This window comes from Streptomyces hesseae (assembly GCF_031845785.1).
In the GTDB taxonomy this organism is placed as follows: Bacteria; Actinomycetota; Actinomycetes; order Streptomycetales; family Streptomycetaceae; genus Streptomyces; species Streptomyces hesseae.
The window spans coordinates 57,672-171,579 of sequence record NZ_JAVRFI010000012.1; the positions used below are offsets into that span (position 1 = coordinate 57,672).

103 protein-coding genes, 1 tRNA gene and 1 pseudogene (2 of these 105 only partly in view) are annotated in these 113,908 nt (G+C 71.5%); 62 read left to right on the plus strand and 43 right to left on the minus strand.

Annotated elements, in window-relative coordinates:
• The 5 genes from RM609_RS19345 to RM609_RS19365 form a co-directional block, all read left to right on the plus strand.
• A protein-coding gene (locus tag RM609_RS19345) for an IucA/IucC family protein (protein WP_311612511.1) crosses the window boundary here: on the plus strand, window positions 1-1,116 show its 3' portion. Its footprint begins 615 nt before the window's first position; only the last 1,116 of its 1,731 coding nucleotides appear in the window; its start codon lies beyond the left edge, outside the window; it ends in the stop codon at window positions 1,114-1,116.
• Window positions 1,113-2,321, plus strand: a complete 1,209-nt coding sequence (locus RM609_RS19350; protein WP_311612513.1) for a type III PLP-dependent enzyme — start codon at window positions 1,113-1,115, stop codon at window positions 2,319-2,321. Before RM609_RS19345 ends, RM609_RS19350 begins: the two co-directional genes overlap by 4 nt.
• Before the next feature lie 68 nt (window positions 2,322-2,389).
• Window positions 2,390-4,252, plus strand: a complete 1,863-nt coding sequence (asnB, locus tag RM609_RS19355) for an asparagine synthase (glutamine-hydrolyzing) (RefSeq protein ID WP_311612515.1) — start codon at window positions 2,390-2,392, stop codon at window positions 4,250-4,252.
• 71 nt (window positions 4,253-4,323) lie between these two features.
• On the plus strand, window positions 4,324-4,698 hold the full coding sequence (locus RM609_RS19360; protein ID WP_311612523.1) for a GntR family transcriptional regulator: 375 nt from the start codon (window positions 4,324-4,326) through the stop codon (window positions 4,696-4,698).
• A 149-nt stretch (window positions 4,699-4,847) separates the two neighbouring features.
• Window positions 4,848-5,267 carry a hypothetical protein gene (locus RM609_RS19365; protein WP_311612524.1) on the plus strand — a complete coding sequence of 140 codons (420 nt, stop codon included), beginning with the start codon at window positions 4,848-4,850 and terminating at the stop codon, window positions 5,265-5,267.
• A 51-nt stretch (window positions 5,268-5,318) separates the two neighbouring features.
• On the opposite strand, the gene RM609_RS19370 is transcribed toward RM609_RS19365, so the two are convergent.
• From RM609_RS19370 to RM609_RS19390, 5 genes are all read right to left on the minus strand, one after another.
• A complete protein-coding gene (locus RM609_RS19370; RefSeq protein WP_311612525.1) occupies window positions 5,319-5,690 on the minus strand; it encodes a hypothetical protein in 372 nt (123 codons plus the stop codon).
• 127 nt (window positions 5,691-5,817) lie between these two features.
• A complete protein-coding gene (locus RM609_RS19375) occupies window positions 5,818-6,213 on the minus strand; it encodes a hypothetical protein (protein WP_311612527.1) in 396 nt (131 codons plus the stop codon).
• An 89-nt stretch (window positions 6,214-6,302) separates the two neighbouring features.
• Entirely contained in the window at window positions 6,303-9,683 is a 3,381-nt protein-coding gene (locus tag RM609_RS19380) for an ALF repeat-containing protein (RefSeq protein ID WP_311612529.1), read from the minus strand.
• A 248-nt stretch (window positions 9,684-9,931) separates the two neighbouring features.
• Complete coding sequence (locus tag RM609_RS19385) at window positions 9,932-10,132, minus strand: DUF397 domain-containing protein (protein WP_311612531.1); 201 nt, start codon at window positions 10,130-10,132, stop codon at window positions 9,932-9,934.
• Complete coding sequence (locus tag RM609_RS19390) at window positions 10,129-10,944, minus strand: helix-turn-helix domain-containing protein (RefSeq protein WP_311612532.1); 816 nt, start codon at window positions 10,942-10,944, stop codon at window positions 10,129-10,131. Before RM609_RS19390 ends, RM609_RS19385 begins: the two co-directional genes overlap by 4 nt.
• 133 nt (window positions 10,945-11,077) lie before the next feature.
• Between RM609_RS19390 and RM609_RS19395 the strand changes: the two genes are divergently transcribed.
• Both RM609_RS19395 and RM609_RS34540 read left to right on the plus strand, forming a co-directional pair.
• Window positions 11,078-11,242, plus strand: a complete 165-nt coding sequence (locus RM609_RS19395) for a hypothetical protein (protein WP_311612534.1) — start codon at window positions 11,078-11,080, stop codon at window positions 11,240-11,242.
• Window positions 11,239-11,427 (plus strand): annotated as a pseudogene (locus tag RM609_RS34540) (DUF6255 family natural product biosynthesis protein); the annotation flags it as partial. The gene RM609_RS19395 and the pseudogene RM609_RS34540, both read left to right, overlap by 4 nt.
• Window positions 11,428-11,446: 19 nt before the next feature.
• Here the strand turns inward: RM609_RS34540 and RM609_RS19400 are convergent.
• Window positions 11,447-12,568, minus strand: a complete 1,122-nt coding sequence (locus RM609_RS19400; RefSeq protein WP_311612535.1) for a DUF5925 domain-containing protein — start codon at window positions 12,566-12,568, stop codon at window positions 11,447-11,449.
• Window positions 12,569-12,681: 113 nt separating this feature from the next.
• Here RM609_RS19400 and RM609_RS19405 point away from each other — a divergent pair, with 113 nt between their 5' ends.
• The 4 genes from RM609_RS19405 to RM609_RS19420 all read left to right on the plus strand — a co-directional run bounded on the left by RM609_RS19405 (window position 12,682) and on the right by RM609_RS19420 (window position 15,700).
• Window positions 12,682-14,076, plus strand: a complete 1,395-nt coding sequence (locus RM609_RS19405; RefSeq protein WP_311612536.1) for a GH39 family glycosyl hydrolase — start codon at window positions 12,682-12,684, stop codon at window positions 14,074-14,076.
• A gap of 67 nt (window positions 14,077-14,143) precedes the next feature.
• Window positions 14,144-14,401, plus strand: a complete 258-nt coding sequence (locus RM609_RS19410) for a hypothetical protein (protein ID WP_311612537.1) — start codon at window positions 14,144-14,146, stop codon at window positions 14,399-14,401.
• On the plus strand, window positions 14,401-15,027 hold the full coding sequence (locus RM609_RS19415; RefSeq protein ID WP_311612538.1) for a hypothetical protein: 627 nt from the start codon (window positions 14,401-14,403) through the stop codon (window positions 15,025-15,027). The genes RM609_RS19410 and RM609_RS19415 overlap by 1 nt, the downstream gene beginning before the upstream one ends.
• A gap of 40 nt (window positions 15,028-15,067) precedes the next feature.
• Complete coding sequence (locus tag RM609_RS19420; RefSeq protein ID WP_311612539.1) at window positions 15,068-15,700, plus strand: hypothetical protein; 633 nt, start codon at window positions 15,068-15,070, stop codon at window positions 15,698-15,700.
• A 22-nt stretch (window positions 15,701-15,722) separates the two neighbouring features.
• On the opposite strand, the gene RM609_RS19425 is transcribed toward RM609_RS19420, so the two are convergent.
• The 6 genes from RM609_RS19425 to RM609_RS19450 form a co-directional block, all read right to left on the minus strand.
• On the minus strand, window positions 15,723-19,343 hold the full coding sequence (locus RM609_RS19425; protein WP_438828481.1) for a lipopolysaccharide biosynthesis protein: 3,621 nt from the start codon (window positions 19,341-19,343) through the stop codon (window positions 15,723-15,725).
• Complete coding sequence (locus tag RM609_RS19430; protein WP_311612541.1) at window positions 19,336-20,178, minus strand: polysaccharide deacetylase family protein; 843 nt, start codon at window positions 20,176-20,178, stop codon at window positions 19,336-19,338. The genes RM609_RS19425 and RM609_RS19430 overlap by 8 nt, the downstream gene beginning before the upstream one ends.
• Window positions 20,175-21,263 (minus strand): glycosyltransferase family 2 protein, encoded by a 1,089-nt coding sequence (locus RM609_RS19435; protein WP_311612543.1) that lies wholly within the window; start codon window positions 21,261-21,263, stop codon window positions 20,175-20,177. Before RM609_RS19435 ends, RM609_RS19430 begins: the two co-directional genes overlap by 4 nt.
• Window positions 21,260-22,081 (minus strand): glycosyltransferase family 2 protein, encoded by an 822-nt coding sequence (locus RM609_RS19440; RefSeq protein ID WP_311612544.1) that lies wholly within the window; start codon window positions 22,079-22,081, stop codon window positions 21,260-21,262. Before RM609_RS19440 ends, RM609_RS19435 begins: the two co-directional genes overlap by 4 nt.
• Before the next feature lie 409 nt (window positions 22,082-22,490).
• On the minus strand, window positions 22,491-23,585 hold the full coding sequence (locus tag RM609_RS19445; protein ID WP_311612545.1) for a GNAT family N-acetyltransferase: 1,095 nt from the start codon (window positions 23,583-23,585) through the stop codon (window positions 22,491-22,493).
• Between the two features lies 1 nt (window position 23,586).
• Window positions 23,587-24,060, minus strand: a complete 474-nt coding sequence (locus RM609_RS19450; protein ID WP_311612547.1) for a hypothetical protein — start codon at window positions 24,058-24,060, stop codon at window positions 23,587-23,589.
• Between the two features lie 336 nt (window positions 24,061-24,396).
• Between RM609_RS19450 and RM609_RS19455 the strand changes: the two genes are divergently transcribed.
• The gene (locus tag RM609_RS19455; RefSeq protein WP_311612549.1) at window positions 24,397-25,200 is read left to right on the plus strand and encodes an SGNH/GDSL hydrolase family protein; all 804 of its coding nucleotides are present in this window, start codon (window positions 24,397-24,399) and stop codon (window positions 25,198-25,200) included.
• Between the two features lie 72 nt (window positions 25,201-25,272).
• On the opposite strand, the gene RM609_RS19460 is transcribed toward RM609_RS19455, so the two are convergent.
• Window positions 25,273-26,907: a serine/threonine-protein kinase gene (locus RM609_RS19460; RefSeq protein WP_311612550.1), complete on the minus strand. Its 1,635-nt coding sequence runs from the start codon at window positions 26,905-26,907 to the stop codon at window positions 25,273-25,275.
• 239 nt (window positions 26,908-27,146) lie between these two features.
• Between RM609_RS19460 and RM609_RS19465 the strand changes: the two genes are divergently transcribed.
• Window positions 27,147-27,437: a hypothetical protein gene (locus RM609_RS19465; protein ID WP_311612552.1), complete on the plus strand. Its 291-nt coding sequence runs from the start codon at window positions 27,147-27,149 to the stop codon at window positions 27,435-27,437.
• A 312-nt stretch (window positions 27,438-27,749) separates the two neighbouring features.
• Here the strand turns inward: RM609_RS19465 and RM609_RS19470 are convergent, their stop codons facing one another.
• The 3 genes from RM609_RS19470 to RM609_RS19480 form a co-directional block, all read right to left on the minus strand.
• On the minus strand, window positions 27,750-28,496 hold the full coding sequence (locus tag RM609_RS19470; protein ID WP_311612554.1) for a GntR family transcriptional regulator: 747 nt from the start codon (window positions 28,494-28,496) through the stop codon (window positions 27,750-27,752).
• A gap of 30 nt (window positions 28,497-28,526) precedes the next feature.
• Window positions 28,527-29,852 (minus strand): homogentisate 1,2-dioxygenase, encoded by a 1,326-nt coding sequence (hmgA, locus tag RM609_RS19475; protein WP_311612556.1) that lies wholly within the window; start codon window positions 29,850-29,852, stop codon window positions 28,527-28,529.
• Between the two features lie 161 nt (window positions 29,853-30,013).
• On the minus strand, window positions 30,014-30,541 hold the full coding sequence (locus tag RM609_RS19480; protein WP_311612557.1) for a DUF2165 domain-containing protein: 528 nt from the start codon (window positions 30,539-30,541) through the stop codon (window positions 30,014-30,016).
• A 144-nt stretch (window positions 30,542-30,685) separates the two neighbouring features.
• Between RM609_RS19480 and RM609_RS19485 the strand changes: the two genes are divergently transcribed.
• Together RM609_RS19485 and soxR are read left to right on the plus strand one after the other, a co-directional pair.
• Window positions 30,686-31,318, plus strand: coding sequence for a TetR/AcrR family transcriptional regulator (locus RM609_RS19485; RefSeq protein WP_311612717.1), 633 nt, complete (start codon window positions 30,686-30,688; stop codon window positions 31,316-31,318).
• Between the two features lie 26 nt (window positions 31,319-31,344).
• A complete protein-coding gene (soxR, locus tag RM609_RS19490) occupies window positions 31,345-31,809 on the plus strand; it encodes a redox-sensitive transcriptional activator SoxR (RefSeq protein WP_311612558.1) in 465 nt (154 codons plus the stop codon).
• Window positions 31,810-31,888: 79 nt separating this feature from the next.
• On the opposite strand, the gene RM609_RS19495 is transcribed toward soxR, so the two are convergent.
• The gene (locus tag RM609_RS19495) at window positions 31,889-32,500 is read right to left on the minus strand and encodes a hypothetical protein (RefSeq protein WP_311612560.1); all 612 of its coding nucleotides are present in this window, start codon (window positions 32,498-32,500) and stop codon (window positions 31,889-31,891) included.
• A 179-nt stretch (window positions 32,501-32,679) separates the two neighbouring features.
• Window positions 32,680-34,038 carry an alpha/beta hydrolase family protein gene (locus tag RM609_RS19500; RefSeq protein WP_311612561.1) on the minus strand — a complete coding sequence of 453 codons (1,359 nt, stop codon included), beginning with the start codon at window positions 34,036-34,038 and terminating at the stop codon, window positions 32,680-32,682.
• 235 nt (window positions 34,039-34,273) lie between these two features.
• On the opposite strand from RM609_RS19500, the gene RM609_RS19505 reads away from it, so the two are divergent.
• Window positions 34,274-34,885: a TetR/AcrR family transcriptional regulator gene (locus RM609_RS19505; protein WP_311612563.1), complete on the plus strand. Its 612-nt coding sequence runs from the start codon at window positions 34,274-34,276 to the stop codon at window positions 34,883-34,885.
• Window positions 34,886-34,945: 60 nt separating this feature from the next.
• Here RM609_RS19505 and RM609_RS19510 read toward each other — a convergent pair whose 3' ends face one another.
• From RM609_RS19510 to RM609_RS19525, 4 genes are all read right to left on the minus strand, one after another.
• Window positions 34,946-36,160, minus strand: coding sequence for an acyl-CoA dehydrogenase family protein (locus tag RM609_RS19510; RefSeq protein ID WP_311612564.1), 1,215 nt, complete (start codon window positions 36,158-36,160; stop codon window positions 34,946-34,948).
• A 5-nt stretch (window positions 36,161-36,165) separates the two neighbouring features.
• A complete protein-coding gene (locus RM609_RS19515) occupies window positions 36,166-37,194 on the minus strand; it encodes a phosphotransferase family protein (RefSeq protein ID WP_311612565.1) in 1,029 nt (342 codons plus the stop codon).
• A 152-nt stretch (window positions 37,195-37,346) separates the two neighbouring features.
• The gene (locus RM609_RS19520; protein ID WP_311612566.1) at window positions 37,347-38,294 is read right to left on the minus strand and encodes an MBL fold metallo-hydrolase; all 948 of its coding nucleotides are present in this window, start codon (window positions 38,292-38,294) and stop codon (window positions 37,347-37,349) included.
• 96 nt (window positions 38,295-38,390) lie between these two features.
• Window positions 38,391-38,831, minus strand: a complete 441-nt coding sequence (locus RM609_RS19525; protein ID WP_311612567.1) for a MarR family winged helix-turn-helix transcriptional regulator — start codon at window positions 38,829-38,831, stop codon at window positions 38,391-38,393.
• Window positions 38,832-38,981: 150 nt separating this feature from the next.
• On the opposite strand from RM609_RS19525, the gene RM609_RS19530 reads away from it, so the two are divergent.
• Window positions 38,982-40,478, plus strand: coding sequence for an MFS transporter (locus tag RM609_RS19530; protein ID WP_311612568.1), 1,497 nt, complete (start codon window positions 38,982-38,984; stop codon window positions 40,476-40,478).
• 71 nt (window positions 40,479-40,549) lie between these two features.
• Window positions 40,550-41,473, plus strand: a complete 924-nt coding sequence (locus RM609_RS19535) for an NADP-dependent oxidoreductase (RefSeq protein ID WP_311612569.1) — start codon at window positions 40,550-40,552, stop codon at window positions 41,471-41,473.
• 15 nt (window positions 41,474-41,488) lie between these two features.
• On the opposite strand, the gene RM609_RS19540 is transcribed toward RM609_RS19535, so the two are convergent.
• Window positions 41,489-42,034 carry an NUDIX hydrolase gene (locus RM609_RS19540; RefSeq protein ID WP_311612571.1) on the minus strand — a complete coding sequence of 182 codons (546 nt, stop codon included), beginning with the start codon at window positions 42,032-42,034 and terminating at the stop codon, window positions 41,489-41,491.
• Window positions 42,035-42,090: 56 nt separating this feature from the next.
• Window positions 42,091-42,975, minus strand: a complete 885-nt coding sequence (locus tag RM609_RS19545; RefSeq protein ID WP_311612719.1) for a DMT family transporter — start codon at window positions 42,973-42,975, stop codon at window positions 42,091-42,093.
• A gap of 442 nt (window positions 42,976-43,417) precedes the next feature.
• Here RM609_RS19545 and RM609_RS19550 point away from each other — a divergent pair, with 442 nt between their 5' ends.
• The 3 genes from RM609_RS19550 (at window position 43,418) to RM609_RS19560 (ending at window position 48,015) form a co-directional block, all read left to right on the plus strand.
• Entirely contained in the window at window positions 43,418-44,407 is a 990-nt protein-coding gene (locus tag RM609_RS19550) for a hypothetical protein (protein WP_311612574.1), read from the plus strand.
• Window positions 44,408-44,507: 100 nt separating this feature from the next.
• The gene (locus tag RM609_RS19555; protein ID WP_311612575.1) at window positions 44,508-46,067 is read left to right on the plus strand and encodes an APC family permease; all 1,560 of its coding nucleotides are present in this window, start codon (window positions 44,508-44,510) and stop codon (window positions 46,065-46,067) included.
• Between the two features lie 16 nt (window positions 46,068-46,083).
• Window positions 46,084-48,015, plus strand: coding sequence for a primary-amine oxidase (locus RM609_RS19560; protein ID WP_311612577.1), 1,932 nt, complete (start codon window positions 46,084-46,086; stop codon window positions 48,013-48,015).
• 21 nt (window positions 48,016-48,036) lie between these two features.
• On the opposite strand, the gene RM609_RS19565 is transcribed toward RM609_RS19560, so the two are convergent.
• The 3 genes from RM609_RS19565 to RM609_RS19575 all read right to left on the minus strand — a co-directional run bounded on the left by RM609_RS19565 (window position 48,037) and on the right by RM609_RS19575 (window position 50,326).
• On the minus strand, window positions 48,037-48,432 hold the full coding sequence (locus tag RM609_RS19565) for a (2Fe-2S) ferredoxin domain-containing protein (protein ID WP_311612578.1): 396 nt from the start codon (window positions 48,430-48,432) through the stop codon (window positions 48,037-48,039).
• Between the two features lie 263 nt (window positions 48,433-48,695).
• Complete coding sequence (locus RM609_RS19570) at window positions 48,696-49,055, minus strand: hypothetical protein (RefSeq protein ID WP_311612580.1); 360 nt, start codon at window positions 49,053-49,055, stop codon at window positions 48,696-48,698.
• Window positions 49,056-49,069: 14 nt separating this feature from the next.
• Entirely contained in the window at window positions 49,070-50,326 is a 1,257-nt protein-coding gene (locus RM609_RS19575; RefSeq protein WP_311612582.1) for an NsdA family TPR-like regulatory protein, read from the minus strand.
• A 181-nt stretch (window positions 50,327-50,507) separates the two neighbouring features.
• On the opposite strand from RM609_RS19575, the gene RM609_RS19580 reads away from it, so the two are divergent.
• From RM609_RS19580 to RM609_RS19595, 4 genes are all read left to right on the plus strand, one after another.
• A complete protein-coding gene (locus RM609_RS19580; RefSeq protein WP_311612584.1) occupies window positions 50,508-51,254 on the plus strand; it encodes a hypothetical protein in 747 nt (248 codons plus the stop codon).
• 91 nt (window positions 51,255-51,345) lie between these two features.
• Entirely contained in the window at window positions 51,346-52,263 is a 918-nt protein-coding gene (locus tag RM609_RS19585) for a phosphotransferase family protein (protein ID WP_438828482.1), read from the plus strand.
• A 1-nt stretch (window position 52,264) separates the two neighbouring features.
• Window positions 52,265-52,933: a class I SAM-dependent methyltransferase gene (locus tag RM609_RS19590; protein ID WP_438828483.1), complete on the plus strand. Its 669-nt coding sequence runs from the start codon at window positions 52,265-52,267 to the stop codon at window positions 52,931-52,933.
• Between the two features lie 26 nt (window positions 52,934-52,959).
• Window positions 52,960-53,505, plus strand: a complete 546-nt coding sequence (locus RM609_RS19595; RefSeq protein WP_311612586.1) for an HAD domain-containing protein — start codon at window positions 52,960-52,962, stop codon at window positions 53,503-53,505.
• Window positions 53,506-53,878: 373 nt separating this feature from the next.
• Here RM609_RS19595 and RM609_RS19600 read toward each other — a convergent pair whose 3' ends face one another.
• From RM609_RS19600 to RM609_RS19610, 3 genes are all read right to left on the minus strand, one after another.
• Window positions 53,879-54,712, minus strand: coding sequence for a recombinase family protein (locus tag RM609_RS19600; RefSeq protein ID WP_311612587.1), 834 nt, complete (start codon window positions 54,710-54,712; stop codon window positions 53,879-53,881).
• A 1,135-nt stretch (window positions 54,713-55,847) separates the two neighbouring features.
• The gene (locus RM609_RS19605; RefSeq protein ID WP_311612588.1) at window positions 55,848-56,222 is read right to left on the minus strand and encodes a hypothetical protein; all 375 of its coding nucleotides are present in this window, start codon (window positions 56,220-56,222) and stop codon (window positions 55,848-55,850) included.
• Window positions 56,223-56,323: 101 nt separating this feature from the next.
• Window positions 56,324-56,506 carry a helix-turn-helix domain-containing protein gene (locus RM609_RS19610; RefSeq protein WP_311612590.1) on the minus strand — a complete coding sequence of 61 codons (183 nt, stop codon included), beginning with the start codon at window positions 56,504-56,506 and terminating at the stop codon, window positions 56,324-56,326.
• Between the two features lie 136 nt (window positions 56,507-56,642).
• Between RM609_RS19610 and RM609_RS19615 the strand changes: the two genes are divergently transcribed.
• Window positions 56,643-57,206 carry a hypothetical protein gene (locus RM609_RS19615; protein WP_311612592.1) on the plus strand — a complete coding sequence of 188 codons (564 nt, stop codon included), beginning with the start codon at window positions 56,643-56,645 and terminating at the stop codon, window positions 57,204-57,206.
• A gap of 107 nt (window positions 57,207-57,313) precedes the next feature.
• Entirely contained in the window at window positions 57,314-58,519 is a 1,206-nt protein-coding gene (locus RM609_RS19620) for a site-specific integrase (RefSeq protein ID WP_311612593.1), read from the plus strand.
• Between the two features lie 88 nt (window positions 58,520-58,607).
• Here the strand turns inward: RM609_RS19620 and RM609_RS19625 are convergent.
• Window positions 58,608-58,695 (minus strand) — tRNA-Leu (locus RM609_RS19625).
• Between the two features lie 260 nt (window positions 58,696-58,955).
• Between RM609_RS19625 and RM609_RS19630 the strand changes: the two genes are divergently transcribed.
• From RM609_RS19630 to RM609_RS19640, 3 genes are all read left to right on the plus strand, one after another.
• Window positions 58,956-60,290: a M20/M25/M40 family metallo-hydrolase gene (locus RM609_RS19630; protein ID WP_311612595.1), complete on the plus strand. Its 1,335-nt coding sequence runs from the start codon at window positions 58,956-58,958 to the stop codon at window positions 60,288-60,290.
• A 153-nt stretch (window positions 60,291-60,443) separates the two neighbouring features.
• Entirely contained in the window at window positions 60,444-60,674 is a 231-nt protein-coding gene (chpH, locus tag RM609_RS19635) for a chaplin ChpH (protein ID WP_311612597.1), read from the plus strand.
• A 159-nt stretch (window positions 60,675-60,833) separates the two neighbouring features.
• The gene (locus RM609_RS19640; protein WP_311612599.1) at window positions 60,834-61,700 is read left to right on the plus strand and encodes a chaplin family protein; all 867 of its coding nucleotides are present in this window, start codon (window positions 60,834-60,836) and stop codon (window positions 61,698-61,700) included.
• Window positions 61,701-61,836: 136 nt separating this feature from the next.
• Here RM609_RS19640 and RM609_RS19645 read toward each other — a convergent pair whose 3' ends face one another.
• On the minus strand, window positions 61,837-62,025 hold the full coding sequence (locus tag RM609_RS19645) for a DUF5703 family protein (protein ID WP_311612600.1): 189 nt from the start codon (window positions 62,023-62,025) through the stop codon (window positions 61,837-61,839).
• A 47-nt stretch (window positions 62,026-62,072) separates the two neighbouring features.
• On the opposite strand from RM609_RS19645, the gene RM609_RS19650 reads away from it, so the two are divergent.
• Window positions 62,073-62,879, plus strand: coding sequence for a hypothetical protein (locus RM609_RS19650; protein WP_311612602.1), 807 nt, complete (start codon window positions 62,073-62,075; stop codon window positions 62,877-62,879).
• Between the two features lie 69 nt (window positions 62,880-62,948).
• Here RM609_RS19650 and RM609_RS19655 read toward each other — a convergent pair whose 3' ends face one another.
• The gene (locus tag RM609_RS19655; protein WP_311612604.1) at window positions 62,949-65,198 is read right to left on the minus strand and encodes a helix-hairpin-helix domain-containing protein; all 2,250 of its coding nucleotides are present in this window, start codon (window positions 65,196-65,198) and stop codon (window positions 62,949-62,951) included.
• Window positions 65,195-66,178, minus strand: coding sequence for an aldo/keto reductase (locus RM609_RS19660; RefSeq protein ID WP_311612606.1), 984 nt, complete (start codon window positions 66,176-66,178; stop codon window positions 65,195-65,197). Before RM609_RS19660 ends, RM609_RS19655 begins: the two co-directional genes overlap by 4 nt.
• Before the next feature lie 148 nt (window positions 66,179-66,326).
• Between RM609_RS19660 and RM609_RS19665 the strand changes: the two genes are divergently transcribed.
• Window positions 66,327-67,376: an LLM class F420-dependent oxidoreductase gene (locus RM609_RS19665; protein ID WP_311612721.1), complete on the plus strand. Its 1,050-nt coding sequence runs from the start codon at window positions 66,327-66,329 to the stop codon at window positions 67,374-67,376.
• 219 nt (window positions 67,377-67,595) lie between these two features.
• Window positions 67,596-68,384, plus strand: coding sequence for a ferritin-like domain-containing protein (locus RM609_RS19670; protein WP_311612723.1), 789 nt, complete (start codon window positions 67,596-67,598; stop codon window positions 68,382-68,384).
• A gap of 45 nt (window positions 68,385-68,429) precedes the next feature.
• Here the strand turns inward: RM609_RS19670 and corA are convergent, their stop codons facing one another.
• The gene (gene corA / locus RM609_RS19675; protein WP_311612724.1) at window positions 68,430-69,422 is read right to left on the minus strand and encodes a magnesium/cobalt transporter CorA; all 993 of its coding nucleotides are present in this window, start codon (window positions 69,420-69,422) and stop codon (window positions 68,430-68,432) included.
• A 64-nt stretch (window positions 69,423-69,486) separates the two neighbouring features.
• Here corA and RM609_RS19680 point away from each other — a divergent pair, with 64 nt between their 5' ends.
• The 5 genes from RM609_RS19680 (at window position 69,487) to RM609_RS19700 (ending at window position 75,476) form a co-directional block, all read left to right on the plus strand.
• Window positions 69,487-70,182 carry a histidine phosphatase family protein gene (locus RM609_RS19680; protein WP_311612607.1) on the plus strand — a complete coding sequence of 232 codons (696 nt, stop codon included), beginning with the start codon at window positions 69,487-69,489 and terminating at the stop codon, window positions 70,180-70,182.
• Window positions 70,183-70,290: 108 nt separating this feature from the next.
• Window positions 70,291-70,881 carry a DUF3090 domain-containing protein gene (locus tag RM609_RS19685; RefSeq protein WP_311612609.1) on the plus strand — a complete coding sequence of 197 codons (591 nt, stop codon included), beginning with the start codon at window positions 70,291-70,293 and terminating at the stop codon, window positions 70,879-70,881.
• The gene (locus RM609_RS19690; protein ID WP_311612611.1) at window positions 70,845-71,666 is read left to right on the plus strand and encodes an SCO1664 family protein; all 822 of its coding nucleotides are present in this window, start codon (window positions 70,845-70,847) and stop codon (window positions 71,664-71,666) included. The genes RM609_RS19685 and RM609_RS19690 overlap by 37 nt, the downstream gene beginning before the upstream one ends.
• 131 nt (window positions 71,667-71,797) lie before the next feature.
• Window positions 71,798-73,027 (plus strand): cysteine--1-D-myo-inosityl 2-amino-2-deoxy-alpha-D-glucopyranoside ligase, encoded by a 1,230-nt coding sequence (gene mshC / locus RM609_RS19695; protein WP_311612613.1) that lies wholly within the window; start codon window positions 71,798-71,800, stop codon window positions 73,025-73,027.
• A gap of 133 nt (window positions 73,028-73,160) precedes the next feature.
• Entirely contained in the window at window positions 73,161-75,476 is a 2,316-nt protein-coding gene (locus RM609_RS19700) for a glycoside hydrolase family 31 protein (protein ID WP_438828484.1), read from the plus strand.
• Window positions 75,477-75,570: 94 nt separating this feature from the next.
• On the opposite strand, the gene RM609_RS19705 is transcribed toward RM609_RS19700, so the two are convergent.
• The gene (locus RM609_RS19705; protein ID WP_311612615.1) at window positions 75,571-75,996 is read right to left on the minus strand and encodes a hypothetical protein; all 426 of its coding nucleotides are present in this window, start codon (window positions 75,994-75,996) and stop codon (window positions 75,571-75,573) included.
• A gap of 103 nt (window positions 75,997-76,099) precedes the next feature.
• Window positions 76,100-77,380 carry a helix-turn-helix domain-containing protein gene (locus RM609_RS19710; protein ID WP_311612616.1) on the minus strand — a complete coding sequence of 427 codons (1,281 nt, stop codon included), beginning with the start codon at window positions 77,378-77,380 and terminating at the stop codon, window positions 76,100-76,102.
• A 208-nt stretch (window positions 77,381-77,588) separates the two neighbouring features.
• Between RM609_RS19710 and RM609_RS19715 the strand changes: the two genes are divergently transcribed.
• The 4 genes from RM609_RS19715 to RM609_RS19730 all read left to right on the plus strand — a co-directional run bounded on the left by RM609_RS19715 (window position 77,589) and on the right by RM609_RS19730 (window position 81,229).
• Window positions 77,589-78,350: an SDR family oxidoreductase gene (locus tag RM609_RS19715; protein WP_311612618.1), complete on the plus strand. Its 762-nt coding sequence runs from the start codon at window positions 77,589-77,591 to the stop codon at window positions 78,348-78,350.
• A 67-nt stretch (window positions 78,351-78,417) separates the two neighbouring features.
• Complete coding sequence (locus RM609_RS19720; protein ID WP_311612619.1) at window positions 78,418-79,068, plus strand: TetR/AcrR family transcriptional regulator; 651 nt, start codon at window positions 78,418-78,420, stop codon at window positions 79,066-79,068.
• On the plus strand, window positions 79,065-79,772 hold the full coding sequence (locus RM609_RS19725; RefSeq protein ID WP_311612620.1) for a VC0807 family protein: 708 nt from the start codon (window positions 79,065-79,067) through the stop codon (window positions 79,770-79,772). Before RM609_RS19720 ends, RM609_RS19725 begins: the two co-directional genes overlap by 4 nt.
• Window positions 79,773-79,801: 29 nt before the next feature.
• Window positions 79,802-81,229 (plus strand): FAD-dependent monooxygenase, encoded by a 1,428-nt coding sequence (locus RM609_RS19730; RefSeq protein WP_311612621.1) that lies wholly within the window; start codon window positions 79,802-79,804, stop codon window positions 81,227-81,229.
• A 1-nt stretch (window position 81,230) separates the two neighbouring features.
• Here RM609_RS19730 and RM609_RS19735 read toward each other — a convergent pair whose 3' ends face one another.
• Window positions 81,231-82,355, minus strand: a complete 1,125-nt coding sequence (locus tag RM609_RS19735) for an alpha/beta hydrolase family protein (protein WP_311612623.1) — start codon at window positions 82,353-82,355, stop codon at window positions 81,231-81,233.
• 123 nt (window positions 82,356-82,478) lie between these two features.
• On the minus strand, window positions 82,479-86,009 hold the full coding sequence (metH, locus tag RM609_RS19740) for a methionine synthase (RefSeq protein WP_311612625.1): 3,531 nt from the start codon (window positions 86,007-86,009) through the stop codon (window positions 82,479-82,481).
• 303 nt (window positions 86,010-86,312) lie between these two features.
• Here metH and RM609_RS19745 point away from each other — a divergent pair, with 303 nt between their 5' ends.
• From RM609_RS19745 to RM609_RS19785, 9 genes are all read left to right on the plus strand, one after another.
• Window positions 86,313-87,077 carry an IclR family transcriptional regulator gene (locus RM609_RS19745; RefSeq protein WP_311612627.1) on the plus strand — a complete coding sequence of 255 codons (765 nt, stop codon included), beginning with the start codon at window positions 86,313-86,315 and terminating at the stop codon, window positions 87,075-87,077.
• A 357-nt stretch (window positions 87,078-87,434) separates the two neighbouring features.
• Window positions 87,435-88,217, plus strand: a complete 783-nt coding sequence (locus RM609_RS19750) for an MIP/aquaporin family protein (protein ID WP_311612628.1) — start codon at window positions 87,435-87,437, stop codon at window positions 88,215-88,217.
• Between the two features lie 44 nt (window positions 88,218-88,261).
• Window positions 88,262-89,797 (plus strand): glycerol kinase GlpK, encoded by a 1,536-nt coding sequence (gene glpK / locus RM609_RS19755; protein WP_311612629.1) that lies wholly within the window; start codon window positions 88,262-88,264, stop codon window positions 89,795-89,797.
• A gap of 2 nt (window positions 89,798-89,799) precedes the next feature.
• Window positions 89,800-91,407 carry a glycerol-3-phosphate dehydrogenase/oxidase gene (locus tag RM609_RS19760; RefSeq protein WP_311612631.1) on the plus strand — a complete coding sequence of 536 codons (1,608 nt, stop codon included), beginning with the start codon at window positions 89,800-89,802 and terminating at the stop codon, window positions 91,405-91,407.
• A gap of 153 nt (window positions 91,408-91,560) precedes the next feature.
• The gene (locus RM609_RS19765) at window positions 91,561-92,637 is read left to right on the plus strand and encodes a glycosyl hydrolase family 18 protein (RefSeq protein ID WP_311612633.1); all 1,077 of its coding nucleotides are present in this window, start codon (window positions 91,561-91,563) and stop codon (window positions 92,635-92,637) included.
• Between the two features lie 144 nt (window positions 92,638-92,781).
• On the plus strand, window positions 92,782-93,837 hold the full coding sequence (locus tag RM609_RS19770; protein WP_311612634.1) for a PAC2 family protein: 1,056 nt from the start codon (window positions 92,782-92,784) through the stop codon (window positions 93,835-93,837).
• 188 nt (window positions 93,838-94,025) lie between these two features.
• Window positions 94,026-94,718: an HAD family hydrolase gene (locus RM609_RS19775; RefSeq protein ID WP_311612636.1), complete on the plus strand. Its 693-nt coding sequence runs from the start codon at window positions 94,026-94,028 to the stop codon at window positions 94,716-94,718.
• A 423-nt stretch (window positions 94,719-95,141) separates the two neighbouring features.
• Window positions 95,142-96,737: an ABC transporter substrate-binding protein gene (locus RM609_RS19780; protein ID WP_311612638.1), complete on the plus strand. Its 1,596-nt coding sequence runs from the start codon at window positions 95,142-95,144 to the stop codon at window positions 96,735-96,737.
• Between the two features lie 138 nt (window positions 96,738-96,875).
• Window positions 96,876-98,468 carry an ABC transporter substrate-binding protein gene (locus RM609_RS19785; protein WP_311612639.1) on the plus strand — a complete coding sequence of 531 codons (1,593 nt, stop codon included), beginning with the start codon at window positions 96,876-96,878 and terminating at the stop codon, window positions 98,466-98,468.
• A 111-nt stretch (window positions 98,469-98,579) separates the two neighbouring features.
• Here the strand turns inward: RM609_RS19785 and RM609_RS19790 are convergent, their stop codons facing one another.
• Together RM609_RS19790 and RM609_RS19795 are read right to left on the minus strand one after the other, a co-directional pair.
• Window positions 98,580-99,251 (minus strand): response regulator, encoded by a 672-nt coding sequence (locus RM609_RS19790; protein ID WP_126913439.1) that lies wholly within the window; start codon window positions 99,249-99,251, stop codon window positions 98,580-98,582.
• A gap of 15 nt (window positions 99,252-99,266) precedes the next feature.
• Window positions 99,267-100,208 carry a RecB family exonuclease gene (locus RM609_RS19795; RefSeq protein WP_311612641.1) on the minus strand — a complete coding sequence of 314 codons (942 nt, stop codon included), beginning with the start codon at window positions 100,206-100,208 and terminating at the stop codon, window positions 99,267-99,269.
• Window positions 100,209-100,333: 125 nt separating this feature from the next.
• On the opposite strand from RM609_RS19795, the gene RM609_RS19800 reads away from it, so the two are divergent.
• From RM609_RS19800 to RM609_RS19810, 3 genes are all read left to right on the plus strand, one after another.
• On the plus strand, window positions 100,334-101,563 hold the full coding sequence (locus RM609_RS19800; RefSeq protein WP_311612643.1) for a site-2 protease family protein: 1,230 nt from the start codon (window positions 100,334-100,336) through the stop codon (window positions 101,561-101,563).
• A 75-nt stretch (window positions 101,564-101,638) separates the two neighbouring features.
• Complete coding sequence (locus tag RM609_RS19805) at window positions 101,639-102,526, plus strand: tRNA (adenine-N1)-methyltransferase (RefSeq protein ID WP_311612644.1); 888 nt, start codon at window positions 101,639-101,641, stop codon at window positions 102,524-102,526.
• 178 nt (window positions 102,527-102,704) lie between these two features.
• Complete coding sequence (locus RM609_RS19810) at window positions 102,705-103,304, plus strand: hypothetical protein (protein ID WP_311612646.1); 600 nt, start codon at window positions 102,705-102,707, stop codon at window positions 103,302-103,304.
• Between the two features lie 24 nt (window positions 103,305-103,328).
• Here RM609_RS19810 and RM609_RS19815 read toward each other — a convergent pair whose 3' ends face one another.
• Window positions 103,329-103,616 carry a ferredoxin gene (locus tag RM609_RS19815; protein WP_311612647.1) on the minus strand — a complete coding sequence of 96 codons (288 nt, stop codon included), beginning with the start codon at window positions 103,614-103,616 and terminating at the stop codon, window positions 103,329-103,331.
• Window positions 103,617-103,858: 242 nt separating this feature from the next.
• On the opposite strand from RM609_RS19815, the gene arc reads away from it, so the two are divergent.
• The 6 genes from arc to prcA all read left to right on the plus strand — a co-directional run bounded on the left by arc (window position 103,859) and on the right by prcA (window position 110,093).
• Window positions 103,859-105,625 carry a proteasome ATPase gene (gene arc, locus RM609_RS19820; protein WP_311612650.1) on the plus strand — a complete coding sequence of 589 codons (1,767 nt, stop codon included), beginning with the start codon at window positions 103,859-103,861 and terminating at the stop codon, window positions 105,623-105,625.
• A gap of 321 nt (window positions 105,626-105,946) precedes the next feature.
• Window positions 105,947-107,458, plus strand: coding sequence for a depupylase/deamidase Dop (dop, locus tag RM609_RS19825; protein WP_311612652.1), 1,512 nt, complete (start codon window positions 105,947-105,949; stop codon window positions 107,456-107,458).
• A gap of 161 nt (window positions 107,459-107,619) precedes the next feature.
• Entirely contained in the window at window positions 107,620-107,838 is a 219-nt protein-coding gene (locus RM609_RS19830; RefSeq protein WP_311612654.1) for a ubiquitin-like protein Pup, read from the plus strand.
• 202 nt (window positions 107,839-108,040) lie between these two features.
• Window positions 108,041-108,472: an endonuclease VII domain-containing protein gene (locus tag RM609_RS19835; protein ID WP_311612656.1), complete on the plus strand. Its 432-nt coding sequence runs from the start codon at window positions 108,041-108,043 to the stop codon at window positions 108,470-108,472.
• Window positions 108,424-109,269 carry a proteasome subunit beta gene (prcB, locus tag RM609_RS19840; protein ID WP_311612658.1) on the plus strand — a complete coding sequence of 282 codons (846 nt, stop codon included), beginning with the start codon at window positions 108,424-108,426 and terminating at the stop codon, window positions 109,267-109,269. Before RM609_RS19835 ends, prcB begins: the two co-directional genes overlap by 49 nt.
• A 62-nt stretch (window positions 109,270-109,331) precedes the next feature.
• Complete coding sequence (prcA, locus tag RM609_RS19845) at window positions 109,332-110,093, plus strand: proteasome subunit alpha (protein WP_311612659.1); 762 nt, start codon at window positions 109,332-109,334, stop codon at window positions 110,091-110,093.
• A 67-nt stretch (window positions 110,094-110,160) separates the two neighbouring features.
• Here the strand turns inward: prcA and RM609_RS19850 are convergent, their stop codons facing one another.
• The gene (locus RM609_RS19850; protein WP_311612726.1) at window positions 110,161-111,150 is read right to left on the minus strand and encodes a LacI family DNA-binding transcriptional regulator; all 990 of its coding nucleotides are present in this window, start codon (window positions 111,148-111,150) and stop codon (window positions 110,161-110,163) included.
• Window positions 111,151-111,426: 276 nt separating this feature from the next.
• On the opposite strand from RM609_RS19850, the gene RM609_RS19855 reads away from it, so the two are divergent.
• Together RM609_RS19855 and pafA are read left to right on the plus strand one after the other, a co-directional pair.
• The gene (locus RM609_RS19855) at window positions 111,427-112,665 is read left to right on the plus strand and encodes an MFS transporter (protein ID WP_438828485.1); all 1,239 of its coding nucleotides are present in this window, start codon (window positions 111,427-111,429) and stop codon (window positions 112,663-112,665) included.
• 9 nt (window positions 112,666-112,674) lie between these two features.
• Window positions 112,675-113,908: the 5' portion of a Pup--protein ligase gene (gene pafA, locus RM609_RS19860; RefSeq protein WP_126913428.1), read on the plus strand. Its footprint extends 128 nt past the window's final position; only the first 1,234 of its 1,362 coding nucleotides appear in the window; its start codon is at window positions 112,675-112,677; its stop codon lies off the right edge, out of view.

Genomic DNA, 113,908 nt, shown 5'->3' on the forward strand with positions numbered 1-113,908 from the left:
GCCCTCACCGCCCTCGACCGGCAGGGCGCCGTCCCCGACGGGTACGCGCTGCTGCCCGCGCACCCCTGGCAGTACGGCATGCTCGCCGGCCACCCCGTCCTGCGCGCGGCCCTCGCCCGCGGCGACGTCCTCGACCTCGGCCCGCGCGGCGCCGACTTCGCCGCCACCGCCTCGGTGCGCACCCTCTACGACGGCACGGACTTCCTGAAGTTCAGCCTGAACATCCGCATCACCAACTGCCTGCGCAAGAACGCCGAGTACGAGCTGACCGGAGCCGTCGCCCTGACCCGGATCCTGGAGCCCGTCGCCACCGCCCTCGCCGCCCGCTTCCCCGGCGCCGCGCTGCTGCGCGAACCCGCCTATCGCACCCTCGACCTGGGCAGCCGCGAGCTCGCCGAGGGCTTCGGCGTCATCGTCCGCGAGGGCCTGGCCGCCCGGCTCGCGCCCGGCCTGACCGCCCTGCTGGCCGCCGCCGTCGCCGACGAGTACCCCACCAGCGGCGCCCAGGTCTCCCGGCTGCTGGCCGGCGGCGGCCCCGAAGCCGCCCTGGCCTGGTGGGACGCCTACCTCGGCCTGCTCGTCCCCCCGGTGCTGGCCGCCTACTTCGACCACGGCGTCGTCCTGGAACCCCACCTCCAGAACGTCGTCGTCGGCGTCGACGACGACGGCATGCCCCGGCAGGTCCTGCTCCGCGACCTGGAGGGCACCAAACTCCTCCCCGAGCACCACGCGGCGGCCCTCGCCGCGCTCGACCCGACGGTCGCCCGGCCCATGACGTACGACCGCGAACGCGGCTGGGACCGCGTCGTCTACTGCCTGCTCGTCAACCACCTCGCCGAGATACTGGCCGCCCTCGCCGACCGCCACCCCCATCTGGAACCCGCCCTGTGGTCCGCCGTGCGCCGGGTCCTGGCCCGCCGGGCCGCCGCCCACGGCGACCCGCCGGAGCTGCGCGCCCTGGTCACCGGGGCGGCACTGCCCGCCAAGGCCAACCTGCTGACCCGCTGGGAACGCAAGGCCGACCGGTACGCCGGATACGTCCGCATCGGCTCGCCCCTGGTGTCGGACGTCCTGGCCGCCGTGTCCGAGCCCGGCCCCTGGGGCGGCCCGCTGTGATCACCCCCCGCGTCGCCGACCACGTCCGCGCCCTGCCGACGGCCGCACTGCCCGCCTACGTATACGACCTGACCGCCCTCGACGAGCACGCCCACGCCGTACGCGAAGCCCTGCCGCCCGCCGTCGAGCTGTACTACGCGGCCAAGGCCAACCCCGACCCCGCGATCCTCCGCGCCCTCGCCCCGCACGTGACCGGCTACGAGGTCTCCTCCGGCGGCGAACTCGCCCACGTCCACGCCGCCGTGCCCGGCCGGCCGCTCGCCTTCGGCGGCCCCGGCAAGACCGAGGCCGAGCTGCGGCTCGCCCTCGGCCTGGGCGTCGAGCGCTTCCACGTGGAGAGCGAGCATGAACTGCGGCTGCTCGCCGCCCTCGCGGACGAACACCCCCGGCGGGCGCCCGTGGGCGTACTGCTGCGGGTCAACCTCCCCGTCGCCGACGGCGGCCTGGGCGGGGCGGCGCTGGCCATGGGCGGCCGCCCCAGCCCCTTCGGCCTCGACCCGCGCCGGGCCGAGGCGTGCCCGCCCCTGACACGCGGCGGTCCGCTGCGGCTGCTCGGCGTCCACGCCCACCTGGCCAGCGGCCTGGACGCCGCCGCCCAGCTGGCCGTGGCCGCCGGGGTCACCTCCTGGGCGCGGGAGTTCGGCGACCGGCACGGCCTCGGCCCGATGGAGATCAACGTGGGTGGTGGCATGGCCGTCGACTACGCCGGGCCGCACACCCGCTTCGACTGGTCCGCCTACGGACAGGGCCTGGGCGAACTGGCCGCGCGCCACCCCGGCGTGACCCTGCGCATAGAGCCGGGCCGGTCGATGACGGCGTACGCGGGCTGGTACGTGACCGACGTCCTCGACGTCAAGCACAGCCACGGCGAGGCCTTCGCCGTGCTGCGCGGGGGCACCCACCACATGCGCACCCCCGCAGCCAAGGGCCACGACCACCCCTTCACCGTCCTGCCCGTCGAGGAGTGGCCCCGCCCCTGGCCCCGCCCGGCCGCCCGGAACGAACCGGTCACCCTCACCGGCCAGCTCTGCACCCCCAAGGACACCCTGGCGACCGGGATCCCGGTGACGGAAGTGCGGGCGGGCGACCGTATCGCCTTCGCCATGGCGGGGGCGTACGCGTGGAACATCTCGCACCACGACTTCCTGATGCACCCGGCGCCCACGTTCCACTACGTCTCCCGGCCGGGCCGCCGCACCGTGTAACACCAGGTTTACCAGCCATAGTTGCCGGATACATCAACTCTCGCATCCAGCGAAAGGGGTACCCGTACATGTGCGGCATCACCGGATGGATCTCCTACGACCAGGACCTCACCACCCCCCACGCCTCCGCCACCCTCGACGCCATGACCCGGACCATGGCCTGCCGCGGCCCCGACGCCGGAGGCGTCTGGCTGGACACCCACGCCGCCCTGGGCCACCGCCGCCTCGCCGTCATCGACATCGAGGGCGGCAAGCAGCCCATGCTCGTCCAGGAGGGCGGCCGCGCCCTGCTCGCCCTCACCTACAGCGGCGAGGTATACAACTACCGCGAATTACGCGCCCAGTTGGAGAGCCACGGCCATATATTCCGCACCAGCAGCGACACCGAGGTCGTGCTCCACGCCTACCTCGAATGGGGCGAGGCCTTCACCGAGCGCCTCAACGGCATGTACGCCTTCGCCCTGTGGGACCCCCGCACCGAGGAACTCCTCCTGGTCCGCGACCGCATGGGCATCAAGCCGCTCTACTACCACCCCACCCCCGACGGCGTGCTCTTCGGCTCCGAGCCCAAGGCCATCCTCGCCCACCCCGCCGTCCGGCCCGTCGTCGACGCCGACGACCTCGCCGAGATGCTGGCCTTCACCAAGACCCCCGGCCACGCCGGCTACCACGACATGTACGAACTGCGCCCCGGCCACACCGCGCGGATCCGCCGCCAGGGCCTGACCGTCCGCCGCTACTGGGGGCTGGAAGCCCGGGAGCACACCGACGACACCGCCACCACCGTCCGGCGCGTACGCGAGCTGCTCGACGACATCGTCGCCCGCCAGCTCATCGCCGACGTGCCGCTGTGCACCCTGCTCTCCGGCGGACTCGACTCCTCCGCCATCACCGCCCTCGCGGCCGGGGGACTGGCGGAGGCCGGGCGCGGCCCGGTGCGCTCCTTCTCCGTGGACTTCACCGGCCACACCGAGAACTTCAAGGCCGACCTGCTGCGGCCCACCCCCGACGGCCCCTACGCCCACGCCCTCGCCGAGCACGTCCGCTCCGACCACAGCGACATCGTCCTCGACACGGCCGCGCTGATGGACCGCGCCAACCGCGACGCCATACTGAAGGCCCGCGACCTGCCCACCGCCGGCTTCGGCGACGGGGACGTCTCGCTCTACCTCCTCTTCAAGGCCATCCGCGAACAGTCCACGGTCGCGCTGTCCGGGGAGTCCGCGGACGAGGTCTTCGGCGGCTACCGCTGGTTCCACGACCCCGAGTGCGTACAGGCCGACACCTTCCCCTGGCTCGCCGCGGGCATCGCCGACCAGTTCTCCGGCCCCGCCAGCGGCGGCCGCACCGCGCTCCTCGACAAGGGCCTCCTCGCCAAGGTCGACCTGCCCGGCCACGAGCGGCAGCGCTACCACGAGGCCCTCGCCGAAGTGCCCCGCCTGCCCGGCGAGAGCGGACTCGAACGCCGGATGCGCGAGATCGGCTACCTCCACCTCACCCGCTTCGTCCAGCTCCTGCTCGACCGCAAGGACCGGGCCAGCATGGCCGTCGGCCTGGAGGTGCGCGTCCCCTTCTGCGACCACCGGCTCGTCGAGTACGTCTTCAACACCCCCTGGGCCATGAAGACCTTCGACAGCCGCGAGAAGTCCCTGCTGCGCGCCGCCACCCGCGACCTGCTGCCGGACGCCGTCGCCGACCGCGTCAAGAGCCCCTATCCCAGCACCCAGGACCCCCGCTACGCCGACGCCCTGCGCACCGCGCTCGGCGACCTCCTGGCCGACAAGGACGCGCCCATCCGCCCGCTGCTCGACGCCCCCACCGTCGCCGAGGCCCTGGACGAGCGCGCGGGGGAATCGTTCAGGACCGCCACCGAAGTGGTCCTCAACCTCAACACCTGGCTCACCGAGTACGGCACCGAACTGCGCCTCTAGCGGGCCTGCGGCCACGGCGGGCCCGGCTGACGCACAATGGACCCACCGTAGTTCTCACCAGGAGTCCCACCGTGGCCTTGCAGATGACCGTCGACCAGGATGCCGCCGAGCCTCCGTACGAGCAGATCCGGGCCGGCATCGCCGAGCGTGCCCGCGCGGGGGAGCTCCCGGTCGGCTACAAGCTGCCGACCGTCCGCGGCTTCGCCGAGGAGCTGGGCCTGGCCGCGAACACGGTCGCCAAGGCGTACCGGGCGCTGGAGGCGGACGGGGTCATCGAGACCCGGGGGCGCAACGGCACGTTCATCGCCGCCCCCGGGGACACGGCCGCCCGCGAGGCGGCCGCGGCGGCGGTCGCCTTCGCCCAGCGGGCCCACCGGCTGGGCCTGGACCACGACGCGGCGCTGGCGGCGGCGAGCGACGCGCTCCGGGCGGTGTACGGGGACTGAGCCCGGGCCGGCCGTGCCCCGCCGGCTGTGGGCCATCCGGCTGAATATGGCCCGCGAGCCCCCGGCCTTCTGTGGTTCGCCGGGACCATGAGGGACAACCGCAGCACGATACGTCCCGGGAACAACGGACGGACCAGGCAAGGAGCGTCGTGAGAAGACTCGTGCGGGTGGTGACCCTCGCCGGGACCTGTGGTCTGGTGCTGTCCGGCACCGGTTGCGGCAGCGCGGAGGCGCAGACCCAGACCGCTCCGGGCTCGCTGCTGTCCGCCGTGGCGGGCGCCGACCTCGGCACCGTGGCCGAGACGGTCTCCGGTGTGGTGTGCAACAACCGGCTTGCCGACTTCCACTACAACTCGCCGGTGTCCCGGTCGCCGCACCCTTGCGTCAACGGTCCGGTCCAGAGCGGTAACAGCGAGAACAGCAACAACTTCATCAACCACGGAAACCCCGTGGACAGCGGGAACATCGAGACCGCCGCCGGCTCCACCAACAGCCTCAACGACGTCAAGGGGGCGCAGAGCAACAGCGGCAACGACATCTCCAGCGCCCACCCGATCATCCTCCCGTAGGGGGATCCGGGCCGGACGCTGCCGTCCGGCCCGGTCCGCCGGGCCGCCGGCTCAGATGTGGAGCTCGCTGCCCTTGCCGAGCTGCTTCTGGTGGTTGGAACTGCCCGACGCGGCACCCGTGCCGGAAGAGCCGGAGTTCACGGAACCGCTGTTGTCCACGGGGCTGCCGCTGTCACTGGGGTTTCCGGTGATCCGGACGTTCTGCGAGTTGCTGCTGTTGCCGCTGTTTACAGGGCCGTTGACACAGGACCGGGCAGCCCGGCCCTCGCAGCTGAATCCGGCGTGGAAGCGGACGAACGTGTCGCCGCTCGCGTCGAACGGCCCGTCGCCGCCCCAGGCCATGGCGGGCGATGCCCCGCCCCCGGCCAGAAGCAGGCCGAACAGGCCCGCGATCGCCATTCTCGTGCGACTGATGCTCTTCACTGTGTGGTCCTGACCCTCGGCGGCTGGTAAATCCCACTCCCTACCGGGAGCGCCGGTGCGGGCCAAGCGCAAGGAGGGCGCGGTCACCCTCTCCGACCACCGTATTCACCGTGACTGCCTAGTCCGCCTAGTCCACCATCGAGAGCCAGGAGCCGATCAGGGCCACCACGATGATCACGGTGACGGCCTGGAGCTGGGCGCCCTTGGACAGGGCGTTGTCCGGGCTGCTGCCGTGCTCCGCCGCGTACCGGGCCTTCTCCCGGAGCTCCGCGCGGCGTCCCAGGAAGCCGAGGGGAAAGCCGATGATGGCCGCCGTGTAGAGCGGCAGGGAGACCTCCGCGCTGTGGTGCTTGACCAGGGCGCTCACCGCCACGAGCAGGACCGCGGCGAACGGGGCGAGGGCGATCCGGATCCGGTACCGCCGGTTCGGCATGAGCGGGACGAAGAAGGCCAGGAACGCGAACGTCGCCGCGACGGCGACGGCCCACCAGGCGGTCAGGGGTATGACGGGAGGCTGGGGCATGACTCTTCCTTGACTCTGTGGGGCCCGGCGAGAGCCGGGCCCCACAGCTGTTCTCTTCAGTCGGATCGTTCCGCCGGAGGCCGGTCAGGCTACCAAGTGAACCAGCCGACGACCGGGGAGATCGCCTGCTGTACGGCGTTCACCGCGCGCTCCACCTTGGTGAACTGGGTGATGCCCTTGATGACCGGGACACCCAGCTTGAGACCGGCGCTGGCGAGGTTGCCGATCCCGCCCAGTGCCATACCGGTCACCGCGCTGATCATGTTCGAGTTGCCGAAGCCGTCCGCGTACCAGGACAGCCCGGCGCTGATGCCACCGGCGATCATCGACGCCGCTCCGAGGACGGGCGTGACGACGACGTCGGCGCCCGGGATGAAGGCCGAGATCGCGGCCGCCGTCCCCAGGACCGTGCTCGCGCGGTTCAGCCACTTCGCCCCGCTGCGCGCCCAGCCCTTGCCGTCGTCGCCCTTGTCGCCGGCGTTCTTGCCGTCGCTGGTCGGCGCGGTGGAGGAGCCGTGCTGGTCGTACTTGGGGTCGTCGGAGGGGTTGGTGCCCTTCTTGGCGTTCTCCCGGGCCTGCTCCGCCGCACGGGCGGCTTCGGCGGCCTGCTCCTGCCGGCGCTTCTCGATGGCGACGTTCTTCGCCTCGGTCGCGGCCTTGGACGCCGCGGCGGCGTCCTGACCGGCCTGGGTGGCGGACTGGCCCGCGCTGGCGGCCGAGGCCTTGGCGTTGGCCGCGGAGTCCACCGCGGCGGCGGCGGAGTTCTCGGCCTGGGTGGCCGAGTAGTTGGCCTGGCGGCTGGCCTGGCGCGCGGTCGCGGCGGCGTTCTTGGCCTTCTCTGCGGACGCGGCCGCGGCGGCGGCCGAGGTGTCGGCCTCCTTGGCCTTGTCACGGGCCTGCTGGGCGTAGTCGTTGGCCTCCGCGGCCGACTTCTTCGCCTTGTCGGCCCAGTCGGCGGCCTCATTGGCCTTGTTCCGGGCGTTGGCGGCGACCTTGGACGCCGTGTAGGCGTTGTCGTTGGCGTCCGCCGCCGCGCTCGCGGCCTTGGCGATCAGCGCCTGGACGGACGCGACGTGGGTGGCCGTGTCCTGGTCCTTCTGGGCGGACCGGTACTGGACGCGGGCCACGAAGTCGTGCTGCATCCAGGCGGGGCCGGCCATCGCGACCTGTGCGGCGGCCTGGGTGTTGGCGGCGCCACCGCTCATGACGCGGAGCGTCTCGACGCGGTCGTCCTCCATCTGGGCCTGGCGGTAGCCGACGCTCAGGAAGGCGTACAGGGCCTTGACGCTGCCGTCGCTCAGCGCGGCGCTGCCGGCGTCCTTGACGGCCTTGCCGGCACCGTTCATGAGCTTGAGGGTCTGGACCCGGTAGTCCTCGACCTGGACGTCGTAGGCGCCCTTGGCGAGGAAGTTCTCCGCGGCGTCCGGGTCGTTGCTCTGGAGCGACTTGGCGGCGGCGTCGGCGAGGGCCGGGCCGCCGACCGTGGAGAGGGCGAGCACCTTCTCCCGGTCGTCCTGCCGCTGGGCCTGCTTGAAGTCCGTCCTCGCCCAGGCGACGACGGCCTCGTCGGGACCGGACAGCGCGGACTCGGCGGCCGCGCGGGTCCACGACCCGGTGTTGTCCAGCAGATTGACGGCGGCCTTGCGGCCGAGCTCCGCGGCGGACTTGGTGTCGATGCCGGAGGCGGCGGCCTTCGTCACGAGCTGCTTGGTGTCGTCGTCCATCTGGGCCGACTGGGTCTGGAGCTTCGTGACGAAGTCGCGGCCGTCCTGGTCGGCCTTCGCGGCCGCCTTGGCCTCTTCGATGCCGAGCGCGGTGTTCGCGTCGAGCTCCGCCTTCTCGCTCTCGCGGGCGAGCTTCTCGGTCTTCTGCGCCTGCGTGACGGCGTCGGACGCGTCCTTGGCGGCCTCGATGGCGTTGTTGGCGTGCTCGGTGGCCTTGTTGGCCCAGTCCTGGGCCTTGCCGGCCTCATCCGCTGCCTTGTCGGCCGCCGCGGCGGCCTTCTCCGCGTGATCGGCGGCGCGGTTGGCCGCGTCGTGCGCGTCATGCGCGGCGGAGGCGGCCTGGGAGGCGAGCGACTGGGCGCGGCCGGCCGCGGCGGTCGCCGTGTTCGCCGCGCTACGGGCCACATTGGCGGCCTCGCGGGCCCGGGCGGCCTGCGCCTGGGCCACACCGGCGGAGGCGCTCGCGTCCGCGGAGGCGGCCGCGGCGTCGGCCGCGTTCTGCGCGGCGCGGGCGGCGGCGGCACCGGAGGCCCCGGCCTCGGCGCTGGCGTTGGCGGCGTACTCGGCGGCCGACGCGGCGGTACGGGCGCCCTTGGCCGCGTCACGGGCGGCCTCGGCGGCCCGGCGGGCGTTCCCGGCCTCGGCGGCGTTGCCCGCGGCAGCGGCGGCGGCGTTGTAGGCGCGCGAGGCGGCCTGACCGGCGGCGGCAGCGGCGGATGCGGCGGCCTGGGCGGCGCTCGCGGCCGTACGGGCGGCGGAGACGGCGGTGTTGGACGCCTGGATGGCGGTCCGGGCCGCGGCGGCGGCGCCCTCGGCGGCCTGGGCGGCGCGGTTGGCGGCGTTCCCGGCGTCCTCGAGGCTGTCCTTGGCGGCGGCGGCCTCCTTGGCGGCCTTGAGCGCGGCCTCCTTGGCCTTCGCAGCGGCCTCCTCGGCCCGCGCGCCGGCCTCCTTGGCCGCGTCGGTCTCGGCCTTGGCCCGCTTGCCGGCCTGCTCGGCGACCTGCGCCAGCGCGGAGACGGTGGCGCTCTCCTGGTCCCGGCTGCGGGCCAGGTACTGCCCGCGCTCCAGGAACTCCCGGCGGTCGTCGGCCGTGCCCTGCATGGCCCGGTCGCCGAGCTTCTTCACCTCGGGTCCGCCGGCCTGCATGATCTTCAGGACCTGGACCCGGTCGTCCTCCTCCTGGGCCGTGAAGCGGCCCTTGGTGAGGAAGGTGTCCAGCGCGTCGGCGGAGCCGGCGTCGAGGGCCTTCTGGCCCGCGTCGCGGACGGCCTTCTCGCCGTTGTTCATGGCCGTCAGCACGGCGACGCGGCGGTCGTCGTCCAACGGGTTCTTGTAGCCGTTCTTGACGAACTCGTGGATGTCCGAGTCGGTGCCGCTCAGCGCCTTGGACGCGGCGTCGCGCACGCCCTTGCCGGAGGAGCTGAGCATCTTCAGGACGGCGAACCGCTCGTCCTCGGCCGTCGCCCGGTCGAGCCCCTTCTGAAGGAAGGAGCGAAGGTCCGTATCCGAACCCAGCAGCGCCTTCGTCGCGGCGTCCTTGGTCGCCAGTCCCCCCAGGCGATACGCGTCGACCGCCTGCGCCCGCGCGTCCGCCGGCAGCGGCGGGCCGTCCGGCTCGGCCGGAACGGCCGACGCCACGGTGGTGCCGAGCACCGTCGCGGCCAGGGTCAGGGAGGTGAGGGCGAGAAGTCTCTTGCGCCCGTGCCGTGTGAGCGGCAGACGTGCTATCGGTCTCTTGCTGGTCATATCCCCTCAAAAATCCGCCGGGTTCGGTTAACAACCCGTCATGAAGCGACAGGAGCCGCCACATCGGCGTGATCGTATGGGCGGAAACCGGAATTCCGGATCTTTTGAAGGGGGTCTCGGGGGCGCGAAAAACGCCCCCGTACGGGCGCTGACGCGCCGTCGGGGGCAGTTGGGGGTGCGTGATCTTTTACAGCTTATTTACGGCCGGTGTGGGGTTGGGTTGCCAATACCGGAAGGGGAACATCCGGTTACGCGCGCAGCGAGGCCGTGAACGTTGACCAAGCGGTGGTCTCGAATATCAGCGCCGGGTGGTCGGGATTCTTGCTGTCGCGGACCGGGACGATGCCGTTGTCTGTGAGGTTGGGGGCGAATTCGACGCACTCGCCTTCGTTTCCTCCGCTGTAGCTGGACTTGACCCATGCTGCGCCGTGGGTGTCGATCCTGTTCACGTAGACCATTCCTCCATCACCTTACGGATGAGCTCCAGTGACGCCTCCGGGGCCAAAGCGTCGGCACGCAGCCGGTCGTAGGTCACCTGAGCGTTCGCCACTGTTTTGCGGCAGTCGATCACCTGGCCGGAGATCGGGTTCTCCACATACAACACGTCCGGCTCGTCGCCGAACTTCAGCATGTAGAACGGCAGGTGTGACGCGGGCGCTCCCGAGTCGAAGGGGAGCACCTGAAGGGTGACGTGAGGCGATTCCTTCGCCTGGAGGAGATACGCCATCTGCTCGCGCATGACGTTCCTGCTGCCCACTCTGCGCAGCAGGGTCGATTCGTCCAGGACAACCCACAACAGCGGGGGATTGTCGCCCTCCATCACGTGGCGGCGCCTCAGTCTGCGTGCGACTCTCTCGGCGGTGGCCTCCAAGGCGTCCCGTGGGTGTGCCTTTCGGAAGACCTCGTGGGCGTAAGCCTCGGTTTGCAGCATGCCCATGATGAGGGCCGAGCTGTAGGCCAGGATCGTGGTGGCGCGCTCTTCGAGCCGCACGTACGGCTCGAACCAGGCCGGATACCCCCGCTGCGCGGCACGTCGCCGCAGCCGAGCGAACGTCCCCGGTGTTCCGAAAACCGTGTCGCACGCTGTCGCGAACTCCGGGCTGGCCAGCCGCTCGCCCGCCTCGACTTTGGCCACGTACTGCTGCCCGTACTGCGCCGCTTCCCCCAGCTCCCGCTGGCTCATCCCTCTGTCTGTGCGCCACTCGCGCACCTCCGTACCGAAGTACGCCGCTCCGCTCTCCGGAGGGAGATCGTTGGCCATAACTTCCGTTCACCCCAAACCCGTTGGCGTGGCTCCAGACCTGGTGAGCGTAGGCGCGGACCGCAACGCTGGGAGCGGAAGCAGTGAACGTCGCTCGCGTGGGTGAGCGACCCTCTAACAAAGGTTTGCCCACATGCGTCATACCCCCGAACGAATTGGCGAAGCACCCGGCTCCCGCTGTGAGGAGTGCGACCACATCAAGGCCGCCTACTACGTCGCGTCCCGGCACGGCGATCGCGAGGCCGCCGCGTTCTGGGCCACCGAGATGGGCCTCCATCAGCGGGCGGCCCACTCGTGAGGCCCCGCTGCGCGCACCCGGCGGAGGAATGGGTCACGGACCGGCACACCGCCACCTGCGGTCGCTGCGGCGTGCGCCGCTTCCTCGGCTACGCCGCCCTACGGTGGCCCGGCAGGGGCCAGATGGGCAGCCCGCCGCTCGACGGGCGCACCACCTGGGCGCGGGGCACCGCGCCACGGCTCGGCCGCCGCCACCGCCCCGTCCCTACAGGTACAACCCCGCGTCCGCCGCCCCGTCCGGCTGCCCCGGCACCGACGTCGGAACGGTGCCGCGCCGCAGCGCGAAGAGCTCCGCCAGCGTGGCGCCCTGCCGGCCCACGCCCTCCTCGCGGCCCAGCCACCGGACGGACTCCGTCCGCGTCAGCGGGCCCACCTCGATCCGGGCCAGACAGCGGCCCGGCCGCACCACCGCCGGATGCAGCCGCTCCAGGTCCTCGTTGGTGGTCACGCCCACCAGGACGTTCCGGCCCTGCCCCAGCAGACCGTCCGTCAGATTCAGCAGCCGCGACAGCGCCTGGCCCGCCGCGTGCCGGGCCTCGCCGCGGATCAGCTCGTCGCAGTCCTCCAGGAGGAGAAGCCGCCAGCGGCCGCCCTCCGAGCCGTCGTCCTCGCCGATCGCGATGTCCATCAGATAGCCGACGTCGTTGAGCAGCCGCTCCGGGTCCAGGACGCAGTCCACCTGGCACCAGTCCCGCCACGAGCGGGCCAGCGTGCGCAGCGCGGAGGTCTTTCCCGTGCCCGGCGGGCCGTGCAGCAGGAGGAGGCGGCCCGCGACGTCGTCCGGGGTGACTTTCATCAGCCGGTCCATCGCGTCGGCCACCGGCGCGGTGTAGTTGGCGCGGACCTCCTCCCACGTACCGGCCGAGATCGACCGGGTGGTGCGGTGCGGGCCGCGCCGGGGCGAGAGGTACCAGAAGCCCATGGAGACATGCTCGGGCGTGGGCTCGGGATCGTCCTCGGCGCCCGCCACCGCCTGCCGCAGCACTTCTTGGGCCAGCTCGTCGCTGACGGCCGTCACCGTCACATCGGCGCTCCGCTGCCAGCGCGACACCAGCAGCGACCAGCCGTCGCCCTCGGCGAGGACCGCGCCGCGGTCGTCGTCCCGCGCGGAGCGCGTCACCCGGGCCCCGGGCGGCAGCAGCGTCGCCCCGGACCGGATGCGTTCCACCGAGTGCCCACGCGCGTAAGGCTGTTCACCCCGGCCGAACGGCGCGAGGAAGAGGGCGTCCATCACATCGGCCGGGGAGTCGCTGTCGACGTGGATCCCGATGGCCGGGGAATCGGCCGAAGGAAGAAGGGGGCGCTCGGCACTGCGGTCGGCACACATGCGCCACATGATCCGGCACCGATCGCCCCGGCGCACCCGGGTTTTCGCCGGTTCCGCCCCCGCCTGCGCCGAACGCGCCGCAGACCGATTCCGCCCCCGTTACCCTTTCCGTGATGGGACGTCATGGTGAAGGTCGGGCGTGGCGGCGGGCAAGGGGGTGGCGGTCCGGTGGGCCGTCGCGACGGCGGCGGATCGCCGCACTGCTCGCGGGCGCGCTCCTGGCCCTGGCCGCCCTGGTCACCGCGAGCGTCGAGGCCTGGCGGTCCGGGGACGGCCCCCCTGCCGCGCCCGCCGGCTCCGCGGCCTGGGTGGGCTGGGGCTTCACCCACACCCAGTACAGCGCCGACCTCGGCCAGGACGCCGCGAAGGCGACCGCCGAGAAGACCCTCGCCGGCACCCCCCTGCCGCAGAACCAGCACATCATGGGGTGGGGCGTCGACAACCCCGAACCCAGACCCGGCACATACAACTTCTCCGACCTCGACCGGCGCGTCGCGCTCATGCGGGAGACGGGCACCACGCCCGTCCTCACCCTGTGCTGCGCCCCCGACTGGATGAAGGGCGGCGGCGACCGCACCGACTGGTCCCAGAAGTCCCTGGAGAAGGCCCCCGACCGCGACCACTACAAGGACTTCGCCGCGCTCGCCGGAAGGATCGCCAAACGCTACCCGGACGTACGCCACTTCATCGTCTGGAACGAGTTCAAGGGCTTCTACGACGAATCCAGGAACCGCTGGGACTACGAGGGGTACACCGAGCTCTACAACCTCGTCTACAAGGCGGTGAAGAAACAGAACAGCAAGGCCCTCGTGGGCGGGCCGTACGTGGTCATGGACAGCGAGGCCCCCGGCACCGGTTCCTACGCCTCAAGAGTGAGCGGCGACTGGGGGGCGGTGGACCAGCGGGCCGTCGACGCCCTGGAGTACTGGACCGAGCACAAGGAGGGGGCGGACTTCGTCGTCGTCGACGGCGCCAGCTACACCCGCACGGGCAGCAAGCCCGTCCCCGACGAGTTCCGGGCCACGCGGAAGTTCACCGACGTCACCGAGTGGGTGCGGAAGACCACCGGGCTGCCGGTCTGGTGGGCCGAGTGGTACGTCGAGCCCGCCGACGAGAGCGACGCCCGCAAGACCTGGACCGAGCCCCACCGCGTCGCCGTCCAGGCCACCGCGATGATGCGGATCGCCGAGGCGAACGCCGCCGCGGCGTTCTACTGGAACCCCGAGGAGGAGAGCGCCGACTGCCCCGGCTGCTTGTGGCGCAGCACCCAACTCCCCGACGGTGGCGGGCCATTGCCCATGCTGGACCTGCTGACCCGCTTCGCCAAGGAGTTCCCGCCCGGCACCGGACTGCGCCATATCGACGTCGGCGGCCCGGACGCCCCGGCCGTCCAGGTGATCGGCGCGGGCAGGACCGTACTCGCCGTCAATACCCTCGACCGGAAGATCACGGCTCAGGTCGACGGCCAGAGCGTCGACTTCGGCCCGTACGAAGTCCGCTGGCTCTGACCCGTTGCCCCGCACCGCGCGGGGCGGCAACACTGAAGCGGCGTCAACCGAACGAAAGGGAGACCTCATGCCTGAAAACACGGCTCAGGCGCTGGTCATCGTCGACGCGGAAGGCAACTACTACGTGCTGCCCAGGGAGGTCGTCGAGACCGCCAGGGCGGCCCCCGAGGCCAGGGAGACCATCCGCGAGCACCTGCGGGACGCCGCCCACGTCCCCCTCGCCGACGGCTACTCCTTCGCCGGGGTACTGCGCCTGACCCCCGAGAACGAGATGGCCCACTACACCCCCGAGGCCTCCTGGCCGGTCGCCACCACCACCTCGTGATGGCCGGCGTCCCCCGGAACGACGACACCTGGATCGCCGCCCGATTACCGGGCCCCGCCGAGCGGCGGGACTTCACCGCGCGCGGCTGCCTGGCCGTCGAAGGACTCTGGGACGACCGGTGCGCCGCCGCGCTGGCGTACGAGGCAGGGCGGCTGCTGCCCCGCGGCCGCCGTGCGGGCCCCGAAGGGCCGGACCGGCCCAGCCGGCAGGCGGTCGCCGCCGACGCCCCGCTGCTGGCCCGGCTCCACCGCGCCCTCGTCCCCCTGGCGCGGGCCCTCGCCGGACGCCTCCTCGTGCCCACCTGCGCCTGGTACAACTACTACGAACAGGACGACGGCATCTGGCTCCACATCGACATCGACGCCTCGGAACTCGCCCTGCTCACCACGGTGCTGGGCGAGGTCGGCCCCCTCCACCTCCACCCCGCGCTGCGCGGACGCACCCAGGAACAGCTCGACGCCCTCCAACGCGACCCGGACTGGGACCGCCACAGCGGTACCGCCGTCCGCTACCCCCGCCGCGGGGTACTGGCCCAGCTGGGCCGGGCCGTGCCGCACCACCGGCCCGGGCGGCCCCTGGCCCGGCCGGGAGCGGTCGCCGCCCTCCACTACCGCTCACCGTTCTAGCCCCGACCGGTTCTGGCCCTCCCGCACGGAAGAGGCACTCGTGACGCACGCCCCGGTCCTTCCGCAGCCCGCCCCCGTCACCCCCGCCGCGCGACGGTCCTTCGCCGACCACGGCTTCGTCCACCTCCCCGGACTGTGGGACCGCGCGCTGGCCGACGGGATGGCCCGGGAGGCCCGGGAGCGGTGGCCGCATGCCGAGATCCCCCGGCACGGCCCCCGCACCCCCGTCACCGCGCGCCGCGTCACCCGCCGGGGCACACCCGCCGCGAGCGGCCCGCTGCTGGCCGGGGTGCATCTGGCACTGACGGGGACGGCCCGGGCGCTCACGGGCCGGCTCCTCGTCCCGACCTTCGCCGCCTACGGCTACTACGAGGACGACGACGAGGTCTTCCTCCACATCGACACCGAACAGTGCGACCTGACCCTGCTCACCACGGCCTTCGGGAACGTCGGCCCCCTCCACGTCCACCCCGGCCTGATCGGCAGCACCATGGAGCGGCTCGGCGAGCTGGAGAGCGACCCCTCCTGGGACCGTGCCGGCGGCATCCGCGTCGGCTACCCCGGCACAGGTGCGACCGCGCTGAACGGCCACGTCCTGCCCCACCACCGCCCGGGCCGCCCCCGCCCGGGACTCCACGCGGTGGCCGCGCTGTGCTACCGCTCCCTCTTCTGATCCGGGAGGCAGCCCAAGGCGCCTACGACAACGTAGCCATCCGCCACACCAGGGACCCCAGTACCACCAGCAGCAGAGGCAGCGCGAACCAGAAGGAGCCCTGAAGCCACCGCAACTGCCGCACCCCCGGCCCCGCCGCCACCCGCACCAGCTCGCGCACCGTCAGCAGCACCAGCAGCACCGCCGCCGCGAGCGCCCCCGCCACGGTGACCGGCGTCCACGTCACCCGGGGCCCCACCGGACCGGGCGCGGGCTCCGGCACCGCGCCCGCCGGGCGGTCCTTGAGCTCGTAGAGCACCGCGTCGTCATTGCCGAACACCCGCCGGAGCTCCGGCCGCCCGTCCAGCGCCCCGCGCACCCGGGAGTCCCAGTCGGGCGCGTAGCCCGCGCTGAGCTCCAGATAGTCGGACTGGCCCCGGTTCACCACGAGCAGGGAGCCCGGCCCCGCCTTGCGCAACGCCTCCACCAGGTCGGACACCCGGCCCGGGTCGCGCGGGGCGAGCGTGGGCTCGTACCGGACGCGCTCCATGTCCCGCGCGCCCCACGGCAGGGCGGGGGTGACGTTGTTGACGGTGTCGCTGCTGGTCCACAGCAGCCGTACGGTCGGCCGGTCGTGGGCGTATACGTAGTCCATGGCGGCGACCTCGCCGGGGCGCACCCGCTCGAAGGACTCATTGCCCCAACGGGCCACCAGGAAACCCAGGACGAGCACCAGCCCCGCCAGCAACGCGGCCAGCGCCCCCCGGTGCGCCCGGCGGGGCCCGGCCGCCGGGCGCGGGAAGAGCGCGAGCGCGGCCAGGAGGCAGGCGCCGGGCAGCGCGAACAGGAAGACGCGCAGGGCGACCTCGCCGCCGTAGGACTGCATGCCGAAGGCGAGGAACGGCACACAGGTCAGGAGCAGCAGCGACAGATCGCCGATGCCCGCCCGGCGCCGCCGCCACCAGCCGAGCGCGGCGAGCCCCAGCACCCCGGCCGCCAGCGCGACCCGGACGTAGAGCACCATCTTGTGGGTGGCGCTGCCGCCCTCGATCCGGCCGGACACGGACGAGGAGAGATTGCCGCCCAGGGAGCCCAGCCCGCCGAAGAGCTCGTCGAAGTGGCCCGACCAGTACGGCTCCGCCAGGAACCCCACCCACACCGCCAGCATCACCCCGCACAGCAGGGGGAGCCCGGTCGGGGTGAGCCTGCGGGCCAGCACCAGCGCGGTGAGGACGCCGAGCATCACGAACGGGGTGAGCTGGTGACTCGCGACCGACGCGGCGAACAGGGCGACGACCAGCCCCAGCAGGACCGCCGCCGCGCCCCGGCCGACGGGGAGGACCTCGCGCTCACCGGGCAGCAGCCGGCCGCGCAGCTGACCGGGCCAGCGGAACCACAGCAGCAGCACGGCCACGAACAGCAGATAGAAGAGGTAGTTGAGCGACTGGGGGGAGAAGTAGTCCTGACCCACCCAGCCGCTCAGGGCGAACAGCCACAGCGCCGCCCACGTCGCCCGCCACCCCGCCCGCACCACCCGCGTCAGCAGCAGCATCGGGGCCAGGCTCAGCAGCTGTACGACCAGCGGCCACCAGCGCAGCACCTCGGTCAGGTCGCCCACCCCGCAGGCGCGGGCGGCGAACGCGGCCACGGCGAAGAAACCCGGCCAGCTCCAGCGGGCGTCCAGATCCGGCACGGCAAGGCCGGTGCGGTCGATATAGTCCAGGAAACCCAGGTGCTGCCAGGCCGTGGCGAACCGCGGCGGCCCCTCCAGCACGGCGGGCACCGCGTGGAGGGACACCACCGTCGCCAGCAGCACCGCCAGCAGCAGCCACCGGCGGCACTCCGGCAGCCACAGCGCGGCCGCGAACGCCACCACCAGCAGCCCGGCCCCCAGCAGCGTGGCCACCGGCAGCACGGACACCAGCCCGAAGCCGCCCATGCCGTCCAGATCCACCCGGCCCACGGCCGTGAGCGGCACCCAGTACAGCGCCAGCGCGGCGACGAGCAGCAGCGCGATCCCGGCCTCCGGCGTACGCCACCGGGTGCCCAGCCACCCGGCACCGGAGCCCGGGGGCGGCAGCGGGGCGCTCCCGGGCTTCTCCATGACCGGCAGCCCCTCCGCCGGGCGGACGTCGGGCCGGCGCTCCAGATGGTCTATGTCCAGCCGGACCCCCAGCGGCAGCGTGTCGGGGTCGAGGGCCGTCCGCAGCGCCCAGCGCGTACCGGTGCGCCCCTTGGCCGGCTCGCCCTCCTCGTCGTGCCGCTCGCCGCGCGGCGCCAGGTCGGCCAGATCCCCGTCGGGCGCCGGGGGCTCGGCCGCCGTCCGCTCCTCCGGCGGCGCGGCCATGAGGATGCCGCGCAGTTTCACCGCCGCGATGGAGACGATCACCGTGAGGCTGCAGATCTCCGCCACGCCCGCGCCCGTCAGCCCCATCCGGGGGAGCAGCAGCAGCGTCAGCCCCAGGACCAGCACGCACAACAGGCCCTGGAGGTAGGCGAGCCCGGCCGTACGGCTCTGGGCCCGCAGCACCGCGAAGTACACCTCCATCACCACGCGCAGCCCCGCCCCCACCGCGAACCAGCGCAGCAGCGGAGTGGCCGCGTCCGCGTACCCCCGGCCGAAGACCCGCAGGATGTACGGCGCGAGGAGGAACAGCAGCACACAGACCGGCACCATGATCTTGGCCATCCGGCGCAGCGCCGCCCGGCAGTTCTCCGCCAGCCGGGCCGGGTCGTGCGAGCCCTCCACGGTCAGCGAGGCGCCCATGTTGATGGCCAGCAGATTGACCGTGCCGCCGATGGTGGAGGTGATGTAGAAGTACGCGTTGTCGGCGGAGTCGATCTGCGCCGCGACGATCACCGGCACCAGATAGACCACGGCCAGCGAGAACAGCGAGCCCGTGTAGTCCCCGGCGAGGAAACGGCCGATCTCCCGGGCGGAGACCTGCCGGGCGCTCTCCTCGGTCGCCCTGATGTGCGCGGGCACCAGCCGCCGGAACACCAGCCAGCCCAGCGGCACCACCGACACCGCGATGGAGACCACCCAGGAGACGAACACCCCGGTGGCCGGCAGCGCCACCGCCAGCGCCACCAGCAGCGCCAGCTTCACCGCCGAGAAGACCGTGTTGCCCACCGGCACCCAGAACGCGCTGCGCAGCCCGGTCAGCACCCCGTCCTGGAGGGTGAGGAGCGACCAGGCCACGACGGCGGCGACGAACCCCAGGCCGGGCAGCCAGCCGGCCAGGAAGCGGTAGGACGGCCCCCACAGGCCGAGCGTGAACAGGAAGACGCACGCCGCGACCGCGACGAACACGGAACTGCCCGCGTAGGTGGCCAGCACGAGCCGTCCCGTCCGCCGTCCGGCGACCGGGATGAAACGGGCCAGGGCCCCGGTCAGGGTGACGGCGGTCAGCCCGGCGATGAGCTTCATCGCGGCGATGGCCGCCGAGCCCTGGCCGACCGAGTCCTCGGTGTAGTAGTGGGCGGCGATCAGCCAGAAGCCCAGCCCGAGGACTGCGCTGATGCCCGTGTTGAGCATCAGCGCGAAGGCGTTGCGGAACAGCGGACTGCCGACGCCCCGCCCGGGCAGCCGCAGTCGCCGGGCTGTCGGCTCCACGGCTCGTTCCTCGGCTCGTTCATCGATCCGGGCGGACGTGTCAGACACGGGCTTCGGTCGCTTTCCTGTTCCTGGTGGCGCGTTCTCCGGTGAGGCGGCGGCCGGCTCCGTAGAGGCCGCGGCCTCTACGGAGCACGGCGTAGCCCTTGGTCAGCGCCCGGTCCCGGGCGAACAGCCGGCCGATCCCCTGCCCCTCGACGAGCCTTTCGAACTCGTCGATGCCGGTGGAGCGGCGCACGGTCACCCGCTCCAGGGCGTACGGGCCCTGGGAGCGCCGGGCCAGGGCGTTCCCCACGGCCAGCGAGACCCCGAACCCGGCCGCGCGCACGGTGTCGCGCACCCGGCGGCTGGAGTAGCCGTAGGGATAGGCGAACGACACGGGCGGGTGACCCAGTTCGGCCGTGAGCAGGTCGTGGCAGTGCCGTACCTCGTACCACAGGGGCCCGTCGCGCAGCTGGTCGAGCTGGGGGTGGGTGTGGCTGTGCCCGCCGATCTCCATGCCCGCCGCCGCCAGCTCCCGGAGCTGGTCCCAGCTCAGCATCAGGTCCAGGGCGCCCCCGGCCTCATGGGCGCCCCGCAGCCAGCCCGTCGAGGCGAACAGGGTGGCGGGGAAGCCGTGTTCGGACAGGACGGGGAGGGCGTAGCGGTGGACGCCCTCGTAGCCGTCGTCGAAGGTGATCAGCAGGGGTCTGGGGGGCAGCGGGCCGCCGCCGCGCCAGGCGGCGGCCAGCCGGGCGGTGGTCACCGGGGTGAAGCCGTGGTCGGCCAGCACCCGCATCTGCTCGGCGAACGCCTCGGGGGAGACCGACAGCCCGTACGCGGCCCGGGCCGGGGCGTGGGCCACCGCGTGGTACATCAGGATCGGCACCGGGCCGCCGCTCATCCGCCCGCCCCCTCGCACGCCGCCGCCCCGCCGTCCGGTGGTGCCTCGTCGTTCGTCGGCGCCTCCAGCGTCGCCACGGCGAAGCTCCCGCCACCGCCCCGGCGCGCCCGCAGGCTGCCCAGCGCGTAGCCGCCGGCCGCCGCGGCGACCCCGGCGACGATCGCCCCGGCCCGGCCCGCGCCGCCCGGCCGGCCCAGCAGCGCGTCGCGCAGCCCGCGCGCGACGCCGGCCGGCAGGACGCGGGTGGTGTAGCGGCGCTCGCTGGCGAGGCCCTCGCGGGCGCCCACGCTCCGGGCCACCAGGGCCTTGGAGAGGCCCTCGGCATACGCCCGGGTGCGGAAGTAGCTAAAGCGCTCCCGGGCCGGCGGCACCCGGTGGTGGATCACCGAGCGGTCGTCGACGATCAGCACGGCCTCCGGCAGCGCCCGGGTGAGCCGGATGCACAGCTCCGTCTCCTCCCCGCCCAGCGGCAGCCGTTGGCCGTCCCGCCCGATCCCGCTGGCGAAGCCGCCGACGGCCTCCAGGCCGGACTTCCGGAACGAGGCGTTCCCGCCGAGGACGTTGCGGACGGCCACCCTGCCCGGCGGCAGCCCCCGGTAGCTGCACCCGACCACCCAGTCGAACTCCTCCGGAAACCACGCGGGGCGGCGGCGGGAGGCCCAGACGGGCTGGGTCCGGCCGCCCACCGCCATCACCCGGGGATCGGCGTAGCCCTCGGCGAAGTGCAGCAGCCAGTCCCGCTCGGCCACCGCGTCGTCGTCGAGGAAGGCGATCACCTCGCCGGAGGCGGCCGCCACCCCGGTGTTACGGCCCGCCGACAGCCCGCGCGGGCCTGCGTTGGCGAGCACGCGCACCCGCTGGGCGCCCGTCTCCGCCCCCGCGCCGTCGTCGCCGTAGGACTTGGCCAGCCGGCGCAGCAGCGCGGGGTTGTGATCGACCACGAGGAGGGTCTCCAGCGCGGGGTAGGACTGGTCGCGCACCGAGGCCACCGCGGCGAGGATGTCGCCCCAGCGGTCCTCGGTGTAGACACAGATGACCACTGACACGGCGGGCGCGCCGGTCCGTCCGTCGGGCACTGCGCTCAAGACACTTCCCCGCGGTTGGCCGCGGGCGCGAGCGCCAGCGGGCGGCGCCGCCGGGACCGCCGGCCGGTGCCGCGCTCATGGAGGATCACCTTCAGCACGCGGATGCCGTCGCGCACGGCGCGCAGATTGCTCGTGCCGTGTATGCGGACGAACTCATGGCTGGGAATCTCCTGGACCCGCAGGCCGGCCTTGACCACTCTGATGTTCATCAGGGTCTCCACCTCGAAGCCGGCGCAGTCCAGGGCGATCTCGCCCAGGCAGCGCTTCCAGAACGCGTTGTACCCGTAGCACAGGTCGGTGTACCGGGCGCCGAACTTGTGGTTGACGATGGACGTCAGCACCCGGTTGCCCAGCTTGCGGATCAGCGTCATGTCGTCGGTGCCGCCGCCGTTGGCGAAACGGGAACCCTTGGCGAAGTCGGCCCCGCCGACCAGCGCGGAGACATAGCTGACGATCTCCCCGCCGTCGGCCGAGCCGTCCGCGTCGACCATGACGATGATCTCGCCCGTACAGGCGGCGAAGCCCGTGATCAGGGCGTCGCCCTTGCCCTTGCCGTGCTGCTCGACGACCTTGACGCCCGGATACAGGTCGCGGGCGACGCGAACGGTGTCGTCGGTGGAATTGCCGTCGACCAGGACCACTTCGTGAATCCAGTCGGGAAGCGTCTTGAAGACATAGGGAAGGTTCTCCGCCTCGTTCATGGCGGGAATGACGACGCTCACCGGTGGCGCTATCGCGAAATGGGAGGTCACCGGCCGGTAGCGGCCGGATGTCTCCCCATCCTCTTCGCTGGCCGCCGGCTGAAGGAACGCACTCATGTGTCTTCTTTCCCTCTCGTCCGGTGGACCGCCTGCCCCAGCGGTCCGATCGTGTGTCCGGTTCGAAAAGGGGGTACTCGACCTGGCCCCGAACGGCAGCGAGCACCGTACGGAGAGGGCGAGTTGGCAAGTACACCGTGCCGCGCGGCGCGCGCCCCGGCACGGTGGAACGGCCGAGCGCGGCACCCCCTGCCGCGCCCCCGCGCCGGTCACCATCGCGACGCTGCGAAGCCCTCCCCGGAGCCGCTTAGAGAAGATGGGCCGATGCGGGTAGATGTACGACGGTATTGAAGCTTGAGTCCGTATGGCAAGAGGTGGGGCGGAGGCTCCTCCTTTGGTGTTATTTGCGCCTATGCAACCATTCGCAGGGACTTAACTATTGACGCCGTGTCCATGGCGGACGGTTCCCTCAACCGCCCTCCCGGATCCGTCCCATTCGCTTCAGTAGCCTGTCCGCCTGTTCGAACAGCTCCGGCCGGGCCAGCACCGTGTTGCGCAGCGCCCGCAGTGGCGCGCGCCGGGCCCGGTAGCCCAGCGCCACCGGGTGGCGGCGGGTGACCCAGCCCTCGGAGACGCTGAGCTCACGGGTCTTGAGCGAGTCCTTGTAGGGCTTCCCGCCCCGCCCCAGGTCCAGATAGGCCAGCCCCTGCGCCGCGGCCCCCTCGGCCATCCGCATATGGAGTATCAGGCCGGGGGAGTAGCGGGCGAACTCCGGGTCGTACGCCGGGAACCAGCACGCCAGCACCGTGTTCGAGCGCAACCCGAAGTGGGCCGCGACCGGCCGCCCGGCCGCGTAGAGCACCGACAGCAGCCCGGCGAAGGACTCCGTGCGCGTATGGAACAGCTGCTCGACGAGGTGGGCTATCCACGGGCGCGCGAAGCGGTCCGCACGTCCTGTTCTTCGGTACTGCGCCGATTTCCAGCCGGTCAGCACCCGCAGCGCCGCCGGGTCGCGTTCGTCGTGGACGTAGCGCACCTCGCCCAGGTCCCGGCCGAGCCGGCGCTCCTTGGCGAGCGTGGTGCGGGTGAACTTGGGCGACTGCTTGCGCAGCGCCGCCAGATACCGCTCGTACCCCTGGTCGACGTCGATGACCGGTGAGGCGAAGGAGCCGGAGGCCGCCACCTCGAAGGGCTTCTGGCCCTCGATCAGGTGGTCGAACTCCCAGAGGGAGAGGCCGCAGGCGAGCAGCAGCTCCCGGGTGTCCCACTGGAAGCCGGGGCGGTGCACCAGCCCCTGGGCGTCCGAGACCCCCATCCCGATGGCCCGCCCCACGCCCAACGAGGTGCGCTGGAAGGGGAAGAACGCCATCGGCTCGCCCTCCTCCCGTACCACCGCGATCCGGATCCCGCGCCGGCAGCGGCCCACCGCGAGGGCGAACTCCGGAGCGAGGAAAGGATTCGCGAGCTGCGGTGAGCCGTCCTCGACGGCCCGCGCCTGCATCGCCGACCAGGCCGCCCGGTCGGCCGCCGTGAGCTCGCCGGGCCGGTACACGCTGATGTCCACGTCAGGAAGCCCGACTTCTCGTGGCGCGGCCCCGATGGCGCCGCGCGTGTGCCAGCAGGAACGCGAGGAGCAGGAGGACGGCGCTGACGGCCGCCACCGCGACCACGCCGCCCCGCACCGTCCAGGCGTGCAGCGCGAGCATGGTCTGGGCCACCAGCAGGTCGACCGCGACCGCCCCGCCGGTGGCCACCACGGCCCTGCTGAGGGGATCGAGCCCCCGCAGCGGGGCGGCCACCGCGCATGCGGGCGCGACGATGAGGAAGAACAGGGCGAACGGGGCGCGCAGCGGCGAGGTGACGTCGGCGAGCGCCAGCGCGCCGCCCACCCCCGCGATGGCCGCCGCGACGCCCGCCATGACCGGCAGCGAATCCCGGGCGGCCGGACCCCCGTCGCGGCCGCTTCCCCCGTCCGTGCCCTCGGTGCCGTTACGTTCCGCCGGGTCGTCGAGTCCGGTGAGATCTGTAAAGCTCTGCATTGGCGACTTTGCCCCCCGAAGCGCCGGATGCCGGGCTTCAATGTCGCGCAATCGGCAAAGGCCCGTCAAGATGTGAAGGCCATGCGAAACAGCCCCGGACGGTCGTGACCGCCACAACCGGAGGCTGTCCGTCAGATGAACAGTGAGTGACCTGGTCCTACTGTCGGATCGTGCGTCAACTGACGGCTTTCAAACGCGGGTTGACAGCTCCGCCCTCGCCTCGCGCGCTCGGATGACCCTTCGGCGAACCGGCCCATATTTTTGGCATGGACACTTCCAGCGACATGGGGTCGCTGCTACCACAGAGATGGCAGAAACCCCTGCTAGGGAGGTTCCATGAAACTGTCCCGGTTCGCGGGTGCCCTATCCGCGCTGGCCCTCACCGCCGCCCTCGCCCTAGGCGGGGCCGGCGCCGCGCATTCTGCCGAACGCGCGTCAAACCCCGCCTACACGGCCCTCGGTGACTCCTACTCCTCCGGTCTCGGCGCCGGGAGCTACGACTCCGCCGGCGGTGACTGCAAACGCAGCACCAAGGCCTACCCGGCCCTCTGGGCCGCCGCCCACAAACCGTCCAGATTCGACTTCAATGCCTGCTCCGGCGCCCGTACGGGTGATGTCCTCAGCGGACAGCTCGGCACGCTGAACGACTCCACCGGGCTCGTCAGCATCTCCATCGGCGGCAACGACGCGGGCTTCGCCGACACCATGACCACCTGCGTCCTCGGCACCGACTCCTCCTGCCTGAGCCGGATCGACCAGGCCCGCGCCTACATCCAGGACGAGCTGCCCGCCAAGCTCGACGACGTCTACTCCGCCATCAGCGACCGCGCGCCCCAGGCCCAGGTCGTCGTCCTCGGCTACCCGCGCTTCTACCACCTCGGCGGTACGTGCATCGGCCTCAGCGACACGAAGAGGAGGGCCATCAACGGGGCCGCGGACCTGATCAACTCCGTCACCGCGAAACGGGCGGCCGACCACGGGTTCGCCTTCGGCGACGTCACGACCACGTTCACCGGGCATGAGCTGTGCTCGGGGAGCGCGTGGCTGAACAGTGTGACGTTTCCTGTGAACGAGTCGTACCACCCGACGGCGGCCGGGCAGTCGGGGGGCTACCTTCCGGTCTTCGCCGGCGCGGCGTGACGAAACGCCGGACGGGCTGATTTCAGCCCGTCCGGCGTTTGAGGACACCGCGCGCCAGCGCGGAACGGGGCCTCAACCGCTCGTGCCGCCGTACGTACCGGGGTAGCCGGACGGGCTTCCGGACGGGCTCGCGGAGCCGGACGGCGAAGGCGCCCCACTCGACGACGCCTTCTGACACGTCACCGTGAACGGAACATGCCGCGACACCCCCACCCCCCTCACCTCCAGCGCGATCCAGTCCTTCTCCTGATCCCCCGCCCGGTGCGCGGTGTCCGTGTGCGCGAGGACCTTGCTCCGCTCCCCGGCGCCGACGCGTGCCGTCCGCCAGCCGCCGTCCGTGACGTTCCCGCTGCCCGTCACCCAGCGGTAGGTGACATCGGTGGGGGAGCGGTCCACCGCGATGGCGGCCTGGAAGGCGGGAGCGGCGTCGCCCGGCGGCGGGCAGGGGCCGGAGTAGTGGTCGCGCAGGGCGACAATGGTGACGGTGATGTTCACCGGCGCCGCGCTTCCGGCGGAAGGTGACGCGGGCGGCGGTGCGGCCGCCGATGGCGTACGGTCGCCGCCCTGCGACGCCGCCCCCGCGTTCTTGTCGCTCCCGGTGGACGCACCCCCGCCGCCCGACCCACCGTCACCACCACTGCCACCGTTCGAGGTGAGCGCCCACACCAGCCCGCCCACGGCGAGCAGCGCGACCAGCGCGCCCCCGGCCAGCGCCACCCGCTTTCCCGCCCGCCGCTCGGGCGGCCCGGCCGGGCCGGACGGCGGCACCGGCACCGGCTGGGTCGGCGGCGCCCCGCCCGCCCCCTCAGAACTCGCGGCCCCCGCCGCCACGGTCGGCGCGTACGCCCCCGCACCCCCACCCGTCTCCACGCGCGGCACGTTCCCCGCCGCCACCGTCCGCAGGAGCCGTTCCGCCTCCGCCGCGCCGAGCCGTCGCGCCGGGTCCTTGCGGAGCAGCCCGTCCAGGACGGGGGCGAGCGGGCCGGCCCGGCGCGGCGGCGGGAGTTCGGCGTCGACGACGGCGCGCAGCGTGCTGAGCGGGGTGTCCTGCCGGAAGGGGGAGTAGCCCTCCACGGCGGCGTAGAGCATCACCCCGAGCGACCAGAGGTCCGACTCGGGCCCGGGTGGGTGCCCCAGCGCGCGTTCCGGGGCGAGGTACTCGGGGGAGCCGACCAGCTGGCCCGTGGCCGTCAGCGCCGAGCTCCCCTCGATCATCGCGATGCCGAAGTCGGAGAGGACGACACGCCCGTCGTTGGAGACGAGTACGTTTCCCGGTTTCACGTCGCGGTGGAGTACGCCCACGGCGTGCGCGCCCCGGAGCGCGGCGAGTACCTCCACACCGATCCGCGCCGCCCGTACCGGGGCGATGGGCCCCTCGGCCAGGAGGACCTCCGCGAAGGAGAGGCCGCGCACCAGCTCCATGACGATCCAGGGCCGGCCCTCCTCGGTGACCACGTCGTGGACGGTGACGACGTTGCGGTGGGAGATCCGGGCCGCCGCACGTCCCTCGCGCTCCAGCCGGGCGTAGAGCTGCCGCACGTCGGGGGCAGGCAGCCCGGCGGGCGCCCGGACCTCCTTGACCGCCACTTCCCGGCCCAGGATCTCGTCCCTGGCGCGCCATACCACGCCCATGCCGCCCTGCCCCAGCTCGCCCAGCAGCCGGTAACGGCCCGCCAGCACCCGTCCGGCGCCGGAACCCGTGTCCATGCGTCCGTCCCTCCCCCGAGAGCAATTCGGGGTGAATGTACCGCAACGGAGCGTGATTGCCCCCTGTTCGGTACCGTATTGTCCTGTTCAACTCGCTGTCGGTAACGGCAGGTTCACGTCAGGTTTGTCAACGCCCTTGACGGGGTGGTGAATCGGCCCCGCCGATGCGCGGGTGACGCGATGGGGCGATAGGGTTACCCTGCCTGGGCCGGGTGCCTCGTACGGGTGGGGAGTATCGAATGGATCAGATAGCGATGCGGAGCAGGCCGCGTGTGCCTGCCATCAGCTACGGAAGCGGTGCGTCGAGCGCGCGCCTCGACCGTCACCTCGCGGTGCTCGGCGGGCCCGCCCTGCCGCAGCGCGAGGTCGAGGGCGCGACGGTGCTGATGCGCGAGATCACCTCGCGCGACCACGTCCGCGCCGGTCGCAGCAAGAGCCGGAGCCGTATCGCCCGGGTCTCCCTGTTCGCCCCGCTGCGACGGCTGCGCCGCTCGCTCTTCGGCAGCCGTAGCACCACCTCTCACGCCTGACCCCCGGCCCCGGCCCGTCCTCGTACGGCCTGCCCTTTCCCCGGGGCCGGTCGGGCAGTGGCGCACCCCGGCACGCCCCCGGTCACCCTGGCATCCCTCGGCGCCCCTCCGGTCGGCCGTCTCCACCCGGACTCTCCATCCCCCGCCGAATCCCCCGCTCGGTCTCCGGACGTTCGCGCCGTCTCCCGGTGCGCGGTGAGTCAGGGGCGCGCCGAGGAGGAAATCCCCGGGCGTGCGCAGATCGTGGAGATCCGGGGGAGAGCCGCCCCGCACGCCCCTGATGCGCCCCCGGTGCCCGTCCCCGCGCCCGGCTCAGTGCGCGTCGAGGGTGACGGTGAAGGAGAAACGGTCCCCCCGGTAGTGGATGCGGGCGATGTCGACGGCCCGCCCGTTCTCGTCGTAGGTGATGCCCGTGTAGTGGAGGATCGGGCTGAGCAGCGGCACCTGGAGCAGCCGGGCCGTCTCCGGGTCGGCCAGCCGCGCCTCGACGGTGTCCGTGATCCGGCTGATGCGCACCCCCACCACGTCGCGCAGCACCTTGGTCATGGGCCAGCGGCTGAGGTCCGCGACGTCGATGTGCTCGGCCAGTTCCGGGCGGACCAGGTTCTCGGCCCAGTTCGTCGGCTCGCCCGACGTCTCGTCATGGCGCAGCCGCCGGTAGGCGACCGCCTCGTCCAGGCCGGGGAAGTGCTCGGCCAGCTCGGCCGGGACCGGGACCGGGCCGTGGCCGAGAACGGCCGTGTGCTCGCCGGACTGCTGGGCGACGATCGTGTCCACCGAGCCCAGCAGCCGTACGGGCGAGCCGCGCCGGGCGCTCGGCTCGATGAACGTGCCCCGCCGGCGGTGCCGGGTGATCAGCCCCTCCGCCTCCAGCTCTTTGAGCGCCTGCCGCATCGTCAGCACGCTGACGCCGTAGTGCGCCGCGAGGGCTTCCTCGGTGGGCAGGCGCAGCGGGTCGTCCGGGCGCCGGCCCAGTATCGAGGCGCGCAACGACTGCGACACCTGGTACCAGAGCGGCAGCTTGCGGTTGAGCGCGAGGGAGTCGGGGGCGAAGGTCACGGGGGCTCCGGCTCTGACGAACGGGGGGTGTCACTGACGGAAATGGCGTTCCAGACCCTGCCACACCTGGTCGTATCCCGTCTGCAGGTGGTCGGCCTCCGCCGCCTGTGCCGTGAGCGTCATCGGCCAGCGAGTCTCGAACATGAAGGCGAGGCCGTCGTCGATCTTCTGGGGCCGGAGCTCGGCCGCGCTCGCCCGCTCGAAGGTGTCCCGGTCCGGCCCGTGCGCGGACATCATGTTGTGCAGCGAGCCGCCGCCGGGGACGAAGCCCTCCGCCTTGGCGTCGTAAGCGCCCTCGATCAAGCCCATGTACTCGCTCATCACGTTCCGGTGGAAGTAGGGCGGCCGGAAGGTGTCCTCACCGACCAGCCAGCGCGGCGCGAAGACGACGAAGTCCACGCCGGCCAGCCCCGGGGTGTCGGACGGCGAGGTGAGCACCGTGAAGATGGACGGGTCCGGGTGGTCGTAGCTTATGGACCCCAGCACATTGAATCGGCGCAGGTCGTAGACGTACGGCACATGGTTGCCGTGCCAGGCGACGACGTCCAGCGGGGAGTGGTCGTACGTCGCCGACCAGAGGTTGCCGCAGAACTTGTTGATCACCTCCACGGGGCCCTCGACGTCCTCGTAGGCGGCGACCGGGGCCAGGAAGTCACGGGCGTTCGCCAGCCCGTTGGCGCCGATCGGGCCGAGGTCGGGGAGGACGAAGGGCTGCCCGTAGTTCTCGCAGACGTAGCCGCGTGCCGAAGCGTCCAGGAGTTCCACCCGGAAGCGCACTCCGCGCGGGATCAGCGCCACGTGGCCGGGCTCGGCGCGCAGCAGCCCGAGCTCGGTGCGCAGCAGCAGCCCGCCCCGCTCGGGGACGATCAGCAGCTCCCCGTCGGCGTCGCTGAACACGCGGTCCGTCATGGAGGCGTTCGCCGCGTACAGGTGGACGGCCATGCCGGCGCGCTGGGTGACGTCCCCGTTGCCGCCCAGGGTCCACAGGCCGGCGAGGAAGTCCGTGCCCTCGGCGGGCTCGGGCAGCGGGTTCCAGCGCAGCCGGTTGGGGTCGGGGACGGTCTCGGCGAAGGGGGCCGTGCGCAGGGCGCCGTTTCCGGCGCGGGTGAAGGGCGGGTGCGCGGCGGAGGGACGGATCCGGTACAGCCAGGAGCGGCGGTTGTGCGCGCGGGGCTCGGTGAAGGCGCTGCCGCTGAGCTGCTCCGCGTAGAGCCCGAGGGGGGCCCGCTGCGGTGCGTTGCGCCCCAGGGGCAGGGCGCCGGGGAGGGCCTCGCTGCTGTGCTCGTTGCCGAAGCCGGGGGAGTAGACCAGCGCCTCCGCGGTCTTTCGCGCCCGCTCGTTGCCCGTACCGCTCATCGCGTGCTCCCACTGCCGATGGATTCCTATGGGAGACCGTAGGATTCCCGGGCCGGGCGCGTCAATGGACCGGTGCCGGGCATGCGGAAGAACCGGCCGCCGGGGGTGCCGGTGCCCGCGACGGCCCGGCGGCCGGGATGATCACGCGGCGCGGGCCGCGATCAGCCGGCCCGGTCCGCCCGCCACTGCGGCGACGGGAGATGGATCAGCAGCAGGACGATCCCCGTCAGCGTGAACATACGGGTCGCGGCCTGGAGCCCGTTCCACTTCGTGGACTGCCACATCGCGAACCACTCCCCGCCGATGGCGACGAAGCCCAGCCCGAAGAGCAGCATGAGCATCAGCAGACCCAGCGTGGTGGCCCGCCGGGCGGGCCCGAAGCCCTGGCCGGTCCCGCCGCGCCGCAGCCCCCGCACCCACAGTCCCGTGGCCGCGAGCAGCACGAGCGCCGCCAGCGTCTCCCAGACGATGATGGTCACATAGGCGGCGTTCTGGAGCGTGGCGTCGGTTATGGCCCGCCACATCACATCGCGGTCCTGGAACGTCGTGTCCATGGCCAGGACGTGCCGGACGAATTCCTGGTTGGTACCGAAGTCGGTGACATTGCCGAAGGCGACGAGCGTGATGTAGACCGCGATCGTGGCGGTCAGCGCCGTGGCCGCCACCGGCAGGGTGCGCTCGGCGGTCATGGGTCATGCATGCCCGTCCGGCCGGGCCGCTACGCGCCGCGGCCCCGGACCCATGCGCCCTAAGCGCTTGCTCAGGCCCGGGGTATGGTGTTCGTCCTTCTGTCGGCGAGGGGCCCGGACGGGCCCGGAGAGCGGGGCACCGAGATGGGCGAGCGGACGCCACGGACCGAGGAGTGGGCCGACGTCACGCCCGACGCGGCACGCCGCCTGCTGGCCGCCGGCGTGGAGGCCTTCGCCGAGCGCGGCTACCACGCCACCACCACCCGCGACATCGCCGGCCGCGCCGGGATGAGCCCCGCCGCGCTCTACATCCACTACCGGACCAAGGAAGAGCTGCTCTACCGCATCAGCGGCGTCGGGCACCGGCTCGCCCTCGACATCCTGCGCCGGGCCCGCGACGGCGCCGGCACCCCGGCCGAGCGCCTCGCCGAGGCCGTCCGCCGCTTCGTCCGCTGGCACGCCGAGCACCACACCACCGCGCGCGTCGTCCAGTACGAGCTCGGCGCGCTCGGCGAGGAGCACTACGCCGAGATCGTCGCGCTGCGCCGGGACACCGACGCCGCCGTCCGCGCGATCATCGAGGACGGCGTCGCCTCGGGCGACTTCGACGTCCCCGACGTCCGCGGCACCGCCCTCGCCGTGATCTCCCTGTGCGTCGACGTCGCCCGCTGGTTCGACGCCGCGGGCCGGCGCACGCCCGCCGAGGTCGGCGACCTCTACGCGGGCCTGGTGCTGCGCATGGCCGGCCACCCGGAATCCTCGCCGCGACCGGCCTGACAGTGCCGTCACGTACAGTCTGAGCCGTGCCGCAGATTACGAAGAAGGTTTGCGAGCTGACTGTCGGTCAGCTCTCCGCGCGCAGTGGCGCGGCCGTCTCCGCCCTTCACTTCTACGAGACCAAGGGCTTGATCAGCAGCAGGCGCACCTCGGGGAACCAGCGCCGCTACGACCGTGACGCGCTGCGCCGCGTCGCCTTCATCCGTGCGGCCCAGCGCGTCGGCATCCCGCTCGCCACGATCCGCGAGGCGCTGGCCGAACTGCCCGACGGCCGCACGCCCAACCGGGCCGACTGGGCCCGGCTGTCCGAGGCATGGCGGGTCGAACTGGACAACCGGATAGCGCAGCTGGGCAAATTGCGCGACAGCCTCGAGGACTGCATCGGCTGCGGCTGCCTCTCCCTCGACCGGTGCGCGCTGTCCAACCCCGACGACCGCTTCGGCGGCTTCGGCAACGGCTCGATCCTCTACGGCCAGCGCGACGCCGGCTGATCGCGACGCCGGCTGATCACGCGCCCCAGGGGGTGCCCGAAGGCGGCCGATGCTCCCCGGAGGGGTCCGGGGAGCACGCTCACACCCCCGCGTACCGCCCGGCGAAGGTCCTCCTGTGCGCCGCGGCCAGAGCGGCGGGCGTGAGCACCGAAACGGGCACCACGATGCCGCAGTCGGCGCAGACGGGGCCTTCCAGCGGATAGCGCTCCAGGTCCGTGCGCCATTCGACGCGCTCCTGCCCGCACACCGGGCAGGCGTCGCCGGGGGTGGACTCCATCGCCGCGATCACCCGGCGCAGCACGTCCGCGAGCCGGGCATCGGGGGTGAGATCGGGGGACGCACAGGGCACGATGTCACAGCCGCCCCAGGTGTTGCGGTACCAGTCGTCGATCGCGCTCGGCTGGCGGATCCCGTGGTGCTTCTCCCGGCGGCGCCGGCCCGCGAACCGGGCCTCGTACGCCAGCCAGACCTCGCGGGCCTCCTCCAGCTCGGCCAGCGCGGCGATCAGCAGCGCGGGGTCGGGGGCGCGGTCGTCGGGGGCGAGACCGGCACGGGCGCACAGATGGCGCCAGGTCGCCCGGTGCCCGTAAGGGGCGAAGCGTTCCAGGCATTTGCGCAGGGAGGTCCTGCGGAGCGCGATGGTGTTCCGTGGATTGCGCACTTCTCGGGCTAGTGCTCTGAAACCTGCCACTGCATCCCACCTCCGGCGGCGCGGACTCGGATCGACATGGAAGGGACGTAACGCACGGCCGATCGGATCCATCGGATTTTCGGATCCCGGCCCGCGTCACGGCGCCGACTCCGCTCTGCTACCCCCATCGGGCGGACAGATGTGGGGCATCACGAAGGTGGCGGAACCCGGTGCCGTGCTCAGCGCACCAGGCGCCCGGCCAGCAGGACGAGCCGGGCCAGCTCCCGGTGGCAGATGTCACTGTGCGCGCCGGACGGCGGGCCGCCGCGCCGTATGACCGCCGAGGCGTCGACGTTCACACAGCCGTCGGCCGGGAACGGGCCGGTCAGGGCCCGGTCGAGAGCGAGGGCCGCGGTGCCGGGCACGGCCTGGACGCCGTCGTGGCCCATGGCGCCCCAGCGGGGGTCGGACAGGCCCAGTGGGTCCAGGCCGAGCAGTGAGTCCATGTCCCCGGTGATCCGGGAGGCCAGCGGATAGAGCACCCCCAGGGCCTGGTCGTGGCTCGAATGGCAGCAGACCACCGGGCCGTCGACCCGGTGCTGGAGTTCCTTGAGCGCCCCCGCGAGACCGGGGGCGAACGGCAGCCGGGGCGCGAACGCGTAGTGCGAGAAGGCGCCTTGGAGCAGAGTGACGGAGCGCACGCATCGCGCGCGCTCCGGAAGACCACGCAGGGCGAACGCGACGAGCCGTCCCCCGAAGCTGTGCCCCGCCAGATGTATTCGCAGGCCGGGGGAGGCGCCGGCGAGCTCCCCGAGGAGCCGTCCGAGCCCCGCCTCTCCCACGGTCCCCGCCCGTCGCTTCATCTCCCAGTAGGTCCCCTGGCGCAGCATTTCCAGCGCACCGCCCCACAGCCGCTCCAGCGCGCCGGACAACTCGGAGCGCGCCAGGCCCGCGAGCGCCAGGGCGTCCGCGAAGCGCGCGCACACCCGCTCGGGGCTCCCGGAGAACATCGTGGGCTCCTCCGGCTCACCCGCCCCCGGGTCCAGGTCGTGGACGTATGGATCGGCGGCGGAGCCCGCCGCCCGGCCGCCCCGGCCCCGGGCGACCAGACCGCGCGTCAGCGCCGCGAACTCCGCCAGCCGCGCCGGGTCCGCCGGCCGCCGCTCCAGCAGCTCGGCCAGCCGGTCCAGCACGGCCTCGCCGCCGGGGAAGACCACGGCCAGCCCCGCCAGGGTGCCCGGGTCCAGCAGCGGCCCGGCGGCCGCCGCCGGGGGTCGCTCGGAGGGGAAGTCGGGGATGGGCTCGTCCGTGAACCGCATGGAAGGCCAGATCACGCCCCCGTAGCCGAGACGCACGGGACCACCGGTGGCGGAGTGGACGGGGGCGTCGGCGAGCACGGTGGGGAAGGGGGCGAAGAAGCGGTCGTAGAGACCGGTGGCCATCGAGCGGGTGTTGTTCCAGCCGTGGGCGAAGACCACCAGATCGGTGATCTCCTTCTCCGTCACCCCCCTTACCAGGGCGTCCCGTTCGCCGGGGGCCATGTCCCCCTCGGCGTCGAACATCAGCTCCCAGTACGGCTGCACACCTATGGTCGCCATGGCGTCCCCCTGCCAGGTCAGTTGGCGCGCATCGTCCTGCCGTCAAGAGAGTGTGTCCAGCCTTCCTCGGGCCTCTTCACCCGTTCGTGAGCCACGATTCGAGCCCTTGCGGCACGCGCAGGTGAGCGAACCCGGGCAACTCCCCACGCGCGTCCGCCACCTGGTGGCAAGATCCTCGAAAGGGGGGCCGCGCACGCGGCGCGGCACCGCACCACGGCGGAAGGGGTGGTGGCTCATGCACATCAGGACGGTGACGCCGGGAGCGACGGAGAGCTGCGCCAGACCGGTACCGCAGCGCCTGCTCGCCGCCGCCACCCGGCTCTTCGCCGAGCAGGGCTACGACCGCACGTCCGTCCAGGAGATCGTCGTGGCAGCGGGCGTCACCAAGGGCGCGCTGTACCACTACTTCGGCTCGAAGGACGACCTGCTGCACGAGGTCTACGGACGGGTCCTGCGGCTCCAGCAGGAGCGGCTGGACGCCCTCGCGGGCACCGACGCTCCCGTCGAGCGCCGGCTGCGGGACGCGGCGGCCGACGTGGTGGAGACGACCCTGGAGAACCTCGACGACACCACGATCTTCTTCCGCTCGATGCACCACCTCTCGCCCGAGAAGCTCAAGCAGGTGCGCGCCGAACGACGCCGCTACCACGAGCGGTTCCGGGCCCTGGTGGAGGAGGGACAGCGCACGGGCGTCTTCAGCCGGGCCGCGCCCGCCGACCTCGTGGTGGACTACCACTTCGGCTCCGTCCACCACCTGGGCAGCTGGTACCGCCCGGACGGCGCGCTCAGCGCGCGGGCGGTCGCCGACCACCTCGCGGACCTGCTGCTACGGGCCCTGCGGCCGTAGCTTTACGACCTGCTCGTTCCGCCCGGGGTCACCTCCGGGCGGAACGAGCAGGTGGGGGCGCTACGCGTAGCGCTTGAGCTCCCGCCGGGCCAGCGACCGCTGATGCACCTCGTCCGGCCCGTCCGCCAGCCGCAGCGTCCGCGCCGCCGCCCACAGCTCCGCCAGCGGGAAGTCCTGTCCCACCCCGCCCGCGCCATGGAGCTGGACCGCCTTGTCGAGGATGTCCGTCACCGTGCGCGGCGTTGCGATCTTGATGGCCTGGATCTCGGTGTGGGCGCCCCGGTTGCCCACCGTGTCCATCAGCCAGGCCGTCTTGAGGACCAGCAGCCGCAACTGCTCCACCGCCACGCGCGCGTCCGCGATCCACTCCTGGACCACGCCCTGCGCCGCGAGCGGCTTGCCGAAGGCCGTACGGTCCAGGGCGCGCCGGCACATCAGCTCGATCGCCCGCTCGGCCATGCCGATCAGCCGCATGCAGTGGTGGATACGGCCCGGGCCCAGCCGGGCCTGGGCGATGGCGAAGCCGCCGCCCTCCTCGCCGACCAGATGGTCCGCCGGGACGCGCACCCCGTCGAAGAGGACCTCCGCGTGGCCGCCGTGGTAGTGGTCCTCGTAGCCGTAGACCCGCATGGCGCGGCGGACCTCGACACCGGGGGTGTCACGGGGGACCAGGACCATCGACTGCTGCCGGCGGATGTCGGCGCCCTGGGGATCGGTCTTGCCCATGACGATGAAGACCCGGCAATCGGGGTGCAGCGCCCCGGAGATGTACCACTTGCGGCCGGTGACGACGTACGCGTCGCCGTCCCGCTCGATGCGCGTCTCGATGTTCGTCGCGTCGGAGGAGGCCACGTCCGGCTCGGTCATCGCGAACGCCGAGCGGATCTCCCCCGCCAGCAGCGGCTCCAGCCAGCGCTTCTTCTGCTCCTCGGTGCCGAACTGGGCGAGCAGCTCCATGTTCCCGGTGTCGGGGGCGGCGCAGTTGAGGGCGGTGGGGGCCAGCTGCGGGCTGCGGCCGGTGATCTCGGCGAGGGGGGCGTACCGGAGGTTGGTGAGCCCGGCCCCGTACTCCTCGTCGGGCAGGAACAAGTTCCACAGCCCCCGCCGCCGAGCCTCCGCCTTCAGCTCCTCGACGACCGGCGGTACGGCCCATGGCGAGGCGAGCGCGGCACGCTGCTCCTCGGCGACGGCCTCCGCCGGGTACACGTGCTCGTCCATGAAGGCGAGCAGCCGGGCCCGCAGTTCCTCGGTGCGGGCGTCGAATGCGAAGTCCATGCAGCTCAGCCCTTCCGGAGGGTGGTGAGGCCGTTGTCGATGAAGAGCGGGACGAGCTCGCCGATGCGGTCGAAGCCCGCGCCGACCGTCCGCCCGAGGGTGTGGCGGTAGTGGATGCCCTCAAGAATGACGGCGAGCTTGAAGTAGGCGAAGGCCGTGTACCAGGGCAGGGCGGAGACGTCATGGCCGGAGCGGGCGGCGTAGCGCTCCACGAGCCCGGCCGGATCCGGGTGCCCCGGGGCGCTTCCGGTGGCGGCCACGGGCGAGCCGGGGACGGACCGCTGCTCGCCGTACATCACCAGCAGCCCGAGGTCGGTGAGCGGATCGCCGAGCGTGGACATCTCCCAGTCCAGGACGGCCCGTACGGTGTCGTCGGCGCCGACCAGGACGTTGTCGAGCCGGTAGTCGCCGTGCACCACGGCGGGCGCGGGGGAGCGGGGCAGGGCCTTCGTCAGCGTGGCGCGCAGCTCGTCGATCCCCGGCAGCTCACGGCTGCGGGACGCCTCCAGCTGGGTGCCCCACCTCCTCAACTGCCGCTCCAGGAACCCCTCCGGGCGCCCGAAGTCCCCCAGCCCCACCGCCGCCGGGTCCACGGCGTGCAGCTCCACGAGCGTGTCGACGAGCCCCAGCACCACCTCCCGCGTCCGGCCCGGACCGATCGCGGCGAGCTGCTCCACCGAGCGGTAGGGCGTGCCGGGGACGAACTCCATCACGTAGAACGGCGCCCCGAGCACCTCCTCGTCCTCGCACAGCAGCAGCGCCTCCGGCACCGGCACGGGCGTGTCGCGCAGCGCGCTGATCACCCGGTGCTCACGGGCCATGTCGTGGGCGGTGGCGAGCACATGCCCCAGCGGCGGCCTGCGCACCACCCAGCTCCCGCCGGAGCCGTCCCGCACCGCGTACGTGAGATTGGACCGCCCCCCTTCGATCAGCTCGGCCGTGAGCGGCCCGGCTGTCAGCCCGGGCCGTTCCCGCTCCAGATACCCGCGCAACCGCTGTGGATCGAGCCCCGGCGGGGGGCTGGCCTTGCTCATCGCGTGCTCCTCCAAAGGGAGTCGGGCCGCGCTCGGCGGACATCCGGCGACCTGCTGACGCCGATCATGATGCCGACCGGTCGGTATGCCGTCCAGAGGGCACCCGGCCCCCATTCGGTGAGCAGGGGCCGGGGCAGGGGCATCGCCCGGGGCTACGCGTGGCAGGCGATCGGCCGGCCGCCGTTCATCGTCATCATGTCGCCCAGGACCGTCAGCAGGTCCAGCGGCGCCCCCAGCGGGAGCCCGTCCAGTTCGGCGTAGGCGCGGTGAAGGTTGGCGACCAGGCGCTCGCTCTCGCGCAGGGTGGCGAACTCGCCGAGGTCGGCGTCGCGGGCGGCCTCCAGGGGGGTGCGGCCGGCGGCGTGGGAGGTGCGGGCGAGGTCCTCGACGTAGCGGAGGTAGCGCTCGACGGTGTCGTAGACGCCGACGTCGGTGACCCGGCCGTGGCCCGGTACGACCACGCTCGCGTCCAGTCCGCGCAGGGTCGTAAGGGCGCGCAGGGAGCCGCTGAGGGAGCCCATCATGATGAAGGGCGTCCCGCCGTTGAAGATCAGGTCGCCGGTGAAGACGACGCCCTGGCCGGGGAGATGGACGATGGTGTCGCCGACGGTGTGGGCCGGGCCCGGGTGGAGGAGGCGGACCTCGGTGTCGCCGATGTGGACGGTCAGCTCGTCGGTGTAGGTGAGGGTGGGCGGGGTGACCTCGATGTGCCCGTAGTCGACCTCGGGCCAGGCGAGGTGGAGCTGGAGGCCCGACGCGAGGGTCTCGCGGCGGCAGTCGGCGTGGCCGATGACAGTGGCCTGCGGCGTGAAGACGCAGTTGCCGTAGGTGTGGTCGCCGTGGTGGTGGGTGTTGACGACGGCGGTCGGCAGCGGCGCCCCGCTCGCGACGACGGCCTCGCGCAGCAGCTTCGCCCGGCGCTCGGTGGCGGCCGTGTCGACGAGGAGGGTCCGCTCGCCGTCGGTCACGAACCCCGCGTTGTTCAGGCACCAGCCGCCGTCGGGCTGGATGTAGGCGCTCACGCCCGGGGCGAGCGGGACGGTGTACGGCTCGGTGCCGTCCGCCTCGATGGTGGTCGGTCTCGTGTTCGCGCTGGTCATTCGCTGGCCTCCCTCGCCGTCCGCCGCGGGGGTGGGCGGATCGGACCACCCGTCAGAATACGGGCGGGCGGGGGCCGTGGGCCCGGCGCTTGCCGGTCAGGCGCGGTGTTCGAGCCCCGGCCGCAGCCGGTCCAGCAGCCCGTAGAGCGTGGTGCGCTCCGCCTCGTCCAGCGCGTCGAGCGCGCTGTGCGTGGCCTGCATCTCGGCCCGTACGCGGCGGATGGTCTCGCGGCCCTCGTCGGTGGCCACCACGTTCTTCACCCGGCGGTCGGACGGGTCGGGCTCGCGGCGGACGAGGCCGCGCGCCTCCAGCCGGTCGACGATGCCGGTGACGTTGGAGGCGTCGCAGACCAGCAGGGTGGCCAGGCCGCGCATCGGGACCGGGCCCTTGAGCTGGGCGAGCAGCTTGGCCTGGACGGAGGTGAGGCCGTGGCGGGCGGCGGTCGCCGCGAAGTCCTGCCACTGGGCGGTGCCGAGTGCCGCCACCAGCTCCAGGAGCTGGGCCTTGGACGGGGGCTGGGGGGTCGTACCGGTCATGGCTCAAGTGTACTCAAACAGCTTGAAGTCTTAAATCATTAACTTGACTACCTGAAGTATTGGGTCTAGCGTGCTTCGGGTTGCTTGACGATCTCAAGCATCAACGTCGTGAAGTAACGCGCAGCATTCCCGAAGGAACACCTCCCGCCCATGACCTCCCCAGCGTCCACCGCCCCCGCCACGCAGCGGAACGAGACGGTGATCGTCTTCGCCCTGAGCCTGGCCGCCATGGTCGTCTCGATGATGCAGACCCTGGTGGTGCCGATCCTCGGCCTCATCCAGAAGGACCTCGGCACCTCGTCCGCGAACGTCAGCTGGGTCACCACCGCGACCCTCCTCTCCGCCGCCGTCTTCACCCCGCTGCTCGGCCGCTTCGGCGACCAGCACGGCAAGAAGAAGACCCTGGTGGCCGTTCTGGTCGTCATGGTCGCGGGCTCCGTCCTCGCGGCCGTCACCCACTCCCTGCTCTGGCTGATCGTCGGCCGGGTGCTCCAGGGCGCCGCCACCGCGATCTTCCCGCTGGCGCTCTCCGTGCTCCGCGAGGAGGTCCGCCCGGCCCGGCTGCCCGGCGCGATGGCCATGGTCAGCGGCACCCTCGCCTTCGGCAGCGGCCTCGCGCTCGTCGCCACCGGCCTGCTCACCTCCGGTGACGACCCCGACTACCGCAGCGCCTTCTGGCTGGCCACCGGCCTCGCCGCGCTCGCCCTCATCGCCGTCGCCACCCTCGTGCCCGCCACCCGGGAGACCACCGGCGGCCGCACCGACGCCCTCGGCGCCCTGACCCTGGCCGCGACCCTCGTGCTGCTCCTGCTGCCCATCACCCAGGGCCACGAGTGGGGCTGGTCCTCCGCCCGGACGATCGGCTGCTTCGCCGGCGCCGCCGTGATGGCCGCGATATGGACGCTGGTAGAGCGCAAGGTGCGCGAGCCGCTGGTCGACATGCGGATGTTCGCCCACCCGCCGGTGCTTTTCGCCAACATCGCCGGCCTCCTCGTCGGCTTCGGCTCCTTCGCCCTCTTCATCGGCGTCTCCTACCTGGTGCAGATGCCCTCGAAGATCACCGGCTACGGCTTCGACGCGACCGTCCTGCGCGCCTCCGTCGAGTACCTGCTGCCCAGCACCGTCGTCTCGCTGCTCGCCGCGCCCGTCGGCGGCCAGCTCGTCCGGCACAAGGGCCCCCGCCTGGTCCTGCTGCTGGCCTCGCTCATCGGCACCGTCGGCTTCGTGTGGATCGCGCTCGACCACGAGCACACCTACTCCGTGATCGCCGCCGGCATGTGCGTCGGCGCGGCCATCAGCTTCGGCTACGCGGCCATGCCCGCCGTGATCGTCGCCAGCGTGCCCCACCGCCAGACCGGCATAGCCAACGGCATCAACTCCATCTCCCGTTCCACCGGCAGCGCCATCGGCAGCGCGATGATCACCACGGTCCTCGCCTCCAAGAGCATCGAGCACCTGCCGCCGGGCGCGCCCAAGCTGCCCGCCGAGAGCCAGTTCACCCTCACCTTTGTGATCGCGGGCATCGCCTTCGCCCTGGTCGCGGCCGTGGCCGCGCTGGGTCTGCGGAGGATCCGCACCCTGGGCGAGGCCGCGGTGGCGGACGCGGCCCCGGCGGCCGAGGCTGAGACCGCACCCGTCACCCGCTGACCCCCGACGGACTCTCCGCCGGAACGCCGGAACATCCCGCCGGACACCCCGACACCGAAGGAGCCAGCACCATGAAGGCTGTCAGCTACCGGGCCTACGGCGGCCCCGAGGTTCTCGAGTACGGTGACCTCCCCCTGCCCAAGGTCGGCCCCGACTCCGTCCTGATCAAGGTCAGGGCGGCGGCCGTCAACCCCGTCGACTGGAAGGCGCGCGAGGGCTACCTCGACGGGATGCTCCAGCCGGTCTTCCCGGTCGTGCCCGGCTGGGACGTCTCGGGCGTGGTCGTCGGGCTGGGCGCGGACACCCCCGAGTACCGGGAGGGCGACGAGGTCATCGGCTACGTCCGCGAGGACCTCCTCTCCCGGGGCACCTTCGCCGAGTACGTGGCCGCGCCCGTGCGCACCCTGGCGCCCAAGCCCGCCGGGCTCACCTTCGAGGAGGCCGCGGCCATCCCGCTGGCCGGCCTCACCGCCCTCCAGTCCCTGCGCGCGGTACGGGCCGCCGAGGGCGACACCGTGCTGATCCACGGCGCCTCCGGCGGGGTGGGCTCCATGGCCGTCCAGCTCGCCCGCCGGCTCGGCGCCCGCGTCATCGGCACGGCCAGCGAGCGCAACCACGACTACCTGCGCGCCCTGGGCGCCGAGCCCGTCACCTATGGCGACGGCCTCGTCGAGCGCGTCCGGGCCCTGGCGCCCCAGGGCGTGGACGTCGTGCTCGACCTCGTCGGCGGCGGCGCCGTCACGACATCGCCCGCCGTCACGGCCCACGGCGCCCGCCTGGTCTCCATCGCCGACCCGGCCGTCACCGAGCTCGGCGGCCGGGTGCTGTGGGTCCGTCCCGACACGGCCGACCTGGCGGAGCTGGGCCGGCTGGCGGCGGAGGGCGCTCTCAAGGTCGAGGTGGCCGAGGTCTTCCCGCTGGAGAAGACGGCGGACGCGCACCGGCGCAGCGCCGAGGGCCACACCCGGGGAAAGATCGTGGTGACGGTGTCCTGACCGGGCCCCGCGCCGTCAGCCGCCGGACGGGCCCGCGCCCGTCCGGCGCTCGCGCAGCCGGGCGTAGGCCTCCAGCCCGTCCGGCACCCAGTCCCACTCGCCCAGCCGGGCCGCCACCTCCTCCTCGGGGAGGAAGTCCCACCAGGCCACTTCCTCCTCCTGGGGCGAGACCGGAAGATCGCAGCGGACCTCGTACACGGCCGACCACCACCCGCCTCCCGGGCCCCGGTAGAGGAAGCGGAACAGCGGCGTGGGCGCCGGGAGGCCGCTGACCCCCAGCTCCTCCTCCGCCTCCCGCAGCGCGGCCTCGTCGTACGACTCGCCCGCCCCGACCACCCCACCGACGAACATGTCGTACCGCGAGGGGAAGACCAGCTTCCGGTCGGTCCGGCGGTGAACGAAGATCCGCCCCCGCGCGTCGCGCGCCTGGACGAACACACACCGGTGGAGCAGCCCGTCGGCGTACACCGCGCCGCGCGGTGCTTGCCCCACGACCCGGTCGTGTTCGTCGACGATGTCCAGCACCTCATCCGCCCCGAGCGGCGGCAGCTGATCGGTCATGGGCCCCATCCAACCAGCAGCGGCCCACAGGGGCCCGGGGCGGTGATGAGCAGCGGTCAGCGCGGCTGGAGGTCCCGGACCTGGCCCGGCTCCGCCATACCCGACGGCATCGCCGGATGCCGGCCGATCAGCACGATGCCGCACACGATCGCGACCAGCCCGGCCGCCTGCACGGCCAGCGCCGCGGGCGTCGTCCGCAACTGGTCGCCCATGAAACCCACCCCGCACGCGATCCCCGCCAGCGGCTGCGCCGCCGTCAGCGCGGGCAGCGACATCCGCAGCGGCGCCGTCTCGAAGGCGCTCTGCACCAGCACCAGCGCCGTCACCCCGAGCGCCAGCACCGCGTACGGCTGCCAGCCGGTGACCAGCTCCCGCCAGCCGCCGTGCGCGAACCGGGTGCCGCTCACCCGCGTCAGCGCGTCCTGTACGCCGTAGAGCAGCCCGGCCGCGACCGCCAGCAGGGCCGCCTCCGTGCTCATCCGCACCCGTTTGGAGACCGCGGCCAGCAGCAGCGCGGTGCCCACCATGATCCCGACGATCAGCCAGTGCCGCAGCGGATCGGTGACCGTCCGCCCGCCGTGCGGGCGCCCGGCGACGATGAAGGCGGCCACCCCGCCCGCCAGCAGCCACAGCCCGCACCAGCCGCTGCGGCCGAGCGGCTGTTTGGTCTGCCGGCGGGAGAGGGCCATGGCGAACAGCAGGTTCGTCGCCATCAGCGGGTCGACCAGCGAGACCTCGCCCCAGCTGAGCGCGATGGCGCCCAGGGCCATGCCGCAGACCATCAGCGCGATGCCCGCCAGCCAGCGCGGCATCCGGGCGAGGTCCAGCAGCAGCCGGAGGGAGAGGAAGTCGCTCATGGGGGCCCGCTGCGCGGCGTTCTGCTGGAGCACGAACCCCACGCCCAGACAGCACGCCGCACCCAGGGCGAAGGCGAAGACCATCACGTCGCGCACCTCAAGACCTTGCGGTCGTAGGAGACTTGACAGCAAAACGATAGCCGCCTCGGGGGCGGTGCGACGGTCGAGTACCCCCCTTTCGGTCGTTCATCCGGATCGGGGGCCGGGGAAGGGATCGGGCATCGAACGGCCATGCCTAGTACTGGTGTGCGATGCGGGAGTGGTGGGGGTGGTGCCATGGGGCTCGTGCGGCGATCCATCGCACGCCCGTGCGCCTCGCCCTGTTCCCTGTGCGCCCCGCCCCGTCCCGCAACTGGAGCTGACGGTACGTTATTTGACGTCATGTCAGTACGGGTCGACCGGCCTTGACGCGGAGCAGTGACTACCGGTTTGCTGTGCGTGATCGGGAAGAAGGAACAAGACACAGTGCGCGGACGCCCCTGACCCGGCGCCCGGAGGGGACGTACGCCGTGGAGGAAGCCCGCTGATGACGCCCCCACCCCCCTTGGGCCGCCACCGGAACAAGGACGGGCTGACCTTCGACGCCGCCCTGGACGACACCGAGCTCACCACCGTCCGCGACGCCCTGGCCCGGGGCCGCTGGGCCGACGCCCGGCAGCTCCTCGCCCGCACCGGCGACGACTGGGACCGCCGCGGCCACCGCCTCGTCGTCCTCGCCGAGGGCCCCGCCAGCGCCGCCTGGGCCCGCGACTGGCTGCTCGCCGAGCCCGACAGCCCCGACGCCGCCGTCCTCCTCGCCTGCGCCGGCGTCTTCCGCTGCCTCGGCGGCAAGGAGACCCCGGAAACCGCCCGCGCGCTCTGCCTGACCGCCGCCCGGATGGCCCCTCGCGACCCCACCCCCTGGCTGGCCGTCCTCATCCTCGCCCGCCGCACCGGCACCGCCGACGAACGCGTCCGCGCCTTCGACCAGGTCCGCGCCCGCCACCGCGACCACCACCACGCCCACCACCTCATGGCCGCCTGCCTGGCCGAGCGCCAGGAGGGCGACCGTGACGACCCCCTGCACGAGGTCTACGACTTCGCCGCCTGGGCCGCCGAACAGGCGCCCGCCGACTCGCCCCTGGCCGTCCTGCCCGTCATCGCCCACGCCGAGCGCTACCGCGCCCTCGCCCGCGCCGGGCTGGAGCCGGCCGACCCCGCCCGGTCCACGCACTGGACCACGCGCCGGGCCCGCCAGGTGATGAAGGCCGCCTTCGACTGGTGGCTGGAATGGGACATCGACGAGGACATCGCCGACGGCGCGGACACCACGACCGCCGCCACCACCCACCCCCGGCGCAAGGTCGACCTGAACTACCTCGCCCACGCCAAGCTCCACGAGGGCCGCCTCGCCGAGGCCGCCGCCCTCCTCACCCGCATCGGCCCCCACGCCACCCGGGCCCCCTGGACCTACCCCGACCGGGACCCCGGCGCGGCCTTCCGGGCCGCCCGCCGCACCGCGCTCGGCGCGACATGACCACGGCGCGACCCGGCCCCGGGCAGAGCCTCCGCACCCGTCCCCTGCGTCCCCCACCCCCGCGTCCCCCCGCGCTCCCCACCGGAAGGACCACCGCCGCATGTCGACCGGCACCACGCGTGAGATCAGCACTTTCAAGGGCCGGGAGAGACGCCTGCGCGCCGGCCGCATCGGAGTCGCGGGCCTGCTGCTGTCGGTCGTCGCCGCCAGCGCCCCGCTGATGGTCACCGCCGGCGTCATGCCCACGACCTACGGCACGATGGGCGTCGTCGGACAACCCCTGCTCTTCGTCCTCCTCGGCGTCGTCCTGACCCTCTTCAGCGTCGGCTACGCCGAGATGAGCCGCCACGTCCACAACGCGGGCGCCTTCTACGCCTATATCGCCCGCGGCCTCGGCGGCACGGCCGGCGCCGCCGCCTCCGTCGTCGCCCTCGTCGCCTACAGCGCCATGCAGTTCGCCATCTACGGCATCTTCGGCCACGAGTTCTCCGGCCTCCTCCGCCGGCACCTCGGCCTCGCCCTCGACTGGTGGGTCCCCGCCCTCGCCGCCGTGGCCGTCGTCGGCGTCCTCGGCTGGCTGAAGATAGACCTCAACATCAAGGTCCTCGGCGCCCTGCTGCTCGTCGAGTGCGCCATGGTCGTCGTCTTCGACATCGCCTGCCTCGGCCGTCCCGGCCCCGACGGGGTCTCCTTCCGCGCCTTCGACCCCACCACCCTCGACGGCGCCGGGCTCGGCACCGCGCTCTGCTTCACCATCGCCGCCTTCGTCGGCTTCGAACAGGCCGCCGTCTACGCCGAGGAGGCCAACCGCCCCCAGGTCGTCGTCGCCCGCGTGACCTTCCTCGCCGTCGGCTTCGTCGCCCTCTTCTTCGCCCTCGGCTCCTGGGCCCTGAGCATCGCCACCGGCCCCTCGCACGTCGTCGCCGTCTCCCGCGAGAAAGGAACCGGCCTCCTCTTCGCCCTCACCGAGGACCGCCTCGGCACCACCTTCACCGACCTGACGCACCTCTTCTACGTGACCGGCATGTTCGCCGCGATGCTGAGCTTTCACAACGTCGTCGCCCGCTACGCCTTCGCCATGGGCCGCGACGGCCTCCTCCCCGCCTCCCTCGGCCGCACCTCCGGCGGCAGCGGCGCGCCCGCCTACGGATCGCTGCTCCAGAGCGCCGTATCGCTGCTGGCCGTGGCCGTCTTCGCCGTCACCGACGACCGGCCGCAGGGCGATCCCACCGCGCCCGTCATCCGGCTCTTCACCTGGATGGGCAACGTCGGGGCGCTCGGCGTCATCCTCCTCATGGCCACCGCCAGCGCCGCCGTCATCGTCTTCTTCGTCCGGCGCGGCGCCGGCCGGGCCCAGGCCCCCCGGCTGGTCGCCTCCGGCGTGGCCTGTGCGGCCCTGCTCGGCATCGTCGGCTACGCGGTCAAGGACTTCCACGTCCTCGTCGGCGCCACGGCGGGTTCGGCCCTCGGCTGGATCCTGCCGGGCATCATCGGCGCGGCCGTCGTCCTCGGCGTGATCCACGGGCTGGTGCTGCGGGCGGTGCGGCCCGAACTGCACGCCCGGATCGGGCTCGGCAACGAGGCGTTCCAGCTGGAGAAGGCGGCCGCCTCGGCCGCGGCCGCCGCCGCCCCGGAGCGTCCCGGAAGGAGTTCCTCATGAACGGAAAGGTTTCCTCATGAGCTGCCACCCACCGCCGACGCCACGAACGTCCGCGCACCCGCTCGACCCGCTGACCGCCGACGAGATCACCACGGCCCGCCGCGTCCTCACGGAGGCGGGCAAGGTCACCCCCGCCACCCGCTTCCCGCTCGTCCTGCTCGACGAGCCCGACCGCCACACCGCCGCCCACCGGCCCGGCGACCCCGTCGTCCGCAGACTGCGCGTCACCCTCCTCGACCAGGAGACCGGCGCCGCCGCCGAGGCCCTCGTCGACGTCACCGGCGGCCTGCTGCTCGCCCACCGCCGACTGGACGTCGCCACCGAGGGCCAGCCGCAGGTGATGTCCGAGGAGTACCCCCTCGTCGAGGCGATCGTGAAGGCCGACCCCGGCTGGCGCAAGGCCATGGCCGACCGCGGCGTCGCCGACCCGGCACTCGCCGTCTGCGCACCGCTCGCAGCCGGCAGCGTGATCATCGACCGGCCGGGCCGCCGGCTGCTGCGCTGCCTGACCTGGATGCGCTGCGAGACCGGCGACAGCCCCTGGGCGCACCCCGTGGGCGGGCTGGCCGTCGACGTCGACGTCATCGAGCGGCGCGTCGTCCGGATCACCGACACCGGGCCCGTGCCCGTACCCGCCGAATGCGGCCGCTACGAGCCGGAGTTCACCGGACCGGCCCGTACCGACCTGCGCCCGCTGGAGATCCGGCAGCCCGAAGGTCCCTCCTTCCACCTCGACGGGCCCCTGCTGACCTGGCAGAACTGGAGCCTCCGCGTCGACTTCAACGCCCGGGAGGGCCTGGTCCTCCACCGGATCACCCACCGCGACGGCGACCGGGAACGGTCCGTTCTCCACCGCGCCTCCCTCGCCGAGATGGCCGTGGCCTACGGCGAGGCGGCGGAGACCCGCAACTGGGTGGCCTTCCTCGACGCGGGGGAGTACTCCCTCGGCCGCAACGCCAACCCGCTGCGGCTGGGCTGCGACTGCCTCGGCGAGATCCGCTACCTCGACGCCGTCCTCGCCGACGACCACGGCCGTCCGCAGACGCTGCCCAACGCCGTCTGCGTCCACGAGGAGGACCACGGCCTGCTCTGGAAGCACACCGACGTCTTCCACGACAACGCCGTCGAGAGCCGCCGCTCCCGCCGCCTGGTGATCTCGTACCTCGCCACCGTCGGCAACTACGACTACGGCTTCTACTGGTACTTCCACCAGGACGGCACGATCGCCTTCGAGGTCAGGTCCACGGGCATCGTGCAGACCTCGGCCGTCCCGCCGGGCGCCGGCTCACCGCACGGCACCGAGATCGCCCCGGGCCTCCTCGCCCCGTACCACCAGCACCTGTTCTGCGTCCGGCTGGACGTGGCCGTGGACGGCCCCGCCAACACGGTCGAGGAAGTCGACGTCGTCCCGCTGCCCGCCGGCCCCGCGAACCCGGCCGGCAACGCCTTCACCACCCGGACGACCGTCCTCTCCGACAGCGCGGAGGGCGGCCGCACCGCCGATACGACGGTGGGCAGGCGCTGGCGGATCACCAACCCCGGCTCGCGCAACCGCATGGGACAGCCGGTCGCCTACACCCTCGTCCCCCAGCCGGGGCCGGTGCTCCTCGCCCGGCCGGGCTCACCGCTCGCCGGGCGTGTGGCCTACGGCACCAGGCACCTGTGGGTCACCCGCCACCGCCCCGACCGCCGCTACCCGGCGGGCGACCACCCCAACCAGCACCCCGGCGGGGCGGGTCTGCCGGAGTGGACGACGGGCGGGGAGTCCCTGGAGAACACCGAACTCACCGTCTGGCACACCTTCGGGCCCACCCATCTGCCCCGGCTGGAGGAGTGGCCCGTGATGCCCGCCGACATCACCGGTTTCAGCCTCAAGCCCACCGGTTTCTTCGACCGGAACCCGGCGCTGGACCTGCCGGAGGAGACGGGCGGCCACGTCCCGGTCTGAGCCGGCGCGGGGAGGGCGCTCTCAGCCCTCGAGCGCCTTCCCTACCCGTCGGGAGACCGTGAACTCGTAGAGGTCCAGCACCCCCGGCGGCTCCACGAGCCCCGGCCCGCCGGCCCGTACCCACGCGGCGATGTCCGCCAGCGCCTCGTCGTCGTTGACCAGCCCCAGCCACACGGGCCGCCCCCCGGCCGCCCGGCCCGCAGTCGACGGCTGCACCACGACCACGTTCGCCTGGTCGCACACGTCCAGACACTCCGACGCCCGCACCTGCCCGGCCCCGCCCAGCGCCTCCCGCAGCCGGCCTATCTGCCCGGAGTGATCGACCCCGGGCACCTTCGCCGGGTCTCCGCAGCAGCAGCCGCGGCAGACCGTGATCCGGCAGGGGGCGGCGGGCCGTGGGGTCTTCTTGGTGATCATCGGGCGATGATACGCACGGACCCGAACAGCAAAAAGCCCCGGTCTTCCGACCGGGGCTTCCCGTGTTCCTGCTGGTGTCCGAGGGGGGACTTGAACTCTCCTCTCGGGCACCAGTCCACAACCGCTCTGACCTGGGGAAACGCCCGTCGGCAGGCTTGATTTCGGCGGGCGTTTCTCCTGTTCTTTCCTGCTGTTTCAGGCCCTCTCGGGTCCCTGTTGGTCATGCGTTGGTCACGTGACCAACCCTCCGGCCCTGGGTCTGATCAGGACTTTTCGATGACCTCGAAAATATCGGCGTCCGTCTCCTGCTGCCATGCCGGAAGGTCCGTCCAGTCGGCGACGTACCCCGGCTTGGGGTTGTCGAAGTGCTTGAACATCTGCACCGTCCAGCACACCGCCACGAACCGGCCCTTCTGCTCACGAGACAGCTTCGCCGTGTGACCGCCACTGATCTCGATGAACTGGCGGACCTGGTCGTATACGGCGCCTGCCGCCTCGCGCTCCCACTGGGGCGTGTCCTCCCAGGGGGTGACGTACCCAGGCTTCGGCTCCCCCGGGAAGTGGCGGTGCACTCCTTCGATCCAGGCTTCCCGGAACACTCGTGCGCCTTCGACCTGCGACATGCCAACCCCTCTCGTCACGGCGTGCTCAGCGTGGCGATCTCCGCCCCCAGCTCCGCTACCCGGCGGTCCCTGCTCAGGGGGCCGAACTCATCGCACAGGGCTTGGAGTCTACGGGCGACGTACCCGGATGATGATGCTTGGGCCAACCGGATGGCTTCTCGCCCGTATGCGACGACTTGTTCAGGGTCCCGCCGCTTCGCTCCGACGGCGGCAAGATCGGCGAGCACGGCGCCCCTTCGTCGGTACGACTGACCGGAGGCAAGGGCGGTCTGGGCCAGCGCCTTCTTCAGGGTCTCTTCCGCCAGGTCGAGGTGACCAAGCTGGACGTAGCGCGCTCCCCGTTCCTCGACCAACCGCGTGCCGTCGAAGCGCAGCCAGCCCCCGTTGGCACTGTCCGTGCCCAGCTCCAACACCCGCTCGGCCTTGTCCAGCGCCCGCTCACACGAGGCCAGGTCGCCCATGCCGGCGTACGCCTCAGCCTGGACAGCGGCGACCCAATGCCGGGTAGCCAAGATGCTGTCTCCCCGCTTGGCCAGCCTCTCCGCAGCTAGAAGGATCTGCGCCGCCTGGAGGTAGCGCTGCTCCGACATGTCCACGTAGGCGTGCCGTACGAGGGCACACGCCCACAGGTCATAGGCTCCGGCGTCCTTGCTTACGGACGCTGCCAGGGAGTACGAGGCTGCCGCATCGGTGTACCGGTTGGCGTCGAAGGCGACCTCTCCAGCCAGTTGGAAGAGGTCGGCTGCCGCGTTCAAGAGCAGCCGTGAGTTACCTCGGGCGTCCGCTGCCAGGGCTTCATTGAGTGTCGCTAGCTGATCGCGAACGATGGCGTAGACAGACCCCTTGGAGCGCGCCAGTTGGTAGACCTGCCAAAGGTGGCTGTTCATCCGCGTGAAGTCAGCGGGAGCGCCCCTGTAAACCCCGTCCGTAAGGGCTTCCGCCTCGCCGAGAGGTAAGGCGGTCAGCGCTCCACTGACGGTGAGGATGCGGAGGAATTCGCGGCGAATCATTTCGTCAAGGTCTCCCGCGCCAGGATGGTCATCGGACTGCTGCCCTGGAATCTCATGGCTGACTCCTCGTGACTGCGCCAGGAAGGCGTCAAGCTCGGTGAGGCTGACTTCGAGGGCATCGGCCAAGCTCGGCCGCTGGGGCGGCTGAGGAGTGCTTCTGCCGCTCTCCCAACGCCCAATGGTCGTGCGGTCCACTCCGAGTAACTCGGCCAGTTGCTCCTGACTGTAACCCAGAGCTTTGCGCCGTTCGGCCATGCCCATGGCTGCCCCTCTCCGTGACCCGCGCCGCCCTGACCCGTGCACAGAAGTGCATCAAGACTGCCCCATCGATGCCGTGGGATGAACGGCCTTCCGGCGCTTTTCTTGGAGTTGTTGCCGAACGGCAGTCGTCCTTGGCTGACCGGTCGGCGCCAAACCAGGAAGCGACCGACTGGAGACACAGGTGACCACCGTCGACACTGCAACGATCACAGTCGAACTGCCCGAGGCGTTCGACCCGCGCTGGAACCGCCTGCCCGGCATCACCGTGGATGGCAAGAAGATCACCCTCGACCCGGCCGAGTACTTCTTCCGGTTCGAGACCAACACCTGGCTCGTCATCGACTGGCAGACCGTGACAGACGGCCTGCTGAACGCGGACGAGACCGAGACCGCGAGCGTCGAGCAGATGGCGCTGGAGTTCGTGAAGGCTCACGGCCGCTCGACCAGCGACGCGGGCGAGGTCCTGGCCATCGCCTACCAGGTGTACTCGTACCTGTTCCGTGACGAGCACCTCGCCACGCTCGGCCTGCCGGGCGTCACCGCCGAGCACCTGAAGATGCTCCGCGAGGCGGCCACCTTCATGGCCCTGAACAAGGTCGAGCTCGACGGCCACATCTCCAACGTGGGCCCGTGCTGGTTCTTCCCCTCCGCGACCGGCGTGGTCTTCGACCTCTCCGACGAGGGCGGCCAGATGTTGGACGAGGTCTACCACGGCGGGTGGTTCAACGAGCACCGCCGGATCGAGGGCATCAAGGCACATGCCGCGCTCGGCGGTCGGCTGGTTCACGGCTGCCAGTCCAAGCCCGACCAGACCGGCGGCGTCGTCACCCCCTACGGCGCCTCGATGGCCACCTTCGGCAAAGAGCTCGCCGAGATGAAGGCCGAGTGGATCGAGCAGGTCAACTCCTACCGGGTCACCGCCGCCTGATCCCAGCGTTGATCCACGGCCCGGGGTGGCAAGCGCGCTGTCGCCCCGGGCCTGGCCCCTGACCCACCCCCGAACGAACGGAACAACCCCCGTGGACAGCAAGCTCACCGCCGCCATCCTCGCCGACATCTGCGCCCGCACCGGTCAGCCGCTCCCCGCCCGTGAGGAGATGCGGGTGTGGGACATGTCGGGTGTCGAGCGCTTGCGCTTCCCTCCGAACATGCGCACCGCGATCTACAAGTACGCCGTCGAACCGTTCGCCACCGAGGACGAGATCCTTCGAGCCGCCGCCCGGTCCGGCATCCCCGTGCCGAAGGTTGTCGGCTCCATCGTCCGAGACGGCACCCTCGGCATGGTCATCGAGGACCTGGGCAAAGAGGTCCGTGAGGCACAGGACACTGACGGCATCGTGGCCGCTGTCGCCCTGCACCAGGCACCTGCCGCCCCGCCGCTCCGAGAGATGGACGAGGACGCGCTTGCCGCCCTGCCCGAGCTCGCGCTCGGCCATCTGCGCCGCCTTCGGGATGCCGGCCGATGGGACGAAGAGACTGCCGAGCTGGCGTTTGCGCTCGACACCCTTGCCGCCTCGGCGGAGAAGCGGGCGACCGGTGCTGAGCTGGGCCCGTACGGCTGGGTGCACTCCGAGTTCCACCCGACCAGCCTCCACATCGGCGAGGACGGCTGGCGCCTGCTCGACTTCGCCCGCGCGTTCACCGGTCCCGGTCTGCTCGACCTTGCGTCCTGGCACGGCACCACGGGCGAGCCGGACTCGGAGAGGCTGCGCGCCTTCATCGAGGCGTATGTGACCGCTGGCGGTGACAAGGACGCGCTTGCCGAGCGTGGCGGCTTGCCTGCCGAACGGTGGGCGATGGGCTGGCATCGGGTGTGGGTGAGTGAGTGGTTCATGGAGCAGGCCGTTCGCTGGATCAACAACCCGGAGGATGACCCGCTGTACATCAAGGTCGTCCGCAAGCACCTCCTCGCGGCCGTCAGGCTGCTGGAGGCGTGAGATGGATGCGTGGGATGCCCACGCTGCCCAGCGCCTGGCGGAGGGTCCGCTAGGCCCCCTTGAGCCGCCCGCTCGGATGGAGTGGACCCAACGCCCCGGCATCGGGCCGGGCTCCGAGATCCTCGGCGATGACCTGACAGGGCGACGGGTCGTAGAACTGGGCTGTGGACCCGGCCACAACGCCGCCCACCTGACCAGCATCGGCGCGAAGGTCACCGGGGTGGATCGCTCGAAGGGACAGATCCAACGAGCGGTCGCCCATTACGGGCACCACGGAACCGAGTTCGTCCACTCGCGAGCGCTGGGCTACCTCACCCGCGAGGGCGAGCGCCTGGACGCCATCGTCTCGGTGTTCGGAGCGATCGGCCTGGGCGAACCGGCGAAGCTGCTCAGCGCTTGCTCGTGCCGCCTCGAACGCAAGGGCGTGCTTGCCTTCTCCGTGCCTCACCCGCAGCGAACCGGCACCATCCCGGCCAGCCCTCGCACCCGTGACCGGATGACTCTGCCGGACGGCACGACCGCCACGGTGGACCGATGGGACATCGACCCGGCTGCATGGGCGCGGGCGCTCAACCGCGCCGGGCTCCTGATCACGGGCGTGAGCAACCTGTTCGCCCCGGCTGATGCTCGCTGGCCGACCACCCTTCTTATCACCGCACGGAAGCCCTGACCCCCGACCGAACCCGGGAGGCACCGATGCACCACGCCCCGTTCCTGCTGTTGGACATAGACGGCGTCTTGATCCCGTTCCCTGGGCCGGACGGCGCCACCCCGGCCACCCACCCCCGGCACATGGTGAGCACTGACGACGTGAACAAGCCGTTCGATGTCTGGCTCAACCCGGACCACGGCAAGCTCATCACCGACGCGATCGACACCGGACTGATCCGGCCCGTGTGGTGCACGAGCTGGCGGAACGATGCCCGCCGCATCATTGCCCCGCTGGTGGGCGTGCCGGACTTCGAGCACATCGAGCTGCCCAACCTGCCGATCAAGACCAGCCACCCCGACGGCTACCTGTGGAAGCGCAACCACGTCGCGGACTGGCTGGCCACCGCTCCGGCCGTGTGGATCGACGACGACTTCACCCATCTCGATCACCAGTGGGCGGCAGACCGTACCGCGTTCGGTAACCCGACCCTGCTGATCGAGCCTGACCCGCATGTGGGTCTCCTGCCCGAGCACATCGCGTCCGCTCTGGCGTGGGCTGCCGACCACGTGACCGTGAAGGAGGCGGCGTGATGTCGGCTCGACATGCGGCACCACCGGACCGTGACCGACTCGGCACGGTGCTCGCCACGACCTGGGCCCTGCTTCACCTGCTCGCCCTTGGCGCACTCGGCAGCCTGGCGATGCATGAGCGTCCGGCTGTCGCCGACCATATGGCGACTCTCGCGGATTCCGTTCCGGACTCGGAGCCTGCGTCCGCCTGACTCGCCCCGCTCCGGGCGTTCAGGCCCTGCCCTGCGCTGCGCCCCGCGCTGGCCCCTCTCGCCCATGGTAGGAGTCGGCCGGCCGGGGGGCGTTTCGTCCCCTCAGGCGGGCGCACAGAGCCATGCATGACAGCGACCCCCGACGTGAGCCGGGGGCTTGCTCATGTCCAGGTGCGTCTGCCTCAGGCGCTCTCACCGATGTGCCGGTACAAGGTGGCCCGGGAGATCCCGAGCGCCTTGGCGATGGCGGTGACGCTTTCTCCCTTGGCGTGCCGGGCACGTGCTACGGCAAGCTTGTCGTCGTCCACGACGGAGGGGCGCCCACCGTGGTTGCCCTTGCGGGCCGCAGCGTCCAGCCCCTCCAATGTCTTCTCCCGGATGCCTTCCCGCTCCACCTCGGCGGCCACGGCCAGGACGGCGAACACGATGGCCCCCGCCCCGTTGGGGTCATACACGCCCTGCAAGGGGCCGGAGAGAAGCTCCAGTTGGATGCCGTCCGCTTGCAGGGTGGACGACAAAGTCATGAGCTCCGCCGCGTTGCGGGCGAGACGCTTCATCTCCATCACGGTCAGGACGACGGGCTGATGAGGCGCAGCGGTCTTGATGTCCCGCGCGAGGGCCAACGCCTTCTCCAGCTCCGGCCGCTCCTTTACGCGGGTGCTGATCTTCTCCGAGAAGACACGGTTGCAGTCGGCACGGGCCAGCATGTCCAACTGGGACTGGAGTTCCTGCCCGACCGTGGAACAACGGGCGTAGCCGATCCGTATCGCTGCGCCCGGTGTCGCCTCGGGTGCCTGCACCACGGGTGCGCCTTGCGTCCATGCCTTGCCGGGGTTGCGGTCGGCCGGGGTCTTCACCGTGAGTTCCGCCTTCAGGGACGGCACGAGGGCGAAGCGGCCCGTGTGGTAGTTCGCCGCCACCTTGCCAGCGCTCGTCCGGCAGGGACTACCGGCGGGAGCTTCGCACTTCGGGCAGGCGTGACGCTCGACCTGATCGGCCGGAGTGTTCGTGATCATGATCGAGACAGTCTCACAAACGCGTCTCGAAAGCCACCCGTGAGACGGATCTTTTGAGACGGATTTCGAGACGCGAGAGTGAGGGCGAAACGGACACGCCCCGAAGCCCGGGCAGACCGTCTCACTATCGAAGGTTTATGAGACGCCCGCTCCGTGGTCCTGATGCTCGCGCTCGGCGCCTTCGAGCGTGGGCGATGCCGCGCCCTGCTTGAGCTTGCCTTCTGCCCTGACCGTCAGCCGGGGCGAGGCGCCGTGCGCCTGCCTGACGGCCTGTCGCGTCACCCTTGTCACCTCGTAGACCGTGCGGCCTGTCGGCCGCGTACAGAGCCGCACGGCCGTTCGCCTGTCATGCGGCAAGGCGGAGTCCGCAACGGCGACGGAAGGGCGAGAACCTGGCGCTGCCCGAGATGGGAGGCGACGGCGAAGGGGTGGGGGTATGACCCCCAGAGCGGAAAGCCCGCGACCGCCACGTGTTGGCCGCTCAGATCCTGCCACGGTTCCAAGGTTCTTCGGCGTCCCCGCAGATCGCAGCCGGATCGGACATAACCCCAGGTCAAAGCCCTGTAGAAGGCGCTGCGCCACGGCGAGCGAGTGTAAAAGAGTGAAGCCTTTTGGCCCTTGGCGAAGCGGCTTCGACAGGTGGCCGCGTAAGCGGCCCTCAGCCCTTAGTGGCTTCGCTCTCTGGGGCGCGACAGCGCCCCACATGGCTAGGTTCTTGGGCTTCCTCGTGTGGGCCCCTACGGGGCCACTCTGTCGAAGCAGCTTCGGGCTGTGGCGGCCGGACGGGCGCTCTCTGGCTCGTCACCCCTTCGCCGCTGCATCTTCCTCAAGGGGGCGCTGTCGCGCCCCGCTGTCGTTCGCCGCTGGGCTAAGGAGCTTCGTTCTGTCGGCCCCGGCAGGGGTCGCCCTGAGATGGGCCGCTTCCTCTCTTGGCGGCCGGAAGGCCGCTCCTGAGCTTGAGACAGTGAGCCTTGCTCTCTACCTACTTCGACCCTTAACTAAGAGAGATTAAGAGGAAATCTCGCATCACCGCAGGTCACGCGGTTGCAGCGACACATGCTGTGTGTCTTCTGCTCAAGGATCGACACACGCCTTGTGTCGCTGCCCCCACTGATCGACACATGCTGTGTGTCGACTATGGCCTGAACCGCTTGGCCGGGCGTATGCCGTGCTCGTCGCACGTCCTGTCCCCGATGCCCTTCTGGAAGCGGTCCTCCGGCAGCACGAGGCACCGCCGGTTCGATTCCGTCTCGACAAGGTCCCAGTCCTTCGCCCGGCGTACGTGGTTGTTCACGGCATCCTTGCTCGGCACCGTGCCATCCTTGTCCGCCAGGATCTTGTTCAGCTCCCCAGGCGGGAACTCGGCGTGCCCGATCTGGTTCGCCCACCCCATGGCCGCGTACTCGACGCGGTGGCGGTAATCGAAGCGTGGGTCTCTTGCTCGGCGCTTGTACTCCTCCTGGGCCACGGCGGCGAAGTCGCCTTCAAACTGGAACGGCGCGCGTCCCACAGTGGTAGTCCCCTTCCCGTGTGGCGCTGGGTTGCGCCAGTGGTTCCCGACGGATGGCGGGATATGCGCCCCTTTCTTGAGGCGGTGAACAGCGGTCGCTGTTAGGCGGCTGCTCGGCAGTCTCGTTCGATCCAGCGGTTCACGTCGGCCGGACGGAAGCGGAGGTGTCCGCCGATCTTGCAGGCGGGGATGTTGAGTGCTCGGTGGTTGTTGTAGACCCACGCGGGCGTCACGCCCAGGTACTCGGCCAGGTCGGTGACGCTCATCAGGCGGGCGTTCTGCAATGGACGGCTCCTTTGCCAATAGAAGGGGAGGTTCCCCCTTGACTGCTCATCCTGCGCTATCAGTCTGGTTCAGTCAAAGCCGGATGTGTCCCATCCTGACTTGCCGGATGCGATTGAGTTCCGTACGTTGTCGCTCATGACGAACACCAACGATCACGAGGGCAGCGCTGCGCCCCGTGCGGGCGTCGAACAGGTCCAGCACATCGGGGCGTGGAAGGTCACCATGTGGCTTCCGCTTGACTCCACGTCGGGCAATCCCCGTGAAATCCGGATCGAGCCGCACGAGGAAGCCGACCCACAAGAGGTAGCGCGCGGCATCACCAGTACGGTCCTGCGGCAGATCGACACGGCCGCGTTCGCAGCGGAGGTGAGGCCGCTGGTGGATCTGGCCCACGCTGGCCAACAGGTGGTCGAGAACTTCAGGCGTGAGCTGGCCGGCCTGCCCAAGGGAGTGTCGGACGAGTACCTCGCGGTGCTCTCCGCCCTGTACGTGCGCTTCGTGAACCTCGGGCGGCGTGCTCCCGCCCAAGACCTTGAGCTGTGGACGGGAGCGAAGCAGGCGACGTTGAAGGGCCACCTGCGGGCCGCGCGTCAGCGTGGCTTCCTGACCAAGGTCGAAGGCAAGGCGGGCGGACAGCTCACTGACAAGGCGGTCGAGATTTTGAAGGGGACCAGTGTCAGCAACGTGCGACTGCCGTAGCGGCTGGGACAGAGCGAGGGGGAACTAGCCGGGTGGCAAAGCGCGGCAACGGTCTCGGTGGGACTCCGGTGGAGATACCGCGTACGGGCCGACCGAACACCTGGGGCGTGCGTACGCCCCTGCACTTCAACCCGGCGACGGGCAGGAAGGAGCGCTACTGGATAGGCCGGGAGTACAAGAACAAGACCGAGGCGGAACGGGCGCTGCGCAAGTGGCACACCGACCACGAGGCCGGCACCCTCACGCCCCGCTCCGACATGACCATGGGTCAGCTCATGGACGGTTGGCTTGCCAAGCATCGGGGCGAGGACACCACGAAGGAGGGCTACGAGCCGAAGATCCGGCTGCACATAAAGCCGCACATCGGCAGGGAGAAGGTAGTGGAGGTGACGGACGAGCGGCTGGACGAGATGTACCGGCTCTTGGAGAGCACGCCCATCGAGGCGAACGGGAACAAGCCGCTCGGTCCCAAGAGCGTCCGCCACATCCACAACATAGTGTCGGCGGCGCTGGACTCGGTGACCGGACCGAGGAGGCTCCTCACGGTCAACCCGGCGCACACGGCGAACCCGCCGACCGAGCGGCAGATCAAGGCGGCTACGCCGGACTTCCCGACCCTCAACGATCACGAGACGGCGCACTTCCTCCGAGAGATATGGAAGCCGTGCGGCAACCGGGCGTGCGACGACGGACTGACCCACCACTGCCTTCGGGACGCCCCGCTGTGGACCGCCTACGCAGCCACCTCATGCCGCCGCAGCGAAGTGCTGGGGTGGAAGTGGTCGCTCATCCGCTGGGACGAGTGCGCCATCGAACTGGGCTGGGTCGTGGTGGAGGAGGGCAACTCCTACCGACTTCGGAAGCTGACCAAGGATGGAGACGACAACGCGATCATCTACGTAGACCAAGCCCTGATGAACGTCCTCAAGTGGCAGAAGGAACGCCAGGATGCGGAGCGGGAACGCCTCGGGGATCTCTGGGTGGACCATGACCTCGTGTTCGCGCGGGACGGATTCAAGCTCTATAAGGGCCGCCAGGCCGGTGGCCCCCAGGACCCCGAGAAGACGTCCGCCCGCTGGCGGACCGCACGGAATCGGCTGAAGCTGCCGGAGAACTTCCGGCTGCACGACTGGCGGGCATCGAAGATCACGAACGATCTGGACGCCCACGAGAACCCGGTAGAGGTCTCGGCCAACGCCCGGCACCACTCGCCGGGCTACACCATGGCGCGCTACGGCAGGCGTCGCGCCGAAGGAGCGAAGAAGCTGGCGGCTTCCAGCGCCAGCCGTATCGGCCTGTCATCCCTGGTCTGACCAGGGAGTTCGCTCGGCTGTTGGTCACGTGGTTGGTCACGCCACAGCCGGAGAAACAGAAAAACCCCAGGTGAACTGGGGTCTCTGCTGGTGTCCGAGGGGGGACTTGAACCCCCACGCCCGATAAAGGGCACTAGCACCTCAAGCTAGCGCGTCTGCCATTCCGCCACCCGGACCGGGTGTTTGTCTCTGCGGGGTGTTCCCCGCGGCGACATGGAAAACAATACCAAACATTCGAGGTGCTCGATCACCCCCGCCCACGCCCCCGCCCGCACCGCCACCCGGGCTTCCCGGCGCGTGATCGTTGCGGGCGTATGTCGGCGGTATTGCGGCCTTGGGCTGGGCGAACAGGAGAGGGAGGATGGCCGTGGACCCAACGCCGGGGCCGCCCGCGTCTTACGGGCGCGGTCCCGGCGGCGAACCACGAGGAGGCAGCGTGAGCGAGTCGAAGCCGGCCGGGGCCGGCACCGCCAGGAGCGGCGAGGACGAGGTCGTCGACCTCTGCCGCGACCTGATCCGGATCGACACCAGCAACTACGGCGACCACTCCGGGCCCGGTGAACGGCTCGCCGCCGAGTACGTGGCCGAGAAGCTGGCCGAGGTGGGGCTGGAGCCGCGGATCATCGAGTCGCACAAGGGCCGGGCCTCGACGGTGGCGCGGATCGAGGGCGAGGACCCGTCCCGGCCGGCGCTCCTCATCCACGGCCACACCGACGTCGTGCCCGCCAACGCGGCGGACTGGACCTACGACCCCTTCGCGGGCGAGATCGCGGACGGCTGCCTGTGGGGCCGCGGCGCGGTCGACATGAAGGACATGGACGCGATGACGCTGGCGGTCGTCCGCGACCGGCTGCGCTCGGGCCGCAAGCCGCCCCGCGACATCGTGCTGGCCTTCCTCGCCGACGAGGAGGCGGGCGGCACCTACGGCGCCCGCCATCTGGTCGACAAGCACCCGGAGCTCTTCGACGGTGTGACCGAGGCGATCGGCGAGGTCGGCGGCTTCTCCTTCACGGTCAACGAGAACCTGCGGCTCTATCTGATCGAGACCGCCCAGAAGGGCATGCACTGGATGCGGCTCACCGTGGACGGCACGGCGGGCCACGGCTCCATGACCAACAAGGACAACGCGATCACCGAGCTCTGCGAGGCGGTCGGCCGGCTGGGGCGGCACGAGTTCCCGGTGCGGGTCACCAAGACCGTGCGGTCCTTCCTCGACGAGCTGTCCGACGCCCTGGGCACCCCGCTGGACCCGGAGGACATGGAGGCGACGCTCACCAAGCTCGGCGGCATCGCCAAGATGATCGGCACCACCCTGCGCAACACCGCCGCCCCGACGATGCTCGGCGCCGGGTACAAGGTCAATGTGATCCCCGGCCAGGCCGTCGCACACGTGGACGGAAGGTTTCTGCCGGGCTACGAGGAGGAGTTCCTCGCGGACCTCGACCGGATCCTCGGGCCGCGCGTCAAGCGGGAGGACGTCCACGCGGACAAGGCGCTGGAGACCAGCTTCGACGGCCGGCTCGTCGACGCGATGCAATCGGCGCTCCGGGCCGAGGACCCCATCGCGCGCGCCGTGCCGTACATGCTCTCCGGCGGCACCGACGCCAAGTCCTTCGACGACCTCGGCATCCGCTGCTTCGGCTTCGCGCCGCTCCAGCTGCCGCCCGAGCTGGACTTCGCCGGAATGTTCCACGGCGTGGACGAGCGGGTGCCCGTCGACGGTCTGAAATTCGGTGTGCGTGTGCTCGATCGCTTCCTGGACCAGTGCTGAGCCCTGTCCTGAACTCGGGCTGGTGTGTCGATATTCGGTGCTTCTGTAGCCGGAAAGAGTGAACGCAAGGAGGCTTACGTAGCCCCATTCCCTCCTCGTCGTTACAGGTGTGCGGTCCGCGGCTGGGACCGCATTGCCAACAAGGAGGAAACAATGCTCAAGAAGGTCGTCGCCGCCGCGGCTGCCACTGGTGGTCTCGTCCTCGCGGGTGCCGGAATGGCCGCCGCCGACGGAGCCCAGGGCGCGGCCGTGCACAGCCCCGGCGTCGTCTCGGGCAACGTCATCCAGGTGCCCGTCGAGGTGCCGGTCAACGTGTGCGGTAACACGATCAACGTCGTCGGGCTGCTCAACCCTGCCACGGGCAACGTCTGCGTCAACAAGTGACGTTCTGTCCGATTCCGTAAGGGATTGAACCAGGGTGGCTCCGGGGTACGTCGCACGTACTCCGGAGCCGTTGGGCTTTCGACTGGGTCATTCCGGGCGCGGCAGGACGATCGTTCCGCGCATTCGGCAATGGCGAAAAGCAGAGGGGCAAGACTAATAATGCGACAGGTCACCAAGAAGGGCCTGCTCTCCGTAGCGGCGGCGAGCGGTGTGCTCGCCGTGACCGGCGGCTACGCGATGGCGGACTCGGGTGCCAACGGCGCTTCGGCGCACTCCCCGGGCGTCGCGTCCGGGAACACCGTCCAGGTTCCGGTCCATGTGCCGGTGAACGCCTGCGGCAACACCGTGAACGTGATCGGGCTGCTCAACCCGGCCACGGGCAACCGGTGCTTCAACGGCGGCGGCGGACACGGCCACAAGGGCCACGGGCACGGCGGCAGCGGCCACGGCGGCGCGCTCGCGCAGGGCATGAGCGAGGACTCGCCCGGCGTGGCGTCCGGCAACACCGTGCAGGCGCCGGTCAGCGTCCCGGTCAACGCCTGCGGCAACAGCGTGAACGTCGTGGGCATCGGCAACCCGGCCACGGGCAACACCTGCGTCAACGACGGTCATGGCACTCCCGGCGTTCCCGGTCACGACCACAAGCCGCCGCAGGGCGACCACCCGGGCCACCCCGGGCACCCCGGGAAGCCGGGTCACCCCGGCGAGCACAACCCCGGTGGGCACCACAACCCGCCCAGCGAGCACAAGCCGGGCCACCAGCCGCCGGCCGGTGAGCACCACAACGGCCCCGGCACCCACCCGCAGACCTCGGGTGAGCACCACACCAAGCCGGCCATGGAGGTGAAGGACGCGCACCGCGCCCCCGCCGTCCTCGCCGAGCACCGTCCGGCCACGGTCGCCCAGCAGGCCGCCGAGCTCGCGCACACCGGCGCGGGCCAGCTCGGCGCGGCCGGCGCGGCCAGCGCGGGCCTGCTGGTCGGTGGCGCGATGCTCTACCGCCGCTCGCGCGGCGCCCAGGGCTGACCCCGCCCCCGGCGGAACCGGAAAGGAGCGGGCCCCGCGATCGCGGGGCCCGCTCCCTTCGCTTTCCCTCCCCGCCGCGGCCGTGGTGGCGAACTCCATGAGCCCGCCGGCCGGCCGTCGGCTCACCGTTCGGCCGTCACCATGTGGCGCGGAGCTGACGGATGATCCTGCGCCGCAGTCGCACCCTGCGGCTGCCGTCCGGATAGAGACGTAGTCGGTCCAACTCCCAGTGTCCGTACTCGGCATGGTCGGTCAGCAAGCGTGTGGCCGCCTTCCGGGAGACCCCCCGGGGCACATACACATCGCAGAATTCGTATTCCGGCATCGCATCTATTGTGCGGGAACGGGTCCGGTGCGGATAGCGTCTGCACTATGTCTGATGCTGCGCAGCCAACCGCTGCCGAGGTACGGGCCGCCGCCGAGGCGGTCAAAGCCGCTCTGGACCGCCACCTCGAGGCCGTCGAACGCCGCTCGGGGGAGGACGACCCGGCCGTCTACGCCGCGTTCAACGAGCTGGCCGCGACAGCCGAGGCCTATGACGAGCTTCTCTACGACGCCTACGACGAGGTCACCCCCTTCGAGATCCCCGGCGACGACACCCTGCCCGCCTACGCCGGGCCGGAGGAGCCCAGCGCGGTGAGCGTGCTGATCCGCAGGGACTACGCGGTGGCCGAGCCCCAGCGGCTGCTCGCCCAGGCACAGCGCGTCGCGGACCTCGATCCGGACGTGGACGCGGACCTGCGCGCGGGCGCGTCCGGCGGAGGCAAGGGCTCCGCCGGGAGCGGTGTGCATACGGCGCTCGGGGTGATCTTCGAGGAGTACGAGGCCGACGAGATCGCCTCCCGGCACAAGGAGTTCGGCCTCGTCGAGGGCGACTCCACGCTGTGGGTGACCGCGGCGGAGGAACTCCCCGACCCGGGGGAGTGGCTGTCGGCCCCCTTCGACCAGCCGGACCCGCAGACGGTCGTCTGCCGCTTCGACGCCAGTGCCGTCTTCGACGAGGACGGCGACGACGAGGGCGCCGACGACGATGACGACGGTGACGAGGACGAGGACCTCGGCGAGGACGACATCGACGGCGACGACGGCGTCGACGACGACCTGGATGTGGAGGACGTCGGCGCCGACGTGGCCGACGGGGCTCCGGAGAAGGACGCCGGGCGGGCGCCGGGGCGCTGACCCCGGACATCACGCGGGCCCCGGAAGAACCGGGGCCCGCCTCTGTCGGCCTGGTCGGTCGTCAGCCGGTCAGCCGGCCGGTCGCGTCTGCGCCTCCAGCAGCGCCCTGAGCCGGGTGGTCCGCTCCTTCGCCGGTACCTCGGCGACCGCGCGGGGCAGGGCCTGCTCCACGCCGTGCACGACCGACAGATGCCGCTCGGCCCGGCCGAAGGCCGTGTAGACCCAGGACCGGGTGAGCGTCGGAGCGGCGTCACCGGGCAGTACGACGACGGCCGCCGGCCAGCGCGTACCGGCCGCCTGATGGGCCGTCACGGCCCAGCCGTGGCGCACCTCGTCGCCGACGCGCTCGCGCGGTACGACGACGGGGGCGCCCCCGCAGTCCAGCCGCAGCCCCTCGGCGTCCGCCGACACCACCGTGCCGGGAACCATCCGGCCGGGGGCGGGCACATAGGCGACGCGGTCGCCCGGGTCGAAGCCGCCGAAGCGGCCGGGGCCCGGGTTGAGCCGTTCCTTGAGGGCCGCGTTGAGCGCGCGGGTCCCGGCGGGGCCGCCATGGCCCGGAGTGATGACCTGGGTGGCGCCGGGCTCGATGCCGAACGCGCGCGGCACGGACTCGGCGACGAGCTGCACCGTGCGGTGCACGGCCTCGGCCGGCTCCCGCACCGGGACGATCACGACCTCCTTGCCGGGGGCGGGCACCTGGTTGAGCTCGCCGACGCCGATGCCGGAGACCAGCTCGCCGATCGGGCCCGGATCGGGGGTGCGCGAGACGATCGCCGGGCAGGCGCGGGCCGCCAGTACGTCCGCGAAGACGCGGCCCGGCCCGGCCGACCACAGCACGCCCGGGTCGCCGCCGAGCACCAGCCGGGTGCCGTCCGCGAGGGACTCCACGAGCAGCGCTGCGGTCTCCACGTCGAGTTGGGGGGCGTCCAGGACGGCCAGTACGTCGAGCGCCAGCGCGCCGTCCGCGTCCCGCCCCGGGCCCTCCTGGCCCGACAGCAGGCCGGCGACGGTCACGGCGTCGGCCACGCCGAGCCCGGTCAGACGGCGCCTGCCGTCCTCGGTGTGGGCGGCGGCCCACGCCCGCAGGCCCAGGCCGGCGGCGGCCGTCACCAGGGCGGCGGGCTCCGCGCGGGCGGCCTCGCCGCCGCTGTGCGTCACCAGGCCGGCGGCCGCGACGGCACGGATCAGCTCGGCGGCCGAGGGGGAGGGGGCGGCCTCCGCGGCGGCGGACCAGTCGGGTCCCGGCTCGGGGGTGGCGTTGACCAGCCGCGCGAGGCCATCGGCGAGGCTCTCCTCGGCCATGGCGTACCGGTCGAGCCCGAGCAGCAGCCGCACCGGCTCTCCGCCGTCTTCCTTCTCCTCCTGCTCGCCCTCGTCCTCCGGCCCTTCCCGGAACACCAGCACGGTGCCCTCGGCGAGGACGTCGCGCAGTGCGGCCTCCGGGTCGGGGACGGAGCGCCGGGAGAGCTCGGCGACCACGGCCGAGGACTCGAGCACGGTGTGCCCGGCGAGGGCGGCGCGCTCCAGGAACCGGCCCACCAGGGCCCGCGCCCGGCGCTCGTCGGCCGGCCCGCACGCGTCGCCCAGCAGCGCCCGCGCGAACCCGTCGGCCTGCTCGGGCTGCACCGCCGGGACGGCCAGCAGCCGCCACGGGTCCTCGCGGAGCTCCTCGGCGGCGTTCTCGCCGAGCGCCTCGGCGACCTGACCGGCGAGCGCCTCGGGCGCCCCTCCGGCGGCGAGCACCTCGGTGAGCCCGGCGCTGGGCGCGATTCGCGCGGCCCGCACGGGCCCGGCCACGGCGCCGGGCCCGGCCACGGCGGGCCCGGCGGCGGCCGGAGCGGGCGCGGGGCGCCGCGCGGCGGGCTTCGCCTTCGGCTCGTTGAAGAACGACGCCGCGTCCCGCTCCCCGCTCTCCACGGCCCGCACAGCCGCGGCCAACGCCTCGGCGACAGCGGACCGCGCCCCGCTCCCTGCGGGAGCGCCACCGTCACCCGAGGCCTGCTCCCCACCGGGGCGCCCGGCGGTGCCGCGCGAGGGCGCGGAGGGCTCCGAGCCCTGCGGCTCGCTGGCGGTGGCCGGCTCCTCGTCGGGGGAGCCCGCCCCGTCACGCGAGGGCGCACCCGCCTCGGCACCCGGCGCGGTGCTCGCCGGCCCGGCATCCGGTGCCGCCTCCGGCGTCCCGTGCTCCCCGCCAGGGGGTCCGGCAACGTCGTCCGAGGCGGCCGACGCGGCGTCCGGCACCGTGCCCTCTCCGTTCGCGCGCTTCCCGCGAGAAGGCTCCGGCTCGGCCTCGCCGGCGGGGCGATCGGTACTCACAGCGTGCTCCAGTCGTGGTCCGGGTAGCGGTGCACGGGCGCCGACACGTCGTCGAGCGCTCGGCAGATCTCGTCCGGAAGCGTAAGGGTCTCCACTGACAACGCCGCCTTGAGCTGCTGCGCCGTGCGCGCGCCGAGGAGCGGGGCGACGACGCCGGGGCGGTCGCGGACCCACGCCAGGGCCACCTGGAGGGGCGTCGTGGCGAGCCCGTCCGCCGCCGTGCGCACCGCCTCGACCACCCGCTGCGCCGCGTCGTCCAGGTACGGGGCGACGAAGGCGGCGAGGTACTCGGAGGCGCCGCGCGAGTCGGCGGGGGTCGCGTGGCGGTACTTGGCCGTCAGCACACCCCGGCCGAGCGGCGAGGACGGCAGGATGCCGACGCCCAGGTCGAGCGCGGCGGGCAGCACCTCCCGCTCGATGCCGCGCTGGAGCAGCGAGTACTCCATCTGCGCGCACGCCAGCCGCGTCCGCGCCCCCGGTGCCGCGAGCTGCCAGGTCGCGGCCCTGGCGAGCTGCCAGCCGCTGAAGCCCACGACCCCCGCGTAGCGGGCCCGTCCGCTGCTGACCGCGAGGTCCACGGCCTGAAGCGTCTCCTCGATGGGAGTCGTGGTGTCGAAGGCGTGGATCTGCCATATGTCGACGTGGTCCGTGCCGAGCCGGTCCAGCGAGGCGTCGAGCGCGGCGAGGAGGTGGCCGCGCGAGCAGTCGACGCGCCGCGCCGGGTCGAGGACGCTGCCCGCCTTGGTCGCGATGACCATGTCCCGGCGCGGCACGAGGCCGTCCAGGAGCCGCCCGAGCAGATACTCCGCGCCGCCGTCCGCGTAGACGTCGGCGGTGTCGACGAGCGTGCCGCCCGCGCCCCAGAAGTTCTTGAGCTGCTCGGCCGCGTCGTGCTCCCCCGTGTCCCGGCCCCAGGTGAGGGTGCCCAGCCCGAGCCGGGACACCCGTAGGCCCGTACGGCCGAGATGCCTTTGTTCCATGAGCGCTGAGAGTACTGGCCGCGCACCGCCCCGGCCCCATCCCGCCACGGCCCCCGCCCGGCCGACCGGTGACGCGGCACGGGTCCGCGCGCTAGAGTCCCGGCAACGACGACGTTACTGATGAGTAAGGGGCGTGGACATGGGCCGGATGAAGCTCGGGATCAACCTCGGCTACTGGGGGGCCGGGATGGACGCCGACAACCTCGCGGTCGCCCGCGAGGCCGACCGGCTGGGCTACGCGGTCTGCTGGGCCGCCGAGGCCTACGGCTCGGACGCGCCCACCGTGCTGTCCTGGGTCGCGGCCCAGACCGAGCGGATCGACGTCGGCTCGGCGATCTTCCAGATCCCCGCCCGTACGCCCACCATGACGGCGATGACCGCCGCCACCCTCGACTCCCTCTCCGGCGGCCGCTTCCGCCTGGGCCTCGGCGTCTCCGGCCCGCAGGTCTCCGAGGGCTGGTACGGCGTGAAGTTCGACAAGCCGCTCGCCCGCACCCGCGAGTACGTCGAGATCATCCGCAAGGCCATGGCCCGCGAGCGCGTCTCCCACGACGGCGAGCACTGGACGCTGCCGCTGCCCGGCGGCCCGGGCAAGCCCCTCAAGCTCACCGTCCACCCGGAGCGCGAGCACATCCCGCTGTACATCGCCGCGATCGGCCCGAAGAACCTGGAGCAGACCGGCGAGATCGCCGACGGCGCCCTGGTGATCTTCTTCGCCCCCGAGCACGCCGAGGAGACCACCCTCGGCGCCCTGCGCGCGGGCCGCGAGAAGGCGGGCAAGACGCTGGAGGGCTTCGACATCGTCCCGACCGTGCCCATGGCCGTCGGCGAGGACGTCGACGCGCTCGCCGACGTCTTCCGCCCGTACACCGCCCTCTACGTGGGCGGCATGGGCAGCGCCAAGCAGAACTTCTACAACAAGCTGGCGCGCCGCATGGGCTACGAGAAGGAGGCCGCCGAGATCCAGGAGAAGTACCTCTCCGGCGACAAGGCGGGCGCCGCCGCGGCCATCCCCCGGCAGCTGATCGACTCCACCACCCTGCTCGGCCCCGTGGAGCGCATCGCCGACCGGATGCAGGCCTACGCCGACGCCGGGGTCACCACCCTGTCGCTGGCCCCGGCCGGGTTCACCCTCGACGAGCGGATCGCCGCCCTGCGCACCGGCGTCGAGGCCCTGGAGCGGGCCGGGCTCGCGTAACGAGCCGTACGGGAAAGTCCGCGGCCGTGGTGGGGGCTCGGGGGTCGTCTTCCCCGCCACGGCCGACACCGAACACAACGCCCGGGCGCCCGCGTGGTTACGCGCCGGGGCGATCCGGAATCTTTAACCGCCGTCCTTCGTTCGGCCGAGCCTCGCGGGCCTCCTGATTGCCGCCTCCCGGGCACCGCACTTGACTGGGTGCCCACGGAGGTGAAGGCCATGCTCACGGCCCGGAGTCTGTTCCAGGAGATCCTCGGCAACGACGAGGCGTACCGGCTCTTCTGCTCGATCGCCGCCGCCGGCGCGGCGCAGGGCGGCTGGGAGAACGGCCGTATCGCCGCCCTGGTGCCCGAGAGCCGGCGCCACCTCGCACCGAAGATCGCCCGGCACGGCGCGGACGAGGACAAGCACGGCCGGATCCTCAACGGCCTGCTGCGCCGCCGCGGCCTGGAACCCTGCACCGTGCCGGCCGAGACCGACTACACGTTGATCCTCGAACGCCGCGGCATCGGGCTCCCGCACGCCAAACTGCGCGCCGACGAGCCGCTGACCGAGCGGGACATCATCGCCCACCTGGCCCACAGCCGGGTCACCGAGCAGCGCGCGTCCGACCGGATGGACACGCTCACCCGGCACTTCGGCGACCACCCCGAGATCGGCGCGGCCGTCCGCGCCATCCGCGCCGACGAGGCCAATCACCTCGCCTACTGCCACGAGGAGCTGCTGCGCCTGGCCGCCGCCGGACACGGCCGCGTCATCCACGACCTCCTCCGGCGCAGCGCCCTCGCCGAGATCGCCGTCCACCGCGACGTCGGCCTCGCCGTCATGTCCCGCATGGCTCGCGTCCTGCGCTGGCCGGCGGCCAAGTCGGCGGCGCTCACGGCGGGCATCCACGCCCTGTACGCGTACGAGCGCCTGGGCGGCTGGCGCCGGATGGTCACCCTCCGGATGCCGGAACACCGCGACGCCCTGGGCGGCCCGGCGACGCCGGCCCCGGAGCCGGTCTGAGCCGCCCGGCTCAGGGCCGCCCTTCCCCCTGCCGGGGGCCGCGGCTCACAGCCACCCGCGCCGTTTGAACAGCCGGTACAGCCAGCCGACCAGCCCCGCCATCAGGACCACCACCACCGGATAGCCCCACGGCTGCCGCAGCTCCGGCATATGGGTGAAGTTCATCCCGTAGACCCCGGCGATCATCGTCGGTACGGCCGCCATCGCCGCCCACGCCGAGATCTTGCGCATGTCGTCGTTCTGCTGGACCCCCATCTGCGCGAGATGAGCGGAGAGGATGTCCGAAAGCAGCCGGTCCAGGCCCTCCACCGACTCGTTCGCCCGGGCCAGGTGGTCGCTCACGTCACGGAAGAACGGCCAGGACTTCTCGTCCACGAACGGCAGTTCCGTCGCGGCCAGCCGCGCCAGCGGTTCGACGAGCGGCAGTATCGCCCGGCGGAACTCCACGACCTGGCGCTTGAAGGAGTAGATCCGCGACGCCGTGTGCCGCACGTCCTCGCCCAGCGGCGCGAAGACCTCGGCCTCCAGCTCGTCCAGATCCGCGTGGAGCAGGATCGCCACGTCCGTGTAGTGGTCCACGACCGCGTCGCACACCGCGTACAGCACCGCCGTAGGCCCGTGCCGCAATATGCCCGGTTCCCGTTCCAGCCGCCGGCGCACCTCTCCCAGCGGGCTGCCCTCGCCGTGCCGGACGGTCACCACGAAGCAGTTCCCGATGAAGACCATCACCTCGTCCGTGGTCACCGTGTCCCGTACGTCGTCGTAGACCACGGGCTTGAGGACCATGAACAGCGAGTCGTCGTAGACCTCCAGCTTCGGCCGCTGGTGCGCGTTGAGCGCGTCCTCCACGGCCAGCGGATGCAGCCCGAACTCGCTCGTGACCAGGCCGAACTCCTTCTCGGTGGGTTCGTACAGCCCGATCCACACAAAGGACTCGGTCTCGGCGCGGGCCGCTTCCAGCGCGTCCGCCAGTTCGGCCGGGGTCTCGGTGCGTTCCCCGTGCCGGTAGATGGCGCAGTCCACGATCACGCAAGCCATTCTGCCGCTCATCCGTCCGCCGTACACCCGTCGCGGCCCGGACGGTGGTCGTAGGCTGACGGTCATGCCCACGCTGATCCTGGTCCGGCACGGCCGGTCGACCGCCAACACCGGGGGAGTGCTCGCCGGACGGATGCCCGGAGTGGCCCTGGACGAACGGGGTACGGCCCAGGCCGCCGCCCTCCCGGCCCGCCTCGCGGACGTCCCGCTCGCCGCCGTCGTCTCCAGCCCGCTGCTGCGCTGCCGGGAGACGCTCGCCCCACTGCTCGCCGCCCGGCCCGGGCTGCCGCTCCACACCGACGAGCGGATCACCGAGTGCCACTACGGCGACTGGTCCGGCCGCAAGCTCGGCGAGCTGTCCGGCGAACCGCTGTGGGAGGTCGTCCAGCGCCACCCCTCCGCCGCCGCCTTCCCCGGCGGCGAGTCCCTGCGCGCCATGCAGACGCGCGCCGTGGACGCCGTCCAGGGGTGGAACGAGCGCGTCGAGCGCGAGCACGGCGATGACGCGGCCTACCTGATGTGCACCCACGGCGATGTGATCAAGGCCGTCGTCGCGGACGCCCTGGGCCTCCACCTCGACCAGTTCCAGCGGATCACCGCCGACCCCTGCTCGGTCACCGCGATCCGCTACACCCGGCTGCGCCCCTATCTGCTGCGCCTCGGCGACACCGGTGACCTCGCGGGCCTCGCCCCGCGGCCGGCCGCCCCGGGCGGCGAGGGCGCGGACGCGGCCGTCGGGGGCGGTGCGGGAGCACCGTGATCGTCACGAGCAGTAGGGTGGTGGGCGCGGGAACTCCGGGGCCACCGCCCCTGCTCCCGCACCGGAACGCAAACCCCAAGTGACCTCCGAACCCCATGGAGCAGGACGTTGTCCCGTCAGGTGTTCCTCTATGACCCTCCGGACCGATTCGTCGCCGGTACGGTCGGGCTGCCGGGCCGCCGTACTTTCTTCCTCCAGGCCAGCGCGGCCGGCCGCGTCACGAGCGTGGCGCTGGAGAAGGCCCAGGTGGAAGCCCTCGCCGAGCGCATCGACGAGCTGCTGGACGAGGTCGTCCGGCGCACCGGCGGCAACGCCCCGGTGCCGGCCGTCGCCCCCGTCGAGCTCGCCGACGCGGCCCCCTTGGACACCCCCGTCGAGGAGGAGTTCCGCGTCGGCACCATGGCCCTGGCCTGGGACGGCGACGGCGAGCGCATGGTGGTGGAGGCCCAGGCCCTCGTCGAGCTGGAGGCCGGTACCGACGAGGACCTCGCCGAGGCCGAGGAGCGGTTGCTCCAGGACGAGCTGAACGGCCCGCCCATGCTCCGCGTCCGGCTGACCGGCACCATGGCCCGCGCCTTCGCCAAGCGCGCGCTCGAAGTCGTCAACGCCGGCCGGCCGCCCTGCCCGCTGTGCAGCCTGCCGCTCGACCCGGAGGGACACGTATGCCCGCGCCAGAACGGATACCGCCGGGGAGCGTGACCCCGCACGAGCTCCTGGCCAAGGGCGAGCTGACGGTCCGGGGCCGGGTCAGTGAAGCCTCCAACGCGGTCCTGTACTGCACGGTCGAGTACGAGGGCCTGAGCGCCGCCTGCGTCTACAAGCCCGTCGCGGGGGAGCGGCCCCTGTGGGACTTCCCCGACGGCACCCTCGCCCAGCGCGAGGTCGCCGCGTACGAGCTCTCCGAGGCCATGGGGTGGGGCCTGATCCCGCCCACCGTGCTGCGCGACGGGCCCTACGGCGAGGGCATGTGCCAGCTGTGGATAGAGGCGTCGGCCGACGAGGAGTCCCTCCTCGCCCTGGTGGAGGGCGAGGAACCGGGCCCCGGCTGGAAGGCCGTGGGCTTCGCCGACGTGGGCGAGGACCGCACCGCGCTGCTCGTCCACGCCGACGACGAACGGCTGCGGCGGCTGGCCGTGCTCGACGCGGTGATCAACAACGGTGACCGCAAGGGCGGCCACCTGCTGCCCGCCCCCGGCGGCCGGCTCTACGCCATCGACCACGGGGTGACCTTCAACGCGGACGACAAACTGCGCACCCTGCTGTGGGGATGGGCGGGGGAACCGCTGCCGGAGGAGGCTCTGGAGGCCCTGCGGCGGCTTTCGGCCGACCTGGAGGAGGGGCGGCCGCTGGCCGGACGGCTGGCGGAACTGATCACTCCGGCAGAGCTGGAGGCGCTGCGGGGCCGGGTGGCGGACCTGCTGAGGACGGGACGCCACCGAGAGCCGAGCGGGCAGTGGCCGGCGATCCCATGGCCGCCGGTGTGATCCTTCCGGTGTGATCCTTTCGGGCCGACGCATGGGAATACACATGTGGGAAGCCGCGCGCAAGAACGGAACTTCGGCCAACCCGCCCGCCCGGTTCGTATCCGGAACTCGCATCCGGTTACGCTCAGGACATGCATGCCTGGCCCGCTTCTGAGGTTCCCGCCCTGCCTGGCAGTGGCCGCGACCTCCGGATCCACGACACCGCGACCGGCGCGCGGGTGACCCTCGCTCCCGGTCCCGTCGCCCGTATCTACGTGTGCGGCATCACGCCGTACGACGCCACCCACATGGGGCACGCGGCGACCTACAACGCGTTCGACCTCGTGCAGCGCGTGTGGCTCGACACCAAGCGGCAGGTGCACTACGTCCAGAACGTCACCGACGTGGACGACCCGCTGCTGGAGCGGGCCGTGCGCGACGGCGAGGACTGGACCGCCCTCGCCGAGCGCGAGACCGCGCTCTTCCGCGAGGACATGACCGCCCTGCGGATGCTCCCGCCGCGCCACTACGTGGGCGCCGTCGAGTCGATACCCAAGATCGTCCCGCTGGTGGAGCGACTGCGCGACGCCGGTGCCGCCTATGAGCTCGAGGGCGACATCTACTTCTCCGTCGCGGCCGACCCCGCCTTCGGCGGCGTCTCCCACCTCGACGCCGAGGCGATGCGCCTGCTGTCCGCCGAGCGCGGCGGCGACCCGGACCGCCCGGGCAAGAAGAACCCCCTCGACCCGATGCTGTGGATGGCCGCCCGCCCGGGCGAGCCCAGCTGGGACGGCGCCTCGCTCGGCCCCGGACGGCCCGGCTGGCACATCGAGTGCGTCGCCATCGCCCTGGAGCACCTGGGCATGGGCTTCGACGTCCAGGGCGGCGGCTCCGACCTGATCTTCCCGCACCACGAGATGGGCGCCTCGCACGCCCAGGCCCTCACCGGCGAACACCCCTTCGCCAAGGCGTACGTCCACGCCGGCATGGTGGCCCTCGACGGCGCGAAGATGTCGAAGTCCAAGGGCAACCTGGTCTTCGTCTCCGCGCTCCGCCGCGACGGCGTCGACCCGGCCGCCATCCGCCTCTCCCTGCTCGCCCACCACTACCGCGCCGACTGGGAGTGGACGGACGCCGTCCTGACCGAGGCCGTGGAGCGCCTGGACCGCTGGCGCGCCGCCGTCTCGCGCCCGGACGGCCCCTCCGCCGACGCGCTGGTGGCGGAGATCCGCGAGGCCCTCTCCGACGACCTCGACTCCCCGGCCGCCCTGGCCGCCGTCGACCGCTGGGCCGCCGCCCAGGCCGCCGACGGCGGTACGGACGAGGGGGCTCCGGGCCTGGTCTCCCGCGCGGTCGACGCGCTGCTGGGCGTGGCGCTCTGACGGGCTGATTCCGACCGACCGTTCTCAAGGGGCGCTCCGCGGTGACGCGGGGCGCCCCTTCGTACGTAAAGTCCACGGGTGCGATGCGCGAGTCCATGGTGACGCGGGTGACGGGTGCGTTAAGCACGCGTCCATGGAGCAGCGAAGGAAAGCGCGAACACGTCCACGAACACATCTGAGAGCGGCGGTGGCGGGCGCCCTCCTGGGCCTGGCGGCGGCCATGGCCGGGCCGGTGGGGACCGTACAGGCGGCCCCCACTGCTTCGGGCGAACGGACCGTCGGAAACGTCACGGGCTTCTCGACCGCCGGCCCCGTCTTCCACTTCCGCGCGGGCGAGGCCGCGGCCCGGGTGAGCTTCGTGGCGGCCGACACCTTCCGCATCGAGCTGGCGCCCGACGGCACCTTCACCGACCCGGCCGGCAAGGACATCGTCCAGCGGCAGGGCCCGCCCCCGGTGACCCGCTGGCGGGACCGGGGCGACCGCTACGAGCTGAGCACGTCGGCGGTCACCCTGCGCGCGTACAAGAAGCCCTTGCGCTTCGCCCTGCACCGCGCCGACGGCAGCCGCCTGTGGGCCGAGACCAAGGGCATCACCTGGACGGACGACACCACCACCCAGAGCCTCGCCCGCGGCGCCGACGAGCAGTTCTACGGCGCCGGAATGCAGAACGGGCGCGGCAGCACCTCGCACCGGGGAAAGACCGTCGAGGTGGGTGTCGACTACAACTGGAACGACGGAGGCCACCCGAACTCCGTCCCGTTCTACCTCTCCTCGGCGGGCTACGGCGTCTACCGCAACACCTACGCCCCCGGTACGTACTCCTTCACCGAACCGGTGACCACGAGCGAGAAGGAACGCCGCTTCGACGCGTACTACTTCGCGGGGAATTCCCCGAAGTCCGTCATCGGCCAGTACACCCGCCTCACCGGCCGTCCCTTCCTGCCGCCGCTGTACGGCCTGGAGATCGGTGACTCGGACTGCTATCTGCACAACAAGAACCGCGGTGAACGGCGCACGCTGGACGCCCTGAAAGTCGCCGACGGATATGTCGACAACGACATGCCGCTCGGCTGGATGCTCGTCAACGACGGCTACGGCTGCGGCTACGAGAATCTGGCCGACGCCAACAAGGGCCTCGGCGACCGCCGGATGAAAATGGGCCTGTGGACCGAGGACGGCCTGGGGAAACTCGCCGACCAGGTGAAGGCCGGCCAGCGCGTGGCCAAACTCGACGTCGCCTGGGTCGGCGACGGCTACAAATTCGCCCTCGACGGCTGCAAGGACGCCTACAAGGGCATCGAGGACAACAGCGACGCCCGCGGCTTCACCTGGGCCCCCGAGAGCTGGTCCGGCGCCCAGCGCTGCGGAGTGCAGTGGTCCGGCGACCAGAAGGGCTCCTGGGACTACATCCGCTGGCAGATCCCGACCTACGCGGGCGCCACGATGTCCGGACTCGCCTACACCACGGGCGACGTCGACGGCATCTTCGGCGGCAGCCCCCGCACATACGTCCGCGACCTCCAGTGGAAGGCGTTCCTGCCCGCCGTGATGACGATGGACGGCTGGGCGCCGAGCGACAAACAGCCCTGGCGGTACGGCGATCCGTACACCTCCATCAACCGCAAATACCTCAAGCTGAAGGAATCCCTGCTGCCGTACATGTACTCCTACGCGGCGGAGGCGACCCGCACGGGCGTCGGCCCGGTGCGCCCGCTGGCGCTGGAATACCCGGACGACCCGAAGGCGGCGTCGGACGCGGCGAAATACGAATTCCTGACGGGCGAATACTTCCTGGTGGCGCCGGTCTACGAGGACACGGACGTCCGCGACGGCATCTACCTCCCCAAGGGAAAGTGGACCGACTACTGGACCGGCCGCGTCCACGAAGGCCCGACGACGCTGAACGGCTACCGCGCCCCGCTGGACACTCTCCCGCTCTTCGTGAAGGCGGGCGCGAACATCCCGATGTGGCCCGGCATCCGCTCCGCCGAGGACCGCACGGCGGATTCCCCTGTGGCCTGGGACGTCTACCCGCAGGGCACGTCCTCCTTCACGCTCTACGAGGACGACGGCGCCACCCGCGCCCACCGCACGGGCGCCTACGCGGAACAGAAACTGACGGTCCGCGCCCCGGATTCCGGCGTGGCGGGTGACATCACCCTGTCCCTGGACGCGTCCCGAGGCGACTTCCGTGGCAAGCAGACGGCCCGGCCGTACGACTTCACGGTCCACACGGGCACGGCGCCGCACGGTGTTTCGCTGGACGGGCGGGAGCTGCCGCGACTGGATTCGAAGGCGGCCTTCGAGGCGGCGGAGACGGGCTGGTGGTACGACGCCGGGGACCGGGGCGGCGTGGCGCGGGTGAAGACGGGGACGCGGCCGACGGATCGTTCCTTCAGGCTGGTGCTGACGACTCCCGCCGACCCGGGCGGAGCCGCTGGGAGCTAGACCTGCCGGGGGCGCGGCCCCCCCGGTACGCCGGGGATGGCCGCGCCATCGGTTTCCTCAAGGGCGCGGATGGGGGAGCGGGGGCGTTCCGCTGTCACATGGCAGTAGCGCCCTCGATCGCGGCGAGGAGGCGCTCGGCGGGGGTGAGGGCGGGGCGCTCCCGGGGGAGGACCCATACGCGACCGCCCACGCACCTGCCGGGCGGCGGGGTGAGGAGTGCCCAGTCGGTGGGGTAGACGACGACGCCGTCCGTTCCGGCGAACCGGTAGCGCGTGCCGAGCGGTAGCAGCCACCACATGGCGCGTTCGGTGTCGCCCATGAGGTACGGGCCGAGGGGACGGGCGTCGGCGTCGGCCTTGAGGCGGGACACGACCGCCGTGGCGAGGGTGAAGTTCAGGCGCACCGCGTCCCACCGCCGCCCGGTCATCAGCGGGGCCGTGCCGCCGATCTCCCAGAGCCGGATGGTGGCCTCGGGGTCCGTCGCGGCCTCGGCGAGCCAGGGGATGGTGGACGCGTGCACGTGGTGCTCCTTCGGTTCGTCGGCGGGCGGTGACCGAAGGCGACCGTAGGCCGGGCCGGCGTGAGGAGGGGGCACGGTTCGTGCCCCCTCGTCCGGCGTGCGGCTAAGCGGCCAGCAAACCGATCTTCACGGCCAGTCGCGCCGCTCGCTTGCGGCGGGCGGGGCTCTTCGACTCGGACTGTTCGAGGACGATCGTCCGGGCGTGGCCGTTGTAGCGGATGGTCTCCGGCGCGGTCTCGAACGCCTTGTCCAGCGTGGCGAGCGCGGCCTCGTACTGCCCGTCGAGCCGGTAGCCGCGGGCCTCCTCGATCCGGTGCCGGGCCCGCCGGGGCCGTGAGGGGATGGCCACGGCGTCCGCGGCCGCCGCCTGCCGTACGGACTCGCCGCCCGCGTGGAGCTCGACCGCCACGGTCACGGCGTGCGCGCCCATGACGGCGCGGGAGAAGGACGTGACCGGGTGGTAGTAGCCGGAGGGGAGACGGTCGGCCACGGCACGGGCGGTGTCCCAGTGGCGCCACGCCGTTCCGCTGTCGCCGCGCCGGGCGGCGGTGTGGCCGGCCTCGAAGCGCAGGGCGCCGGTGATGGCGAGGACGTCGTCCGGGGCGTCGGGCAGCAGGGTCTCCAGGAAGCGCAGCGTCTCTATGGTGACGGTGTCGGCGGCGTCGAAGTGCGCGGGACCGGAGTCGCGGTGCGCCTGCGCCGCCAGCCACGCCGCGACACCGATGACATGCGGGTCCTCGGACTCCTGCGCGGCGACCATGGTGCGTTCGGCGACGCGCCAGAGGAGAGCGGCGTCGGGCTGGTAGGCCAGGAAGAACTGGCCGAGGCCGTACACCTCGGCGAGCGCCGACTGCGCCGCCCGCCGGTCGGCGGCCCGGTCGGCCTGGCGGACGGCGAGCTGGGCATCGCGGATCAGGCCGGGCAGCAGCGCGCCGACGACATCGCGGTGGTTGGGCGAGGAGTGACGTGCCCGCCACGCACCGGACAGCCGTGACCGCAGCTCCGCCGTCGGGGGAGCCTGTTCGGCCGTGTCGCACGGGAAGGCGTTGACGGCGTCCCGTACGGCGGGCAGCCGCGCGTGGCCGGGCCCGACGAAGAGGTCCACGCGTGTGCCCTGATCGCCGGTGAGCTCGGAGAGCTCGCGCACGCGCAGCACTTCGGCGATGCGCAGGATCGCGTCGAGCCTCGGCGTTTTGAGCCGCCCGCACTCGACGGCCTTCACCCACGAGGGCGACCTGCCGAGCAGCCCGGCGAGCACCGTCCGGGTCATTCCTCTGCGGGTGCGGAGCAGTTGCAGCCGCTGGCCGAAGGCCAGCGGATCGGTGTACGGCGCGTCTCTGGCATCAGATGGCACGGTCCCGCCCCTCTCCGAACGGTTCGTCATGAGCAGAGTATGGGGAAGAGCCGGATGAGCGTTCCGCTGCGGATCCTCTACGGGGACGGAGAGTGGGAACCGCACCCGCCCGGCACGGGGGAGACGCGCCACGGGCGGCGGCCCCCGGCCGGAGGCCGGGTGAAATCGTGCGCCGTGCGGCGACCTGTCCAAGAATGGGCATCAGGGGGCCCGTGATCGTGCTCGCGAGGAGAGCCTCATGCCCCGTGTCCTGGACGGCAAGACCGCCATCGTGACCGGTGGGTCCGCGAATCTCGGGGCGCGGTTCGCCGCCGCGCTCGCCGAGGACGGCGCCAACGTCATGGTGCACTACAACAGCGACTCCAAACGGGACCAGGCCGAGGACGTGGCCCGGAAGCTCACCGGGCACGGGGTGAAGGCGGCCACCCGGCAGGGGGATCTCACCCGGGTCGAGGAGGTGACGGGGCTCGTCGACGCGACGATCGACACGTTCGGGCAGTGGGACATCCTCGTCAACACCGCCGGGATGATCGTCCGCAAGCCCATCGCGGAGTTCACCGAGGACGAGTGGGAGCGGATGTTCGCGATCAACGCGAAGATCCCGTTCTTCCTGATGAAGGAGGCGGCCACGAAGATGGCCGACCACGGCCGCGTCCTCAACCTCATCACGACGATCGTCGGCGTCACCGCCCCCACCTACGGCGGCTACGCCGGCAGCAAGAGCCCCGTCGAGCACTACACCAAGTCGCTCGCGAAGGAGATCGGCGGGCGCGGGATCACCGTCAACTGCGTGGCGCCCGGGCCGCTCAAGACCAGTTTCTTCTATCCGGCGGAGACCGACGAGAACATCGCCTGGCTGAAGAGCATGAGCGTCAACGGCGACATCGGCGACCCCGACGACGTCGTACCCGTCGTCCGGTTCCTGGTCTCGCCCGAGGCCAAATGGGTGACGGCGCAGACCCTCTTCGTCAACGGAGGGCTGGTCGGGACGGCCAGTTGACCCGATGCCGACCTGATACGCAAGCCAACTCTTGCTTGGTTGAGCAAACACGCGCTACCTTTTGCTCATGCGAGCAAGAAACAGTGCGGCCAAGCAGGAGACGGAGGGTGCGTCCCGGACGTTCACCGAGGCGGCCCGGCGGGCCCAGATCGTGGAGGCCGCCATCGAGGTCATCGCCGAAGTGGGCTACGCCAAGGCGACGTTCACCCGGATCGCCAAGCGGGCGGGGCTGAGCAGCACGGGGATGATCTCGTACCACTTCGCCGGCAAGGACGACCTCATGCGGGAGGTCGTCGCCGAGGTGTTCCGGGTGGCGGACGGGTACATGGTCCCGAGGATCGAGGCGCAGACGACGGCCGCCGGGCGGCTCCGCGCCTTCATCGAGTCGAACATCGAGCTCCTCGGCGAGTTCCCGAAGCATCTCCCCGCCGTGGTCGAGGTGCTGGGGAACGTCCGGGGCGAGGATTCCACGATGCGGGAGTTCTGTGCCGCGATGGACTCGCTCGTGGACACGCACACCCACTTGATCCATGAGGCCCAGAAGACCGGCGAATTCGGGGAGTTCGACCCGCGCGTGATGGCCCTCGCGATTCGCGGGGCCATCGATGGTGTGGTGAGCCGCGCCGCCAAGGACCCGGACTTCGACGCCGTCGCCTGCGGCCGTGAGCTCGCCGACCTGTTCGAGCGCGCCACAAGGAATGACAAACGGGGGGAATGATGGGAACACAGGAGCAGATAGGCCGGTCCGTCGAGGGGACGTCTGGGACGTCGGAGGCGACGGAGACGCGGACGCAGGCGCAGAAGACCGCCGCCCTCCGCAAACTCATCGTCCTCCAGCTCGTCTTCGAGCTCGCCCTGCCCCTCGGCGGCTACTACGGGCTGCGCGCCGCCGGCGTGAGCCAGTGGGCGGCGCTGGCGATCGGCAGCATCCTGGCCGCGCCGTGGCTCGTGCACGGGATGGTCAAGCGCCGCCGGGTGGAGGTCATGGCGGTCTTCACGCTGACGCTGATGGCCGTCGGCGCGCTGATGTCGGTGGTGACCGGCGATCCGCGCACGCTGCTCGTCCGGGACAGCTGGCTCGCCGCCCTCGCCGGGTTCTGGGTGCTCGGAACGCTCCTGACCCGGCGGCCGTTCATGATGACGATGGCCCAGACGATCGTGGCGGCGAAGGTCGGCGAGGCCGGTTGGCGCGAGTGGGAGGCCCGCTGGGGGACGGAGCCCGCCTTCCGCCGCGCCATCCGGGTGCTCACCGCCGTCTGGGGGGCCGTGCTCACCCTGGACGCGGGGGTCCGCGTCGTGCTGGCCCTCACCGCGCCGGTCGACCTGGTGCCGACGCTGAGCACCGTCCAGTGGCTGGTGGTCCTGGCCGGGCTGCTCGTCTTCCACAACCGGTACATCACCCGGCACGGGCTGAAGGCCTAGGGGGAAACGTGAATACGGGGGAGAAGAACATGGATACGGACGTCATCGTCGTCGGCGCCGGGCCCACCGGTCTGACCGTCGCCAACGAACTGGGCCTCGCCGGCGTCCGCGCCGTCGTCCTGGAACGGCTGCCCGAGCGCACCGGACAGTCCAAGGCGCTCAACCTCCAGCCCAGGACCGCCGAGATGCTGGACATGCGCGGCTGGCTGGACCCCGTCCTCGACCGGGCCGTCACCACCCTGCCCGGCGGCCACTTCGCCGGGATGCCCCTGGACTACACGACTCTGGGCACCGCCTTCCCGTACCAGGTGGGCATCCCGCAGGCCCGGGTCGAGGAGTTCCTGGAAGCGCACCTCGCCACGTACGGCATCCCCGTACTGCGCGGCCACGAGCTCGCCGGGTTCACCCAGGACGCCGACGGCGTCACCGCGACCGTCACCGGGCCGGACGGGAGCGAGCGGCGGCTGCGCGCCGCGTACCTCGTCGGCGCGGACGGCGGCCGCAGCCGGGTCCGCAAGGAGCTCGGCGTGGGCTTCCCCGGCCGGGACGGCCGCTACTCCCTGGTCGTCGCCGACGTGGTGCTCGCCGAGGACAGCGCGCTCCCCACCGACTGGAGGCTGCCGAACCCCGACGAGCACGACGACGACGTGTTCCTGATCCCGCTCGGCGACGGCGTCCACCGCTTCCTCTTCGCGGGCCCGGAGCAGCAGAAGCACGACCGGGACGACCCGGTCCCCGACGACGAGGTCCGGGCGGCGCTGGCGACCGCGAAGCGCTTCCGGCCCCAACTCCTCGAGGTGCGCTGGGCGTCGCGGTTCACCGACGCCGCCCGGCAGGCCGAGCGCTATGTCACCGGCCGGGTCATGCTGGCCGGCGACGCCGCGCACGTCCACCTCCCGGCGGGCGGCCAGGGCATGAACCTGGGCGTGCAGGACGCCTTCAACCTCGGCTGGAAGCTCGCCGCGGTCGTCCAGGGCCGGATGCCCGAACGGCTCCTGGACACCTACCACTCCGAACGGCACCCCGTGGGCGCGGGCGTCCTGGCGAACACCCGGGCCCAGGGCGTCCTGATGATGCCGGACGACGACGTGCGCGCCCTGCGCGGCATCCTCGGCGACGTCCTCGCGATGCCCGAGGCGAACCGGCGGATCGCCGGAATGATCTCCGGCATCGACATCCGCTACGACATGCCGGACGCGCCCGGGCACCCGCTGCTGGGCGCGCGGCTGCCCGTCCGTCTGGCGGCGGGGCGAGGTGCCCTGCTCGGGCCCGACGGCGGGACGGCGCGGGGGTGGGCCGGGCGCGTCGACGCGGGGCCGGCGCCCGAGGGAGTCGACGGCGCCGAGGCGGCGCTGGTCCGGCCGGACGGGCACGTGTGCTGGGCGGGCCCGGCGGGCGGCGACGGCGGCGAATCGCTCCGCGCGGCGCTCACCCGCTGGTTCGGCCCGGGGGAGTGAGCTACTTGAGGAACGACACCTCGGGGTAGGCCGCCGACGGCCGCTCCAGCAGCGGGCTCGGCATGCCGCGCAGGTGACGGTCGAAGAAGGCGTTCATGTACGCCCGCGTGAGGGCCGTCGACCGGTCCGCCTTCAGGGTGCCGAAGGAACCGGGAACGGCCTCCGGCGGGACGGTCGACGGCATGCCGAAGCGCTCCACCAGCCAAGGGGCGTCCGTGAAGGTGAGGTGGCCGCCCTGGCCGACGTCGAGCCAGCGCTTCCAGCCGGTCAGGTGCCGCCAGGTCCGCTCCCAGTCGTCCCGGTTCTCCGTGTCGCCGGCCCGCTGGGCGCCCAGCAGCAGGACCGGGCGCTTCAGGTCGGTGGACGGCTCGGTGAAGAAGTTGCCGTCCATGTTCACCGCGGCCTTCACCCGCCGGTCGGTGCGCGCGACCTCCACGGCGCTCGCCCCGCCGATCGAGTGACCGGCCACGCCGATGCGGTCACGGTCGACGCGCAGCGGGCTGCCGGGGGCCGTCAGACGGTCGAGGACGAAGGAGATGTCCTTGGCGCGGTTGGATATCACGGCACCCGCGTCCGGCTTCCCGCACAGCAGGCAGTCCTCGATACGGCCGTCGGGGAACTGCACCGGGGCCTCGTACGTGTGGTCGACCGCGGCCACGGCGTACCCGCGCGAGGCCAAGTCCTCGCCCAGCGCGGTGAGTGTGAAGCGGCTCATTCCGAAGCCGGGGGACAGCACGACGAGCGGCCGCGCCTTCGGGGCGAGCGGCGCGTTGAGGGTCGCATGGGTCCGTACAGCGGCGGCGGCCTCGCTGCCGAGGACCTTCTTCGACAACTCCTTCGAAACGTAGGGGGCCTTGGGCCCGGCAGAAGGCAGCGCCGGGTACCACAGCGACACCATGAGCTCACGGTGACCCGCGGCCGGATTCCACGGGTCGGGGCGCGAAGCGTCCACCAGGTGAAGCGTCTTCGTACCGATCGGCGCGCGCGTCGCCGGTGCGGGGACCTCGCCGGCGGGGGCGGAGGCGGGACGGGACGCCGCGACGGCGGCGGACGGTATCTGCGGTACGGCGACGGCGGTGAGCAGCGCGGCCGCCAGGAGCGACCTGCGTGTAGTGATCATCGACATGATCGTCACGTTAGGCAGGTGCGGCCGCTCCCGGCGTCCTCCCCAGGTCTGAGAGGCTCCCCCTACCGCGCGTTGCTGTGCTCACCCGGGGGCAACCCCCGGACCCCCGGCCCCTCCACCGCGCTACCGCGCGTTGAAGTACTTCGCCTCCGGGTGGTGGATGACGATCGCGTCCGTCGACTGCTCCGGGTGCAGCTGGAACTCCTCCGACAGGTGCACCCCGATCCGCTCCGGCTCCAGCAGGGCCGCGATCTTCGCGCGGTCCTCCAGGTCGGGGCACGCCCCGTAGCCCAGGGAGAAGCGGGCGCCCCGGTACTTCAGGTCGAACATGCCCTCCACGTCGTCCGGGTCCTCGCCCCCGAAGCCCAGCTCCGCCCGGACGCGCGCGTGCCAGTACTCGGCCAGGGCCTCCGCCAGCTGCACCGACAGACCGTGGAGCTCCAGGTAGTCGCGGTAGGAGTCCGACGCGAAGAGCTCCGCCGTCGCCTCGCCGATCCGCGAACCGACCGTGACGACCTGGAGGCCGACCACGTCCCGCTCGCCGCTCTCCTCCGGGCGGAAGTAGTCCGCCAGGCACAGGCGCCGGCCGCGGCGCTGGCGCGGGAAGGTGAAGCGGGTGCGCTCGGTGCCGTCCTCGTGGAGGAGGATGAGGTCGTCGCCCTTGCTCACGCACGGGAAGTAGCCGTGGACGACGGCCGCCTCCAGCAGGTTCTCCGTGTGGAGCTTGTCCAGCCAGCCGCGCAGCCGGGGGCGGCCCTCGGTCTCCACCAGCTCCTCGTAGGTCGGGCCGCCCGTGCGGGCCTGCTTCAGGCCCCACTGGCCCTTGAAGAGCGCGCCCTCGTCCAGCCAGGACGCGTAGTCCTTCAGCGGGATGCCCTTGATGACGCGCGTGCCCCAGAACGGCGGCTCGGGGATGCGGTTGTCCACCGCCACGTCCGAGCGGACGGTGCCCTCGGGCTCCTTCACCTCCGCCACGGCCCCCGCGGCGCCAGCCGCTGATGTCACAGTCCGCTTCGGTACGCGCCGCTGCTTGAGATCCGGCAGCGTCGCGCCCGGCACCCCGCGCTTGACGGCGATGAGCGCGTCCATCAGGCGCAGGCCCTCGAAGGCGTCCCGGGCGTAGCGGACCTCGCCCTCGTAGATCTCGTGGAGGTCCTGCTCGACGTACGCGCGGGTGAGCGCGGCCCCGCCGAGGATCACCGGGTAGCTGGCCGCCAGCTTGCGCTGGTTGAGCTCCTCCAGGTTCTCCTTCATGATCACGGTGGATTTCACCAGCAGGCCGGACATGCCGATGACGTCGGCGCGGTGCTCCTCGGCGGCCTCGACGATGGCCGAGACCGGCTGCTTGATGCCCAGGTTGACGACGTTGTAGCCGTTGTTGGACAGGATGATGTCGACGAGGTTCTTGCCGATGTCGTGGACGTCGCCGCGCACCGTGGCCAGGACGATCGTGCCCTTGCCCTCGGAGTCGGACTTCTCCATGTGCGGTTCGAGGTGGGCCACCGCCGCCTTCATCACCTCGGCCGACTGGAGTACGAACGGCAGCTGCATCTGGCCGGAGCCGAAGAGCTCGCCGACGACCTTCATGCCGGCCAGCAGCGTCTCGTTGACGATGTCGAGGGCGTTGCGGGTCCCCAGGGCCTCGTCGAGGTCGGCCTCCAGGCCGTTCTTCTCGCCGTCGATGATGCGCCGCTGGAGCCGCTCCTCCAGTGGCAGGGCGGCCAGCTCCTCGGCCTTGCCCGCCTTGAGGGACTTGGCGGTGGCGCCCTCGAACAGCGCCATCAGCTTCTGCAGCGGGTCGTAGCCCTCGGCGCGCCGGTCGTAAATCAGGTCGAGGGCGGTGGTGACCTGCTCGTCGTCGAAGCGGGCGATGGGCAGGATCTTGCTCGCGTGGACGATCGCCGAGTCCAGGCCCGCCTTCACGCACTCGTCCAGGAAGACGGAGTTGAGCAGGATGCGGGCGGCCGGGTTGAGGCCGAAGGAGATGTTCGACAGGCCGAGCGTGGTTTGTACGGCCGGGTGGCGGCGCTTGAGCTCGCGGATGGCCTCGATGGTGGCGATGCCGTCCTTGCGGGACTCCTCCTGGCCGGTGCAGATGGTGAAGGTCAGGCAGTCGATGAGGATGTCGTCCTCGAGGATGCCCCAGTTGCCGGTGAGGTCGGCGATGAGCCGCTGGGCGATCTCGACCTTCTTCTCGACGGTCCGGGCCTGGCCCTCCTCGTCGATGGTGAGCGCGATGAGGGCGGCTCCGTGGTCCCGTGCGAGCCGGGTGACCTTGGCGAAGCGGGACTCGGGGCCGTCGCCGTCCTCGTAGTTGACGGAGTTGATCACCGCGCGGCCGCCGAGCTTCTCCAGGCCCGCCTCGATGACGTCGACCTCGGTGGAGTCCAGCACGACCGGCAGGGTGGAGGCGGTGGCGAAGCGGCCGGCCAGCTCCATCATGTCGGCGACGCCGTCGCGGCCGACGTAGTCCACGCACAGGTCGAGCATGTGCGCGCCCTCGCGGATCTGCTCGCGGGCCATCTCCACGCAGTCGTCCCAGCGGCCGTCCAGCATGGCCTCGCGGAACTTCTTGGAGCCGTTGGCGTTGGTGCGCTCGCCGATGGCCAGGTACGAGGTGTCCTGACGGAAGGGGACCGTCTGGTAGAGGGACGCGGCACCGGGCTCGGGCCGGGGGCTGCGCTCGGGAGGCGTGACACCGCGGACGCGTTCGACGACCTGGCGCAGGTGCTCGGGGGTGGTGCCGCAGCAGCCGCCGACGAGCGACAGGCCGTAGTCGCGGACGAAGTTCTCCTGGGCGTCGGCCAGGCCCTCCGGGCCGAGCGGGAAGTGGGCGCCGTCCTTGGTGAGGATCGGCAGGCCCGCGTTCGGCATGCACAGCAGCGGGATGCGGGAGTGGCGGGTGAGATAGCGCAGGTGCTCGCTCATCTCGGCGGGGCCGGTCGAGCAGTTCAGGCCGATCATGTCGATGCCGAGCGGCTCCAGCGCGGTCAGCGCGGCGCCGATCTCGGAGCCGAGGAGCATGGTGCCGGTCGTCTCGAAGGCCATCGAGCACAGCAGCGGCACGTCGAGGCCGGTGGCCGCCATGGCGCGCCGGGCGCCCAGGACCGAGGCCTTCGTCTGCAGCAGGTCCTGGGTGGTCTCGACGATCAGGGCGTCGGCGCCGCCGGCGAGCAGGCCCTCCGCGTTGGCCTGGAAGCCGTCGCGGAGCGTGGTGTAGCCGATGTGGCCGAGGGTGGGCAGCTTGGTGCCGGGGCCGATCGAGCCCAGTACCCAGCGCGGCCGGCCGTCGTCGGCGGCGAACCCGTCCGCCACCTCGCGGGCGATGCGGGCGCCGGCCTCGGACAGTTCGTGGACGCGGTCCGCGACGTCGTACTCGGCCATGGCCGTGTGGTTGGCGCCGAAGGTGTTGGTCTCCACGCAGTCCACGCCGACGGCGAAGTACGCCTCGTGCACCGAGCGCACGATGTCCGGTCGGGTGACGTTGAGGATCTCGTTGCAGCCTTCGAGCTGCTGGAAGTCCTCGAGGCTGGGGTCCTGCGCCTGGAGCATCGTTCCCATCGCCCCGTCGGCCACCACCACGCGGGTGGCGAGGGCCTCGCGCAGTTGCGCGATTCGGGCGGAACGGACGGTCGATGGCGTAAGCGAGGCCATGGATGTGCTCCCGGGTGTGCGACGGCTGTCGGCTTTGCGCCCTCGCTGAAGAGGGCGCACGCCGCAAGCGTAGCCGTCGGGGGGCCGGGAGGCCGAGGGGCGTCCACGGTCTGGACCATCCGGTGGACCGGCGGCCCGATCCGGGTCCTGCGGCCGGATTCGGCCGTACGAGCCCTTTCGGTGATCATGGTCTGGCCTGCTGTCGGGTATCCCCTGGTCGGCATCGGCCGATAGTGTTCAGCATTGCCGAACGGATACAAACGGATACAGCCGGGCGGCGCGGGTGTGTAAGGAGGGTGCTCGATGGCACGGACCATCCAGTCACTGGAGCGGGCGGCGGCGATGCTGCGGTTGCTCGCGGGCGGTGAGCGACGGCTCGGCCTGTCCGACGTGGCCTCCGCGCTGGGCCTGGCGAAGGGCACCGCCCACGGCATCCTGCGCACCCTCCAGCAGGAGGGGTTCGTCGAGCAGGACCCCGCCTCGGGGCGCTACCAGCTCGGCGCCGAGCTGCTGCGGCTGGGCAACAGCTACCTGGACGTCCACGAACTGCGGGCCCGCGCCCTGGTCTGGGCGGACGACCTGGCCCGCTCCAGCGGCGAGAGCGTCTATCTCGGCGTGCTCCACCAGCAGGGCGTCCTGATCATCCACCATGTCTTCCGGCCCGACGACAGCCGCCAGGTACTGGAGGTCGGCGCGATGCAGCCGCTGCACAGCACGGCGCTGGGCAAGGTGCTGTGCGCCTACGACCCGGTGGCGCACGCCGAGGTCGCCGACGCCGAGCGCCAGGCGTTCACCCCGCGGACGGTGACGGCCATGCCCGATCTGGAGGGCGTGCTGGACCTGACCCGGGCGCGCGGCTGGGCGTCGGACGTCGAGGAGACCTGGGCGGGCGTGGCCTCGCTCGCGGCCCCCATCCACGACCGGCGCCGGATGCCGGTCGGCGCGGTGGGCATCATGGGCGCCGTCGAGCGCGTCTGCGAGGCGGGCGAGCTCCAGGCCCGGCTGGTCGCGGCGGTGCGCGACTGCGCCCGCGCCGTCTCCCGCGATCTCGGCGCCGGCCGCTTCTGAGGATCGCTTTTCCGAAAGGGCCGCACCCGCGTTCGCGGCCCTGGGAAAACGGTCCGTCCGGTTCGCAAAAGCGTTTGGGAAGCGGCTCTTCGGAGCCGCTGAGACCGGGTCGTTACCGGTCGGTATCCGAACGTAAATTTACGGCCAGTTGGCCGAGAGTTTCCGGTCACAGAACCCTTGACGTGCCCTTAACCGTGCAGAAAACTGCCGTGCATCGGTCGGCATTGTCGAACACCTACCGACAATATTCGCTATGGTGTGCAGTGCCATGGGACCGATCGCCGCCCTCACGGAGGGCTCGGACCGCCGGAAACCCGCGGTTCGTCTTCCCCTGGACGAAGGACAAAGGAGTCGCGGGTGTCCAGCTCCGACATCTTCACCGGTGAGTTCATCGGTACCGCAGTGCTGATTCTGCTCGGCGGCGGCGTATGCGCCGCCGTCACTCTGAAGCGTTCCAAGGCGCAGAACGCCGGCTGGCTGGCCATCACGTTCGGCTGGGGCTTCGCCGTACTGGCCGGCGCCTACATCGGCGCCAAGTCCGGTGCGCACCTCAACCCGGCCGTCACCCTCGGCCTCGCCTTCGACGGCGCGGTCGACTGGAGCGACGTACCGCTGTACATCGGCTCCCAGCTGCTGGGCGCGATGACCGGTGCCACGCTGGTGTGGCTCGCCTACTACGGCCAGTTCCAGGCGCACCTGACCGACCCGGAGATCGTCAAGTCCCTCAACCCCCACGAGGGCATGGTCGACCAGACCGCCGAGCCGCAGGCCGGCCCGGTGCTGGGCATCTTCTCCACCGGTCCCGAGGTCCGCAACGCGGTGCAGAACCTGCTGACCGAGATCATCGCCACGATGGTGCTGGTGCTGTTCATCCTGACCATGGGCCTGACCAAGGGCCTGGCCGTCAGCGGCACGGGCACCCTGATGGTGGCCCTGGTCGTCGTCGGCATCGGTCTCTCGCTCGGTGGCCCGACCGGCTACGCCATCAACCCCGCCCGCGACCTCGGCCCGCGCATCGTGCACGCGCTGCTCCCGCTGCCCAACAAGGGCGGCTCGGACTGGAGCTACGCCTGGGTCCCGGTGGTCGGCCCGATCATCGGCGCCGCCCTCGCCGCGGGCATCCACAAGATCGCGTTCTGAGCAGCACTCGCCGAGACCCTTCCGACTTCAGGAGCACACCCCCAATGACCGAGACCACCGGCACCCACGCCCAGGGTCCCTTCATCGCCGCGATCGACCAGGGCACCACCTCGTCCCGCTGCATCGTCTTCGACCGCGACGGACGCATCGTCTCCGTCGACCAGAAGGAGCACGAGCAGATCTTCCCCAAGCCGGGCTGGGTCGAGCACGACGCCAAGGAGATCTGGACCAACGTCCAGGAGGTCGTCGCGGGCGCCGTCGAGAAGGCGGGCATCACCGCCGCCGACGTCAAGGCCATCGGCATCACCAACCAGCGTGAGACCACGCTGCTGTGGGACAAGAACACCGGTGAGCCGGTCTACAACGCCATCGTCTGGCAGGACACCCGCACCGACGCCCTCTGCAAGGAGCTCGGCCGCAACGTCGGCCAGGACCGCTTCCGCCGTGAGACGGGCCTCCCGCTGGCCTCCTACTTCTCCGGCCCCAAGGTCCGCTGGCTGCTGGACAACGTCGAGGGCCTGCGCGAGCGCGCCGAGCGCGGCGAGATCCTCTTCGGCACCATGGACTCCTGGGTCATCTGGAACCTCACCGGCGGTGCCGAGGGCGGTGTCCACGTCACGGACGTCACCAACGCCTCCCGCACCATGCTGATGAACCTCCGCAAGCTGGAGTGGGACGAGCGCATCCTCGCCTCCATGGAGATCCCGGCCGCCGTGCTGCCGGAGATCCGCTCCTCCGCCGAGGTCTACGGCACCGCCAAGGGCGGCGCCCTCGCCGGCGTCCCCGTCGCCTCCGCGCTCGGCGACCAGCAGGCGGCCCTCTTCGGCCAGACCTGCTTCGAGCAGGGCGAGGCCAAGTCCACCTACGGCACCGGCACCTTCATGCTGATGAACACCGGTGACGAGCCCGTCCAGTCCTACAACGGCCTGCTGACCACCGTCGGCTACCGCATCGGCGAGCAGAAGCCGGTCTACGCCCTCGAGGGCTCCATCGCCGTCACCGGCTCCCTCGTGCAGTGGATGCGCGACCAGATGGGCCTCATCAAGAGCGCGGCCGAGATCGAGACGCTCGCCAGCTCCGTCGAGGACAACGGCGGCGCCTACTTCGTGCCGGCCTTCTCCGGCCTGTTCGCCCCCTACTGGCGCTCCGACGCGCGCGGTGTCATCGCGGGCCTGACCCGCTACGTCACCAAGGCGCACATCGCCCGCGCCGTGCTCGAGGCCACCGCCTGGCAGACCCGCGAGATCACCGACGCCATGACCAAGGACTCCGGCGTCGAGCTGACCGCGCTCAAGGTCGACGGCGGCATGACCTCCAACAACTTGCTGATGCAGACGCTCTCGGACTTCCTGGACGCCCCTGTGGTGCGCCCGATGGTCGCCGAGACCACCTGCCTCGGCGCGGCCTACGCCGCCGGCCTGGCCGTCGGTTTCTGGCCGGACACCGACGCACTGCGCGCCAACTGGCGCCGGGCCGCCGAGTGGACCCCCCGCATGGACGCGGACACGCGTGACCGCGAGTACAAGAGCTGGCTCAAGGCCGTCGAGCGGACCATGGGCTGGATCGAGGACGAGGAGTAATCATGACAACCCCGCAGAGCGTTCCGACCCTGGGAACGCACCCGGCTGCCGGTGCCAACCCGGGCCGAGCCGAGACCCGGGAGAGACTGTCCAAGGCGACATACGACCTCCTGGTGATCGGTGGCGGCATCCTGGGCACCTCGGTGGCCTGGCACGCCGCGCAGTCCGGACTGCGGGTCGCGATGGTGGACGCCGGTGACTTCGCCGGCGCCACCTCCTCCGCGTCCTCCAAGCTCGTCCACGGCGGTCTGCGCTACCTCCAGACCGGCGCGGTCAAGCTCGTCGCGGAGAACCACCACGAGCGCCGGGTGCTGGCCAAGGACGTGGCCCCGCACCTGGTCAACCCGCTCACCTTCTACCTGCCCGTCTACAAGGGCGGCCCGGTGGGCGCGGCCAAGCTCGGCGCCGGTGTGTTCGCCTACTCGGCGCTGTCCGCCTTCGGCGACGGCGTCGGCAAGGTCATCACCCCGGCCAAGGCCAAGGCCGACAACCCCGGTCTGCGCACGGACAACCTCAAGGCCGTGGCGGTCTACTACGACCACCAGATGAACGACTCCCGGGTCGCCGTCATGACGGTCCGCGCGGCCGTCGAGTCCGGCGCGGTCGTCCTCAACCACGCCGAGGTCACCGGCCTGCGCTTCACCCACGGCAAGGTGACCGGCGCGGAGCTCAAGGACCGTGTCGACGGCACGGAGTTCGGCATCGACGCGCGCGTCGTCCTCAACGCCACCGGCCCGTGGGTGGACCACCTGCGGAAGCTGGAAGACAAGGGCGCCGCGCCGTCGATCCGCCTCTCCAAGGGCGCGCACATCGTGATGAAGCGCAAGTCGCCGTGGAAGGCCGCCATGGCCACCCCGATCGACAAGTACCGCATCACCTTCGCCCTGCCGTGGGAGGACCAGCTGCTGCTGGGCACCACCGACACCCAGTACGAGGGCGACCCGGCGGACGTGCGCGCCACCGAGGAGGACATCCAGCAGATCCTCGACGAGGCCGCGTTCTCCATCCAGGACGCCGACCTCGACCGCGACCTGATGACGTACGCCTTCGCCGGTCTGCGCGTGCTGCCCGGCGGCCCGGGCGACGTGTCCCAGGCCAAGCGCGAGACGGTCGTCTCCGAGGGCAAGGGCGGCATGCTCTCCGTCGCCGGCGGCAAGTGGACCACCTACCGCCACATCGGCCGTACGGTCATGGCCAAGCTGGCCAAGGTCCCGGGCAGCCCGCTGACCGAGGACATGGAGCCCGTCTCCAGCCTGGTCCGCCGCACCCCGCTGCCGGGTGTCGCCAACCCCAACGCGGTCGCCCACCGCCTGCTCGTGGACCGCGAGCCCGGCAGCCGCATGGACCCGCTGACCGCCCGTCACCTCGCCACCCACTACGGCTCGCTGTCCTTCGACATCGCCCGCCTGGTCAACGAGAACCCCGAGCTCGGCGAGCGGATCCACGAGGACGGCCCGGAGATCTGGGCGCAGGTCGTCTACGCCCGCGACCACGAGTGGGCCGAGACGGTCGACGACGTGCTGCGCCGCCGCACCACCCTGACCATCCGCGGCCTGGACAACGAGGACGTCCGCGCCAAGGTCAAGGACATGCTGGGCGACAAGCGCTGACGCGAACACACCCCGGAACGGGGAGCGGTGCCCGGCACCGCTCCCCGTTCCCGCGTTTCCCCGTTTCCGTACGTATGCGCGACGCATGCGCGGAAACGGGCAACCGCCGCCCGCCCCCGGACGTCCCCAGGAGGGAAGAGGGGGACGAACACCATGAACAGGGCAGCGATGGAACAGGCCGTTCCGGCCACGAAGAAGACCACCGCGCGACGCGGGCCGCGATGGCGCCGCGTCGCCGTGCGGGTGGCGCTGGGGCTGGCCCTGCTCGTCCTCGTACCGGTCGTCGCGGCCGGCAGCGCGCTGCGCGCCTCGTACGCCGGGGCGCCCGCCGACGACGCCGTCACCCGGGGCAAGGACGCCCTCTGGCTCGGCCACGCCTGGATCGACGGCCGCAAGGGCGACGCCGACCTCGCCGGGCTCCGCCGCAAGGTCGCCGGGACCGGCATCCGCGACCTGTACGTCCACGCCGGACCGCTGGAGCACGACGGCACCCTGCCCGCCTCGGCGTACCGCAACGCAGGCTGGCTGCTGAACGCCGTCCACCGGGAACTGCCCGGCGTCCGGGTCCAGGCGTGGCTGGGGAACAAGCTGGTCCGCCAGGGCGAGGGCGGCGGCCTGTGGCTGGGCTCGCCGGCCGCACGCGACGCCGTCGTCGCCAGCGCCCGGCAGGTGATGCGGGCCGGATTCCAGGGCGTCCACCTGGACGTCGAACCCGTGCGCACCGGCGACCGCGACTTCCTCACCCTGCTGGACTCCCTGCGCCCGGCGGTGCGTTCGGAGGGCGGACCGCTGTCCGTCGCCGCCCAGCAGATCGACCCGCTGCCCTCCATGCACTCCGCGTCGGGCGCGTTCGGCAGCCCCAAGTGGTGGACACAGAGCTATTTCGGCAACGTCGCCCGCCGGGTCGACCAGATCGCCGTCATGTCCTACGACACCGCGCTGCCCTGGGAGAACCTCTACGGCGGCTATGTCGCCCAGCAGACCAGGCTCGCCCTCCAGGCCACCCCGGCCGGCACGGACCTGCTGATGGGCGTGCCCTTCTACCACACGGACAACCTGGGCCATCAGAGCCGGGCCGAGACCGCCGCGGCCGCAGTGCGCGGCGCCCGGCTGGGGCTCGGCCGCGAGGACCACCGCCGGCGGAACTTCGGGCTGGCGCTGTACGTGGACTTCGCGGCCACCGACGCCGACTGGCACGCCTACCGGGCCGGATGGGGAGCACGTGGCTGAAAGTCCCTCCCCCTTGGGGGCTGCGAAGGGGGGCCGCCGAAGTCGTAGGCTTGGGGCACACGCAAGACGAACGCAACTGCACGGAACGGCAACCGGCGGTGGCACGGGCGGCGCCCGTGGGCCCCGGTCGGAAGGAGGCGCTGGGTGATCGAGCTTGAGGGGGTTCCCGAGCTGATCGACCCGGTCATGATCTGTGCCTTCGAGGGCTGGAACGACGCCGGTGACGCCGCATCCAGTGCGGTGGCGCACCTGGACCGGGAGTGGAAGGGCGAGGTCTTCGCGGCGCTCGACGCCGAGGACTACTACGACTTCCAGGTCAACCGGCCCACGATCTGGCTGGACGGGGGCATCCGTAAGATCACCTGGCCGACCACGCGGCTGTCCGTGGTGCGCGCCTCCGGTGGCGCCCCGCGCGATCTCGTGCTGGTGCGCGGCATCGAGCCGAGCATGCGCTGGCGGTCCTTCTGCAACGAGATCCTGGGCTTCGCCCACGAGCTGGGCGTGGAGATGGTGGTGATCCTGGGCTCGCTGCTCGGCGACACCCCGCACACCCGGCCGGTACCGGTCAGCGGGGTCACCTCCGACCCGGACCTGGCCCGCACCCTGGATCTGGAGGAGTCCCGCTACGAGGGCCCGACCGGGATCGTCGGCGTCCTCCAGGAGGCGTGCGCCCACGCGGGCGTCCCCGCGGTCAGCCTCTGGGCGGCCGTGCCGCACTACGTCTCCCAGCCGCCCAACCCCAAGGCCACCCTGGCGCTCCTCAACCGCCTGGAGGACCTGATCGCCCTGCGGGTGCCGCAGGGCGAGCTGCCGGAGGACGCCCGCGCCTGGCAGCTGGGCGTCGACCAGCTGGCGGCCGAGGACAGCGAGGTCGCCGAGTACGTCCAGTCCCTGGAGGAGGCGCGGGACACCGCCGAACTGCCGGAGGCCTCCGGAGAGGCCATCGCCCGGGAGTTCGAGCGCTATCTGCGCCGCCGCGACGGCCAGCCGGGGCCCGGCCAGGTGGGCGGGGTCGCGGCCGAGCCGGGGCTCACCGAGGGCGGCCGGGACGCCTCGTACCTCCGGGACACCGCCAGCGGCCGGACCCGGCCGCCGCGCCCCTCGGCCAAGGACCCGGCCAAGGACTCGGCCAAGGACGAGGAGGGCGGGGCCGCCGGGGCCCCCGAGGAGGGCACCGACGGTGCGGAGGGCGACGGCTGAGGCCCAGGGCCCCGGCGGGGCGCACCGCCCGTTCCCGGGCCCGTGAGGCCCGGCCGACGAAGGAATTCGCGGGTTATTGACGCGACGCGCCGTAATGATCCGCCGTACACTTGTCTGCCCGGTGAAGGCCGGTTCGCCACCCGAGGAGGGTGGGGGGCCGGCCTTCTCGTCCCCCAGGAGGTGTGCGGATGACCAGCAGCGTTCCCGCGGTCGACACGCGCTCGGCGCCATCGGCCCTGCAGGCGGTCCTGCTCGACATGGACGGCACGCTGGTCGACACCGAGGGCTTCTGGTGGGAGGTGGAGTCGGCGGTCTTCGCCGAGCTCGGCCACCAGTTGCTGGAGGAGTGGCGCGAGGTGGTCGTCGGCGGCCCGATGACGCGCAGCGCCTCCTTCCTGATCAAGGCGACGGGCGCGAAGATCGCCCTCGCCGAGCTCAGCGCGCTGCTGAACACGCGCTTCGCCCAGATGATCGGGCAGGGCGTGCCGCTGATGCCGGGCGCCCGGCGGCTGCTCGCCGAGCTGGCCGCCCACCGGGTGCCGACGGCCCTGGTCTCGGCCTCCCACCGGGAGATCATCGACCGGGTGCTCCACAGCCTGGGCCCGGAGCACTTCACCCTGACCGTCGCCGGCGACGAGCTGGCGCGCACCAAGCCGCACCCGGACCCGTATCTGCTGGCCGCCGCGCGGCTGGGGGCCGAGCCGGCGCGCTGCGCGGTGGTGGAGGACACCATGACGGGCGTGACCGCCGCCGAGGCGGCGGGCTGCCGGGTGGTGGCGGTGCCCTCGGTGGCATCGATCCCGGCCGCCGCGGGCCGTACGGTCGTGGGCTCCCTGGAAGAAGTGGATCTCTCTTTTCTGCGCGGTTTGATCACGGTCTGAACGCGGATCGTTCAAGGCCCGTTCGCGGGTGAAGAAACTCTGGGCGCTTGAACGATTGTTTTCCGTGACGAATACGCTGGCCGAATTCACCCGGCTGCCGAAGTCGATCCGGAAGTGACGTTGGTCACCGGACTGAGCCCCTCCGAGGGGTTCCGCATGCCCTCGGAAGGGCCTCTGTGCGAGCTGAAGCGCACCCTTGTGTCCGGATTGATCATCCCGTGCCGGAATCGTTCCGGCGTCCGGATATCGGACATCCGTCTCTCGTTATCACGGTGTGATATCGCATCGACTTCATCGTGTTCCGGCGGCAGTGGCCATCCGCACTAATCTCTTCGCGAGAACTTCACGGCTGCCCGTATGACCGCCCATCCGGTATCGGTAGGGTCCGGGCAACCGAACGCACCACAGGGAGAACCCCAGACAATGAACCGCAAGACGTTGGTCCTGCCCACCGTGGCGGGCCTGCTGGCACCCGTACTCGTCGCCTGCGGCGGGAGCGCGGGATCCGGCGGGAACAAGGCCATCGTCATCGGCACCACCGACCGGTTCGAGCAGACCACCGACGCGCCCGCGCCCTTCGACCCGGCCGCCGCGTACGACGTCGGTGTGTGGAACGTCCTCCACAGCGGCTTCCAGACGCTGCTGCGCCTGCCGCGCTCGGGCGCCGGGCCGGTCGCCGACGCCGCCGAGAGGTGCTCGTTCGGGGACCGCAACAACGAGCAGTTCCGCTGCACGCTGCGCAAGGGCCTGAAGTTCACCAACGGGCACGCGCTCACCGCCGAGGACGTCAAGTTCTCCATCGACCGCGCCCGGGCGATCAACTTCGAGAACGGCCCGGTCTCCCTGCTGAGCAACATCGACAAGGTCGAGACCCCCGGCGAGCTAGAGGTCGTCTTCCACCTCAAGACGCCGGACGCCACCTTCCCGCAGAAGATTTCCACCCCCGCCGCGGCCATCGTCGACAGCGAGTCCTACGCCAAGGACAAGCTGGACGACGGCTTCAAGGTGGTCGGCTCCGGCCCGTACGCGATCAAGACCGAGGTCAAGGACGACCGCGTCACCAAGGTCACCTTCACGCGGAACGACGACTACCAGGGCCCGCTGAAGCTGCAGAACGACAAGGTCGAGATGCGCTTCTTCGACGACTCCGCGTCGATGGAGAAGGCGCTCAAGGACGGCGACATCGATGTGATCAACCGGGCCCTGCTGCCCGAGCAGATCGACCGCCTGCGCACCGCCGCCGACAAGGGCGTCCGGCTGCACGAGTCCCCCGGCGCCGAGACCAGCTTCCTGGCCTTCAACACCGACGACTCGACGGTCAAGAACAAGGCCGTCCGCCAGGCCATGGCCCAGCTCGTCGACCGCCAGGCGCTGACCCGCGACGACTACCACCGGACGAACGAGCCGTTGTACTCGATCGTGCCCTCCGGCGTCGCCGGCCACCAGAACTCCTTCTCCAACAAGTACGGCGAGCCCAGCGTGGAGAAGGCCAAGGCCATCCTGCGCGGCGCCAACGTCACCTCGGCGGTGCCGCTCGTCCTCACCTACGCCACGGACCACTACGGCGAGGCCACCGAGAAGTCCTTCAAGTCGCTCCAGAAGCAGCTCAACACCAGCGGCCTGTTCGACGTCAAGCTCCAGGGCGTGAAGTGGGCGGACTTCCGCCCCGAGGCCGCCAAGGGCAAGTACGCCGTCTACGGCATCGGCTGGTTCCCCGACTTCCCGGACCCGGACAACTTCGTCGACCCGTTCGTGGGCAAGGACAACTTCCTCGGGTCCCCCTACAAGAACCCGAAGATCATCAACGAGCTGATCCCGCAGTCCCGGCTGTCCTCGCAGCGTGACGCGGCCGCGCGGTTCTTCCAGCAGGCCCAGGACATCGTCGCCGACGACGTCCCGGTGCTCCCGCTCTGGCAGGGCAAGCAGTACGTCGCGGCCGGGGACAAGATCACCGGCGCGGAGTGGGCCCTCAACGCGGCCGCCGAACTCCAGCCGTGGGAGCTCGGGCGCGGCGTGTAACGCCGGGCACCGGGGAGTCTCACCGGATTACCGACAGCTCCAACGCACCACCTGTTTCACCAGCTCCACCTGCTCCACAGAACGCGTTACTGCTCAAGACATCCCGTCAGCGAACCAAGAACTGTGAGGAATGCGCACGTGAGGAAACGTGACCAGTGGCTCGCCGCCCCGCTTGGCGCGGGGCTTGCCGCCGCCCTGCTGAGCGGGTGCGGTTCGGACGACGGCACGGCGGCCGGCACCGGGGAGTCGGTGGTCATGGGGATGTCGGACGAGGTGACGACCACCGACCCGGCCTCCGGTTACGACCCCGGCACCTGGCTGCTCTTCAACAACGTCTTCCAGTCGCTGATGAGCTTCCCCAAGGGCGGCACCACGCCCGAGCCGGACGCCGCCAAGAGCTGCAAGTTCAAGGACCAGAACAGCACCGTCTACCAGTGCGAGCTCCAGGACGGGCTGAAGTTCAGCAACGGTGACGACCTCACCTCCGAGGACGTCGCCTTCTCCTTCCGCCGCACGCTGAAGATCAACGACAAGGACGGTCCGGCGTCCTCGATGCTCTCCTCCATCAAGGAGGTCAAGACGCCGGACAAGTCGACCGTGGTCTTCCAGCTCAAGCGCCCCGACGCCACCTTCCCGCTGAAGATAGCCTCCGGCGCCGGCTCGATCGTGGACCACAAGGAGTACCCGGCGGACAAGCTCCGCACCGACGGCAAGGCCGTGGGCTCCGGTGTCTACAAGCTGGACTCCTACGACAAGTCCAAGGCCGTCTTCAAGGTCAACGGCTCCTACAAGGGCCCCGCCGTCGTCCAGAACAGCGGCATGACCATCAAGTTCTTCCACGGCGAGCAGGACGAGCTGAAGTCCGCCGTCCAGAAGGGCGACATCGACCTCGCCTACCGAGGCCTCGCCACGAAGGACCTCGCCGACCTCGAGGCCACCTCCGGCGAGAAGGGCGCGGTCAAGGTCGTCGAGGGCAACAGCGCCGAGGTCCAGCACCTGGTCTTCAACACCAAGGACCCGGTGGTCGGCAAGGTCGGCGTGCGCAAGGCCATCGCCTATCTCGTCGACCGCAGCGCCCTCGTCCGCGACGTCTACAAGCGCACCGCGGAGCCGCTGTACTCGGTCGTCCCCAGCGGCATCACCGGCCACAAGACGCCGTTCTTCGACGTCTACGGCGACCGCCCGCAGCCCGAGAAGGCCAAGGCGGCCCTGGCCTCCGCGGGCGTGAGCGGCAAGGTGAAGCTCACCCTGTGGGCCACCCCGGTCCGTTACGGCCCGGGCACCGTGGCCGAGTTCAAGGAGATCGCCAACCAGCTGAACGCCAGCGGGTTGTTCGAGGCGGACGTCCAGAGCGTGCCCTTCGAGCAGTACGAGAAGGACATCGCGGCCGGCAAGTACGGCGTCTACGTCAAGGGCTGGATCCCCGACTACCCGGACCCCGACAACTTCACCGCGCCGTTCTTCGGCGACGACAACGTCCTCGCCAACAACTACCAGTCGAAGGACATCTCCGGCATCCTGCCGGCCACCGCCGCCCAGGGCAGCCGCGCGGCGACCGTCAGCGACTTCACCAAGCTCCAGAACGCCGTGGCCCAGGACGTCCCCGTCCTCCCGCTGTGGCAGGGCAAGCAGTACGCCGTCGCCAACGAGCGGATCTCCGGTCTCCAGTGGACCCTCGACTCCTCGACCGTCTTCCGTTTCTGGGAGATCAGCAAGGGCGGCAAGGGCTGACCCGCCCCACGCGCAAACGAAGCGCCCCGGTGCACGAGAGGATCGTGCACCGGGGCGCTTCCGTATGCCTCGCAGGGCGGCCGCCGCGTTCACCGGGGCGGGCCGCCGCGCTCACTGGGCGCCGGGGCGCACCAGACCGCTCTCGTAGGCGTAGACCGCGGCCTGCACCCGGTCGCGCAGGCCCAGCTTCGTCAGCACATGGCCCACATGCGTCTTGACCGTCGTCTCGCTGACGAACAGATCCGCGGCGATCTCCGCGTTCGACAGCCCCCGGGCCACCAGCTTCAGGACCTCGACCTCGCGGTCCGTCAGCGTGTGGAGGGTGTCCGGCAGCGGCTCCTCGCCCGACGGCAGATGCCCGGCGTACTTGTCCAGCAGCCGGCGCGTGATGCTCGGCGCCAGCATGGCCTCGCCGCCCGCCACCACCCGGATCGCCTGGACGAGCTCATGGGCGGGCGCGTCCTTCAGCAGGAAGCCGCTGGCCCCCGCCCGCAGCGCCTCCACCACGTACTCGTCCAGATCGAACGTGGTCAGCACCAGCACCTTCGCCGGGCCGTTCCGCTCGGGACCGGTGATCTGCCGGGTGGCCTCGACACCGTCCATACGGGGCATCCGGATGTCCATCAGCACCACATCGGGCTGAAGCGCCCGCACCTGCTCCAGCGCCTGCAGACCGTCCCCGGCCTCCCCGACGACCGCGAGGTCCTGCTCGGCCTCCAGGATCATGCGGAAGCCGGTGCGCAGCAGCGGCTGGTCGTCGACCAATAGGACGCGGATCGCCACAGGAACACTCCTTCGTTAGACCTCGTCCATTCTGCCCTGAGCACTGTCCGCCGGGGCAGCGGGACCATCGCCCTCCGCCGCCCGCGGTGCCGGGACGACGGGCAGCGGATACGGCGGGGGAGTGCCGCCGAACTCCGGGCACACCGCCTGGTGGTCGCACCAGCCGCACAGCTTGGTGGGCCGCGGCCGCCAGTCGCCCGTCTCCGTGGCCAGCGAGATCGCCTCCCACAGGGCGCGCAGCTTGCGCTCCACCGCCAGCAGCTCCGCCTCCACCGGGTCGTACGTCAGCACATCGCCGCTGCCCAGGTAGACCAGCTGGAGCCGGCGCGGGATCCGCCCGCGCAGCCGCCAGATCACCAGGGCGTAGAACATCATCTGGAACAGCGGCGTCTCCCGGAACCGCGGGGCCGGGGCCTTGCCCGTCTTGTAGTCCACGATCCGCACATCACCGGCCGGCGTCACGTCCACCCGGTCGACGATGCCGCGCAGCTTCAGGCCCGACGGCCCCGCGTCCTCCAGCACCGTCTCCACGAACAGCTCCCGCTCGGCCGGCTCCAGCCGCGTCGGGTCCTCCAGCGTGAACCAGCGCTCGACCAGCCGCTCCGCGTCCGCCAGCCACGTACCCAGCCGGTCCGCGTCGTGCGAGCCGTCCTCCCGCAGGAACAGCTCCGCCAGCTCCGGCTTCGCCGCCAGCAGCCGCTCCCACTCGCCCGGCACCAGATCCCGGGCCCGGGGGACCGTGCGCTCGGCCGCCGGGGCGTCGAAGAGCCGCTCCAGCACCGCGTGCACCACCGTGCCCCGGGTGGCGGCCGAGCTGGGCTTCTCCGGCAGCCGGTCGATCACCCGGAAGCGGTAGAGCAGCGGGCACTGCATGAAATCGGCCGCACGGGACGGCGACAGCGAGGCCGGCCGGGCGGCGCCGGCCCGCCCGGCGGGGTTCTCGGAGGCGGTATCCATGACACAGACCCTACGGCCCGTCACCGACAGTCGGCCGCATACCATCGACGGTAAGCCCCATCACACTGCATGATCGGGAGAACACACCGGCTCCGGACCAGGGCCGGACGGGACGAGGGGACACCGTGGACGACAGCGGGCAGGGCCATTCCGGCGCGGGGGGCGCCGGCCACGGGGCCGGGCCCGGGGACCGCAAGCCGCAGCGCCCGCCGGAGACGGGCGGCGGGATCCTCATGGGCCGCCCCTTCGGCGTGCCCGTTTACGTCGCCCCCAGCTGGTTCCTCGTCGCCGCGCTGATCACCTGGGTCTTCGGCGGCCAGCTCGACCGCGTCCTGCCCGAGCTCGGCGGCGTCCGCTACCTGGTCGCCCTGTTCTTCGCCGTCGCCTTCTACGCCTCCGTGCTCGTCCACGAGCTCGCCCACACGGTCGCGGCCCTGCGCTTCAAGCTCCCCGTGCGCCGCATCCAGCTCCAGTTCTTCGGCGGCGTCTCCGAGATCGAGAAGGAGAGCGAGACCCCCGGCCGCGAATTCGTCCTGGCCTTCGTCGGCCCGCTGCTCTCCCTGATCCTCGCGGGCGTCTTCTACCTCGCCATGCTCGCCGTCGAGCCCGGCACCGTGCCCGGTGTGCTGCTCGCCGGACTCATGATCTCCAACCTCCTGGTCGCCGCCTTCAACCTGCTCCCCGGCCTGCCCCTCGACGGCGGCCGGATGCTCCGCGCCGTCGTCTGGAAGATCAGCGGCAAGCCCATGACCGGCACCGTCGCCGCCGCCTGGGTGGGCCGCGCCCTCGCCGTCGCCGTCCTCGTGGGCCTGCCCCTGCTCACCCACGGCGGCGACACCGAGGACCTCGGCGGCATGGACACCCTCACCGACGCCCTGCTGGCCGCGATCCTCGCCGCGATCATCTGGACCGGCGCCGGGAACAGCCTCCGCATGGCCCGGCTGCGCGAACACCTCCCCGAGCTGCGCGCCCGCACGCTCACCCGGCGCGCCGTGCCCGTCGAGGCCGCCACACCGCTGTCCGAGGCCCTGCGCCGGGCCAACGAGGCGGGGGCCCGCGCCCTCGTCGTCGTCGACGGCCAGGGCACCCCCAGGGCGCTGGTCCGCGAGGCCGCCATCGGCGGCGTCCCCGAGCACCGCCGCCCCTGGGTAGCCACCGGCTCGCTCGCCCAGGACCTCACCGACGGCACACGGCTCTCCGCCGACCTCTCGGGCGAGGAGCTCCTGGAGGTGCTCCGGGCCACACCGGCGTCCGAGTACCTGGTGGTCGAGGACACGGGGGAGGTCTACGGGGTGCTGTCGGCGGCGGACGTGGAACGCGCGTTCGTGGCGGCGATGGCCAGGCCCACGTCGTAGCGGATCCGGGGCGGAGCCCCGGGGAAGCGACCATGTGTGGTCGGCGGCCCGCAGGGCAACCGGTACGCTGGTCACATGTCCGAACCGACCGGTGCCGCCCGCCGTCGCGGGCCCTTCCAGGTCGGGGACCAGGTCCAGCTCACCGACCCCAAGGGTCGCCATTACACGTTCACGCTCGAGGCCGGGAAGAATTTCCACACCCACAAGGGTTCCTTCCCCCACGACGAGCTGATCGGCGCTCCCGAGGGCAGTGTTGTCCGCACCACGGGGAACGTCGCGTACCTCGCGCTGCGTCCCCTGCTCCCCGACTACGTCCTGTCCATGCCCCGCGGCGCCGCCGTGGTCTACCCCAAGGACGCGGGGCAGATCCTGGCCTTCGCCGACATCTTCGCCGGCGCGCGCGTCGTCGAGGCGGGAGTGGGCTCCGGCTCGCTCAGCAGCTTCCTGCTGCGCGCCATCGGCGATCAGGGCATGCTGCACTCCTACGAGCGCCGTGAGGACTTCGCCGAGATCGCGAAGGCGAACGTCGAGCGCTACTTCGGCGGCCCGCACCCCGCGTGGCAGCTGACCGTCGGCGACCTCCAGGACAATCTGTCCGACACGGACGTCGACCGCGTGATCCTCGACATGCTCGCTCCCTGGGAGTGCCTGGAGGCCGTCTCCAAGGCGCTCGTCCCCGGCGGCATCCTCTGCTGCTACGTGGCGACCACCACCCAGCTGGCGCGGACCGTGGAGTCCATCCGCGAGATCGGCTGCTTCGCCGAGCCGCAGCCCTGGGAGTCGATGATCCGCAACTGGCACGTGGAGGGCCTGGCGGTCCGCCCCGACCACCGGATGATCGGCCACACCGGCTTCCTCGTCACCGCCCGTCGCCTCGCCGACGGCGTGGAGCCCCCGATGCGCCGCCGCCGCCCCGCCAAGGGCGCCTACGGCGACGACTACGAGGGCCCCAACAAGGGCTGACCCGCCCCCGTACGAACCACCAGTGCGCCGCCGCCGTGCTCCGCTCCCGCGGAACTCGGCGGCGGCGCACGTGCGTTGGGTGATCCTCTGGGCCCCGCCCGCCGTTCACCGGCCCACGGTCGTGTGGCACGATGCGGACGATCCCGGTCCCCGCAGCCTTCGGCAGGAGTCAGCGCGCGTGCAGCCCCCGGCAGGTCCCGACCGTCCCGACGCCCCCGCTCCCCTCCCGCACACCCGGTCCCGCCCCGCGCACTGGCTGGCCACCGCCGCCGCGCTGGGCGCGGTGATCCTGGGCGCCGCCCTGGCCGGCCCCGGCGACGCCACGGCCGGGGCCACGGCCCCCGCGAGGATGCCGGCGGGCCCGCCCGCCGCCGCCCCGGACCCGGGCGCGGCGCGCTACCCGGTCGACTGCGGCCCCTTCCGCCCGGAGGTGGTCCGTCGGGCCACCTCCGACCTGGACGGCGACGGGCGGCCCGAGACGGCCGTCGAGGTGCGCTGCGGCTCCGGGGCGGGCACCCGGCCCAGCGGGGTGTACGTCCTCGCGGCACCGGCCGCACAGGGCGGGGCGCCCCGGGTCGTGGCGACCCTGGTGGACCCCAAGGAGGGGGTGAGCGTCACCGGCCTCGACGCGACCGGCCGTACGGTTTCGGCCACTCTGCTCGGCTACTCCCGCGCAGGCGTACCGCGCTGCTGCCCGGACCTGCGCAGGGCGGTCAAGTGGCACTGGAGGGACGGCGAGTTCGTCCTCACGGCCCTGCCGGTCGCCGAGAGCGTCTGATCCGTCACATGGGGTGACGATCCGTTATTCGGCGTCCGGGCCGAAGACCTCGACCTTGTCGGAGACGCGGCGCACGTGAATGCAGTCGCCGGGGCACTCCTTCGCCGAGTCGCGGACGTCGTTCAGCAGCGTCAGCGGCACGGGGGTGGTGGCACCCTTGTCCTGGAGGAGCTCGTCGTCGGCGGACTTCACATAGGCGAGACCGTCGATGTCGAGCTCGAAGACCTCGGGGGCGTACTGGGCGCAGATGCCGTCGCCGGTGCAGAGGTCCTGGTCGATCCAGACTTCGAGCTCTTCTTCCTGCACGGTCATCTCGCCTGCCGTTTCCTGCGTTCGTGAATCAATTGGAGCCAGCACTGACGGGTGTTGACCGAGTCGACGATACAACCGCCCGCTTTCCGATGTTGATGGGTGGGTATCCCCCTCACGTGAGGACGTGCGCAAGGGTGAAGATCGGACACACTCCGACCGGGTTTGTGATCTAGGGGTTTCAACCTGCACCGGCCCAGGTAGGGTCAGGAAGCGTCCAGCTCCCCTTGGAGGAGGTGAGGACCGTGGCAGCCCACGACGACGACATGAACCGCGGCATCCGGCCGGGACGAGGGTCTGACGACCCCGCGGGCCAGGTTGCCTATCTCGAGCAGGAGATCGCCGTCCTGCGACGCAAGCTCGCCGACTCTCCGCGTCACACGAGGATTCTCGAAGAGCGGATCGTCGAGCTCCAGACGAACCTGGCCGGCGTGTCCGCGCAGAACGAACGGCTCGCGAACACCCTCCGTGAGGCCCGCGACCAGATCGTGGCCCTCAAGGAGGAGGTCGACCGCCTGGCCCAGCCCCCGGCCGGCTTCGGGGTCTTCCTTCAGGGCAACGAGGACGGCACGGCCGACATCTTCACCGGCGGCCGCAAGCTCCGGGTGAACGCCTCCCCGAGCATTGACGTCGAGGACCTCCGGCCCGGACAGGAGGTCATGCTCAACGAGGCGCTCAACATCGTCGACGCCATGGCCTTCGAGCGCCACGGCGACATCGTCACCCTCAAGGAGATCCTGGAGGACGGCGAACGCGCCCTGGTCATCGGGCACACCGACGAGGAGCGGGTGGTGAGGCTCGCCGAGCCCCTGCTGGACACCACCATCCGCCCCGGCGACGCCCTGCTGCTCGAGACCCGCTCCGGCTACGTCTACGAGGTCATCCCCAAGAGCGAGGTCGAGGAGCTCGTCCTCGAAGAGGTCCCGGACATCGACTACACGAAGATCGGCGGCCTGGGCAACCAGATCGAGCTGATCCGCGACGCCGTCGAGCTCCCCTACCTCTACCCCGACCTCTTCAAGGAGCACGAACTGCGGCCGCCCAAGGGCGTCCTGCTCTACGGCCCCCCCGGCTGCGGCAAGACGCTCATCGCCAAGGCCGTCGCCAACTCCCTTGCCAAGAAGGTCGCCGAGGTCACCGGAAAGCCCGCGGGGAAGAGCTTCTTCCTCAACATCAAGGGCCCCGAGCTGCTCAACAAGTACGTCGGCGAGACCGAGCGGCACATCCGGCTGATCTTCCAGCGGGCCAGGGAGAAGGCCGGCGAGGGCACCCCCGTGATCGTCTTCTTCGACGAGATGGACTCCCTCTTCCGCACCCGCGGCTCCGGCGTCAGCTCGGACGTGGAGAACACCATCGTCCCCCAGCTGCTCTCCGAGATCGACGGCGTCGAGGGCCTGGAGAACGTCATCGTCATCGGCGCCTCCAACCGCGAGGACATGATCGACCCCGCGATCCTGCGCCCCGGCCGCCTCGATGTGAAGATCAAGATCGAGCGTCCGGACGCGGAGGCCGCCAAGGACATCTTCTCGAAGTACCTGACCGAGACCCTGCCACTGCACGCCGACGACCTCGCCGAGCACGGCGGGGACGCCAAGGTCACGGTCGGGGGCATGATCCAGTCGGTCGTCGAGCAGATGTACGCCGAATCCGAGGAGAACCGCTTCCTGGAGGTCACCTATGCCAACGGTGACAAGGAAGTCCTCTACTTCAAGGACTTCAACTCCGGAGCGATGATCCAGAACATCGTGGACCGGGCCAAGAAAATGGCCATCAAGGCCTTCCTGGACCACAACCAGAAGGGCCTGCGCGTCTCCCACCTGCTCGCCGCCTGCGTGGACGAGTTCAAGGAGAACGAGGACCTGCCCAACACCACCAACCCGGACGACTGGGCCCGGATCTCCGGAAAGAAGGGCGAGCGGATCGTCTTCATCCGCACCCTCGTCACCGGAAAGCAGGGCGCGGACACCGGCCGCTCCATCGACACCGTGGCCAATACCGGCCAGTATCTGTAACACCGCCGTCCGGCTGCGGATGTCCCTGTTGCTGTGCCTCCCCCGCCCGATCCGGCGGGGGAGGGAGGGGGCGTCCGCAGCCGGACGCGTTTTGCACCACGCGTTGCACCACTCGTGGGACGCCGACCATGCCGCCGTCCGCGCGGGGCACCAACCCGAGCAATGACTGTAATGATCTCCCCAGCGCCGCAAAGCCGTTCTAGGCTCTTCGGTACCACCGCGAAGCGCAGTGGGGGATCGGGGACCGTACACGGACCGGAAGCGCAGCGGTACTTGGAGCGCCGACCCCACCCGGGGGCGCCGCCGGGCAAGGAGGGCCGCATGACCGTACGGCGAGTAATGGGCATCGAGACGGAGTACGGGATCTCCGTCCCCGGTCACCCGAACGCCAATGCCATGCTCACCTCGTCCCAGATCGTCAACGCCTACGCGGCCGCGATGCACCGGGCACGCCGTGCCCGCTGGGACTTCGAGGAGGAGAACCCGCTGCGGGACGCCCGTGGCTTCGACCTCGCCCGCGAGGCCGCGGACGCCAGCCAGCTCACCGACGAGGACATCGGCCTGGCCAATGTCATCCTCACCAATGGCGCCCGGCTCTACGTGGACCACGCCCACCCGGAATACAGCTCACCGGAGATCACCAACCCCCGGGACGCCGTCCTGTGGGACAAGGCGGGCGAGCGCATCATGGCGGAGGCGGCCGAGCGCGCCGCCCAGCTGCCCGGCGCCCAGCCCATCCACCTCTACAAGAACAACACCGACAACAAGGGCGCCTCCTACGGCACCCATGAGAACTACCTGATGAAGCGGGAGACCCCCTTCTCGGACATCGTGCGCCACCTGACCCCCTTCTTCGTCTCCCGCCAGGTCGTCACCGGCGCGGGCCGCGTGGGCATCGGCCAGGACGGCCACGAACACGGCTTCCAGATCAGCCAGCGCGCGGACTACTTCGAGGTCGAGGTGGGCCTGGAGACCACCCTCAAGCGGCCCATCATCAACACCCGCGACGAACCCCACGCCGACGCCGAGAAATACCGCCGCCTCCACGTGATCATCGGCGACGCCAACCTCTCCGAGATCTCCACCTATCTCAAGCTCGGCACCACCGCCCTGGTGCTCTCCATGATCGAGGACGGCTTCATCGCCGCCGACCTCGCCGTCGACCAGCCCGTCCGCACCCTCCACCGGATCAGCCACGACCCCTCGCTGCGCCGACTGGTCACGCTGCGCAGCGGCCGGACGCTCACGGCCGTCCAGCTCCAGATGGAGTACTTCGAGCTGGCCCGCAAATACGTCGAGGACCGCTTCGGTGTGGACGCCGACGAGCAGACCAAGGACGTCCTCTCCCGCTGGGAGGACGTCCTGGGCCGGCTGGAGCGGGACCCGATGAGCCTGGCCGGGGAGCTGGACTGGGTGGCCAAGCTGGAGCTGCTGGAGGGCTACCGCCGCCGCGACGGCCTGGGCTGGGACGCGGCCCGGCTGCAGCTGGTGGACCTCCAGTACGCGGACGTGCGCGCCGACAAGGGCCTGTACAACCGGCTCGCGGCCCGGGGGAAGATGCGCAGGCTGCTGGACGAGGCCGAGGTGGCCCGCGCCCGCACCGCCCCGCCCGAGGACACCCGGGCCTACTTCCGGGGCCGCTGCCTGGAGCAGTACGCGGACGACGTGGCCGCCGCCTCCTGGGACTCGGTGATCTTCGACCTGCCGGGCCGTGACTCCCTCCAGCGCGTCCCCACCCTGGAGCCGCTGCGCGGCACCCGCAACCACGTCAAGGAGCTCCTGGACCGCTGCCGCACGGCCGAGGAACTGGTACGGGTGCTGTCCGGCGGCTGAGCGGGGCCCCGGCGGGGTCTTAAGGGCCGGGGGAAACGGGAATCATCCCGGTGGCTCCGGGACGTTGTAGCAAGTGCAGGGCCGATCCCCGACCCTGCTTGTAGGGTCGGATCTTGAACGTCTCGTGTACGTGTACGTCGAAACCGAGCGGGGTGAGGGGTATGGCGACCAAGGACACCGGCGGCGGACAGCAGAAGGCCACGCGTGCGACGGAGGAGGTCGAGGAGCAGGCGCAGGACGCGCAGGCATCCGAGGACCTCAAGGAGCGCCAGGAGAAGCTGTCGGACGACGTGGACTCCGTGCTGGACGAAATCGATGATGTCTTGGAAGAGAATGCTGAGGATTTCGTGAGGTCGTTCGTGCAAAAAGGTGGCCAGTAGGGGCCTTTTACCTTCGAACTGAAGGTGAAGGGGTGGGGGAGTGACTGACGCACAACAAGCGAAGCGCTGCTCGCGGTGTGGCGAGCGCAAGCCGCGAGCGGCCTTCGCGATCCACAGGCAGTTGAAGGACGGGCTCCAGAGTCAGTGCCGGGAGTGTCAGGCGGAGGGTTACCGGCTACGTCAGGAGGCGAAGGGGCGTACGGTGCGCGCCAAGGTGCTGGTGCCGCTCGGGCACAAGCGCTGCCCGGACTGTGAGCAGATCAAGCCGCATGGCGAATGGGAACGGAACAAGACGTCTTCGGACGGATGGTCGAGCTACTGCCGTGAGTGCAGGGCGCGCCGGAATCGCGACAGCTACTTCCGTCGTAAGTACGGTCTCACCCAGGAGGAGCTACAGGCCCTGATGGAACAGCAGGGTGGAGTATGTGCGATCTGCCTTGCTGCTCGTCCGGAGCATGTGGATCATGATCACGAAACGGGTGCTGTGCGTGGCGTACTGTGCTTCAGCTGCAACGCAGCGCTGGGCCAACTCAAAGACCGGCCGGACGCCGCCAGGCGTGCAGCCGATTACCTGGAAGGAAACGTGTGGAAGCCAACCCTCGTAGCATCGGGCGTCTACCGGCTGCCTTCCTGACGCCCGGGTCGTCCTCGTTCATGGACTTCCTCGCCGCGCACCAGCCCGAGATGCTGCCGCGCAACCGCCAGCTGCCCGCTGTGCAGGGCACGCTGGAGATCCCGCACGGCACCACGATCGTCGCCGCGTCGTTCCCCGGGGGAGTGGTGCTGGCCGGTGACCGCCGGGCCACGATGGGCAATGTCATCGCGCAGCGGGACATCGAGAAGGTCTTCCCGGCCGACGACTACTCGGCCGTGGGCATCGCCGGCACGGCCGGGCTGGCAGTGGAGATGGTCAAGCTCTTCCAGCTGGAGCTGGAGCACTTCGAGAAGGTCGAAGGGGTCTCGCTCTCCCTGGAGGGCAAGGCGAACCGCCTGTCGACGATGATCCGCAGCAACCTCGGCATGGCCATGCAGGGCCTGGCCGTGGTGCCGCTCTTCGCCGGCTGGGACGTGGACCGGCAGAAGGGCCGCATCTTCTCCTACGACGTCACCGGCGGGCGCTCCGAGGAGCACGGCTTCGCGGCCACGGGCTCCGGCTCGCTGTTCGCGCGCGGTTCGCTGAAGAAGCTGTTCCGTGAAGACCTCACGGAGGGGCAGGCCGCCACGCTCGTCGTCCAGTCGCTCTACGACGCCGCCGATGACGACTCCGCGACCGGCGGTCCCGATCTCGCGCGCCGCATCTACCCGATCGTCATCGTCATCACCGACGAGGGACTCCGGAAGCTCACCGAGGCGGAGTGCTCGGAGATCGTCCGCGCCGTCCACGAGCGCCGGCTCGAGGAGCCGGACGGCCCGCGGGCCGCTCTGCTGTGACCCTCTGAGCGACCCTCCGAGCTTCCGATGTCCTCGTCACCCACAGAAAGGGACGGATAGCGGTGTCGACGCCGTTCTATGTCTCACCCCAGCAGGCCATGGCCGACCGCGCCGAGTACGCCCGCAAGGGCATCGCGCGCGGCCGCAGCGTCGTGGTCCTCCAGTACAACGATGGCGTTGTCTTCGTCGCCGAGAACCCGTCCCGCGCGCTGCACAAGGTCAGCGAGATCTACGACCGGATCGCGTTCGCGGCGGTCGGCAAGTACAACGAGTTCGAGAACCTGCGCATCGGCGGCGTCCGCTACGCCGACCTGCGCGGCTACACCTACGACCGTGACGATGTCACGGCCCGCGGCCTGGCGAATCTGTATGCGCAGACGCTGGGCACGATCTTCTCCAGCGCGGGCGAGAAGCCGTACGAGGTGGAGCTGATCGTCGCCGAGGTGGGGGCCGCCCCCGAGGACGACCAGATCTACCGGCTGCCGCACGACGGCTCGATCGTCGACGAGCACGGCTCGGTGGCGGTCGGCGGCAACGCGGACCAGATCAGCAGCTATCTCGACCAGCGGCACCGGGACGGGATGACCCTGGGCGAGGCGCTCAAGCTCGCCGTCGAGTCGCTCGCCCGTGACACGAACGGGAGCGAGCGGACGCTGACGGCCGAGCAGCTGGAGGTCGCGGTCCTGGACCGCAAGCGGCCGCAGCAGCGGAAGTTCAAGCGGTTGCTGGGGCGGCAGCTTCAGCGGCTGCTGGAGGAGGGGTCGGGGGCGGCGGAGTCCTCGGACGCCGCCGAGGACGAGTCCACCGAGTCCACCGAGGACTGATCCGGTCCCTCCCTCGCACCAGGGCTCTGCCCCGGACCCCGGCCCGGGGTCCGGGGCAGAGCCCTGGTCACGGGGCGGCCGTCGTCGTCGTCGACGCGCGTGCGACGAGTTCCACCGGCAGGGACGCCGACCCCGCTGCCCGGCCGTCCAGGACGGCCACCAGCGCCCGCATCCCGGCCTCGCCCACCGCCTCCGCCGGCAACCGCACCGTCGTGAGCTCCGGTTCCAGCGCGCTCGCCAGCGGCAGGTCGTCGAAGCCGGTCACCGAGACGTCGTCCGGCACCCGCAGTCCCAGTCGTCGCGCCGCCTTGCAGGCGCCCGCCGCCAGTACGTCGCCGTCGCAGATCAGGGCGGTCGGCCGGGCCTCCGGCCGGTCCGGGGCCGTCAGGGCGCGTTCGGCGGCCAGGCGGCCGGACGCCACGTCGAGGGCGGCGGGCTCGGACCGCAGCACCGTCCCGGCCGTGCCGCGCAGGGCCTCCGCCAGGGCATGGGCCCGGACCCGGAAGGTCCAGGAGTCGATGTCGGCCGCGATGTGGGCGAAGCGGCGGTGGCCGAGGGCCAGCAGATGCTCCGTCACCTGCCGCATGCCGTCGGCGATGTCGAGGTTGACGGTGGCCGGGGCGTCCGTCCGTTCGGGGTCGCTGTCGAGCATCACCAGTGGCAGACCGCCCTCGCGGAGGTCGGTCAGGGCCTCGGCCGCCATCGAGGAGGCGATCACGCCGTCCAGCGTTGCGCGCGCGGAGGCGAAGGGGTCGCGGGCCGGCCCGGTGCCCTCCGGGGAGGGGTAGAGGACCACGCCCATGTCGTGCTCGGCGGCGGCGCGGGCCGCCCCCGTGTAGACACGGGCGAAGAATTCGTTGGTCAGGGCCGGGACGACCAGCAGCGCCGTCCGCGCGCGGCCGAGCCGTAGGCTCCGGGCGGTGAGATTGGGCCGGTAGCCCAGCTCGCGGGCGGCCGTGCGCACCGCCTCGGCGGTCCGCTCGGAGACCCTCCCGCGCCATTTCTCGCCCATCACCAGGGAGACCGTGGCCTGCGACACCCCCGCCGCCCGGGCCACGTCCCGGCTGGTGGCGCGTGCCGCCGCCGCGTGCCGCCCCCGGACGTTCGGCCACCGTTCGTTCCCGCGCCCCCGGCGTTCCCCGCTCTCGACCTCCGTCACCGCTGCCGCGCCCCTCTCCGCTGCCGCTGTCACCACACAGGTTGGACCCACGAGCTCCGATCATGGTACGTATAACTCTTCTAGTTATACGTAAAACCGGGATCGCTCGGTCAAAAACGATCAGTCAAGGACGAGAGGCGGACAATGGCGGCGGCGGGCGGCGGTTATGTCGACATGCTCAGAACACGGCACGCGGCGCGACTGCTGACCGGCACCCTGGTGGGGCGGCTCCCCAACGCCACGGCCGCGCTGGCGATCGTCCTCTTCGTTCGCGCCGAGGGCGGCAGCTATACCCTCGCCGGAGCGCTCTCCGCGGTATACGGCGTGGCGAACGCCGTCGGTCAGCCGCTGCTCGGCCGGGCCGTCGACCTCTACGGCCAGCCCCGCGTCATCCTGCCCTCGGCCGTGATGACCGCGCTGGGCATGGCGGCCTTCACCGTCGTCGGCCTGGACCCGGTGCCCCTGTCCTACGCGGCCATGATCGTGGCCGGCTTCTTCGCGCCGCCGCTCGAGGGCGGGCTGCGGGCCCTGTGGCCCTCGGTTCTGAAGAACGAGGACGATCTCCACGCCGCGTACTCCCTGGACGCGATAGCGCAGGAGCTGATCTACGTGGTCGGCCCGCTGATCGTCACCCGGATCGTCGCGATCTGGTCCGAGGCCGCCGCGCTGAACGCCCTGCACCTGATGGGCGTCATCGGCGCCCTCGCGGTCGTCACCTCGCCGCCCTCCCGCACATGGCGCAGCGAGCCCCGTGAGGCGCACTGGCTGGGGGCGCTCCGTTCCCGGGGGCTGCTGGTGCTGCTGGGCACTTTCTTCTGTATAGGTTCCGCGCTCGGCTCCATAGCCGTCGCCGCGGTCGCCTACGGCGACGCGAACGGTGGCGGCAACGTGGCCGGCTGGCTGCTGTCGGCCCTGGGCGTCGGCGCCCTGATCGGCGGTTCCATCCACGGTGCCCGGCAGTGGCCCGGCACCCCGGAGCAGCGTCTGCGGGTGCTCGTCGGCGGGCTGGCGCTGTTCTACGTGCCGCTGCTGCTGGTGCCGGGCGCGGTGGCGATGACGGTTCTCGCCGGGGTGGCGGGCCTGTTCCTCGCGCCCTGTCTGGCCACCGCCTTCGTGGTCGTGGACCGGCACGCGCCGCGGGGCACGGTGACCGAGGCGTTCTCCTGGCTGGTGACGTCCTTCGGCGTCGGCGCGGCGATCGGTACGGCCTTCGTGGGGCCGGCGGTCCAGTCCGGCGGTGCGCGTGCCGGTTTCCTCGTCGCGGTGGGCAGCGGTGTCGCGGCCCTGCTGGTGATCGTGGCCTTCCGGGCGTCCCTGCGGGCCCCCGAGAAGCCGTCCACCGTCGTGGCCCGGTCGGAAAATGATCGGAACGGTGCGGTCGAACCCGGTTTCAGCGCAGGGCATCAGGCGTAATGTTCAGGCATGGACCGCCGCATTTTCGGGCTGGAGAACGAGTACGGCGTCACGTGCACTTTCAGAGGACAGCGCCGGCTGTCCCCTGACGAAGTGGCGCGGTACCTCTTCCGCCGTGTCGTTTCCTGGGGCCGCAGCAGCAATGTCTTCCTGCGCAATGGCGCCCGTCTCTACCTCGATGTGGGATCGCACCCGGAGTACGCCACTCCGGAGTGCGACAGCGTGACCGAGCTGGTCACCCACGACAAGGCGGGGGAGCGCATTCTCGAAGGTCTGCTGGTCGACGCCGAGCGCCGCCTGCACGAGGAGGGAATCGCGGGCGACGTCTACCTCTTCAAGAACAACACCGACTCCGCCGGGAACTCCTACGGCTGCCACGAGAACTACCTCGTCGCGCGGCACGGGGAGTTCTCGCGTCTCGCGGACATCCTCATCCCCTTCCTTGTGACCCGGCAGTTGATCTGTGGCGCGGGGAAGGTCCTCCAGACCCCTCGCGGCGCGGTCTACTGCGTCAGCCAGCGGGCCGAGCACATCTGGGAGGGCGTCAGCTCCGCCACCACGCGCTCGCGCCCGATCATCAACACCCGGGACGAGCCGCACGCCGACGCCGAGCGCTACCGCAGGCTCCATGTCATCGTCGGCGACTCCAATATGTCCGAGACGACCATGCTGCTGAAGGTCGGCGCCACCGACCTCGTCCTGCGCATGATCGAGGCCGGTACGGTCATGCGCGACCTCACCCTGGAGAACCCCATCCGGGCCATCCGCGAGGTCAGCCACGACATCACCGGCAGACGCAAGGTGCGCCTGGCCAGCGGCCGGGAGGCCTCCGCCCTGGAGGTCCAGCAGGAGTACTACGAGAAGGCCGTGGACTTCTGCGAGCGCCGCGGCATCAGGACGGGCACGGTCGAGCGGGTCCTGGAGCTGTGGGGCCGTTCGCTGGAGGCCATCCGGGACGAGAATCTGGACCTGATCTCCACGGAGATCGACTGGGTGATGAAGTACCAGCTCATCGAGCGGTACCGGGCCAAGAACAACATCACCATGTCCCACCCCAGGATTGCCCAGATAGATCTGGCCTATCACGACATCCACCGCCGCCGGGGGCTGTACTACCTGCTGGAGAAGCGCGGCCAGGCGGCCCGGGTGTGCAATGACATCAAGATTTTCGAGGGTAAGTCGGTGCCCCCGCAGACGACCAGGGCCCGGCTGCGCGGCGATTTCATCCGTCGCGCCCAGGAAC

What these genes read in the sequence shown, in the direction of transcription:
- RM609_RS19565 (WP_311612578.1), bottom strand. Translation starts at nt 48,432, where the DNA reads ATGATCACCAAGAAGACCCCACGGCCCGCCGCCCCCTGCCGGATCACG.
- corA (WP_311612724.1), bottom strand. Translation starts at nt 69,422, where the DNA reads ATGGCTTGCGTGATCGTGGACTGCGCCATCTACCGGCACGGGGAACGC.
- RM609_RS19725 (WP_311612620.1), top strand. Translation starts at nt 79,065, where the DNA reads ATGATGGGAACACAGGAGCAGATAGGCCGGTCCGTCGAGGGGACGTCT.
- RM609_RS19530 (WP_311612568.1), top strand. Translation starts at nt 38,982, where the DNA reads ATGACCTCCCCAGCGTCCACCGCCCCCGCCACGCAGCGGAACGAGACG.
- RM609_RS19405 (WP_311612536.1), top strand. Translation starts at nt 12,682, where the DNA reads ATGGGACGTCATGGTGAAGGTCGGGCGTGGCGGCGGGCAAGGGGGTGG.
- RM609_RS19650 (WP_311612602.1), top strand. Translation starts at nt 62,073, where the DNA reads ATGTCTGATGCTGCGCAGCCAACCGCTGCCGAGGTACGGGCCGCCGCC.
- RM609_RS19600 (WP_311612587.1), bottom strand. Translation starts at nt 54,712, where the DNA reads ATGATCACGAACACTCCGGCCGATCAGGTCGAGCGTCACGCCTGCCCG.
- RM609_RS19525 (WP_311612567.1), bottom strand. Translation starts at nt 38,831, where the DNA reads ATGACCGGTACGACCCCCCAGCCCCCGTCCAAGGCCCAGCTCCTGGAG.
- RM609_RS19780 (WP_311612638.1), top strand. Translation starts at nt 95,142, where the DNA reads ATGAACCGCAAGACGTTGGTCCTGCCCACCGTGGCGGGCCTGCTGGCA.
- asnB (WP_311612515.1), top strand. Translation starts at nt 2,390, where the DNA reads ATGTGCGGCATCACCGGATGGATCTCCTACGACCAGGACCTCACCACC.
- RM609_RS19430 (WP_311612541.1), bottom strand. Translation starts at nt 20,178, where the DNA reads ATGAGCGGCGGCCCGGTGCCGATCCTGATGTACCACGCGGTGGCCCAC.
- RM609_RS19460 (WP_311612550.1), bottom strand. Translation starts at nt 26,907, where the DNA reads ATGGACACGGGTTCCGGCGCCGGACGGGTGCTGGCGGGCCGTTACCGG.
- RM609_RS19540 (WP_311612571.1), bottom strand. Translation starts at nt 42,034, where the DNA reads ATGACCGATCAGCTGCCGCCGCTCGGGGCGGATGAGGTGCTGGACATC.
- metH (WP_311612625.1), bottom strand. Translation starts at nt 86,009, where the DNA reads ATGGCCTCGCTTACGCCATCGACCGTCCGTTCCGCCCGAATCGCGCAA.
- RM609_RS19555 (WP_311612575.1), top strand. Translation starts at nt 44,508, where the DNA reads ATGTCGACCGGCACCACGCGTGAGATCAGCACTTTCAAGGGCCGGGAG.
- RM609_RS19815 (WP_311612647.1), bottom strand. Translation starts at nt 103,616, where the DNA reads ATGACCGTGCAGGAAGAAGAGCTCGAAGTCTGGATCGACCAGGACCTC.
- RM609_RS19550 (WP_311612574.1), top strand. Translation starts at nt 43,418, where the DNA reads ATGACGCCCCCACCCCCCTTGGGCCGCCACCGGAACAAGGACGGGCTG.
- RM609_RS19680 (WP_311612607.1), top strand. Translation starts at nt 69,487, where the DNA reads ATGCCCACGCTGATCCTGGTCCGGCACGGCCGGTCGACCGCCAACACC.
- RM609_RS19595 (WP_311612586.1), top strand. Translation starts at nt 52,960, where the DNA reads ATGCACCACGCCCCGTTCCTGCTGTTGGACATAGACGGCGTCTTGATC.
- RM609_RS19575 (WP_311612582.1), bottom strand. Translation starts at nt 50,326, where the DNA reads ATGGGCATGGCCGAACGGCGCAAAGCTCTGGGTTACAGTCAGGAGCAA.
- RM609_RS19505 (WP_311612563.1), top strand. Translation starts at nt 34,274, where the DNA reads ATGCACATCAGGACGGTGACGCCGGGAGCGACGGAGAGCTGCGCCAGA.
- RM609_RS19700 (WP_438828484.1), top strand. Translation starts at nt 73,161, where the DNA reads ATGGAGCAGCGAAGGAAAGCGCGAACACGTCCACGAACACATCTGAGA.
- RM609_RS19395 (WP_311612534.1), top strand. Translation starts at nt 11,078, where the DNA reads ATGCGTCATACCCCCGAACGAATTGGCGAAGCACCCGGCTCCCGCTGT.
- RM609_RS19660 (WP_311612606.1), bottom strand. Translation starts at nt 66,178, where the DNA reads ATGGAACAAAGGCATCTCGGCCGTACGGGCCTACGGGTGTCCCGGCTC.
- RM609_RS19830 (WP_311612654.1), top strand. Translation starts at nt 107,620, where the DNA reads ATGGCGACCAAGGACACCGGCGGCGGACAGCAGAAGGCCACGCGTGCG.
- RM609_RS19665 (WP_311612721.1), top strand. Translation starts at nt 66,327, where the DNA reads ATGAAGCTCGGGATCAACCTCGGCTACTGGGGGGCCGGGATGGACGCC.
- RM609_RS19745 (WP_311612627.1), top strand. Translation starts at nt 86,313, where the DNA reads ATGGCACGGACCATCCAGTCACTGGAGCGGGCGGCGGCGATGCTGCGG.
- RM609_RS19640 (WP_311612599.1), top strand. Translation starts at nt 60,834, where the DNA reads ATGCGACAGGTCACCAAGAAGGGCCTGCTCTCCGTAGCGGCGGCGAGC.
- chpH (WP_311612597.1), top strand. Translation starts at nt 60,444, where the DNA reads ATGCTCAAGAAGGTCGTCGCCGCCGCGGCTGCCACTGGTGGTCTCGTC.
- RM609_RS19710 (WP_311612616.1), bottom strand. Translation starts at nt 77,380, where the DNA reads ATGACGAACCGTTCGGAGAGGGGCGGGACCGTGCCATCTGATGCCAGA.
- RM609_RS19570 (WP_311612580.1), bottom strand. Translation starts at nt 49,055, where the DNA reads ATGTCGCAGGTCGAAGGCGCACGAGTGTTCCGGGAAGCCTGGATCGAA.
- hmgA (WP_311612556.1), bottom strand. Translation starts at nt 29,852, where the DNA reads ATGAGCGGTACGGGCAACGAGCGGGCGCGAAAGACCGCGGAGGCGCTG.
- RM609_RS19450 (WP_311612547.1), bottom strand. Translation starts at nt 24,060, where the DNA reads ATGCAGAGCTTTACAGATCTCACCGGACTCGACGACCCGGCGGAACGT.
- RM609_RS19590 (WP_438828483.1), top strand. Translation starts at nt 52,265, where the DNA reads ATGGATGCGTGGGATGCCCACGCTGCCCAGCGCCTGGCGGAGGGTCCG.
- mshC (WP_311612613.1), top strand. Translation starts at nt 71,798, where the DNA reads ATGCATGCCTGGCCCGCTTCTGAGGTTCCCGCCCTGCCTGGCAGTGGC.
- RM609_RS19535 (WP_311612569.1), top strand. Translation starts at nt 40,550, where the DNA reads ATGAAGGCTGTCAGCTACCGGGCCTACGGCGGCCCCGAGGTTCTCGAG.
- RM609_RS19805 (WP_311612644.1), top strand. Translation starts at nt 101,639, where the DNA reads ATGTCCGAACCGACCGGTGCCGCCCGCCGTCGCGGGCCCTTCCAGGTC.
- RM609_RS19645 (WP_311612600.1), bottom strand. Translation starts at nt 62,025, where the DNA reads ATGCCGGAATACGAATTCTGCGATGTGTATGTGCCCCGGGGGGTCTCC.
- dop (WP_311612652.1), top strand. Translation starts at nt 105,947, where the DNA reads ATGACCGTACGGCGAGTAATGGGCATCGAGACGGAGTACGGGATCTCC.
- RM609_RS19670 (WP_311612723.1), top strand. Translation starts at nt 67,596, where the DNA reads ATGCTCACGGCCCGGAGTCTGTTCCAGGAGATCCTCGGCAACGACGAG.
- RM609_RS19795 (WP_311612641.1), bottom strand. Translation starts at nt 100,208, where the DNA reads ATGGATACCGCCTCCGAGAACCCCGCCGGGCGGGCCGGCGCCGCCCGG.
- RM609_RS19485 (WP_311612717.1), top strand. Translation starts at nt 30,686, where the DNA reads ATGGGCGAGCGGACGCCACGGACCGAGGAGTGGGCCGACGTCACGCCC.
- RM609_RS19480 (WP_311612557.1), bottom strand. Translation starts at nt 30,541, where the DNA reads ATGACCGCCGAGCGCACCCTGCCGGTGGCGGCCACGGCGCTGACCGCC.
- RM609_RS19440 (WP_311612544.1), bottom strand. Translation starts at nt 22,081, where the DNA reads ATGAGTGCGTTCCTTCAGCCGGCGGCCAGCGAAGAGGATGGGGAGACA.
- RM609_RS19515 (WP_311612565.1), bottom strand. Translation starts at nt 37,194, where the DNA reads ATGAGCAAGGCCAGCCCCCCGCCGGGGCTCGATCCACAGCGGTTGCGC.
- RM609_RS19775 (WP_311612636.1), top strand. Translation starts at nt 94,026, where the DNA reads ATGACCAGCAGCGTTCCCGCGGTCGACACGCGCTCGGCGCCATCGGCC.
- RM609_RS19720 (WP_311612619.1), top strand. Translation starts at nt 78,418, where the DNA reads ATGCGAGCAAGAAACAGTGCGGCCAAGCAGGAGACGGAGGGTGCGTCC.
- RM609_RS19410 (WP_311612537.1), top strand. Translation starts at nt 14,144, where the DNA reads ATGCCTGAAAACACGGCTCAGGCGCTGGTCATCGTCGACGCGGAAGGC.
- glpK (WP_311612629.1), top strand. Translation starts at nt 88,262, where the DNA reads ATGACCGAGACCACCGGCACCCACGCCCAGGGTCCCTTCATCGCCGCG.
- RM609_RS19765 (WP_311612633.1), top strand. Translation starts at nt 91,561, where the DNA reads ATGAACAGGGCAGCGATGGAACAGGCCGTTCCGGCCACGAAGAAGACC.
- RM609_RS19690 (WP_311612611.1), top strand. Translation starts at nt 70,845, where the DNA reads ATGCCCGCGCCAGAACGGATACCGCCGGGGAGCGTGACCCCGCACGAG.
- RM609_RS19760 (WP_311612631.1), top strand. Translation starts at nt 89,800, where the DNA reads ATGACAACCCCGCAGAGCGTTCCGACCCTGGGAACGCACCCGGCTGCC.
- RM609_RS19415 (WP_311612538.1), top strand. Translation starts at nt 14,401, where the DNA reads ATGGCCGGCGTCCCCCGGAACGACGACACCTGGATCGCCGCCCGATTA.
- RM609_RS19615 (WP_311612592.1), top strand. Translation starts at nt 56,643, where the DNA reads ATGACGAACACCAACGATCACGAGGGCAGCGCTGCGCCCCGTGCGGGC.
- RM609_RS19375 (WP_311612527.1), bottom strand. Translation starts at nt 6,213, where the DNA reads ATGCCCCAGCCTCCCGTCATACCCCTGACCGCCTGGTGGGCCGTCGCC.
- RM609_RS19390 (WP_311612532.1), bottom strand. Translation starts at nt 10,944, where the DNA reads ATGGCCAACGATCTCCCTCCGGAGAGCGGAGCGGCGTACTTCGGTACG.
- RM609_RS19560 (WP_311612577.1), top strand. Translation starts at nt 46,084, where the DNA reads ATGAGCTGCCACCCACCGCCGACGCCACGAACGTCCGCGCACCCGCTC.
- RM609_RS19500 (WP_311612561.1), bottom strand. Translation starts at nt 34,038, where the DNA reads ATGGCGACCATAGGTGTGCAGCCGTACTGGGAGCTGATGTTCGACGCC.
- RM609_RS19735 (WP_311612623.1), bottom strand. Translation starts at nt 82,355, where the DNA reads ATGTCGATGATCACTACACGCAGGTCGCTCCTGGCGGCCGCGCTGCTC.
- RM609_RS19400 (WP_311612535.1), bottom strand. Translation starts at nt 12,568, where the DNA reads ATGTGTGCCGACCGCAGTGCCGAGCGCCCCCTTCTTCCTTCGGCCGAT.
- RM609_RS19855 (WP_438828485.1), top strand. Translation starts at nt 111,427, where the DNA reads ATGCTCAGAACACGGCACGCGGCGCGACTGCTGACCGGCACCCTGGTG.
- RM609_RS19520 (WP_311612566.1), bottom strand. Translation starts at nt 38,294, where the DNA reads ATGACCAGCGCGAACACGAGACCGACCACCATCGAGGCGGACGGCACC.
- RM609_RS19465 (WP_311612552.1), top strand. Translation starts at nt 27,147, where the DNA reads ATGGATCAGATAGCGATGCGGAGCAGGCCGCGTGTGCCTGCCATCAGC.
- RM609_RS19380 (WP_311612529.1), bottom strand. Translation starts at nt 9,683, where the DNA reads ATGACCAGCAAGAGACCGATAGCACGTCTGCCGCTCACACGGCACGGG.
- RM609_RS19715 (WP_311612618.1), top strand. Translation starts at nt 77,589, where the DNA reads ATGCCCCGTGTCCTGGACGGCAAGACCGCCATCGTGACCGGTGGGTCC.
- RM609_RS19730 (WP_311612621.1), top strand. Translation starts at nt 79,802, where the DNA reads ATGGATACGGACGTCATCGTCGTCGGCGCCGGGCCCACCGGTCTGACC.
- RM609_RS19510 (WP_311612564.1), bottom strand. Translation starts at nt 36,160, where the DNA reads ATGGACTTCGCATTCGACGCCCGCACCGAGGAACTGCGGGCCCGGCTG.
- RM609_RS19545 (WP_311612719.1), bottom strand. Translation starts at nt 42,975, where the DNA reads ATGGTCTTCGCCTTCGCCCTGGGTGCGGCGTGCTGTCTGGGCGTGGGG.
- RM609_RS19455 (WP_311612549.1), top strand. Translation starts at nt 24,397, where the DNA reads ATGAAACTGTCCCGGTTCGCGGGTGCCCTATCCGCGCTGGCCCTCACC.